At 72.6% G+C, this 113,508-nt stretch carries 104 protein-coding genes and 1 riboswitch (2 of these 105 running past the window's edge); of the genes, 69 read left to right on the top strand and 35 right to left on the bottom strand.

Going from position 1 to position 113,508, the window contains the following annotated elements; all coding sequences use genetic code 11:
• The 3 genes from ACWEQG_RS05190 to ACWEQG_RS05180 all read right to left on the bottom strand — a co-directional run.
• Window positions 1-241, bottom strand: the beginning of a protein-coding gene (locus ACWEQG_RS05190; protein WP_452281898.1) for a cytochrome P450. The gene continues 950 nt to the left of window position 1, outside the view; 241 of the gene's 1,191 nt are visible here — the first part of the coding sequence; it begins with the start codon at window positions 239-241; its stop codon lies beyond the left edge, outside the window.
• Window positions 242-367: 126 nt separating this feature from the next.
• A complete protein-coding gene (locus tag ACWEQG_RS05185; protein WP_452281896.1) occupies window positions 368-1,456 on the bottom strand; it encodes a M20 family metallopeptidase in 1,089 nt (362 codons plus the stop codon).
• A gap of 19 nt (window positions 1,457-1,475) precedes the next feature.
• Window positions 1,476-2,492 carry a LacI family DNA-binding transcriptional regulator gene (locus ACWEQG_RS05180; RefSeq protein ID WP_452281894.1) on the bottom strand — a complete coding sequence of 339 codons (1,017 nt, stop codon included), beginning with the start codon at window positions 2,490-2,492 and terminating at the stop codon, window positions 1,476-1,478.
• Between the two features lie 205 nt (window positions 2,493-2,697).
• Between ACWEQG_RS05180 and ACWEQG_RS05175 the strand changes: the two genes are divergently transcribed.
• The 10 genes from ACWEQG_RS05175 to ACWEQG_RS05130 all read left to right on the top strand — a co-directional run bounded on the left by ACWEQG_RS05175 (window position 2,698) and on the right by ACWEQG_RS05130 (window position 12,118).
• On the top strand, window positions 2,698-3,687 hold the full coding sequence (locus ACWEQG_RS05175; protein WP_452281892.1) for a substrate-binding domain-containing protein: 990 nt from the start codon (window positions 2,698-2,700) through the stop codon (window positions 3,685-3,687).
• 17 nt (window positions 3,688-3,704) lie between these two features.
• Window positions 3,705-4,487: an ATP-binding cassette domain-containing protein gene (locus ACWEQG_RS05170; RefSeq protein ID WP_363466723.1), complete on the top strand. Its 783-nt coding sequence runs from the start codon at window positions 3,705-3,707 to the stop codon at window positions 4,485-4,487.
• Window positions 4,484-5,509, top strand: coding sequence for an ABC transporter permease (locus tag ACWEQG_RS05165; RefSeq protein ID WP_452281890.1), 1,026 nt, complete (start codon window positions 4,484-4,486; stop codon window positions 5,507-5,509). The genes ACWEQG_RS05170 and ACWEQG_RS05165 overlap by 4 nt, the downstream gene beginning before the upstream one ends.
• A gap of 23 nt (window positions 5,510-5,532) precedes the next feature.
• Complete coding sequence (locus tag ACWEQG_RS05160) at window positions 5,533-6,579, top strand: phosphotriesterase family protein (protein WP_452281888.1); 1,047 nt, start codon at window positions 5,533-5,535, stop codon at window positions 6,577-6,579.
• 31 nt (window positions 6,580-6,610) lie between these two features.
• Window positions 6,611-7,360, top strand: coding sequence for a glutamine amidotransferase (locus tag ACWEQG_RS05155; protein WP_452281886.1), 750 nt, complete (start codon window positions 6,611-6,613; stop codon window positions 7,358-7,360).
• Window position 7,361: 1 nt separating this feature from the next.
• Entirely contained in the window at window positions 7,362-8,303 is a 942-nt protein-coding gene (locus ACWEQG_RS05150) for a nucleoside hydrolase (protein WP_363466711.1), read from the top strand.
• Between the two features lie 33 nt (window positions 8,304-8,336).
• Window positions 8,337-9,272: a ribokinase gene (locus tag ACWEQG_RS05145; protein WP_452281884.1), complete on the top strand. Its 936-nt coding sequence runs from the start codon at window positions 8,337-8,339 to the stop codon at window positions 9,270-9,272.
• Window positions 9,273-9,555: 283 nt separating this feature from the next.
• Window positions 9,556-10,728: a YVTN family beta-propeller repeat protein gene (locus tag ACWEQG_RS05140; protein WP_452281882.1), complete on the top strand. Its 1,173-nt coding sequence runs from the start codon at window positions 9,556-9,558 to the stop codon at window positions 10,726-10,728.
• Window positions 10,729-10,861: 133 nt separating this feature from the next.
• Entirely contained in the window at window positions 10,862-11,332 is a 471-nt protein-coding gene (locus ACWEQG_RS05135) for a lamin tail domain-containing protein (RefSeq protein WP_452281880.1), read from the top strand.
• A gap of 303 nt (window positions 11,333-11,635) precedes the next feature.
• Entirely contained in the window at window positions 11,636-12,118 is a 483-nt protein-coding gene (locus ACWEQG_RS05130; RefSeq protein WP_363474164.1) for a hypothetical protein, read from the top strand.
• Window positions 12,119-12,282: 164 nt separating this feature from the next.
• Here the strand turns inward: ACWEQG_RS05130 and ACWEQG_RS05125 are convergent, their stop codons facing one another.
• Entirely contained in the window at window positions 12,283-13,995 is a 1,713-nt protein-coding gene (locus ACWEQG_RS05125; RefSeq protein ID WP_452281878.1) for a carbohydrate binding domain-containing protein, read from the bottom strand.
• Between the two features lie 375 nt (window positions 13,996-14,370).
• Between ACWEQG_RS05125 and ACWEQG_RS05120 the strand changes: the two genes are divergently transcribed.
• The 4 genes from ACWEQG_RS05120 to ACWEQG_RS05105 all read left to right on the top strand — a co-directional run bounded on the left by ACWEQG_RS05120 (window position 14,371) and on the right by ACWEQG_RS05105 (window position 17,420).
• Window positions 14,371-14,778: a YchJ family protein gene (locus ACWEQG_RS05120; protein ID WP_452281876.1), complete on the top strand. Its 408-nt coding sequence runs from the start codon at window positions 14,371-14,373 to the stop codon at window positions 14,776-14,778.
• Between the two features lie 279 nt (window positions 14,779-15,057).
• Window positions 15,058-15,393, top strand: a complete 336-nt coding sequence (locus ACWEQG_RS05115) for a hypothetical protein (RefSeq protein WP_452281874.1) — start codon at window positions 15,058-15,060, stop codon at window positions 15,391-15,393.
• A 164-nt stretch (window positions 15,394-15,557) separates the two neighbouring features.
• Entirely contained in the window at window positions 15,558-16,085 is a 528-nt protein-coding gene (locus ACWEQG_RS05110; RefSeq protein ID WP_452281872.1) for a hypothetical protein, read from the top strand.
• 87 nt (window positions 16,086-16,172) lie between these two features.
• Window positions 16,173-17,420 carry an ROK family transcriptional regulator gene (locus ACWEQG_RS05105; protein WP_363465918.1) on the top strand — a complete coding sequence of 416 codons (1,248 nt, stop codon included), beginning with the start codon at window positions 16,173-16,175 and terminating at the stop codon, window positions 17,418-17,420.
• A gap of 85 nt (window positions 17,421-17,505) precedes the next feature.
• Here the strand turns inward: ACWEQG_RS05105 and ACWEQG_RS05100 are convergent, their stop codons facing one another.
• Window positions 17,506-18,189, bottom strand: coding sequence for an STAS domain-containing protein (locus ACWEQG_RS05100; RefSeq protein ID WP_452281870.1), 684 nt, complete (start codon window positions 18,187-18,189; stop codon window positions 17,506-17,508).
• 103 nt (window positions 18,190-18,292) lie between these two features.
• On the opposite strand from ACWEQG_RS05100, the gene ACWEQG_RS05095 reads away from it, so the two are divergent.
• Complete coding sequence (locus tag ACWEQG_RS05095; RefSeq protein ID WP_452281868.1) at window positions 18,293-19,318, top strand: chemotaxis protein CheB; 1,026 nt, start codon at window positions 18,293-18,295, stop codon at window positions 19,316-19,318.
• Window positions 19,319-19,327: 9 nt separating this feature from the next.
• Window positions 19,328-21,178 carry a CheR family methyltransferase gene (locus ACWEQG_RS05090; protein ID WP_452281866.1) on the top strand — a complete coding sequence of 617 codons (1,851 nt, stop codon included), beginning with the start codon at window positions 19,328-19,330 and terminating at the stop codon, window positions 21,176-21,178.
• A gap of 21 nt (window positions 21,179-21,199) precedes the next feature.
• On the opposite strand, the gene ACWEQG_RS05085 is transcribed toward ACWEQG_RS05090, so the two are convergent.
• Window positions 21,200-22,009, bottom strand: coding sequence for an SAM-dependent methyltransferase (locus tag ACWEQG_RS05085; RefSeq protein WP_452281864.1), 810 nt, complete (start codon window positions 22,007-22,009; stop codon window positions 21,200-21,202).
• Between the two features lie 178 nt (window positions 22,010-22,187).
• Between ACWEQG_RS05085 and ACWEQG_RS05080 the strand changes: the two genes are divergently transcribed.
• Window positions 22,188-23,072 (top strand): TIGR03619 family F420-dependent LLM class oxidoreductase, encoded by an 885-nt coding sequence (locus tag ACWEQG_RS05080; protein ID WP_452281862.1) that lies wholly within the window; start codon window positions 22,188-22,190, stop codon window positions 23,070-23,072.
• Window positions 23,073-23,094: 22 nt separating this feature from the next.
• On the opposite strand, the gene ACWEQG_RS05075 is transcribed toward ACWEQG_RS05080, so the two are convergent.
• Complete coding sequence (locus tag ACWEQG_RS05075) at window positions 23,095-24,738, bottom strand: hypothetical protein (protein ID WP_452281860.1); 1,644 nt, start codon at window positions 24,736-24,738, stop codon at window positions 23,095-23,097.
• 239 nt (window positions 24,739-24,977) lie between these two features.
• Between ACWEQG_RS05075 and ACWEQG_RS05070 the strand changes: the two genes are divergently transcribed.
• From ACWEQG_RS05070 to ACWEQG_RS05055, 4 genes are all read left to right on the top strand, one after another.
• On the top strand, window positions 24,978-25,451 hold the full coding sequence (locus ACWEQG_RS05070; RefSeq protein ID WP_452281858.1) for a nuclear transport factor 2 family protein: 474 nt from the start codon (window positions 24,978-24,980) through the stop codon (window positions 25,449-25,451).
• Window positions 25,452-25,534: 83 nt separating this feature from the next.
• A complete protein-coding gene (locus ACWEQG_RS05065; protein ID WP_452281856.1) occupies window positions 25,535-26,704 on the top strand; it encodes a hypothetical protein in 1,170 nt (389 codons plus the stop codon).
• A complete protein-coding gene (locus ACWEQG_RS05060) occupies window positions 26,704-27,480 on the top strand; it encodes an SDR family oxidoreductase (protein WP_452281854.1) in 777 nt (258 codons plus the stop codon). The genes ACWEQG_RS05065 and ACWEQG_RS05060 overlap by 1 nt, the downstream gene beginning before the upstream one ends.
• Window positions 27,481-27,511: 31 nt before the next feature.
• On the top strand, window positions 27,512-28,666 hold the full coding sequence (locus ACWEQG_RS05055) for a sulfotransferase family protein (protein ID WP_452281852.1): 1,155 nt from the start codon (window positions 27,512-27,514) through the stop codon (window positions 28,664-28,666).
• Between the two features lie 25 nt (window positions 28,667-28,691).
• On the opposite strand, the gene ACWEQG_RS05050 is transcribed toward ACWEQG_RS05055, so the two are convergent.
• From ACWEQG_RS05050 to ACWEQG_RS05040, 3 genes are all read right to left on the bottom strand, one after another.
• Complete coding sequence (locus ACWEQG_RS05050; protein ID WP_452281850.1) at window positions 28,692-29,552, bottom strand: hypothetical protein; 861 nt, start codon at window positions 29,550-29,552, stop codon at window positions 28,692-28,694.
• A gap of 255 nt (window positions 29,553-29,807) precedes the next feature.
• Window positions 29,808-31,304 carry a sugar ABC transporter ATP-binding protein gene (locus tag ACWEQG_RS05045; RefSeq protein WP_452281848.1) on the bottom strand — a complete coding sequence of 499 codons (1,497 nt, stop codon included), beginning with the start codon at window positions 31,302-31,304 and terminating at the stop codon, window positions 29,808-29,810.
• Window positions 31,305-31,370: 66 nt separating this feature from the next.
• Window positions 31,371-32,171: a DeoR/GlpR family DNA-binding transcription regulator gene (locus ACWEQG_RS05040; protein WP_452281847.1), complete on the bottom strand. Its 801-nt coding sequence runs from the start codon at window positions 32,169-32,171 to the stop codon at window positions 31,371-31,373.
• 352 nt (window positions 32,172-32,523) lie between these two features.
• Between ACWEQG_RS05040 and ACWEQG_RS05035 the strand changes: the two genes are divergently transcribed.
• From ACWEQG_RS05035 to ACWEQG_RS05015, 5 genes are all read left to right on the top strand, one after another.
• Window positions 32,524-35,073 (top strand): PA14 domain-containing protein, encoded by a 2,550-nt coding sequence (locus ACWEQG_RS05035; protein WP_452281845.1) that lies wholly within the window; start codon window positions 32,524-32,526, stop codon window positions 35,071-35,073.
• 111 nt (window positions 35,074-35,184) lie between these two features.
• Window positions 35,185-36,255 (top strand): ABC transporter substrate-binding protein, encoded by a 1,071-nt coding sequence (locus ACWEQG_RS05030; RefSeq protein ID WP_452281843.1) that lies wholly within the window; start codon window positions 35,185-35,187, stop codon window positions 36,253-36,255.
• Window positions 36,256-36,349: 94 nt separating this feature from the next.
• A complete protein-coding gene (locus ACWEQG_RS05025) occupies window positions 36,350-37,900 on the top strand; it encodes a sugar ABC transporter ATP-binding protein (RefSeq protein ID WP_452281841.1) in 1,551 nt (516 codons plus the stop codon).
• Complete coding sequence (locus tag ACWEQG_RS05020) at window positions 37,893-38,843, top strand: ABC transporter permease (protein ID WP_452281839.1); 951 nt, start codon at window positions 37,893-37,895, stop codon at window positions 38,841-38,843. The genes ACWEQG_RS05025 and ACWEQG_RS05020 overlap by 8 nt, the downstream gene beginning before the upstream one ends.
• Window positions 38,840-39,805: an ABC transporter permease gene (locus ACWEQG_RS05015; protein WP_452281837.1), complete on the top strand. Its 966-nt coding sequence runs from the start codon at window positions 38,840-38,842 to the stop codon at window positions 39,803-39,805. The genes ACWEQG_RS05020 and ACWEQG_RS05015 overlap by 4 nt, the downstream gene beginning before the upstream one ends.
• 97 nt (window positions 39,806-39,902) lie before the next feature.
• Here the strand turns inward: ACWEQG_RS05015 and ACWEQG_RS05010 are convergent, their stop codons facing one another.
• Window positions 39,903-42,140 (bottom strand): glycoside hydrolase family 3 C-terminal domain-containing protein, encoded by a 2,238-nt coding sequence (locus ACWEQG_RS05010; RefSeq protein ID WP_452281835.1) that lies wholly within the window; start codon window positions 42,138-42,140, stop codon window positions 39,903-39,905.
• A gap of 146 nt (window positions 42,141-42,286) precedes the next feature.
• The gene (locus ACWEQG_RS05005) at window positions 42,287-44,644 is read right to left on the bottom strand and encodes a beta-xylosidase/alpha-l-arabinosidase (RefSeq protein WP_452281833.1); all 2,358 of its coding nucleotides are present in this window, start codon (window positions 44,642-44,644) and stop codon (window positions 42,287-42,289) included.
• A 175-nt stretch (window positions 44,645-44,819) separates the two neighbouring features.
• Between ACWEQG_RS05005 and ACWEQG_RS05000 the strand changes: the two genes are divergently transcribed.
• Window positions 44,820-45,863 (top strand): LacI family DNA-binding transcriptional regulator, encoded by a 1,044-nt coding sequence (locus ACWEQG_RS05000; protein WP_363465884.1) that lies wholly within the window; start codon window positions 44,820-44,822, stop codon window positions 45,861-45,863.
• A 323-nt stretch (window positions 45,864-46,186) separates the two neighbouring features.
• Window positions 46,187-47,446, top strand: coding sequence for an MFS transporter (locus ACWEQG_RS04995; protein WP_452281831.1), 1,260 nt, complete (start codon window positions 46,187-46,189; stop codon window positions 47,444-47,446).
• A gap of 35 nt (window positions 47,447-47,481) precedes the next feature.
• Here the strand turns inward: ACWEQG_RS04995 and ACWEQG_RS04990 are convergent, their stop codons facing one another.
• A complete protein-coding gene (locus tag ACWEQG_RS04990; protein WP_452281829.1) occupies window positions 47,482-48,117 on the bottom strand; it encodes a class I SAM-dependent methyltransferase in 636 nt (211 codons plus the stop codon).
• A gap of 193 nt (window positions 48,118-48,310) precedes the next feature.
• Here ACWEQG_RS04990 and ACWEQG_RS04985 point away from each other — a divergent pair, with 193 nt between their 5' ends.
• From ACWEQG_RS04985 to ACWEQG_RS04960, 6 genes are all read left to right on the top strand, one after another.
• Window positions 48,311-49,021, top strand: coding sequence for a peroxiredoxin (locus ACWEQG_RS04985; RefSeq protein WP_452281827.1), 711 nt, complete (start codon window positions 48,311-48,313; stop codon window positions 49,019-49,021).
• Between the two features lie 73 nt (window positions 49,022-49,094).
• Window positions 49,095-50,459, top strand: coding sequence for a D-arabinono-1,4-lactone oxidase (locus tag ACWEQG_RS04980; RefSeq protein WP_452281825.1), 1,365 nt, complete (start codon window positions 49,095-49,097; stop codon window positions 50,457-50,459).
• Between the two features lie 63 nt (window positions 50,460-50,522).
• On the top strand, window positions 50,523-52,298 hold the full coding sequence (locus tag ACWEQG_RS04975) for a glycoside hydrolase family 15 protein (protein ID WP_452281823.1): 1,776 nt from the start codon (window positions 50,523-50,525) through the stop codon (window positions 52,296-52,298).
• 139 nt (window positions 52,299-52,437) lie between these two features.
• The gene (locus ACWEQG_RS04970) at window positions 52,438-52,908 is read left to right on the top strand and encodes an SPW repeat protein (protein WP_452281821.1); all 471 of its coding nucleotides are present in this window, start codon (window positions 52,438-52,440) and stop codon (window positions 52,906-52,908) included.
• A 389-nt stretch (window positions 52,909-53,297) separates the two neighbouring features.
• Window positions 53,298-54,050: a GNAT family N-acetyltransferase gene (locus tag ACWEQG_RS04965; protein WP_452281819.1), complete on the top strand. Its 753-nt coding sequence runs from the start codon at window positions 53,298-53,300 to the stop codon at window positions 54,048-54,050.
• A 224-nt stretch (window positions 54,051-54,274) separates the two neighbouring features.
• A riboswitch (cyclic di-AMP (ydaO/yuaA leader) is annotated at window positions 54,275-54,417 on the top strand.
• Window positions 54,418-54,766: 349 nt separating this feature from the next.
• The gene (locus ACWEQG_RS04960) at window positions 54,767-55,375 is read left to right on the top strand and encodes a CHAP domain-containing protein (RefSeq protein WP_363465862.1); all 609 of its coding nucleotides are present in this window, start codon (window positions 54,767-54,769) and stop codon (window positions 55,373-55,375) included.
• A gap of 33 nt (window positions 55,376-55,408) precedes the next feature.
• Here the strand turns inward: ACWEQG_RS04960 and ACWEQG_RS04955 are convergent, their stop codons facing one another.
• Both ACWEQG_RS04955 and ACWEQG_RS04950 read right to left on the bottom strand, forming a co-directional pair.
• On the bottom strand, window positions 55,409-56,035 hold the full coding sequence (locus ACWEQG_RS04955) for a DUF305 domain-containing protein (protein WP_452281817.1): 627 nt from the start codon (window positions 56,033-56,035) through the stop codon (window positions 55,409-55,411).
• Window positions 56,036-56,288: 253 nt separating this feature from the next.
• Window positions 56,289-57,524, bottom strand: a complete 1,236-nt coding sequence (locus ACWEQG_RS04950; RefSeq protein WP_452281815.1) for an extracellular catalytic domain type 1 short-chain-length polyhydroxyalkanoate depolymerase — start codon at window positions 57,522-57,524, stop codon at window positions 56,289-56,291.
• Between the two features lie 289 nt (window positions 57,525-57,813).
• Between ACWEQG_RS04950 and ACWEQG_RS04945 the strand changes: the two genes are divergently transcribed.
• Window positions 57,814-58,614, top strand: coding sequence for an IclR family transcriptional regulator domain-containing protein (locus ACWEQG_RS04945; protein ID WP_452281813.1), 801 nt, complete (start codon window positions 57,814-57,816; stop codon window positions 58,612-58,614).
• Between the two features lie 40 nt (window positions 58,615-58,654).
• Here the strand turns inward: ACWEQG_RS04945 and ACWEQG_RS04940 are convergent, their stop codons facing one another.
• The 6 genes from ACWEQG_RS04940 to ACWEQG_RS04915 form a co-directional block, all read right to left on the bottom strand.
• A complete protein-coding gene (locus tag ACWEQG_RS04940) occupies window positions 58,655-59,341 on the bottom strand; it encodes a DNA alkylation repair protein (RefSeq protein WP_452281812.1) in 687 nt (228 codons plus the stop codon).
• Window positions 59,342-59,376: 35 nt separating this feature from the next.
• Window positions 59,377-60,342 (bottom strand): zinc-binding dehydrogenase, encoded by a 966-nt coding sequence (locus ACWEQG_RS04935; protein ID WP_452281810.1) that lies wholly within the window; start codon window positions 60,340-60,342, stop codon window positions 59,377-59,379.
• A gap of 139 nt (window positions 60,343-60,481) precedes the next feature.
• The gene (locus ACWEQG_RS04930) at window positions 60,482-60,841 is read right to left on the bottom strand and encodes a hypothetical protein (RefSeq protein WP_363471453.1); all 360 of its coding nucleotides are present in this window, start codon (window positions 60,839-60,841) and stop codon (window positions 60,482-60,484) included.
• On the bottom strand, window positions 60,838-61,701 hold the full coding sequence (locus tag ACWEQG_RS04925; RefSeq protein ID WP_452281808.1) for a DODA-type extradiol aromatic ring-opening family dioxygenase: 864 nt from the start codon (window positions 61,699-61,701) through the stop codon (window positions 60,838-60,840). Before ACWEQG_RS04925 ends, ACWEQG_RS04930 begins: the two co-directional genes overlap by 4 nt.
• 17 nt (window positions 61,702-61,718) lie before the next feature.
• Window positions 61,719-62,540, bottom strand: coding sequence for a citryl-CoA lyase (locus ACWEQG_RS04920; protein ID WP_452281806.1), 822 nt, complete (start codon window positions 62,538-62,540; stop codon window positions 61,719-61,721).
• Entirely contained in the window at window positions 62,533-63,714 is a 1,182-nt protein-coding gene (locus ACWEQG_RS04915; RefSeq protein ID WP_452281804.1) for a CaiB/BaiF CoA transferase family protein, read from the bottom strand. The genes ACWEQG_RS04920 and ACWEQG_RS04915 overlap by 8 nt, the downstream gene beginning before the upstream one ends.
• 247 nt (window positions 63,715-63,961) lie before the next feature.
• On the opposite strand from ACWEQG_RS04915, the gene ACWEQG_RS04910 reads away from it, so the two are divergent.
• A complete protein-coding gene (locus ACWEQG_RS04910; protein WP_452281802.1) occupies window positions 63,962-65,410 on the top strand; it encodes an amidohydrolase family protein in 1,449 nt (482 codons plus the stop codon).
• 157 nt (window positions 65,411-65,567) lie between these two features.
• Window positions 65,568-66,176: a hypothetical protein gene (locus ACWEQG_RS04905; RefSeq protein WP_452281800.1), complete on the top strand. Its 609-nt coding sequence runs from the start codon at window positions 65,568-65,570 to the stop codon at window positions 66,174-66,176.
• Window positions 66,177-66,254: 78 nt separating this feature from the next.
• On the opposite strand, the gene ACWEQG_RS04900 is transcribed toward ACWEQG_RS04905, so the two are convergent.
• Window positions 66,255-66,755, bottom strand: coding sequence for a MarR family winged helix-turn-helix transcriptional regulator (locus tag ACWEQG_RS04900; RefSeq protein WP_452281798.1), 501 nt, complete (start codon window positions 66,753-66,755; stop codon window positions 66,255-66,257).
• Between the two features lie 168 nt (window positions 66,756-66,923).
• The gene (locus ACWEQG_RS04895) at window positions 66,924-67,331 is read right to left on the bottom strand and encodes a four-helix bundle copper-binding protein (protein ID WP_346227097.1); all 408 of its coding nucleotides are present in this window, start codon (window positions 67,329-67,331) and stop codon (window positions 66,924-66,926) included.
• A gap of 240 nt (window positions 67,332-67,571) precedes the next feature.
• Here ACWEQG_RS04895 and ACWEQG_RS04890 point away from each other — a divergent pair, with 240 nt between their 5' ends.
• The gene (locus ACWEQG_RS04890; RefSeq protein WP_452281796.1) at window positions 67,572-67,751 is read left to right on the top strand and encodes a DUF4236 domain-containing protein; all 180 of its coding nucleotides are present in this window, start codon (window positions 67,572-67,574) and stop codon (window positions 67,749-67,751) included.
• Between the two features lie 174 nt (window positions 67,752-67,925).
• On the opposite strand, the gene ACWEQG_RS04885 is transcribed toward ACWEQG_RS04890, so the two are convergent.
• A complete protein-coding gene (locus ACWEQG_RS04885; protein WP_363471438.1) occupies window positions 67,926-68,153 on the bottom strand; it encodes a hypervirulence associated TUDOR domain-containing protein in 228 nt (75 codons plus the stop codon).
• Window positions 68,154-68,329: 176 nt separating this feature from the next.
• On the opposite strand from ACWEQG_RS04885, the gene ACWEQG_RS04880 reads away from it, so the two are divergent.
• The 4 genes from ACWEQG_RS04880 to ACWEQG_RS04865 all read left to right on the top strand — a co-directional run bounded on the left by ACWEQG_RS04880 (window position 68,330) and on the right by ACWEQG_RS04865 (window position 71,484).
• Window positions 68,330-68,554: a type II toxin-antitoxin system HicB family antitoxin gene (locus ACWEQG_RS04880; protein ID WP_363471436.1), complete on the top strand. Its 225-nt coding sequence runs from the start codon at window positions 68,330-68,332 to the stop codon at window positions 68,552-68,554.
• 331 nt (window positions 68,555-68,885) lie between these two features.
• Complete coding sequence (locus ACWEQG_RS04875) at window positions 68,886-69,494, top strand: hypothetical protein (protein WP_452281794.1); 609 nt, start codon at window positions 68,886-68,888, stop codon at window positions 69,492-69,494.
• 237 nt (window positions 69,495-69,731) lie between these two features.
• Window positions 69,732-70,394: a fasciclin domain-containing protein gene (locus ACWEQG_RS04870; RefSeq protein ID WP_363471432.1), complete on the top strand. Its 663-nt coding sequence runs from the start codon at window positions 69,732-69,734 to the stop codon at window positions 70,392-70,394.
• Window positions 70,395-70,752: 358 nt separating this feature from the next.
• Entirely contained in the window at window positions 70,753-71,484 is a 732-nt protein-coding gene (locus tag ACWEQG_RS04865) for a hypothetical protein (RefSeq protein ID WP_452281793.1), read from the top strand.
• 65 nt (window positions 71,485-71,549) lie between these two features.
• On the opposite strand, the gene ACWEQG_RS04860 is transcribed toward ACWEQG_RS04865, so the two are convergent.
• Complete coding sequence (locus tag ACWEQG_RS04860) at window positions 71,550-71,750, bottom strand: transposase (RefSeq protein WP_363471428.1); 201 nt, start codon at window positions 71,748-71,750, stop codon at window positions 71,550-71,552.
• A 157-nt stretch (window positions 71,751-71,907) separates the two neighbouring features.
• Here ACWEQG_RS04860 and ACWEQG_RS04855 point away from each other — a divergent pair, with 157 nt between their 5' ends.
• The 7 genes from ACWEQG_RS04855 to ACWEQG_RS04825 all read left to right on the top strand — a co-directional run bounded on the left by ACWEQG_RS04855 (window position 71,908) and on the right by ACWEQG_RS04825 (window position 80,373).
• On the top strand, window positions 71,908-74,064 hold the full coding sequence (locus ACWEQG_RS04855) for an amylo-alpha-1,6-glucosidase (protein ID WP_452281791.1): 2,157 nt from the start codon (window positions 71,908-71,910) through the stop codon (window positions 74,062-74,064).
• 58 nt (window positions 74,065-74,122) lie between these two features.
• The gene (locus ACWEQG_RS04850) at window positions 74,123-74,587 is read left to right on the top strand and encodes a DUF6157 family protein (RefSeq protein ID WP_452281789.1); all 465 of its coding nucleotides are present in this window, start codon (window positions 74,123-74,125) and stop codon (window positions 74,585-74,587) included.
• 158 nt (window positions 74,588-74,745) lie between these two features.
• Entirely contained in the window at window positions 74,746-75,414 is a 669-nt protein-coding gene (locus tag ACWEQG_RS04845; RefSeq protein WP_452281787.1) for a dienelactone hydrolase family protein, read from the top strand.
• Window positions 75,415-75,438: 24 nt separating this feature from the next.
• A complete protein-coding gene (locus ACWEQG_RS04840) occupies window positions 75,439-76,416 on the top strand; it encodes an aldo/keto reductase (RefSeq protein ID WP_452281785.1) in 978 nt (325 codons plus the stop codon).
• Between the two features lie 89 nt (window positions 76,417-76,505).
• A complete protein-coding gene (locus tag ACWEQG_RS04835) occupies window positions 76,506-77,483 on the top strand; it encodes a carotenoid biosynthesis protein (RefSeq protein ID WP_452281783.1) in 978 nt (325 codons plus the stop codon).
• Window positions 77,471-79,015 (top strand): phytoene desaturase family protein, encoded by a 1,545-nt coding sequence (locus ACWEQG_RS04830; protein WP_452281781.1) that lies wholly within the window; start codon window positions 77,471-77,473, stop codon window positions 79,013-79,015. The genes ACWEQG_RS04835 and ACWEQG_RS04830 overlap by 13 nt, the downstream gene beginning before the upstream one ends.
• Complete coding sequence (locus tag ACWEQG_RS04825; RefSeq protein WP_452281779.1) at window positions 79,012-80,373, top strand: glycosyltransferase family 2 protein; 1,362 nt, start codon at window positions 79,012-79,014, stop codon at window positions 80,371-80,373. Before ACWEQG_RS04830 ends, ACWEQG_RS04825 begins: the two co-directional genes overlap by 4 nt.
• Here the strand turns inward: ACWEQG_RS04825 and ACWEQG_RS04820 are convergent.
• Window positions 80,324-80,938 carry a glycerol-3-phosphate acyltransferase gene (locus tag ACWEQG_RS04820; protein ID WP_452281777.1) on the bottom strand — a complete coding sequence of 205 codons (615 nt, stop codon included), beginning with the start codon at window positions 80,936-80,938 and terminating at the stop codon, window positions 80,324-80,326. The genes ACWEQG_RS04825 and ACWEQG_RS04820 overlap by 50 nt on opposite strands.
• Before the next feature lie 43 nt (window positions 80,939-80,981).
• Between ACWEQG_RS04820 and ACWEQG_RS04815 the strand changes: the two genes are divergently transcribed.
• Window positions 80,982-81,656 (top strand): spheroidene monooxygenase, encoded by a 675-nt coding sequence (locus ACWEQG_RS04815; RefSeq protein ID WP_452281775.1) that lies wholly within the window; start codon window positions 80,982-80,984, stop codon window positions 81,654-81,656.
• A gap of 32 nt (window positions 81,657-81,688) precedes the next feature.
• Here the strand turns inward: ACWEQG_RS04815 and plsX are convergent, their stop codons facing one another.
• Genes plsX through ACWEQG_RS04795 form a run of 4 tightly spaced genes read right to left on the bottom strand, consistent with a single transcriptional unit; the run spans window position 81,689 to window position 86,665 of the window.
• Window positions 81,689-82,663: a phosphate acyltransferase PlsX gene (gene plsX / locus ACWEQG_RS04810; protein WP_452281773.1), complete on the bottom strand. Its 975-nt coding sequence runs from the start codon at window positions 82,661-82,663 to the stop codon at window positions 81,689-81,691.
• Window positions 82,660-83,580: a phytoene/squalene synthase family protein gene (locus ACWEQG_RS04805; protein ID WP_452281771.1), complete on the bottom strand. Its 921-nt coding sequence runs from the start codon at window positions 83,578-83,580 to the stop codon at window positions 82,660-82,662. Before ACWEQG_RS04805 ends, plsX begins: the two co-directional genes overlap by 4 nt.
• Window positions 83,577-85,073, bottom strand: a complete 1,497-nt coding sequence (locus ACWEQG_RS04800) for a phytoene desaturase family protein (RefSeq protein WP_452281769.1) — start codon at window positions 85,071-85,073, stop codon at window positions 83,577-83,579. Before ACWEQG_RS04800 ends, ACWEQG_RS04805 begins: the two co-directional genes overlap by 4 nt.
• Complete coding sequence (locus ACWEQG_RS04795; RefSeq protein ID WP_452281767.1) at window positions 85,070-86,665, bottom strand: polyprenyl synthetase family protein; 1,596 nt, start codon at window positions 86,663-86,665, stop codon at window positions 85,070-85,072. Before ACWEQG_RS04795 ends, ACWEQG_RS04800 begins: the two co-directional genes overlap by 4 nt.
• Window positions 86,666-86,976: 311 nt before the next feature.
• Between ACWEQG_RS04795 and ACWEQG_RS04790 the strand changes: the two genes are divergently transcribed.
• From ACWEQG_RS04790 to ACWEQG_RS04765, 6 genes are all read left to right on the top strand, one after another.
• Window positions 86,977-88,035, top strand: coding sequence for a MerR family transcriptional regulator (locus ACWEQG_RS04790; RefSeq protein WP_452281766.1), 1,059 nt, complete (start codon window positions 86,977-86,979; stop codon window positions 88,033-88,035).
• Window positions 88,036-88,148: 113 nt separating this feature from the next.
• Window positions 88,149-88,670, top strand: coding sequence for an RNA polymerase sigma factor (locus ACWEQG_RS04785; RefSeq protein WP_452281764.1), 522 nt, complete (start codon window positions 88,149-88,151; stop codon window positions 88,668-88,670).
• Between the two features lie 2 nt (window positions 88,671-88,672).
• The gene (locus ACWEQG_RS04780; RefSeq protein WP_452281762.1) at window positions 88,673-89,653 is read left to right on the top strand and encodes a YbgA family protein; all 981 of its coding nucleotides are present in this window, start codon (window positions 88,673-88,675) and stop codon (window positions 89,651-89,653) included.
• Between the two features lie 28 nt (window positions 89,654-89,681).
• Entirely contained in the window at window positions 89,682-90,161 is a 480-nt protein-coding gene (locus ACWEQG_RS04775; RefSeq protein WP_452281760.1) for a TspO/MBR family protein, read from the top strand.
• Between the two features lie 106 nt (window positions 90,162-90,267).
• Window positions 90,268-91,143: an MEDS domain-containing protein gene (locus ACWEQG_RS04770; RefSeq protein ID WP_452281758.1), complete on the top strand. Its 876-nt coding sequence runs from the start codon at window positions 90,268-90,270 to the stop codon at window positions 91,141-91,143.
• Window positions 91,140-92,087, top strand: a complete 948-nt coding sequence (locus ACWEQG_RS04765; protein WP_452281756.1) for an anti-sigma factor RsbA family regulatory protein — start codon at window positions 91,140-91,142, stop codon at window positions 92,085-92,087. The genes ACWEQG_RS04770 and ACWEQG_RS04765 overlap by 4 nt, the downstream gene beginning before the upstream one ends.
• Before the next feature lie 15 nt (window positions 92,088-92,102).
• On the opposite strand, the gene ACWEQG_RS04760 is transcribed toward ACWEQG_RS04765, so the two are convergent.
• Entirely contained in the window at window positions 92,103-92,606 is a 504-nt protein-coding gene (locus ACWEQG_RS04760) for a MarR family winged helix-turn-helix transcriptional regulator (protein ID WP_452281754.1), read from the bottom strand.
• A gap of 85 nt (window positions 92,607-92,691) precedes the next feature.
• Here ACWEQG_RS04760 and ACWEQG_RS04755 point away from each other — a divergent pair, with 85 nt between their 5' ends.
• A complete protein-coding gene (locus ACWEQG_RS04755) occupies window positions 92,692-94,992 on the top strand; it encodes a phosphoketolase family protein (RefSeq protein ID WP_452281752.1) in 2,301 nt (766 codons plus the stop codon).
• 194 nt (window positions 94,993-95,186) lie between these two features.
• Window positions 95,187-97,163 carry a threonine--tRNA ligase gene (gene thrS / locus ACWEQG_RS04750; RefSeq protein WP_452281750.1) on the top strand — a complete coding sequence of 659 codons (1,977 nt, stop codon included), beginning with the start codon at window positions 95,187-95,189 and terminating at the stop codon, window positions 97,161-97,163.
• A gap of 78 nt (window positions 97,164-97,241) precedes the next feature.
• Here the strand turns inward: thrS and ACWEQG_RS04745 are convergent, their stop codons facing one another.
• Window positions 97,242-97,760, bottom strand: a complete 519-nt coding sequence (locus ACWEQG_RS04745; protein WP_452281748.1) for an Asp23/Gls24 family envelope stress response protein — start codon at window positions 97,758-97,760, stop codon at window positions 97,242-97,244.
• 300 nt (window positions 97,761-98,060) lie between these two features.
• Between ACWEQG_RS04745 and ACWEQG_RS04740 the strand changes: the two genes are divergently transcribed.
• Window positions 98,061-98,612, top strand: coding sequence for an HIT family protein (locus ACWEQG_RS04740; RefSeq protein WP_346227065.1), 552 nt, complete (start codon window positions 98,061-98,063; stop codon window positions 98,610-98,612).
• 66 nt (window positions 98,613-98,678) lie between these two features.
• Here the strand turns inward: ACWEQG_RS04740 and ACWEQG_RS04735 are convergent, their stop codons facing one another.
• Window positions 98,679-100,766 carry a hypothetical protein gene (locus ACWEQG_RS04735; protein ID WP_452281746.1) on the bottom strand — a complete coding sequence of 696 codons (2,088 nt, stop codon included), beginning with the start codon at window positions 100,764-100,766 and terminating at the stop codon, window positions 98,679-98,681.
• 105 nt (window positions 100,767-100,871) lie between these two features.
• On the opposite strand from ACWEQG_RS04735, the gene ACWEQG_RS04730 reads away from it, so the two are divergent.
• A complete protein-coding gene (locus ACWEQG_RS04730) occupies window positions 100,872-101,123 on the top strand; it encodes a TfoX/Sxy family protein (RefSeq protein WP_452281744.1) in 252 nt (83 codons plus the stop codon).
• A gap of 18 nt (window positions 101,124-101,141) precedes the next feature.
• Here the strand turns inward: ACWEQG_RS04730 and ACWEQG_RS04725 are convergent, their stop codons facing one another.
• Together ACWEQG_RS04725 and ACWEQG_RS04720 are read right to left on the bottom strand one after the other, a co-directional pair.
• On the bottom strand, window positions 101,142-102,746 hold the full coding sequence (locus ACWEQG_RS04725; protein ID WP_452281742.1) for a glycoside hydrolase family 10 protein: 1,605 nt from the start codon (window positions 102,744-102,746) through the stop codon (window positions 101,142-101,144).
• 235 nt (window positions 102,747-102,981) lie between these two features.
• The gene (locus ACWEQG_RS04720) at window positions 102,982-105,114 is read right to left on the bottom strand and encodes an elongation factor G-like protein EF-G2 (protein ID WP_452281740.1); all 2,133 of its coding nucleotides are present in this window, start codon (window positions 105,112-105,114) and stop codon (window positions 102,982-102,984) included.
• Between the two features lie 253 nt (window positions 105,115-105,367).
• Between ACWEQG_RS04720 and pgsA the strand changes: the two genes are divergently transcribed.
• From pgsA to pdxT, 9 genes are all read left to right on the top strand, one after another.
• A complete protein-coding gene (gene pgsA / locus ACWEQG_RS04715) occupies window positions 105,368-105,973 on the top strand; it encodes a phosphatidylinositol phosphate synthase (RefSeq protein ID WP_452282856.1) in 606 nt (201 codons plus the stop codon).
• Window positions 105,970-106,980 (top strand): phosphatidylinositol mannoside acyltransferase, encoded by a 1,011-nt coding sequence (locus ACWEQG_RS04710; RefSeq protein WP_452281738.1) that lies wholly within the window; start codon window positions 105,970-105,972, stop codon window positions 106,978-106,980. Before pgsA ends, ACWEQG_RS04710 begins: the two co-directional genes overlap by 4 nt.
• Entirely contained in the window at window positions 106,977-108,110 is a 1,134-nt protein-coding gene (locus ACWEQG_RS04705) for a glycosyltransferase family 4 protein (protein ID WP_452281736.1), read from the top strand. The genes ACWEQG_RS04710 and ACWEQG_RS04705 overlap by 4 nt, the downstream gene beginning before the upstream one ends.
• Entirely contained in the window at window positions 108,107-108,646 is a 540-nt protein-coding gene (locus ACWEQG_RS04700; RefSeq protein ID WP_452281734.1) for a hypothetical protein, read from the top strand. The genes ACWEQG_RS04705 and ACWEQG_RS04700 overlap by 4 nt, the downstream gene beginning before the upstream one ends.
• 133 nt (window positions 108,647-108,779) lie before the next feature.
• Complete coding sequence (locus tag ACWEQG_RS04695; RefSeq protein ID WP_452281732.1) at window positions 108,780-109,781, top strand: DUF3048 domain-containing protein; 1,002 nt, start codon at window positions 108,780-108,782, stop codon at window positions 109,779-109,781.
• A gap of 107 nt (window positions 109,782-109,888) precedes the next feature.
• Window positions 109,889-110,803, top strand: coding sequence for a pyridoxal 5'-phosphate synthase lyase subunit PdxS (pdxS, locus tag ACWEQG_RS04690; RefSeq protein ID WP_452281731.1), 915 nt, complete (start codon window positions 109,889-109,891; stop codon window positions 110,801-110,803).
• A gap of 208 nt (window positions 110,804-111,011) precedes the next feature.
• A complete protein-coding gene (locus tag ACWEQG_RS04685) occupies window positions 111,012-112,703 on the top strand; it encodes an alkaline phosphatase D family protein (RefSeq protein ID WP_452281729.1) in 1,692 nt (563 codons plus the stop codon).
• Window positions 112,704-112,792: 89 nt separating this feature from the next.
• The gene (locus tag ACWEQG_RS04680; protein WP_452281727.1) at window positions 112,793-113,218 is read left to right on the top strand and encodes a MarR family winged helix-turn-helix transcriptional regulator; all 426 of its coding nucleotides are present in this window, start codon (window positions 112,793-112,795) and stop codon (window positions 113,216-113,218) included.
• A gap of 66 nt (window positions 113,219-113,284) precedes the next feature.
• Window positions 113,285-113,508, top strand: partial view of a pyridoxal 5'-phosphate synthase glutaminase subunit PdxT gene (gene pdxT, locus ACWEQG_RS04675; RefSeq protein WP_363467989.1) — the 5' end (the start) only. It continues 367 nt past the right edge of the window; the window shows 224 of its 591 coding nt (coding positions 1-224); it begins with the start codon at window positions 113,285-113,287; its stop codon lies beyond the right edge, outside the window.

Here is a 113,508-nt window from a genome sequence, read left to right as displayed (position 1 = left end):
CCTCCTCCGCGCTGGGCGGCGGCGCGCCGGGCGGCCGGAGCGGAGGCACGAGCGCGTTGCTGTACAGCTCCGGATGGCTCAGCACCGTCCGGACATCCTCGTATCTGGTGACCAGCCAGGCGTCGGTGCCGAACACGGTGCGGATCCGGGCCACCCCCTCGTCGTTGCGCAGTGCGGAGAGCTCCGGGACGGGATGGAATCCGTCCCGTCGCATGTGCAGGGGCGGGGACACGTCGCGCACGCGACCTCCTCGAGTCACCGGCAGTGTGATGATCGCCTTGCCACAATCCGACGATAACCGTCCGGTGTCCGCGGTGGGCGCTCGTGACCCGGCTGCGCGGGCCACGTCGCCGGGCCGGTCACGCGATCAGCCGAACCGCCCGAGGGCGGCGGTGTAGATCTCGACGGCCTCCTCGATCCGGTGGACCAGGCAGTATTCGTCGGTGACGTGCGCCTGCTCGGGCTCGCCGGGGCCGCAGATGACCGTGGGCCCCCCGCCGCAGACGGTAGCGAGGACCGAGGCGTCGGTGAAGTAGCTGGCCGCCGGACGGTCGCCGGGCGCGCCCGCCCCCGCGTCCACCAGGGCACGCACGAAGGGGTCGTCCGGCTCCGTCCAGATCGCGGGCAGGTCCACGAGCACGTCGAGGGTCGCCTCGTCGCCGAGCGCGGCCTGCAACCGCTCGCGGAGCCGCCCGTGGTCCTGGCCGGCGACGGTCCGCAGGTCGATGGTCGCGGCGGCCAGGTCGGGCACGGAGTTCACGTTGATCCCGCCGCGCACCGTCCCCACGTTCACCGTGGACGGGCCGAGCCAGGGGTGTTCGGGCACCCCGGGATCGAACCGCTCGACGGCGCCGATCACGCGGGCGAGCTTGTAGATCGCGTTGTCGCCGAGGTGCGGCATCGAGCCGTGCGCCGTCCTGCCCCGCGTGGTGGCCTCCAGCCAGAGCGCGCCCTTGTGCCCGAGCAGCACCCGGTTGGCGGTCGGCTCGGCCACCAGCAGCGCGCGCGACCTGCTTACCAGGCCCGCGGCCGCCATGCCGGCCGCGCCGTCACAACCGGTCTCCTCGCCTACGGTGAGGACGATCTCCAGCGCGCCCTTCGCCCCGGCGCGGCGCACGTGCCGCTCGGCGGCGACCACCAGCGCGGCCACGCCGGACTTCATGTCGCTCGAACCACGTCCGTACAGCCGGTCGCCGTCGATCTCCGCGCCGTGCGGCGCGTGCCGCCACGTCTGCCCGCCCAGCGGCACCGTGTCGAGATGCCCGGTCAGCGTCACCGGCTCGCCCGACCCCCAGCGGGCGACCAGGCCGGTCCGGCCCGGCGCGTACTCGTGCCGCCGCACCGCGAAACCGGCGTCCGACAGTCGTCTCGCGAGCGGTTCGGCCACCGCGGCCTCGCCCCCGCCCACCGAGTCGATCCTGACCAGCTCGCGTGTCAGCTCGACCGCCTCGTCCACCCGGACTCCTTCCCCTGACTTACTCTGCGACTCCGGCCGCCGACAGCCGGCTGGTCTGCCGTACGACGAGCCTGGGCGTGATCGCGATCCGCTGCGCGGGCCGCGTGTCGGCGGCCTTGACCTGGCCGAGCAGGCGCACCGCCTCCGCCGCCATCTCCTCCACCGGCTGGCGCACCGTGCTGAGCGGCGGGTCGCACATGGTCGCGTGGCCCACGTCGTCGAACCCGACGACCGAGACGTCCTCGGGGACGCGCGCCCCGCCGAACCGCAGCGACCGCACCAGGCCCACGGCGATCTCGTCGTTCCCGCAGACCACCGCGTCCGGCAGCCGGCCGGCGTCGAGCAGCCTGCGCCCGGCCTCGATGCCCCAGTCCAGAGTGAACTCGCCCAGCAGCGGCGGCAGGATCTCCACCCCGGCCCGCGCCGCGGCGCGTTCGAACCCGCTGAGCCGCAGCCGGGCGGAGGAGCTCACCAGCCGGCTGCCCGCGAAGACCACCGAGCGTGCCCCGCCCGCGATCACGTGCTCGACCGCCAGGGTCACCCCCGCCTCGTCGTCCACGCCCACCCAGTCGGCCGTGCCGCCCTCGATGTGGCGGTCGAGCTGCACGAGGGGCACCCGGCGGGCCGCGTCCAGCACGGCCGGGACGCTGGCCTCGATGTCGCACGGACTGATGATCAGCCCGTCGACGCGCCGGGCCAGCAGGGTCTCCAGCCTCCGGGCCTCGATGTGGGGATCGTACCGGGACGAGCACAGCAGCAGGTCGGTGCCGGAGTTCTGCAGCTCGCGCTCCACGGCCTCGACGATCGTGGTGAAGAACGGGTTCCCGATGCCCGGCACGACCATGCCGATGGTGCCGGTGGTCTGGTCGCGCAGCGCCTTGGCGACCGCGTTCGGCTGGTAGCCGAGCTCGGCCGCGGCACGCGCGACCCGCTCGGCGACCTCGGGCGTGACCTTGCGCCGCCCCGAGAGCGCGCGGGAGGCCGAGGCAACGGAGACGCCCGCTGCCCGCGCCACGTCGTGAATCGTCACGCCCATCGTGTAATCGATTTCCCTTGATCTTTGCCAACGATCGACCCTGCGGCCCCTTGTAGTGCCGAGATCACACGGAACGATAGGGGTTCGGTGAGGAAACCGCACCTTGACGGTGCTTTTTCGGTCCCACTAGCATGCCCGAAACTCGGGTAATCGATTACCCATCCGATCCATCCCTACCCCCGCCCCCCCGAAAGGCTCATCTCTCATGGCTCGATCCACGAGATTCATCCGCCTGACCGCGGCGACGACGATCCTGGCCACCGGCCTGCTGGCGGCGGCCTGTGGCAGCTCGGACGACTCCGGCGCCTCCGGCGCTTCCGGGGGCTCCGGCGGAGACCGGCCGAGGGTCGGGCTCGTCCAGATCAACCAGCAGGCGATCTTCTTCAACGAGATGAACGCCGGCGCCCAGCAGGCGGCGAAGGAGGCGAACGTCGATCTCACGATCTTCAACGCCAACGACGACCCGGCCAAGCAGAACGAGGCCATCGACAACTTCGTCCAGCAGCAGTTCGACGCGGTCATCGTGGTCGCCATCGACGTCGAGGGCATCAAGCCCGCGGTGAAGATCGCCAAGGACGCCGGGCTGAAGGTCGTCGCCGTGGACGCGATCGTCGACTCGCCCGCCGTGGACACCCAGGTGGGTGTGGACAACGCCGCGGCGGCCCAGCAGGCGGGCGACTTCGTCAACAAGTGGGCCCAGGCGCAGGGCCTTACCGCGCCGAAGATCGGCGTGGTGGGCGCGCTCAACTCCTTCATCCAGAACATCCGCAAGGACGACTTCAACAAGACGGTCGAGGGCGCCGGCGCCAAGATCGTTCAGACCGTAGACGGGCAGAACAAGCAGGAGGCCGCGATGTCGGCCGCGGAGAACCTGCTCACCTCCCGCTCCGACATGAACATCGTGTACGCCACCGGCGAGCCGGCCCTGCTCGGCACGGTCGCCGCCGTGAAGTCGCAGAACGCGGGCGACCGGGTCAAGGTCTTCGGCTGGGACCTGACCAAGGAGGCCATCAGCGGCATCGACGCCGGGTTCGTCGCCGGGGTGGTCCAGCAGGACCCGAAGACCGAGGGCTACGAGGCCGTCAAGGAGGCCCAGGCCCTGGTCGGCGGCGCCCAGCCGAAGAAGAAAATCGACGTGCCCGTGACGATCGTGACCAAGGACAACGTCGATTCGTACCGCGCCACGTTCAAGTGAGCGGCGAAGGGATTCGCATGACCGACCAGAAGGCGGATCGCGTTGATCGGGTGGTCATGCGCGACATCCGCAAGCGCTACGGAATGGTCGACGCGCTGCGCGGCCCGACGCTGCGCGTCGGCCCGGGAGAGGTGGTCGGGCTCGTCGGCGACAACGCGGCCGGCAAGTCCACCCTCATGAAGGTGCTGGCCGGCGCCGTCGTGCCGGACTCCGGCGAGATCGTCTTCGACGGCCGGCCGGTCTCCTTCGCCACCCCCAAGGACGCCCGCGAGCTGGGCATCGAGATGGTCTACCAGGACCTCGCGCTGTGCGACGACATCGACGTGGCCGGGAACCTGTTCCTCGGCAGGGAGCCGCGCAAGGCCGGCGGCATGATGCTCGACATACGGAAGATGCACGAGGACGCCCGTCGCCACCTGGACGCCCTGAACATCCGGATCCCGCTGACGGACATCCCCGTCGGGGGACTGTCGGGCGGCCAGCGGCAGGCGGTCGCCATCGCCCGGGCCGTGACCTTCGGGCCCAAGCTGCTCATCCTCGACGAGCCGACGGCGGCACTCGCCGTCGCCGAGGTCGAGACCGTCCTCGAACTGATCAAGACAGTCTCGGCCCAGGGCGTGTCGGTGATCCTCATCACCCACCGCCTGCAGGACCTCTTCCGGGTCTGCGACCGGCTGTGCGTTATGTACGAGGGCACGCTCAGGGCCGACCTCGACGCCCGGAACACCAGCCTCGAACGGCTCGTGTCCGAGATCGTCGCCCACGACGAGGGAGAGATGAAGGAGGGGGTGCGACGGTGACCGCCACCAAGACCGGGACCAGCCACGGGACCAGCCAGCGGGTCGTCACCACCAGGTCGGCCCGGGCCAACGCCCACATCGGCCGGCACGCGCAGACGATCGCGATCGCGGTCGTGCTGGTGGTCCTGCTGATCTTCTTCGCGTTCTCCGCCGACCGGTTCGCCACGACGGGCAACCTGCTCAACCTGCTGCGGCAGATCGCCCCCACGCTGGTCGTCGCGACCGCGATGACCTTCGTGATCAGCACGTCCGGCATCGACCTGTCGGTCGGCTCCACGGTCGCACTGTCGGGTTCGCTACTCGCGATCGTGCTGCAGCACGGGTGGAACCCCACCCTCGCCCTGGTCGCGATCCTCGCGCTCGGCGCCCTGATCGGGTTCGTGAACGGGTGGTTCTCCTCCTACCAGAACATCCCGCCGTTCATCGTCACGCTCGCGATGCTGTCGATCATGCGGGGCACGGCGCTGCGCGCCACCGAGGGCTACTCGACCCCCATCGACGGAGACCTCTGGATCGTCCAGATCGGCCAGGGCCGCATCGCCGGGGTGCCCGTCCCGGCCATCATCGCGGTGGTCGTCGCGCTGATCGGCTGGCTCGTCCTCACCCGGACGCCGTTCGGCCGCTACGTCATCGGCCTCGGCTCCAACGGCGAGTCGCTGCGCCGCACCGGCGTGAACACGCGGAAAGTCGGGCTGACCGTCTACGTGCTCGCCGGCCTGGCGGCGGCGGTCGCGGGCGTGCTGATCGCCACCCGTCTCAGCTCCGGCTCGTCCAACGCCGGATCCGGCTTCGAGCTGGAGGTCATCACGGCCGTCGTGCTCGGCGGCACCAGCCTCTTCGGCGGCCGGGCGAGCATGCTCGGCACGATCCTCGGCGCGCTCACGCTCGGCGTGATCGCCAATGGCCTGGTGCTGCTGCACGTCTCGCCGTTCTACGTGCAGATCGTCCAGGGCGGCATCCTGCTGCTGGCCATCTTCGCCAACAGCAAGGTGTGGGCGAAGTTCGGGGCGATCCGGAAATGACCTCCCCGGCCCGGCCTCCGGCCGTGACGACGGCGCTGGTGAACACCGTGCTCGGCCCCGTGTCCCCCCACGACCTCGGGATCACGCTCTGCCACGAGCACCTGCGCAACGACGGCGCCCGCGCCTGGCACCCCGCGCCCGAGGGCGACGCCGAGGGCGAGCTGATCGCCGGGCACCCCGTGCGGATGGAGTTCCTCGGCAGGCTCCGCAACGACCCGTACCTCTCCCGCGACAACGTGTCGCTGGACGACACGGGAACCGCGATCGAGGAGGTGCGCAGGTTCGCCGAGCGCGGCGGGCGCACGCTGCTCGAGGTGACCCCCGAGGGCATCGGGCGGGCGCCCGGCGAGCTGGTCGCGATCGCCCGCGCCACCGGGCTGAACGTCGTCATGGGCTGCGGCTTCTACCTGGAGAAGACCCACCCCGCCCGGGTCCGCTCGATGACGGCGGCGGACGTCGCCGACGAGATCGAGCGCGACCTCACCGAGGGCGTGGACGGCGTCCGGGCCGGCGTGATCGGGGAGATCGGCGTCTCGCCGGACTTCACCCCCGAGGAGGAGAAGGTGCTGCGCGGCGCGGCCCGGGCGCAGGCCCGCACGGGCGTGCCGCTCTCGGTCCACCTCCCCGGCTGGGTGCGGCACGGTCACCGCGTGCTCGACGTCGTCGCGGAGGAGGGCGGCCTGCTCGCCGGCACCGTGCTCTCGCACCTGAACCCCAGCGGGGCGGACCGCGACTACCAGGTGTCCCTCGCCCTGCGCGGCGCCTACCTCGGCTACGACATGTGCGGCATGGACTACCTCTATCCGGGCGAGGGCCAGTCCCCGTGCGACGAGGAGAACGCCGTCGCCGTGGCCTGGCTGGTCCGCGCCGGGCTCGGGCACCGGGTGCTGCTCTCCCAGGACGTGTTCCTGAAGACCATGCTCGTCCGCTACGGCGGCACCGGCTACGCCCACATCCTCACCCACTTCGTCCCGCGCCTGCACCGGCACGGGCTGACCGCCGGCGACACCACCCGGCTGCTCGCGGGCAACCCGCGCGAGCTCTTCCTCGCCGCCGCGCGCGGCCACTGATCACAGACGTAGAAAGAAGGAGACGATTTCCATGACCCGCGTGCTCGTCGCCGGTGAATCGTGGGTGAGCGTGTCGACCCACTACAAGGGCTTCGACGCGTTCACCTCGACCACCTACCACACCGGAATCGAACCCCTGCGGGGCGTCCTGGCCGCCGACGGCATCGAGGTCGACCACCTGCCCGCGCACGACGTGCCCGAGCTGTTCCCCGGCACGCCCGAGGCGCTGGCCGCCTACGACGTGGTCGTGCTCTCCGACATCGGGGCCAACAGCATCCTGCTGCACCCCGCTACCTGGCTGGCCAGCGAGAAGACCGTCAACCGCCTCGACCTGCTGGCCGACTGGGTGGAGCAGGGCGGCGGCCTCGCCATGGCCGGCGGTTACCTGAGCTTCCAGGGCTTCGAGGCCAAGGCCGCGTTCGCCGGCACGGCGGTCGAACGGGTGCTCCCCGCCCGGATCTCCCGCTACGACGACCGCGTCGAGACCCCGCAGGGCGTGCCCGGCCTGCTCGCCGACGACGCGCACCCCATCGTGGCCGGGCTCCCCGCCCAGTGGCCCGACCTGCTCGGTTACAACCGGTTCGCGCTGCCCGAGGACGCGACGCTGCTCGCGACCGTCGGCGGCGACCCCCTGCTCGCCGTACGGCAGGCCGGGGCGGGGCGCACGCTCGCCTGGGCCTCCGACATCGCGCCGCACTGGTGCCCGGACGAGTTCGTCTCCTGGGACGGCTACCGCACCCTGTTCACCCGGGCGGTCCGCTGGCTCGCGAAGGAGCTCTGACATGCCGATCCCGGTGATCCTCGACTGCGACCCCGGGCACGACGACGCCATGGCCATCCTGCTCGCGGTGGCCAGCCCGGCGATCGACCTGCGCGCGGTCACGACCGTCGCGGGGAACCAGACGGTGGAGAAGACCGCGCTCAACGCCCGCCGGATGCTGAGCCTCGCCGGCGTCACCGGCGTGCCGGTCGCCGCGGGCTGCGACCGCCCGCTGACGGCGCCGCTGGAGATCGGCGACTACGTGCACGGGGAGAGCGGCCTGGACGGCCCGGCGTTCGGGGAGCCGAGCGTCCCGCTCGACCCCCGCCACGGCGTGGACCTGATCCACGACACGCTGGCGGCCGCCGCCGAGCCGGTGACCGTGGTGGCCATCGGCCCGCTGACGAACATCGCCACCCTGCTGCGCCGTCATCCCGAGGACCGCGAGCGGATTAGGGAAGTCGTGATCATGGGAGGCTCCACGGATCGCGGCAACCACACGCCGTACGCGGAGTTCAACATCTACGCCGACCCGGAGGCGGCGGCGGAGGTGCTGGACAGCGGCGTGCCGACGACATGGGTGGGGCTCAACGTCAGCCACCAGGCGCTGGTGACCGCCGACGTGCTCGCCAGGATCGAGGCGCTCGGCACTCCGCTCGCCCGGGTCTGCGTGGAACTGCTCACGTTCTTCGGCTCCACCTATCACGAGACCTGGGGGTTCCCCGCTCCGCCGCTGCACGACCCGATCACGGTGGCGTACCTCATCGATCCCGAGGTCATGACGTACGAGCGGGTGGGCCTGCGGATCGAGCTGGACGGCCGGCACACCCGGGGGGCGACCGTGGCCGACCTGCACCGCCGCATGGACTGGGAACCCAACGCGAACGTCGGGATCGTGCTGGACCGGGACCGGTTCTGGGATCTCATGGTCGGCGCGATCGAGACGCTCGGCCGGGTCTCCTGACATCCCTGAAGCAGCTGAAACAGGAGGAATCTGATGGAACCGCAAGGTGTCGTCGTCGTCGGGAGCATCTCCGCGGATGTCACCGCCTTCACCCGCCGCCTCCCGCGCCGGGGAGAGACCGTTCTCGGCGACGACGTCACCTTGGTCCTCGGGGGGAAGGGCGCGAACCAGGCGGTCGCCGCCGCCCGTGCGGGAGCGCCCACCTGGCTGGTCGGCTGTGTCGGCACGGATCCGTTCGGTGAGATCGTCTCATCGGCGCTGCGCTCCCACGGCGTGGCGCTGACGGAGGTCCGCTCCGTGGCCGGCCGCACCGGCGTCGCGCACATCAGGGTGGACGCGTCGGGCGAGAACGACATCGTCATGACTCCACTCGCCAACGCGGACCTCAGCGCCGCGATGGTGGACGAGAGCATCAGGGCCGTGCGCGAGAAGGCGAGCGTGCTTCTCCTCCAGCTGGAGACCCCCGTCGACGTCGCCTGTCACGCGGCCGAGGCGGGCGCGCGGGCCGGCCTGACCGTGGTGCTCGACCCCGCGCCCGCGCAGCCGCTGCCCGACCGGGTCTGGCCGCACGTCGCGGTCGTCACCCCCAACGAGAGCGAGGCGGCCGCGCTGACCGGGGTGCAGGTCGTCGACGTCGCGTCCGCCGAGCGGGCCGCGGCCTGGTTCCTCGACCGCGGCGTGCGCCACGCGATCATCACGCTCGGCGCGGCCGGGGCCCTGTCGGTCACCCCGGAGCGCACCCGGCACTTCCCCGCCTACGCGGTCACCCCGGTGGACACCACCGCCGCGGGCGACGCCTTCACCGGCTTCGTGGGCGCGGCCCTCGCGGCCGGCCTCGACACCGCCACCGCCGTCCGGCGGGGGATGGCCGCCGGAGCCCTCGCGACCACACTGCCCGGCGCCAGCCCCTCGCTGCCCGACCGGAAAGCCGTGGACGAACTGCTCGGCGCCGAGGTGACCGCCCGATGACGCGCGCCGTCACGGGCTGAGCCGTGCGGGCCCGCTGCCGGCGGGCGGCTCCTGCCTGCGGGGGCGGGAGCGGCATCCCGACGCGCCCGGGCGGCGGTGGGGCACGGGGCGTGAAAGAGCGGGCAAAGCGGCCTGCGGGCCGTGGCGGCCGGCGTTAGCGTCGCGCCGACCCGCTGCGTCGTGCCGATCCCGGCGCGGCCGGTCACGACCGTACGGGGGCCGGCCGGGCACAGCCCGCCGCGACGAAGGGGCAGGCGTGGACCGAGCGCGTGGAGCCGCTGCCGTGACCGCGGCGCTGATGATCGTGGCGCTGATGATCGTGGGGGGATGCGCCGTCATCGGACGCACGGCGGAGCCGCCCGTGCCGCGTGCCGCGCCTGCGCGCATCACGGGCGCCCCGCCGGCGTCCGCCCGGCCGTCGCCGGCCGCGGCCGCGTCGATCGAGCCGGAGCACCGGGGGCGGGCCGACGTCTACGCGGCCGACCGGCCGGGGATGCTCAGCCCCGTCGTGAAGGGTTTCCGCTCCCTCGTGTACGTGCCCAACAGCGAGAGCGGCACGGTCGACGTCATCGACCCGGAGACGTACCGGATCGTGCGGCACTTCACGGTCGGGGCGCTGCCCCAGCACGTGGTGCCGTCCTGGGACCTCAAGACGCTGTGGGTGAACAACAACCGGGGCAACTTCCTCACCCCCGTCGACCCCCGCACCGGCAGGCCCGGCCGCCCGGTGCCCGTGGAGGACCCGTACAACCTGTACTTCTCCCCGGACGGCACGTACGCGCTGGTCATGGCGGAGCGGAACAACCAGCTCGACCTGCGCGACCCGCACAGCATGAAACTCCTGCGCTCCCTGCCGCTGCCCTGCCGGGGCGTGAACCACGGCGACTTCACCGTGGACGGCACGGTGTTCCTCGCGAGCTGCGAGTTCAGCGGCGACCTCGTCGTGATCGACTGGCGTACGCCGAGCGTGATCCGCCGCATCCACCTGGGCCACATGAGCATGCCGCAGGACGTGAAGTTGTCGCCCGACGGCACGGTCTTCTACGTCGCGGACATGGAACGGCACGGGGTGTGGCTGGTCGACGCGGCGACGTACGAGGTCAAGCGGTTCCTGCCGACCGGCCGGGGCGCGCACGGCCTCTACGTCAGCCGCGACTCGCGCCGTCTGTACGTGTCGAACCGGGGCGAGGGATCGGTGTCGGTCGTGTCGTTCGCGAAACGGAAGGTGGTGGACGTGTGGCGGATCCCCGGCGGGGGCTCGCCCGACATGGGCGGCGTGTCGGCGGACGGCACGAAGCTGTGGCTCAGCGGTCGCTACCACGGGGTCGTCTACGTCTTCGACACCCGGGACGGCAGAGTCGTCCGCACCATCAGGGTCGGCGCCGGGCCGCACGGGCTGTGCGTGTATCCCCAGCCCGGCCGGTACTCGCTCGGCCACACGGGTGTCTATCGGTGAACTGAGGCCACGGGGGCGGTCTCCGCGGGGGGCGCCCCTCGTATGCCAAACCGATACAGGGATGGTCAATCGGTATCAAAGATCGTCATTATGATCGATTCCGATCGTGTCCCCCCATCCCAGGAGTAACTCCGTGCGTATCCGATCCCTGCTGACGGCCGCGGTCGTGGCCGCCGGCGTGGTGGCCGTCTCCCAGCCCTCCTACGCGGCGGGCCCGGCCGTCCGGATCACCAAGATCTACTACGACTCGCCCGGTTCGCCGGACTTCGGCGCGAACAGCAGCCTGAACGGTGAGTACGTCCAGATCAAGAACTCGACGAGGAAGGCCGTGAGCCTCACGGGCTGGACCGTCCGCGACAGGACGAAGCGGGCGGATCACGTCTACACGTTCGGCAGGTTCACCCTCGGCGCGGGGAAGACGGTCACCCTGCGGACCGGCAAGGGGAAGAACACCGCGACCACCCTCTACTGGGGCAGGAGCGGGGGGACTTTCGCCTACATCTGGAACCAGACCGCGGATGCGGCGTACCTGCGGGACGCCTCCGGCGCGCTGGTCGACTCCTGCGCGTATAACTCGTCGCGGCGCGACTACAAGATCTGCTGACCTCCGGCCGGACCCGCGACCGGCCCCCGGCGGAGCGCCGCCGGGGGCCGTCTTCGTGATCCTCGCGGGAATCCTCCCCGGGCGCCTCACGCGGCATGAAATATTCAGCGGTCCCGCGGGGATTTCGACCCGCTCCGCCGCCGTCTCCGCGCTGGTCGCCGCGGAGCGGCGTCCCCAAGGTCCCCCCGGGCGCCGCGTTAACGCCGGACCGGATCCAGCCCCCCACACCGCCGCGCTGGATCGTTCCGCTTCCGCGGCCATAGCCTCCGGGCACTCGCACTCCTGCAACGGATGAGGTGTGAATTGATCGCACGCTCGAGTGGACGTCGCCTCACGGCGTCGTTCGCCATGGCCATCGGGGCGATGGCCGCCGCGCTCCTGCCGCTCAGCCCCGCGCACGCGGCGTACGGCCCGGACCAGCCGGTCTACCTGCAACTGGTGAGCAACGACGGCAACGCGACACAGCTGGCCCTCCTGGACGGCACGGTGGCGTTCGACGACGGAAACACGAAGTACCGCTACTCGCTGCGCCTGTGCTGGCAGCACGCCTACCCGCAGCCCTACTTCACGATCAACGTCAACGGCACGAGCACGGCCTGGCCGACGCAGACCGGCCCGACGTCGATGCCGGGGTGCCAGCAGGCCTACCTGTACAGCGGCGAGGTGAACTTCGGCGGCACCGTCCGCAACGTCCGCTTCGACGTGACCGGCGGGTGGTTCGGCAGCAACGGCCAGTACCAGATGCGGACCAAGAGCACCGGCACCTACGACAACCCCTACAACTGAGCGCCGGATCGCGTCGGCGACGGCCTGGACCATGACTGAACGGCGAGGTCTCCGGCCGGCGGTCCCATCAGGACCGCCGACGCCGGGGACCTCGCCGCGTCTCCCGCCCGCCCCCGGACGGGAGGCGTCCCGGCCCGGCCTGGGCCGGGACGCGCCGGCGCGATCTAGCAGGGGTCGGCGGCGTTGCCGGTGACCACGCCGTTCTTCACGGTGCTGGTGCCGGTGCCCAGGGTGTAGTCCCTGCCGTTGTTGTTGTCCCAGGAGCCGGAGCCGTTGGTGAAGGTGACCTGGAAGGCGGTGGCCGTGCCGAGGTTCACGGTCTTCTTCCTCCAGCCGGAACAGGCGGCGTCCATGGCCACGCCGGGGACGGTGGTCCAGGTGCCGTTGACGCCATAGTGGATGTAGGCCGGGTTCCAGCCCGTGTAGTAGTAGACGGTGGCGGTGTCGCCGCCGGTCGGCGTCACCGTGGGCGAGGGCTGGGCGCCGACGTGGATGGCGACGGCGCTCCTGCCCGGCACGGTCACCGTCGCCGTCCCCGCGGCGCCCACGGTCACCGAGCCGCCGCCCGCGACGTTCGGATACGTCCCGGCCGGCAGGCCGGTGGTGAAGGTGCGGGTGACGCCGCCGCTCTCGTTGTTGATCGCCACCCAGCCCCTGCTCCCGCGGCTGAAGGCGATCAGGTTGCCTCCGTTGTCGGTCCAGTTCGCGACCGGGGTGCCGGCCACCGTGTTGTGGAAGCCGACCATGCCCGCCATCTCGCGGTCGAAGCAGGTCCACCGGCCGCCGGAGCAGTCGGCGTCGGTGACGAACCCGCCGTTCGCCGACGGCGGGCCGCCCTCGCCGTCGCTCCAGGTGAAGGAGGAATAGACGCTGGGCTTGCCGTACGGCCAGGCCAGCATGAAGACGTTGGCCAGCTTGTAGGCGGCGCCGTGCTTGTAGTTGAGGGTGGAACCGTTGCGCTCGGTGTCGTGGTTGTCGACGAAGACCACCGCCTTGTCGTCGCCCACCGACAGGCCCCAGCTCTGGCCGAAGGTCCGCAGCCACTTGATCTGGCCGGTGAACTGTTCCTTGAGCTTGCGGCCGTAGACGAACTCGTCCACGTCGCCGATGCCGGTGTACTGGCTCGGCTGGACCGCCTCGTTCGCGCCCTGGATGACCTCCTGGTGGATGTACGGCGAGCCCTTGAGGCTGGACCGGATCGCCGCGAGGTCGTCGGGGCTGATGTGCTTGGCGGCGTCGATGCGGAAGCCGTCCACGCCGAGGTCGGTGAGCCTGTTCATGTACGCGGCGATCTGGCCGCGCACGTAGCCGGAGCCGGTGTTGAGGTCGGACAGGCCGACGAGCTCGCAGTTCTGCACCCGCCAGGCGTCGCTGCCGTAATCGGCGTCGTTGATGCCGCAGGTGGGGGAGTGGAAGTCCCAGGAGGAGTACAGGCCGGGATAGTCGTACTTGCCGAAGGAGTAGCCGCCGTAGCTGATGGCGCCCTGCCCGGTCATGTGGTTGATGACGGTGTCCACCTGCACCTTCACGCCCGCGGTGTGGCAGGCGGCGACCATGTTCCTGAACGCGGTCTCGTCGCCGAACTTGCTGGTCAGGACGTAGCGGGCGGGCTGGTAGACGTCCCACCACACCGAGCCGCCCTTGGACATGGAGTCGGCGGGCGGGGACACCTGCACCGAGCCGTACCCGGCCGGGCCCAGGACGTCGGTGCATTCCCTGGCCACCGATCTCCAGTTCCAGTTCCACAGGTTCGCGGTCACGCCGGGGCCGGTCGCGGCGCCGGCGGCGCTCTCGGTGAGCACGGGCAGCGTCACCGCGGTGCCGGCCGCCACGGTCGCGGACAGGGCGCCCGCGACGATTGCTTTGTACAGTCGCATAGAGGGGTCTCCAGGACATCGATTCGGGATCCCTTGAACGCGGGCCGGGTGGAGCCGACACCCGGCCCGCTTCGTGCGCACGCCTGTGAGAGGCGCACGCGGTGCCGCGGACGCGCGGGGCTGTCCGGGGCGGCGCGGACGGTCGACGCCGTGCGGCGGCCGGAACACGGACGGGGCGGGGGCGGCGCCCTCGCGCCGCGGGGAGACTGGCACACCATCGGGGCCTCCGTCGGGTTTCCCAGGTGTTGCCTGGAAGTTACTTAGCGGCCACCTCTTGTGCAAGAGCTTGCAGCAACTTTCAGAATTTTTCCGGTTGGGGCGCTGGGTGGCGATCCGGGGCGCGTGGCCGGTGGCCGGGGGCGATAGCCTCGCGGGGTGAGCCCTGCTTCCCGCCGTGCGCAGCGCGCCGGCGAGCCCTGCCCCTGTGGTCTGCGGGCCGCCTACGGCGAATGCTGCGGCCGGTTCCACGAGGGACGTGCCGTACCGACGGCCGAGGCGCTGATGCGCTCGCGCTTCTGCGCGTTCGCCGTTGAGGACGAGGTGTACCTGCTGCGGACCTGGCATCCCGCCACCCGCCCGGCGCGGGTCGAGTTCGAGCGGGACATGCGCTGGACCGGGCTGGAGATCGAGGCGGTCACCGGCGGGAGCCCGATCCACACGGAGGGCACCGTCACCTTCCGCGCCCACTACGTCTACCGGGGACGGCCCGGCGAGATGCGCGAGCAGAGCCGCTTCGTCCGGCACGAAGGCGCCTGGGTCTATCTCGACGCCGTCGGCGAATGAATCCCGCAAGGCCGGACATTTATCTGCATAGCGGTATAAGCGTCGAATGTCGGGTCTAGAGGCATAGCGACAAAAAATGCGTCATCATCCATGCCGCGCTCGGCATTAGCGAGGTCGAGGCCATCACGCGGGGTATGACGTCGGCGTTGCTCGTTTCCACGAAAGCCCACGCCGGATGGTCTTGGTAGGTAGGTGCGTTCCACGATGTCTCGCCGCTGTACGTTCCGCTCGCGGCCGCTCCGGGCTCTGACGGCCCGCCGACTGACGCTGGCCACTCTCGTGGCGACGATCGCGTGGACCGCCGCGGCACAGGCCGCGAGCGCGGCCACGCACTCCGCGCGTCGTGGTGCGACGCACGTCTTCACCGGTCACGGCGGTGGCGGCGGAGAGCAGGTGGCGTCCGGCGGGTCGGCCAGGGCCCGGCAGGCGAAGTCGGGCAACGGCAGGTTCAACCAGAACCTCAACGGCGTGTTCGCCCCGACCTTCATGATCGGCCAGCAGCAGACCGGCATCACGAACGGCGGACGCATCAGCACTCAGGGCGCCTTCTGCGGCCCGGGCCCGAGGCTCTGCAAGATCTGGCAGAACATGCCCATCACCTCGAACGGCTGGTGATCGGGGATAGGCGGGGCCGGCAATTCCACGAATGGGAGAGCCGTGCTGACTGATATGGCAAGGATGCCGTAAGACATCGCGCGCGCCGGGCGCGGAAAACCGGCGCGTCACTAGCCTGGGGGCGGCCTGGGCGAAAAAGGCCGCCCAAAGCACGGGAGCGCGCGATGAAGTGTCGGTGGTATGTCAGGACGGCTTCGAGGAAGATCGGTCTCGGTCTCCTCGCCTGCGCGTCGGTCGCGGCGGTGCTGGCCGCCGCGGGCCCCGCCGCCGGGGACGCGCGCAGCCACGGGCGGGAGACGCCTCGCCGGCAGGAGTCCGGGTTCCGGACCGCGCCGAGCGAGCGGGCCGCCGCCGGGCCCGGGCTCACCGCCTCGAACACCACGAGCAGCCGCGGCACGCAGCAGGTCTCCATCAACGTCGCGAACGGGGGGACCGGCGTCCAGAACGCGATGTGCAGGGGTAACCGCGGGTGCGACATCGCGCAGGCGCTCGGCGTGCCGTACGCGGGTGGTGCCGCCGGGCGGGCCCCGATCCCGGCTGCGTCGCCCCGGACGGGAGCGGCGGCCCGTCCGGAGGCGAAGGCACGGCACCGGGCGGGCTCTCCCCGCGGATGGGGGGCGGGCCCGCGCACGGCGCGCGGGCGGGTGCCCGTAACGGACGCGGGACTCCGCCGCGGACGCCTCCGTTGGTAACCTCGACGGTGGGAAGGGCGAACGCGTCCCCTCCTCTGTCCACGGCCCGTCAACGAGGATCACCCCGAGTCGTCAGGATTGCGCGCAATGTCGAAAGCCGGTCGGTCCCAAGAGGAGATTCGCCGGCGCAACCTCGGTGATCTGCTGCGGCACGTGCACCTGTCCGGTGCGCTGTCCCGTTCGGAGCTGGCCGACCGGATGGGCCTGAACCGCAGCACCATCATGGCGCTGACCGCCGAGCTGTCCGCGGCGGGCCTGGTCGGCGAGGAGTTGCCGGGGGACACCGGTAGGGCGGGCCGGCCGTCGCTGGTGGTCCGTCCGGAGCGCGACAGGGCGCACGTGCTCGCCTTCGACGTCCGCGTCGACCGCCTGGTCGCCGCCCGGGTGGGACTGGGCGGCGAGATCCTCGACCGCCGGGAGGCGGTCAGACCCCGGGCGGGCGCGGACCTGGAGGACGTCGTCGGCGTGCTCGCGGGATTCGGCCGCGAGCTGCGGCGCGGGGCCCGGCCGGGCTCGGTGTGCGTCGGGGTCGGCGCGGCCTACTGCGGCATGATCCGGCCCGCCGACGGCACCGTACGGTACGGGCCCTACATCGGCTGGGTGGACCAGGCGTTCGGCGTCGAGCTCGGCGCCCGGCTCGGGCTGCCGGTGCTCGTCGGCAACGAGGCCCACCTGGGCGCGCTGGCCGAGCGCGACCGCGGCGTGGGCCGCGGCTACGACAATCTGATCTACCTGCACGGCGACGTCGGCGTGGGCGGCGGGATCATCGTCGGCGGCAAGCTGCTGGACGGCGACGGCGGCTATGGGTGCGAGCTGGGGCACATGATGGTGAACCCGTACAACGGGCGGCCTTGCATGTGCGGCTCGCGCGGGTGCCTCGAGGCCGAGGTCGGCGAGCACGCCCTGATCGACGCCGCGGGCCGTTCCGGCGAGCTGAGCGGGCGCGAGGGCGTACGCGCGGTGGTGGAGGCGGCCGCGGACGGGGACGCGGCGGCGGAGGAGGCGCTGCGCCGGATCGGCGACTGGCTGGGCATCGGCGTGGCGAACCTGATCAACCTCTTCAACCCCGGGATGGTGATCTTCGGGGGGATGCTGCGGGACGTGTACCCGGGTTCGGAGGCGCAGGTCCGCGGCAGGGTGGAGACGAACGCCATGCTGATCTCCCGCGAGCAGGTGCGGCTGAGTGTGTCGGCGCTCGGAGACGACGTCACGCTGGTCGGCGCCGCCGAGCTGGCCTTCTCCCGGCTCCTGGCCGGCCCTCTGGAGGTGCTCGCGGAGATGCGCCGCCGTGCCGCGAGCCAAGCGGCGCTCCGGAGGCGCGCGCTGGCGCTCTGACGGCGCCGCGCCGGTAGAACCCGGCGACACGGCCCGGCGGCAGGGCTCAGTGGCAGGGCTCAGTGGCAGGGTTCGGCGGCAGGGCTCAGTGGCAGGCGAAGATCTCGGCCTGGCGGCGGAAACCGTCCGCCTTCGCCAGGTGGGAGTCCCCGTCGCAGGACAGGCCGGAACACGGCCGCTCCGCGAGCGCGTGGTGCAGGGCCGCGAGACGCTCCTGAGCGTCCGCCAGACCCGCGCAGATCGACTCCGCCCTCTTCCGCATCGTCGCCGTGCGTGTGCGGGCCTGCTCGCGCAGCAGCCGCGAGTGTTCCAGCAGCGCCTCCCGGTCCCGCCCGGACGTGCGGGGCACCGCCGCCACGGGGCGTACGTTCGCCATCCGAGGCCGGCCGAGCCCCTCGCCCCGGCCCGGCAGCAGCACGAGCCGCCGATCCAGAGGCGCCATGGGCGCGGCGCGCACGACGGCGGGGTGGTCCGGCCGTCCCTCCGGCCACAGGAGAGCGAGCAGCCGGCCCAGTGGGCGGCTCGCCCAGACGATGAGGCCCCCGGAGGCCTCGGCCGCGGCAATGTGCACGCGCTCGAGCGCACGCACCCCCGCGAGGTCGCAGAACTTCAGGCGGACCGCGTCGAGCACCAGGTGCACGCAGCCGTCCCCGATCAGCCCGGTGACGATCCCTTCGAGTTTCGGACAGCTGAAGAGGTCCAACTCTCCGTTGACGCTCACCACGGCGGAGTCCGACTCGCGCTGTGTCACCTTCACCCACAGATTCATGGGTGGCCTCCTTACCCCGCCTGCGGCGGGGAGCCGGACACCGGGCGATCGAATTTTCCGAGCGCTCCGCATGACTCCGGCAGTTCCAGGATATGGGGCGAATATGGATGCGCTCGTCCAGCGGGACGTCGTGGTCGTCGCCGCGTCCGCGGGAGGCATCGAGGCCCTGCGGACGCTGCTCGGCAACCTTCCCGCCGGTCTGCCCGCCTCCATCCTGGTCGTCCTCCACATCTCGCCGCGTGCGGGCAGCGCCCTGCCGGGCATCCTCGACCGCGCCGGACCGCTGCAGTCGGCCGCGGCGCAGGACGGCGAGCCGCTGCGGCACGGGCGCGTCTACGTGGCCCCTCCCGACCTTCACCTGCTGGTGGACGACGGTGCCGTCCGGTTGTCGCGGGGGCCCCGGCACAACGGGCACCGCCCGGCCGCCGATCCGCTGTTCCTCAGCGCGGCCGCCTTCGCGGGCCCGCGGGCCCTCGCCGTCATCCTGAGCGGCACCCTCGACGACGGGGCACGGGGATGCGCCGAGGTGGAGCGCCGCGGCGGGCTGGTGGCCGTGCAGGACCCAGAGGAGAGCCCGTTCGACGGCATGCCGCGCGCGGCCATCGCCGCGACGAGGCGGCCGGCGGTGTCCTCCGTACGCGGCATAGCGGAATGGATCGCGCGGGAGTGCGGCGGAACGCGGGCCGCCGGAGAGGTCGCGGTGGACCGGAAGCTCCAGCACGAGCTGGCGGCGTTCTTCTCGGCACGCCCGCCGGACCCGCCCCCTGGGCGGTTGAGCGCCTTCACCTGCCCCGACTGCAACGGGCCGCTCTACGAGGTGGCCGCGCCCCCCAACGGGCACTACCAGTGCATGGTGGGGCACGCCTGGTCGATGGAGAGCATGGTCGACGGGCAGTCGGAGGCCGTCGAGCGGGCCTTCTGGGTGGCGATCCTGCGGATCGAGGAGCGCTTGCGGCTCCTGACGCGGATGCTGGGCCACGCCGAGGAGCGCGGGCAGGTTCTGACGATCCGCCGTCTGCGGCAGCAGACGGCGCGGGATCGGGACGCCCTGGACACCCTGCGCCACCTGCAGAGTCAGATAGGCAGGGAGGCACCCGCCCCGGCCACCCACGGCGACGAGCGGCGATAGCGTGGACCCATGGTCACCAGCGAGGAACGCGAGTTCGACGACCTCCTGCTGATGCTCAAGGAGACCCGTGGGTTCGACTTCACCGGGTACAAGCGCAGCACGCTGCAGCGCAGGATCGCGCGGCGGCTGGAGGCGCTCAGGCTCGAGACGACGGGGGAGTACCGCGACTACCTGGAGCTGGAACCAGGCGAGTTCGCGGTCCTCTTCGACAGCCTGCTCATCAACGTCACCGCGTTCTTCCGCGACCCGCAGGCCTGGCGGGTCCTGCGGCACAGGGCCGTCCGCGCGGTCCTCGCGGCCAAGGGCGGCGGCCGGTCGATCCGGGCCTGGAGCGCGGGCTGCGCCACCGGTGAAGAGGCCTACAGCCTCGCCATCGCCCTGGCGGAGGAGCTGGGGCTGGACGAGTTCCGGGAGCGGGTCAAGATCTACGGCACCGACCTGGACGAGAGGGCCCTGCAGGTGGCCCGTACGGCGGTCTACGACGAGCGCAAGGTCGCCGACATGCCCCCCGAGTTGCGGGACAAGTACTTCGAGCCGGCGGGGGCGGGCTTCGGGTTCCGCCGGGACCTGCGCCGCCAGCTCATCTTCGGCCGCAACGACCTCACCAAGGACGCCCCGATCTCCCGCGTCGACCTGCTGCTCGCCCGCAACACGCTGATGTACTTCAACGCGGAGACCCAGCAGAACATCGTCCGCAAGTTCCACTTCGCCCTCGCCGACCCCGGCTATCTCTTCCTGGGCAAGGCGGAGATGCTGCTCGACCACAGCGACAAGTTCGAGCCGGTGGACCTGCGCATGCGCCTGTTCAGGAAGATCCCCCAGCCTGTGGGCGGGACGCGCATCGGATGGAACTCGCCGGCGATGCGGCCGGAGGAGAACACGCGTCTTCCGCGGCTGCAGGGCGCGGCGCTCGCCTCCGGTCCCGTCGCCCAGATCACGCTCGACGCGGCGGGCAGGCTCGCCCTGCTCAACACCCGCGCCGAGGTCATGTTCGGCCTGCAGGCCCGCGACGTGGGCAGCCCGTTCCAGGATCTCGAGGTGTCCTACCGGCCCGTCGAGCTGCGGTCGCTGGTCGAGCAGGCCGAGCTGGACCTGCGCACGGTCGAGCTGCACGACGTCACCTGGCAGCGCCCCGGCGCGAAGGAGCCGGGCGTCTTCGACGTCGCCGTCGTCCCGTTGCTGGACAGGACCGGTGAACTCGTCGGAGTCACGATCAACTTCCACGACGTCACCCGCTACCGCCGGCTCCGCGACGAACTGGAGCAGGCCAACAAGGAGCTCGAGCACGCGTACGAGGAGCTGCAGTCGCTCAACGAGGAGCTGGAGACCACCAATGAGGAGCTCCAGTCCACCAACGAGGAGCTGGAGACCACCAACGAGGAGCTCCAGTCCACCAACGAGGAACTGGAGACGATGAACGAGGAGCTCCAGTCGAGCAACGACGAGCTCCAGCAGATCAACGAGACGCTCAACGTCCGGACACGGGAGCTCGACCGGGCCAACCAGTTCGTCGCCTCCGTGGTGCGCTCGCTCGGCGACGTGGTCGTCGTCGTCGACCGGGACCTGCGGGTGCTGCTGTGGAGCCCGGGGGCGGAGGAGCTGTGGGGGCTGCGCGCCGACGAGGCCGACGGCCGCGACCTGCCCTCACTCGACATCGGCCTGCCCCTCGACCCGCTGCTGCCCGTGGCGCGGCGCGTTCTGGACGGCGCGCCGGCCGCGGACGGTCAGGGGGACGCGGTGAGCGTCGAGGCCCTCAACCGCAGAGGCCGTCCCGTCCGGCTCGCGGTCACGCTGGCGCCGCTCCACGAGGACGACGCGTCGGTCCAGGGGCTGATCCTGGTCATGAGCAGGGGCGAGTGAGACCTCCGGGCCCGCGCGGCCTCAGGTGACGCGGCCGACCCCGCCGATGATCGCGCCTCCGGGCATGCCGTCCCATCGGCGCTGCGCGGGATCGGGCCGCCACAGGTGCAGCGGCACGACGCCGGGCTCCAGCACGTCGAGGCCGTCGAAGAAGCTCCGGACCCGGGCCGCGGTGCGGGGCACGATGCCGCCCGCGGTGGTCGCGGTGTAGACGTCCCGGCCCCGCCTGACCGCGTCCTCGTCCAGGTCGCCGTGGGTGATGTGGGAGAGCACCAGGTGACTGCCCGGGGCGAGCGGCTCGCGGAACGCGCCGACGACGTCGGCCGCCTCCGCGTCGTCGGTCACGAAGTGGAGGACGGCCAGCATGATCAACGCGATCGGCCGGGTGAGGTCGAGGTGGGCGAGGACCCCAGGGTGGCCGAGGACGGACTCCGGCTTACGCAGGTCCCCCTCGACCACGACGGACCGGGGGTTGTCGGCGAGCAGGGCGCGCGCGTGGGCGAGCACGATCGGGTCGTTGTCGACGTAGACGACCCGCGCCTGCGGCGCCTCGGCCTGCGCGACCTGGTGGACGTTCTCCTGCGTCGGCAGCCCGGTGCCGATGTCGAGGAACTGCCGGACGCCCGAGCGCGCCAGGTGCCGTACGGCCCGCACGAGGAAGGCGCGGTTGGTCCGGGCGACCTCACGGGCGTTGGGCAGGATCGAAATGATCTTCTGCGCCGCCTCGCGGTCGGCCGCGAAGTTGTCCTTGCCGCCCAGGTAGTAGTCGTACATCCGGGCCACGCTCGGCGTGCCGGGGTCCACCACCCACGCGGGAGCCTCCTCGTGCACGCTCTGCCCTCCACTGCTCAGGTCCGGTCCGCGGCACGCGACGACGACCATCCTAAAGACACGTCCGCCGATTTTGACCGCCCGATCCGACAATCGGCAATGTCGGATGTCCTCGTACGCGCCGGCCGCGGTCTTGTCGGGATTCAGAAATAGAACGGGTTCTCGTACGCTCCGGGGTATGCGTTTCACCTATGCCGAGGCCATGACCGACCCGTCGTACTACCTGCCGCTCGCCCGGGCCGCGGAGGCGGCGGGGTACGCGAGCATGACCGTGGCCGACTCCCTGGTCTATCCCCGGGAGTCGGACGCGAGGTACCCGTACACGGCGGACGGGGACCGGGAGTTCCTGGAGGACAAGAGCTTCGTCGAGACGTTCGTCCTGGTCGCCGCGATGGGGGCGGTGACCTCGGCGATCCGGTTCACGCCGTTCGTCCTCAAGCTCACCGTGCGCCCGCCGGTGCTGGTGGCCAAGCAGGCCGCCTCCGCGGCCTGGCTCACCGGCGGCCGCCTCGCCCTCGGCGTCGGGCTCAGCCCGTGGCCGGAGGACTACGCCGTGATGGGCGTGCCGTGGGAGCGGCGGGGCAGACGCATGGACGAGGCCGTCGAGATCGTCCGCGGCCTGACGCGCGGCGGCTACTTCGAGTACCACGGCGAGTTCTACGACCTGCCGGCGGTCAAGATGTCCCCGATCCCGGCCGAGCCGATCCCGATCCTGGTCGGCGGCCACAGCGAGGGGGCGCTGCGCCGCGCGGCCAGGCTCGGGGACGGCTGGATGCACGGCGGGGGCGACCCCGCCGAACTGGACGCGCTGCTCGCCAGGCTCGCCGCGCTGCGTGCCGGGGAGGGCGCCGCCGACCGGCCCTTCGAGATCCACGTGATCTCCCCCGACGCCTACACCGTCGACGGGGTGAAGCGGCTGGCCGACAAGGGCGTCACCGACGTGATCGTCGGCTTCCGCAGGCCGTACGTGAAGGGGCCCGACACCGAGCCGCTGAGCCGGAAGATCGAGCACCTGGAGCGCTTCGCCGAGAAGGTGATCGCCAAGGTCGATCCGCGTTCGTGACCTCCCCGGGAGCGAGGTCCGGTCACCCGGCTGCCGTCACCTTGAGCTGGTGTTTGGCCGCCGCGTAGACAGTCGCCTGGTCCGCCTTCCACTCGGCCCCGTAGGTGTACGTGCCGGCCTCCGCAGGTGTGTCCGTGAAGGTGAACGACCCGTCGGCGCCGGGGGACACCGTGGTGAGCACGATGGTCCTGGCCCTGTTGCCGCTGACGATCCTGCGATGGATCAGGACCACGGCGTCGTCGCCGGCGGGAGCCGGGCCGACGTCCAGCGTGCCGTGCATCTCAAGAGGAACGCCGACGGTTCCGTTCGCCGGTCCGGTCAAGGTGATGGACGTGGGGTACTTGGCCACCGCGACGGTCGCCGAATCCGCGCTCCACCGGGTGTCCTCGGTGCCGTCCCAGAGCACGCGATATGTGAACGTCCCGGCGACCGGCGGGATGTCGGTGAAGGTGAAGGCGCCGTCCTCGGCGGTCGTCACCGCCGGGAGCGTCGCGCTGGTGCCGTCGGGCAGCCGGCGGGTCACGGTGAGCGGCTTGGCGGCCAGGGCCGATCCGTCCGTCAGCGTGAGCCGGCCCGTCACGGTGAGCGGTTCGAGCGCGACCGCGTCGGCCGGGGCCGTCATGGTCAGCGTGGATCCCGGAAGAGTCGCCCGGTCGAGTCGCCACAGTTCGAACCCGCAGGTGTACTGCGGCGCCGGGCAACCGGAACCCACCACGCCGTAGACGGTGTCGCCCAGGAAGGCGAGAGTGCCCGGCATCACGCTTTGCGCCGGGCTTCGGCCGGTGTAGAGCTTCGCCGTCGTCGCGGTGTCGTACAACTTGACCTTCCCGTAGAAGCGGCCGCTGGTGGCGATCTGCGCGCCGTCCGGGCTGATGGCGACGACCGTGGGGCTGTCCCTGTCGCCGCTCGGCTCGTCGGCGCCGTAGCTGCGGACCTTCGTCAGGGTGGTGGTGTCCCAGGCGTCGTACTGGCCCGGGTAGTCGAAGGCCGGGATGACCGTCGAGCCGTCGGGCGTGAGAGCCAGGTCGTAAAGGGCGCCGGTCATGTACGAGGAGAAGCGGCCGGGGATCTCACCGCGCTTGACGACGCCGGCTCCGCTCAGGTCGTAGACCTCGAGGTTGCCTGGTGAGATGCTCGTTTCGCCGACCACCAGCGTGTTCCCGGCGGCGGCGACCAGCGGGGCATGACTCATCGGTGAGACCGGGAACCGGACCGGCTCCGGCGCCGCCGCCGACAGGTCGAGGTAGGCGACGCCGATGTGGTAGGTCGTGTACGCGCAGCCGTAGCCGACCCACAGGCGGTCGCCGGACAGGGACAGGTTCTCCGGGCACCTGTCCTCGGCGAGGTCGAACCGCCGGGTGACGGTGAGGCTGCCGGTGTCGATCTCGGCCACCTCGTTCGACCCGCGCAGTGCCGCGTACAGGCGCGTGCCGTCCGGCGTGATGGCCAGGCCTTCCGCGCCGGACAGGCCGGTGACGGCGCCGATGAGGGTTCCCTCGGGATCGGTGACGGCGATCCGGTCGCCACCCGAGACGAAGATCTTGCCGCCGCCCGCGACCAGGTCGCCTGTCTGCGTGATGCCGATGTCCGTGAGAGAGTCGTCGGCCGATGCCGCAGGTGCGGGAACGACGACGAGGGCGGCGGCGACTGCCGCGGCCCCGCCCAAGGCGAGCACCCGGCGTTTCAGCCGGGTGGTCGACGCCCCTTTCCGATGTGCCTGTGGAACGGCCGCGCGTCGACCGTGTGAATGTTTCCGAATCAGCCCGGTGATCATGACTGAGATGTAGTCATGCCTTTCCAGGGTCAGTCAAGCGAATATGCCCCGAATATTCCGTGAACGGCCATGCGCATTCTGATTAGAACGCGTTCTTGTCAGTGGTCCCGGGTGCGCGCATGCTGGGGCGCATGGATCTGATCGCGCTGGAGGAGATCCGCCGGACCAAGTACCGCTACCTGCGCTGCCTGGACCTCAAACGCTGGGACGACTTCGCCGACACGCTCACCGGCGACGCCGTGGCGGCCTTCGACAATCCGGTCGCCGGCGATCCGCTGCGGTTCGACGGGCGCGCGGCCATCGTCGGCTACATGCGCGCCAGGCTCGGGCCGGGAGTGATCACGACGCACTTCGCCGGTCACCCCGAGATCGAGATCGACGGCGACGACGCGAGCGGCACCTGGTGCCTCGACGACACCGTGCTCATCCCGCGCCACCGCCTGATGATCCGCGGATCCGCCTACTACGAGGACACCTACCGGCGCTGCTCCGACGGGCGCTGGCGGATCAGCGGCACCGGCTACCGCCGGACGTACGAGTACACGGTCTCCCTCGACGACCTGCCCGGCCTGCGGTTCACCGCGAACCGCTGGGCGGCGTCCTGACTCCTTCCGGCCGTGCCGTTGACCGTTTCTGGAACGAGTTCTACTGTCGAGGTTCCGTCAGCGTCGCGTACCCAGGGAGTCCGATGGCCACGGAACCGTTCGCCCTGGCGATCGCCGAGGCCGAGAAGATCATCCGCTCCGCCCGGCACGTACGGACCGAGCAGGACCTGGCCGAGGGCCTGGACTACCTGGCGGGCGGCATCAAGGCGGCGTTGCACATGACGTGGGCCTACGACCGCGACTTCCCCTTCTTCGCCGCCTCCACCGGCCCGTACGCCAAGCTCGGCCTGGACAACCCCGACACGCTCTACTTCCACGCCTACATCCGGGACGACGCCGAATACGTGGTCACGGGCCGCCGGGGGACGACCGCGGACCTGAGCTTCCAGGTGCTCGACGGCGACTACTCGCCCGCGCGGTCGCCCGGCAGCCTCACCGCCTTCGACGACCGCGACATCGAGATCGCCCCGGACGGGTCGTACGAGCTGCGCTTCGGCCCGGCCGGCACGGGGGCGCGCCACGCGCTGGGACCCGGAGCGGCGATGCTGATCGTGCGCGAGGTCTTCTCCGGCTGGGACGCCGAGCGGCCCGGCGAGATCCGCATCCACCGCGCCGACACGCTCGGGTCGGCGCCCCCGCCCCCGGCCGTGGACAGGATCTCCAAGCGCTACGAGGTGGCCGCGAGGATGCTGCTGGGGCGGCTGCGGACGTTCCTCGCGTTCCCCGAACGGCACTACCTCACGCTGCCGGTCAACACGATGACCGAGCCCCGGCCCACCCCGGGCGGCCTCGCGACGCAGTACTCCTCGGTCGGCCACTACGACCTCGACGACGACCAGGTCATGGTCGTGACCGTGCCCGCCGCGGGCCGCGACGTCGCGCCCTACCAGGGGTTCCAGCTCGGCAGCATGTGGTACGTCTCGCTGGACTACATCAACCACCAGACCAGCCTCACCGCCGACCAGGCCCGCCACGACCCCGACGGCAGGATCCGCTACGTGATCGGCGAGCGCGACCCCGGGCTGGCCAACTGGCTCGAACGCACCGGGCACCGCCGCGGTTACCTGCAGATCCGCTGGCAGCGGCTGACCCGCCCGCTCGGGCCCGAGGACGGCCCGGAAGTGGAGGTCATGCGGTTCGAGGATCTGCCGTCCCGGCTGCCCTACCACGACCGGCAGCGGGTGAGCCCGCAGGAGTGGACGGCCCGGATCGCCGCCCGGCAGGCCGCGGTCGCCCGAAGGATGCTCGGCTGATGCCGCTGGAGGGCCGGGTCGTCGTGATCTCGGGGGTCGGGCCCGGGCTGGGGCGCGGCCTGGCGCTGCGGTGCGCGGCGGCCGGGGCCGACGTGGTGCTGGCCGCCCGCGGGGAGGATCGGCTGGCCGCGGTGGCGGTGGAGGTCGCCCGGCTCGGCCGCCGCGCGGTGCCGGTGCCGGCCGACGTCACCGACGAGGCGTCGCGGCGTCGGCTGCTCGCCACGGCGCTGGAGAGCTGCGGCCGGGTCGACGGCCTGGTCAACAACGCCTTCGCGATGCCGCCGATGACCGACCTCGTCGACGTGGATCTCGGCGCGGTGCGCGCCGCCTTCGAGACCAACGTGCTCGCCGCGTTGCGGCTCACCCAGCTCTTCGCGCCGGCGCTCGCCGAACGGGCGGGCTCGGTCGTGATGGTCAACTCGGCGGTGCTGCGGCACTCGCGGCGCACCTTCGGGGTGTACAAGATGGCCAAGGCGAGCCTGCTCGCCCTCGCCCAGACCCTGGCGACCGAGCTCGGGCCGCGCGGGGTGCGGGTCAACAGCGTCGCGCCCGGCTACATCTGGGCGGACAACCTGAAGCGCTACTTCGAGGCCCTGGCCCGGCGGCGCGGCGTCCCCGTGCGGCAGGTGTACGACGAGACCGCGGCCACGCTCGACCTGCGCAGGCTGCCCGAGCCCGACGAGATCGCCGACGCCGCGGTGTTCCTGCTGTCCCCGCTGGCGCGGGCGGTCACCGGCCAGTGCCTCGACGTCAACTGCGGCGAATGGCACCACTGAACAGTTCCCAGCAGCCCGCGGAGGCGACCGGATGAGCACGGGACGCGACGACATCGGCACGATCGAGGACCTGCACGCCTGGGCGAGCGGCGCCACCGGCCTGACCGATTTCGGGGACGATCCCTACCTCGACGGCCTCGGGGTGCTGCTCGAGTCGTACGCCGGGGACGCGGCGCTCACTTCGCCCGGCGCCCGGGCGGCCCGCGCGATGCTGCGCGGCGCGCTGACCGCCCGGCTGCGGTGCGAGGAGGCGTGGCGGCGGCACCCGGAGCACGCGGACGTGCCGGTCGAGCGGCCGATCTTCGTCACCGGGCTGCCGCGCACCGGCACCACCGCACTGCACCGGCTGCTGACCGCCGACCCCGCCAACCAGGGGCTGGAGCTGTGGCTGACCGGCGCGCCCCGGCCGAGGCCGCCGCGCGAGGCGTGGGCGGGCGACCCGGAGTATCGGGCCGCCCAGGCCGCGTACGAGCGGCACCACGTGCGCCATCCGGAGTTCATGGGCGTGCACTACATGTCGGCGGACATGGTCGAGGAATGCTGGCGGCTGCTCCAGCAGTCGATGCGGTCGGTCTCCTTCGAGTGCCTGGCCCATCTTCCGACGTACTCGGCCTGGCTGGCAGCGCAGGACTGGACGCCCGCCTACGAGCGGCACCGCCGGATCCTCCAGCTCATCGGGCTGGGCGGCCCCGGCCGGCGGTGGGTGCTGAAGAACCCCAGCCACCTGTTCGCCCTGGACGCGATCATGGACGTCCACCCCGGCGCGCTGGTCGTCCAGACCCACCGCGACCCGGTCACCGCCTTCGCGTCGATGTGCAGCCTCGCCGCGCGGGCGACCTCCGGGTGGTCGGAGGCCTTCACCGGCGCGGTGATCGGGCGGGACCAGCTCGGCCTGTGGAGCCGGGGCCTCGACCGCTTCCGCGCCGCCCGCGCCCGGCACGATCCGGAACGGTTCTTCGACGTGCACTACGAGGAGTTCGTCCGTGACCCGCTCGGCACGGCCGAGGCGGTCTACGCCCGTTTCGGGCTGCCGCTCGGCGACGCCGCCCGCGCGGCCATGGCCCGCCTGCATGAGGAGAGCCGCTCGGGGGAGGCCCGGCCGTCCCACCGGTATGAGTTGTCCGGCTTCGGGCTGACCCCCGAGGAGGTCGAGGCGCGCCTCGCCGGCGTCAGGTCGCCCAGGTGACCTCGCCGGCGAGCGCGCCCTCGCGTCAGGAGTTGAAGAGGCCCTCGCGGTGGTATTTGCACGTACCGCCGCCGCAGTTGGGGTCCGAATTCCACCCGTCGCTGTAGGCGGCCATCCGATAACGCATCACGGATCCCTTGGTCTTCGCCTCCCAGTCGTCCGGCGGCACCTGGCTGTCGAACTGCTTGACGTAGTTGCCGAGGGCGTTCCGGTAATAAATCCGGTGTCGTGCGTACAGGTAGCTCGGCGACCCCGCGGGGGTGCAGTTGTAGACGAAGCTGTTTGTATATCGGAATTTTCCGCCGAAGTCCGCCGAATAGTACGCTTTGGGCGCCCTCCCGGGTATGGCGGAATCGCTCCAGTCCGGATGCCAGTAGTACCCCGAATAGCATGTGGGCGCCTGCGAGGCCGTGGCGGCCCGGGAGGCGGACGCGGGAACCGCGAGTTCGCGGGCGACGACGGGAGAGGCGGTGATCGTCCGGCCTCGGAGGTCCGGCGGCGGAGCCGAGTCGTCTCGGGGCTCGTCCAGCAGCAACCGGGGAACCGGCAGGCTCCGCGGAGTCGCGGCGAGGTAGGCGTCGAGCATGCTGTCCAGCGGAAGCGGCACGACCGGCGCGTTCCGCTCTCCGTGTCCTTTCTGGAGGAGCCCGTAATCCTGGGAGGACGGGCTGTGGGAGAACACGACCCGCACGCCGTTCACGAACGTGAGATCGGCGAGCGTGTCCTCCGGATCTTCCACCGCCGTTCCGTCGTCGGGCGGCGGGTCGCCGGCGGTGGCCGTGGTCCGTGCGACCGCCTGCGCGAAGCCCGGGGATGCGGGTGCCGCCAGCGCCGCGAGCGCCAATACGGATATGGACAGGATTACGGTCGGCTTCCTGGCCGTCATCGTGACACTCCTTTTATTTCCCCGAGGGATCAGCCCTGGGCGGAGTATGAGCCGCGCGTTCGGCAATGGTCAAGTAACGGAATCGGCCCCGAACCCGCTGTACCCCTGATGTTTCGAATTGCGACGTTCGCAGGTATCGCAGCCGGATCGGAAATGATGCTGTCGCCGAATTCCCCGCGGGCGGCCGGAGCGAGTCCGAGGCGGGCGCGGTGGCCGACGCGGGGACATCGCGGGAGAACCCACGCGGAAGCGGGGTCAGCCCGCGGCGAGGGCACCCATGATGCGGTCCTCGCTGACCTCGGGGCCGGCGAGTTCGCCGACCACCGCGCCGTCACGCAGGACCACCACGCTGTCGCAGTTGTCCACCAGCTCCGACACGTCGGAGGAGATCAGCAGGATCGCCAGCCCGTCCACCGCCAGGTCGTCGAGCAGCGCCCGCATGGCCAGTTTGGTCGCGATGTCGACGCCGCGGCTGGGCTCGTCGAGCAGCAGCACCTTCGGGTGCATCGCCAGCCAGCGGGCCAGCAGCACCTTCTGCTGGTTGCCGCCGGACAGCTCCCCGGCGGCCTGACGGGGCGAGACGGCCCGGATGTCCAGCCGCCGCATGAACGTGGCGACGATCCGGTCCAGGTGCGCGTCGGAGACGATCCCCGCGCGGGACAGCCGGGGGAGCGCGGCCAGCGCGATGTTGTCGCGGACCGACAGCGTGGGCACGATCCCCTCCACGCGGCGGTTCTCCGGCACCAGCCCGACTCCGGCGCGGATCGCGTTCCTGATCGACCACTTGCCCGTGGGCGCGCCCGCGATCGTCACCTGACCGGCGTCCACCCGCAGCGCGCCCGCGATCGCCTTCGCGGTCTCGCTGCGCCCCGCGCCCCGCAGCCCGCCGAGGCCCACCACCTCTCCCGTACGGAGGGCGAGGGAGACGTCACGGAGGACGTGGCGGCGGGTCAGCCCTCGGGCTTCGAGCAGGGGCTCGTCGGCGGGCGGGCCGGCGGGTTCGCCGGTGACGGCGGCGTCCGCCCCGTCGGCGTGGAAGGGCCGGCCGAGCAGGAGCGAGACCAGCCTGCGGCGGTCGAGGCCGGCGAGCGGCCCGGTGTGCACCACCCGGCCCTCACGCAGCACGGTCACGCGGTCGCAGATCTCGTAGAGCTCGTCGAGCCGATGGGTGACGTACAGCACCGCCCGGCCCTCGTCGCGCAGCCGGGAGATCGCGCCGAACAGCACGTCCAGCTCGTCGCGCTCCAGCGCGGAGGCGGGCTCGTCCAGGACGACCAGCCGCGCGTCCGCGGACGCGGCCCGGGCCAGGGCGACGAGCTGACGCCCGCCGTCGCCGAGCGAGCCGAGCGGGCGGCGCGGGTCGGCGCGCAGCCCGTAGGCGGCCAGCAGCTCGGCGGCCCGCGCGTGCATGGCCGCGAAATCGATCAGCCCGAAGCGGCCGCGCGGCTCCCGCCCGAGGAACAGGTTGGCGGCGATGCTCATCGTGGGGACGAGACCGGCGTCCTGGTGAATGGTGGCGATTCCGAGCCGGGCCGCCTCGGCGGGGGATGAGGGCGCGACCTCCTCCCCGAGGAGGCGCAACCGGCCGGCGTCCGGCCTGCACACTCCCGAGAGCACCTTGACCAGGGTCGACTTGCCCGCGCCGTTGCCGCCGACGAGCGCGTGGACCTCCCCGGCCCGCAGGGCCAGGGTGACGTGGTCGAGCGCGGGTGCGCCCTGAAAGCTCTTGCAAATACCTGCGGCCTGCAGCACGGTTGCCTCCGCCTCGAATGGTGAGCCCGGCAGGAAACAATCTCGTAACGAGGCTGTCACATTCGATCAAATCTGAGCAACGTGCAGGCGCACGCCCTTGCCGCCCAGTTCGTCGAGCACGTCGCGCGGGGCGGCGTCGTCGGTGACCAGGTGATCGATCTGCTCGGCGGACACGGTCTGCACCATGGCGTCGATGCCGATCTTGGTGTGGTCGGCCAGCACGACGACCTCCTCCGCCGCGGCGGCCAGGGCCTGGTCGACGCAGGCGACCTGCATGTTGGGGGTCGACAGGCCGCGGTCGGCGGTGAGGCCGTTGCCGGAGATGAAGGCCCGGCGCACGCGCAGCCCCGCGAGGGACCGCTCGGCCGCGCTTCCGACGAGGGCGAGGATCGGACCGCGCAGCGTGCCGCCCGTGAGCATCACCTCGATGCGCGGGGAGCCGGCGAGGGCCTGGGCGACGAGCAGGGAGTTGGTGACCACGGCGAGCTCGGTGTGCCTGCTCAGCCTGCGGGCGAACTCCTGGGTGGTGGTCCCCGGGCCGACGACGATCGCGTCCCCGTCCTCGACCAGCGACGCGGCCAGATCGGCGATGGCGGACTTCTCCGCCGAGGAGAGCGCCGCCTTCTGGACGTAGCTGGCCTCCCTGTTCAGGTCGCCGGGGAGGGTGGCGCCGCCGTGGTGCCGGTTGAGCAGGCCTTCCGACTCCAGCGCGCGCAGGTCGCGGCGGACGGTGACCTCCGACGACTGGACCGCCTGCGCGAGCTCGCGCAACGAGACGGCGCCGTTGGCCCGCACCAACTCCAGGATGCGCTGGCGGCGCTCGGCCGCGAACACGGGCCGGCGCCCGTCGCTGTCCGTGTCGACCACGCCCTCACCCTCCGCTGTGACCGGTTCCGATCATAGTCGACCGGCGAAACCCGCGCACTGCTGACCGGAAATGAACGAATCTGATCCAATCTCTTGACCGGGCGCCTGCCTCGATGCTTATTTGAGGGCGATAACCGACTCGATCCTGTCCGAATCTGATCGGTCCCGTTCGGAAGGCGCGGTCCCCGCGTGCCCGGTCCGCGGCGCCGATCTCGACCAACCCCCCACGTCACGGCAGGAGGCCGCCGGCGCGCGGCGCCGCCTCGGAGCGCCGCCGCCGCGCCGGCCGGACGCGGCCACGCCCGTACGGCGCGTCCGCCCGGCCCGGCCCTGCCCGCAGGAAAGGATCCCTGTGAGAAAGCCCATCCTCTTACTCCTGGCCGTCGTTCTCGGCGCGGTCTGGCAGGTCGCGGGGCAGGGTCCCGCGACCGCCGCCGGCGCCGAGCGGCACGGCCTGCGCGGCGACTACTACCTGTCCTCGGGAGCAGGGAAGTTCGACTTCGCCCAGCTCAAGGCCACCGTGATCGACCCGGATCTCGAGCTGCCCGACCTCAACCCGGTCTTCACCTCGCTGACCGGGCGGGAGGACGACGTCACCGTGCGGTGGACGGGCCGCATCCAGCCCGCCTACTCCGAGCCGTACACCTTCTCGATCATCGGCGACAACGGCTTCCGGCTTTGGGTGAACGACACGCTCGTCATCGACCACTGGGTGGACGACTGGGACAAGGAGCAGACCGGCACCCCGATCACCCTGCAGGCCGGCCAGAAGTACGACATCAAGGTCGAGTACTTCGAGCACTTCGGCGGCGCCAACCTCCACCTGCGCTGGCAGAGCGCCAGCCAGCCCAAGCAGGCCGTGCCGGCGGAGGCGTTCTACCTGCCCGAGGGCTTCGACCCGTCGGGGCCGGACAGCGCCGCCGTCGACGCGGCGGGCGACACCGCCACCCTCGACTTCGGCGACACCGCGCTCGCGCCGCTGCCCGCAGGCGCCGCCGAGCACTTCGGCCTGACGGTGGCCGGCACGAAGTGGCAGGTCGCGTCGGCCGCCCTCGACGGGACCACGAAGGTCACGCTGAAGCTCGGCTTCCCCATTCCCCGTCTCGCCGCCGACATCCGGGCCTCCTACGACGGCAAGGGCGGCCTCGCCAAGGCGGACGGCACCGCGATCGAGGCGTTCACCTGGGTGCCGGTGACCAACGCCTCCACGTACGTGCTGAAGACCCGCTGGTCCGACAAGGTGGACGCGAACAACCCGCTGCCCGAGTACCCCCGCCCGCAGCTCGTCCGCGACCGCTGGCAGAACCTCAACGGCACCTGGCAGTTCGCCGCAGCCAAGGACGGCGAGGCGCCGCCCTTCGGCCGCGACCTCGGCGAGCGGATCATCGTGCCCTACCCCGTGGAGTCGAGCCTGTCCGGCATCGGCCGTCACGAGGACCGCATGTGGTATCGCCGCACCTTCGAGGTGCCCGCCTCCTGGAAGAAGGACCGCGTCCTGCTCCACCTCGACGCCGTGGACTACGAGTCGGTCGTCTACGTCAACGGCAAGCAGGTCGGCGCCCACAAGGGCGGCTACGACAGGATCACCGTGGACGTGACCGACGCTCTCACTCGCAAGGGCCCGCAGGAGCTGGTCGTCGGCGTGACCGACCCGACCGACAACGGCCGTCAGCCCATCGGCAAGCAGCGGCTCAACCCGGGCAGCATCTGGTACACCCCCGCCTCCGGCATCTGGCAGACCGTCTGGATGGAGCCCGTCGACAAGACCCACATCGAGGCCGTGGACACGATCCCCGAGGTGCTCGGGCAGTCCTTGCGGGTGAAGGTCAGGGCGAACGGCGACGCCACCGCCGTCGTCACCGCCCGTGCCGGCAAGCGCGTCATCGGCAAGGTCTCCGGCCCGGCCGGCAAGGAACTGGCCGTGCCCATCCCGGACCCCCACCTCTGGACGCCCGACGACCCGTACCTGTACGACCTCACGGTCGAGCTCAAGGGCGGCGACAAGGTGGAGAGCTACTTCGGCATGCGCTCCATCTCGGTCGGCCGGGTGAACGGCACGACCCGGGTCCTGCTCAACGGCAAGCCGGTGTTCCAGTTCGGCCCGCTCGACCAGGGCTACTGGCCGGACGGCATCTACACCGCGCCGACCGACGAGGCGCTGCGGTACGACCTGGAGCAGACCAAGGCGCTCGGCTTCAACATGGTGCGCAAGCACATGAAGGTGGAGCCGGACCGCTGGTACGCCTACGCCGACAAGCTCGGCCTGCTCGTCTGGCAGGACATGCCGTCGATGTTCGGCGCGGCGAGCGCGGCCGACAAGACGCAGTTCGAGAGCGAGCTGAAGGAGATCGTCGACGAGCACCGCAGCAGCCCGTCGATCGTCATGTGGGTGCCGTTCAACGAGAGCTGGGGCCAGTACGACATCTCCAGGATCGCCGACTACGTGAAGAGCCTGGACCCCTCCCGGCTCGTGGACAACATGAGCGGCATCAACTGCTGCGGCGCCCAGGACGGCGGCAACGGCGACGTGATGGACTACCACATCTACCCCGGACCCGGCAGCCCCGGTAAGCCCGGCTTCTTCCGGGCGTCGGTGCTCGGCGAGTACGGCGGGCTCGCCCTGCCGGTGATCGGGCGCACCTGGACCGGCGGCGGCTGGGGCTACGCGGTCGAGTCCGACTCCGAGTCGCTGACCAAGCGCTTCCTGGAGATGGACGACGCCCTGCGCAAGCTGCACGCCTGCAACGGCCTGAGCGCGGCCGTCTACACCCAGACGACCGACGTGGAGACCGAGATCAACGGCCTGATGACCTACGACAGGGCCGTGACCAAGCCCGACGTCAAGCGCGTCCACGACGCCAATAAGGCGCTCACCGCCGAGATCCTCCCGGCCTGCGCCTGATCGATCGGCACCGTGGCGGCCCGGACGGCGTCCGGGCCGCCACGCCCCCCGAGAACCGCGCACGGCGTGTCCTCCCGGCCCGCCGTGTCACCCCCCACCGGAAGGATCACCATGAAGCCATATCCCCGCACGGCCGTGCTCACCCTCGCCGTGCTGCTCGGCGCGGCCGGCTGCGCCAAGGCGGAGACCCAGGCCACGTCGGGGGCCGGCGCCGCGGCGACCGCGCAGCAGCAGGTGGTGCAGACCCCGGCGGGCTCGGCCGGCCCGACCTGCACGCTGGAGCGGTTCGGCGGCACGAAGTTCGACCTGAAGACCGCCACGGTCGGCTTCTCCCAGTCGGAGAAGGAGGCCAACCCCTTCCGCATCGCGGAGACCAAGTCCATCAAGGACGAGGCGGCGAAGCTCGGCATCGCCGACCTCAAGGTGACCAACGCGCAGTCGCAGTTCTCCAAGCAGATCACCGACGTGCAGCAGCTCATCGCGCAGGGGGTGAAGCTGCTCGTCATCGCGCCGCTGAACTCCGACGGCTGGGAGCCGGTGCTCCAGCAGGCCGCCGCGAAGAAGATCCCCATCATCACGGTCGACCGCAAGATCAACGCCAAGCCGTGCAGCGACTACCTGACGTTCATCGGCTCGGACTTCTACGAGCAGGGCAAGCGTGCCGCGGACCAGATGATCACCGCCCTCGGCGGCACGGGCACGGTGGCGATCCTGCTCGGCGCGCCGGGCAACAACGTCACCACCGAGCGCACCAACGGCTTCAAGGACCGGATCAAGGAGAAGGCGCCCGGCATCCAGATCTCCTTCGAGCAGACCGGCGAGTTCGCCAGGGAGAAGGGCCAGCAGGTCACCGAGCAGCTGATCCAGTCCAATCCCGACATCAACGGCATCTACGCCGAGAACGACGAGATGGCGCTGGGCGCGGTGACCGCGCTGAAGGGCGCGGGCAAGGATCCGGGCGCCATAAAGATCGTCTCGGTCGACGGCACCCGCAGCGCCGTCCAGGCCATCGCCGACGGCTGGCTGCACGCGGTCGTCGAGTCGAACCCCAGGTTCGGGCCGCTCGCCTTCGAGACCGCGCAGAAGTTCCTGGACGGGCAGCCGATCCCGGACAAGGTCATCATCTCCGACCGCGAGTACGACGGCTCCAACGCCGAGGCGTCCCTCGGCGAGGCCTACTGACCCGCGAAGGCCCGCGCGGGCGCCCGGTCCCGTACGCGGACACCGGGAGCCCGCGCGCACGCCGCGCGGAGATCCGCGCGAGGAAGGGAAGTCATTGAGCCAGTCGGTTGCACCGGTGCTCGAGGCCAGGCAGATCAGCAAGCGCTTTCCCGGCGTGAGGGCCCTCGACGGCGTGTCCCTCGCCCTTCACCCCGGCGAGGTGCACGCCCTCGTGGGCGAGAACGGCGCCGGCAAGTCCACGCTGATCAAGGTCTTCACCGGCGTCCACCGCCCGGACGCCGGTGAGCTGATCTACGACGGGTCGCCCGTAGCCTTCGGGACGCCGCTCGACGCGCAGCGTGCCGGGATCTCGACGATCTACCAGGAGGTCAACCTCGTCCCCATGATGAGCGTGGCCCGCAACCTGATGCTCGGGCGCGAGCCACGCGGCCGCCTGGGCGTCATCGACACCGCGGGAATGTACGGCGAGGCCGAGCGGATCCTCGCGGGCTACGGCGTCGTCACCGACGTGCGCCGCCCGCTGCGCACGCTCGGGATGGGCGCCCAGCAGATGGTCGCCCTGGCCAGGGCCGTGGCCGTCGACGCCCGCGTGGTCATCATGGACGAGCCCACCTCGTCGCTGGAGCCGCGCGAGGTCGAGACGCTGTTCTCGGTGATCAGGAAGCTCAGGGACGACGGCATCGCGGTCGTCTACGTCAGCCACCGCCTGGACGAGCTGTACGAGGTGTGCGACCGGGTCACCGTGCTGCGCGACGGGCGGGTCGCGCACACCGGCCCACTGGCCGGGCTCGAACGGCTGAAGCTCATCGCCCTCATGCTGGGCCGCGACCTCGACGAGGTCAGGACCGGCGGCCTGACCGGGTTCTCGCGGGACCGCCACCGGGCCGGGGACCGGGACGGCGCCCCGCCCGCCGTACAGGCCGTGGGCCTGACCCGGCGGCAGGCGCTGCGCGGCGTGGACGTCTCGGTGTGGCCCGGCGAGGTCGTCGGCCTGGGCGGGCTGCTGGGAGCGGGGCGCAGCGAGACCGCCAAGGGCATCGTGGGCGCGCTTCCGCTGGACGCGGGCCGGGTGCTCGTCGCCGGCCTGCCTCTGCGCACGGGCTCGACCACGGCGGCGATCAGGGCCGGAGTCAGCCTGCTGCCCGAGGACCGCAAAGCCGAGGGCATCATCCCGGCGCTGTCGGTCCGGGAGAACATCGCGCTCGCCTCCCTGCCGTCGCTGTCGCGGGCCGGGGTCGTCTCCGACGCGAAGATCGACAAGGTCGTCGACGTCTTCATGCGCCGGCTCAGGATCAAGGCGGCCTCGCCCCACCAGCCGGTGCAGGAGTTGTCCGGGGGCAACCAGCAGAAGGTGCTGCTCGCCCGGTGGCTCGCCATCCGGCCGAAGGTCCTGCTGCTGGACGAGCCCACCCGCGGCATCGACGTGGGCGCCAAGGCCGAGGTGCAGGCCCTCGTGGACGAGCTGGCCGAGGAGGGGCTCGGCGTGTTACTGATCTCGTCGGATCTGGAGGAGCTGGTGGAGGGCGCCGACCGGATCCTGGTGCTGCGCGAGGGCGCCGTCGTCGGCGAGCTGTCCGGCGACGACGTCACGGAGGACAAGATCATGGCGTCCATCGCCGAGCGAGGAGCGGAGTCCGATGGCTGAAGCGGTCGCACCGCCCGGGCGGCGGGTGCTCGCCTGGGCCCAGGAGTACGGCGTCTACGCCGCGGTCGGCGTCCTGCTGCTGTTCAACGTGCTGTTCACCCCCCACTTCCTCGACGTGGCGAACTTCCGCACCCAGCTCGTGCAGGTCGCCCCGATCGTGATCGTGTCGCTCGGAATGGCGCTGGTCATCGGCACGCAGGGCATCGACCTGTCGGTCGGCTCGGTCATGGCGCTGGCCGCCGCGCTCGTCGCGCTCTACCTCGGGTACGGCGCCTGGCCCGCGCTGCTGGTCGCCCTCGTCGGCGGGGCGGTGGCCGGGACGGCGGGCGGCGCGCTGGTCGCCTACGTGGGCGTGCAGCCGATCGTGGCCACGCTCGCGCTGCTGGTCGGCGTCCGGGGCCTGGCCAACGTGCTCGTCCCGCAGCTCGTCGAGTTCCGCAACCCCGACCTGATCGCGCTCGGCGGCAGCTCGCTGTCCGGCGTTCCGGTGATCGTGGTCATCGCGGCCGTGCTGACGCTGCTGATGGCGTTCCTGGTCCGCAGGACGACGTTCGGCAGGCAGGTGGTCGCGATCGGCGGCAACCGCGCGGCCAGCGAGCTGTCCGGGCTGCCCGTCCGCCGGGTGCTGCTGCTGGTCTACGTGATCTCCGGGGTGCTGGCCGCACTCGCCGGGGTGCTCGCGACCGCGCGGCTGCAGGCGAGCGATCCGACCTCGCTCGGCCTGTTCATCGAGCTGTCGGCCATCACGGCGGTCGTGGTGGGCGGCACGCCGCTGAGCGGCGGGCGGATCCGGGTGCTCAGCACGGTCATGGGCGCGCTGCTCATGCAGTTGCTGTCGGCCACCCTCATCAAGCACAACCTGCCGCAGTCGTGGACGCAGATCATGCAGGCGGTCATCATCCTGGCCGCCGTTTACGCCACCAGGGAGCGAGGAACCCGATGACCGGATCGCCCGGACGCGAGCAGGTGAGCCGCGTCCTCCAGCAGCACGGCGCGCTGATGGTGCTGGCGGCGCTGGTGATCGGCGGCAGCCTCGCCTTCGACTCCTTCGCCACCGCGGGCAACGCCGCCAGCGTCCTCGTCTCCTCGTCGTTCACCGCGATCATCGCCGTCGGCATGACGTTCGTGATCATCAGCGGCGGCATCGACCTGTCGGTGGGGTCGCTGTTCGTGTTCGGCGGGGTCCTCGCGGCGTACGGCTCCCAGTACGGGCTGTTCGTCGCGCTGGCGCTGCCGCTCGCCGCGTGCGGGCTGGTCGGGCTGCTCCAGGGGCTGCTCATCGCCAGGACCGGGATGGCGCCGTTCATCGTCACGCTGGCCGGGCTGCTGGGCGTGCGCGGGCTGATGCTGGCGATCTCCGACGAGGGCGCCACCACCTACCTCGTGGAGGACTCCGCGTTCGCCCGGCTCGGCCAGGGCGGCGTGCTCGGCCTGACCTGGCCGGTCTACATCACCGCGCTCCTCGCGGTGGCCGCCATGGTCCTGCTCCAGCGGACGGCGTTCGGCCAGAACGTCTACGCGGTCGGGGGCAACGAGCAGGGGGCCGCGCTGATGGGCGTGCCGGTGGCTCGCACGAAGGTCTGCGTCTACCTGATGTCGGGCCTGCTCGCGGGCCTCGCCGGAGTGCTGAACGCGGCCCGGCTCTCCTCCGGCGTCACGATCCTCGGCATCGGCCTGGAACTCGACGTGATCGCCGCGGTGGTGATCGGCGGCACGCTGCTGACCGGGGGAGCGGGCGGCATCACCGGCACCATCGCCGGCGTGCTGCTGCTCGGCGTGATCCAGAGCCTGATCAACCAGGTGGGCAACCTGACGTCGGCCTTCCAGCAGGTGGTCAGCGGCCTGTTCCTCGCCCTGGTCGTGGTCGCCCAGCGGCTGCTCGGCCGGGCCCAGCGCCTCGGCTGACCGCCTGCCGGTCGTACGGCCGGACGCCGACGGCAAGATCGGCGTCCGGCCGCGGCGCGGGGACGCGCGGGACCGGGCTGCCGGGGACGCTCGTGGGTCAGGCCGCGGGCCCGCCCAGGCGCACCAGCTCCCGCAGGGTCTCGCGGGGCAGGTCGATGCCGGCGAAGGTCAGGAACCGTCCCATCGGCATCGACGAGGCCATCCGCAGCCCGTCGGCGTCGTGCTCCGCGGGCCGCTCGCTCCTCCCGGTGGTGAGGACCTTGAGGAGAGCCGGCCCGGCGTGCGGATGGGAGAGCCACTCGCCGAGCGTCGAGTCGAGCGACACCACGGGGACGGCGGGGTCGCCGTCGAGGCCGATCGTCGTCTCGGCCACGACGGACGAGGCGTTCTCGCCGATCTGGATCGTGTAGTCGCCCGGCGCCACCACCCACCGGCCGAGCGGGACGTCGTAGTAGGCGAACGCCCGTCGGCCGAGGGGGAGGGTGACCGTGCGCGACTCGCCGGGGGCGAGCGCGACCTTGGCGAAGGCCCGCAGCTCCCGTGCGGGCCGCCGTACGGGACCCGCGGTGGTGGCGACGTAGACCTGCACGACGTGCTTGCCCGCCCGCTTGCCGGTGTTGGTCACCGTCACGGTGACGGTCGCCGTGTAGTCGCCCGTACGGACGACCGTGAGGCCGCTGGTCGTGAACGTCGTGTAGCTCAGCCCGTGGCCGAACGGGTAGCGCACGGGCCGCTCGGCCGTCTCGTGGTAGCGGTAGCCCACCATGACGCCCTCGCCGTAGCGCACGTGCCCGGCCTCGCCGGGGAAGTTGAGGTAGCTCGGCGTGTCCTGCAGCCGGAACGGGATGCTCTCGGCGAGGCGCCCGGAGGGGTTCACGACACCGAAGAGGAGGTCGGCGACGGCGGAGCCGCCGGCCTGGCCGAGCAGCCAGCCTTCGAGGACGGCGTCCACGTCGTCGTGCCAGCCCTCCAGCGAGACGACGCCGCCGTTGGACAGGACGACGACCGTACGGCGGGCCGCGGCGGCGACGGCGCGGATCAGCTCGACCTGGACGGCGGGCAGGTCGATGGTCTCCCGGTCGAACCCCTCGGACTCCTCCCGCTCGCTCAGACCGGCGAAGACGACGGCGACGTCGGCGGCCGCCGCGGTCTCGGCCGCCGCCTCGCGCAGCTCCCGGTCGTCGCCCGTCCCGTCCAGCGAGAACCCCTGGGCGTAGGCGGCGTCCGGGGCATGGACGCGGATCGCGTCGAGCGCGGCGTCGACCCGGGTGGCGTTGATGTGGGAGCTGCCGCCGCCCTGGAACCGGGGCCTGACCGCGAACTCGCCGATCACGGCGATGTGGGCGCCCGCCGTGAGGGGGAGCGCGCCGCCCTCGTTCTTGAGCAGCACGGCGCACTCGGCGGCGAGCTCACGCGCGAGCGCGTGGTGGGCGTCGGCGTCGAACGCGCCGGACACGCCGCTGTGGCGTGCGGTGAGGGCGGCGACGCGGCGCACGCTCGCGTCCACCACGGCCTCGTCGAGCTCGCCCGCGCGAACTGCCTCCACGACGCGCCGGTCGCCCGCGCCGCCGGTGCCCGGCATCTCCAGGTCGAGACCGGCGGCCAGCGCCGCGACCCGGTCCTGGACGGCGCCCCAGTCGGAGACGACGACGCCGGTGAAGCCCCACTCGCGGCGCAGGACGTCGGTGAGCAGCCACCGGTTCTGAGAGGCGTAGACCCCGTTGACGCGGTTGTAGGAGCACATGACGGTGGCGGGCCTGGCCTCGGTGACCACCCGCTCGAACGCGGGGAAGTAGATCTCACGCAGGGTGCGCTCGTCCACGTCGGCGCTGACCCGCATGCGCTCGGTCTCCTGGTTGTTGGCGGCGAAGTGCTTGACCGACGCGCCCGGCCCCTCGGCCTGCAGCGCGGCGACGTGCGCCGCCCCGAGGACGCCCGACAGCAGGGGGTCCTCGGAGTAGTACTCGAAGTTGCGCCCGCACAGCGGCGAGCGCTTGATGTTCACACCGGGGCCCAGCACGACCGCCACGCCGAGGGCCCGGCCCTCCCGGCCGACCGCCGCGCCGATGCGGGCCGCCACCTCGGGGTCCCAGCTCGACCCGACCGCCACGGCGGGCGGGAAGCAGGTGGCGGGCATGCTGTCGTTGATGCCGAGATGGTCGGAGCCGCCGGCCTCCCGGCGGACGCCGTGCGGCCCGTCGCACAGGGCGATGGAGGGGATCCCCGCCTGCTCCAGCGGCTTGGTCGTCCAGAAGTCCCGGCCCGACAGCAGCGCGGCCTTCTGCTCAAGCGTGAGCGCGTCCAGTGCGAGCGCGTCGAGGTCGGTCCGGGCCAACGGGGAGGCTCCTTCCACGGGGGTGATGCATATCGTCTAACACAGAAAGGAGCAGCGGCGCGCGCTCCGGGCAGGGGAGACCGGCAGGCGGACGACAGGCGGACGACGTTGCCGCCCGTCTGCCGCCCGCCTGCCGCCCGTCACGGTCAGGAGGCCGGCTCGGGCATCCGCGCGTGCGTGGTGAGCCGCCGGGCCCGGCCGAGCACGACGGTGTCCCCGGTCAGCCGGATCTCGGCGCGCAGCGGGCGGTCGTCGGCGGACGGGCCGGCGGTGAGCGCGATCACGCCGGGTTCGACGATCCGGCGCAGGTCGGGGCCGGTGTAGGAGAAGGCGTCGGCCGGCACGTCGAAGACCACCTCGCGGGTCTCGCCGGGCGCGAGCGGCACCCGGGCGAAGCCCACGAGCTGCGCGACGGGACGGGCCACCAGCGCCACCGGATCGGTGGCGTACAGCTGCACGACCTCCTCCGTCACCCTGGAACCGGTGTTGGTGACGGTCACCCGCGCCTCGACCGTGCCGTCCGTGGGGCACCGCTCCACGGAGGTCGTCAGCGCGTCGTACCGGACCGTCGTGTACGACAGGCCGTGGCCGAAGGGGAACGCCGGGGTCGGGTCGGACACGGAGATGCCGTCCGTCCGCAGGCCCAGAGGCGGCTGGAGATACGTGGAGGGGTTGACGAACGGGGAGCCGGGGATCTGGACGGGCAGGCGGCCCGAGGGCTCGACCCGGCCGCTGAGCACCCCCGCGATCGCCGCGCTTCCCTCCACGCCCGGCAGGAACGCCTGGAGCGCGGCGGCGGCCCGGCCGGCGTAGGGGCCCACCGCGTACGGCCGGCCGGACACGACGACCAGCACGACCGGCGTGCCGGTGGCCAGGACCGCCTCGGCCAGCTCGCCCTGGACGCCGGGGAGGCCGAGGTGGGCGGCGTCGCAGCCCTCGCCGGAGGTGCCGTTGCCGAACAGACCGGCCCGGTCGCCGACGAACAGCAGCACGAGGTCGGACTCCGCGGCCAGCGCGGCGGCCTCGGCGATGCCCGAGGTGTCGTCGCCCGACACGTCCGCGCCCCGCGCGAACCGCAGGTCGGCGGTGGGGAACTCGGCCCGCAGGCCGTCGAGGACGGGGGCGATGGGCAGGCCCATGCCGTGGTCGGGGAAGCGGTCGAGCACGTGGTTCGGGAAGGCGTAGCAGCCGAGCAGGGTCTGCGGGTCGTCGGCGCACGGGCCGACGACGGCGATCCGGGCGGACGTGCCGGCGGCCAGCGGCAGCACGCCGGCGGGGTTGCTCAGCAGCACGACGGACCGCTCGGCGACGGTGCGGGCCAGGTCGCGGTTGCGGGGGCCGTCCAGGTCGACGTCTCCGGCGCCCTCGGGCACGAGCGGCCCGCCGTCCAGCAGGCCCAGCTCGATCTTCTGCACCAGCACCCGGCGGACCGCCTCGTCGACCAGCGACTCCGGCACCTGGCCCGCCCGCACCCGCTCGACCAGGCGCTCGCCGTAGCCGACCGTCTCCGGCAGCTCGACGTCGATGCCCGCGCGCAGCGCGATGACGCCGGCGTGCGCCTCGTCCTCGGCGACGTGGTGGTTCATCGCGAGGAACGGCACCGCCCAGTAGTCGGCCACGACCGTGCCGTCGAAGCCCCACTCGTCACGCAGCACGCGCCGCAGCAGGTCGGCGTTGGCGGCGACGGGGACGCCGTCGACGTCGGTGTAGGAGTTCATGACCGACCGGGCGCCGCCCTCGCGGATCGCCGTCTCGAACGGCGGGAGGATGACGTCGGCCATCTCCCGGGGGCCGATGCTGACCGGCGCGTGGTTGCGGCCCGCCCGTGAGGCGGCGTAGCCGGCGAAGTGCTTGAGCGTCGCGATGATTCCGGCCTTCTCGAGGCCGCGCACGTACGCCGCGCCGATCTGGCCGACGAGGTAGGGGTCCTCGCCGAGCGTCTCCTCGACCCGGCCCCACCGGTAGTCGCGCACCACGTCGAGGACGGGGGACAGGCCCTGGTGGACGCCGACGGCCCGCAGGTCGTCCCCGATCGCCCGGGCCATCCGCTCCACGAGCGCGGGGTCGAAGGTCGCGGCCCAGGCCAGCGGCGTGGGATAGGCGGTCGCGCCGTACGTGGCGAACCCGGTCAGGCACTCCTCGTGCGCGATGGCGGGAATGCCGAGCCGGTTGGCCGCCACCACCTGCTCCTGCAGCGAGCGCAGCCCGGCCGCGCCCTCGGCCGGGCTCACGGGCGCCGTGCCGTACACGCGGGTCAGGTGACCGACTCCGCCGCGGATTCGGTCGTCGAGGTTCGCGCCGTCCTTCATGAACAGGTCCTGCAACGGAGCGACGTTGCCCGACGCCGCCTGGGATCCGGCGGTCGAGATGTCGACCCAGACCGAACCGAGCTGGGCGACCTTCTCCTCCAGCGTCATCTCGGCCAGCAGCGCCTCCACGCGCTCGTCGAGAGGCCGCTCGGCGTCCCGCCAGGGCGCGATGCCCGGCGCGTCTACGAATGTCATGACATCCCTTGCTTGTCGGTCCACCGCGTGGGGCCGGAAGACCGAAAGTTTCCAGATTAGGACCGATAGTTTATGTGGACTCTAGGTCGATGCGCTGGAACACGTCAAGGAATCGGACGTGAGATATCCGAAACATTCGGATGAGTGACCGAAAATTGGGCGCTAAACTGCGGCCATGACGACGACCAGGGAGCCGACACCTCCGGAACGCACGCCCTCCCGGCCGCTGACCATCGCCCAGATCGCCGAGTTGGCGGGGGTGTCCCCCGCGACCGTCTCCAAGGTCGTCAACGGCAGGTCCGAGGTCGCCCCCGAGACCCGCGCCCTGGTCGAGGACCTGATCCGCGAGCACGGTTACCGTCGTCAGAAGAAGCGCCCCACGGCGGCCCCTCTCGTCGAACTCGTCTTCCACGAGCTGGAGGGCGCGTACGCGATGGAGGTCATCAAGGGGGTCGAGCAGGTCGCGCGCGAGCACGACCTGGCGGTGGTGGTCTCCGAGCTGCAGGACCAGCGGCCTCCCGCCAGGGGCTGGATCGAGGGTGTCATCGGCCGCCGCCCCTGCGGCGTGATCGTGGTCTTCTCCGGCCTCACCGGGGCCCAGCGCGAGCAGCTCAGGACGCGGGACATCCCCCTGGTGCTGGTCGATCCCACCGGCGACCCCGGGCACGAGCTGCCCTCGGTCGGGGCGGGCAACTGGAGCGGCGGGCTGTCGGCCGCGCGGCACCTGCTGGAGCTGGGGCACCGGCGCATCGCCCTCATCACCGGCCCCGCCCACGCCCTGTCCAGCCGCGCGCGGCTGGACGGGTTCCGCGCGGCGATGGACGCCGCGGGCGTGCCGACGGACCCGGCGCTCGTCCGGCAGGGCGACTTCAGCGTGGAGGACGGCCTGGCGCACGCCCGTTCCCTACTAGCCATGCCCCGGCCCCCGACCGCCGTGTTCGCCTTCAACGACGCCCAGGCCATGGGCGTGTACCAGGCGGCCCACGAGATGGGGATACGCATCCCGGACGACCTGAGCGTGGTCGGCTTCGACGACGTGCCGATGGCGCAGTGGCTCATCCCCGCGCTGACCACGGTGCGTCAGCCGCTGACCGAGATGGCCGCCGCCGCGACGACCATGGTGGTCGCACTCGCCCGCGGGGAGACCCCGCCGCAGAACCGCCTGGAACTCACCACCAGCCTCGTCGTCCGGGGCAGCACCGCGCCGCTCGCCGCCTGAAGTTTCGGATGGCGCATGGAAATTTCGGCCATGGCCGGGGACCGTGCGGGCGCGCACGGGCGCGGACGGGTTGGCGCGGAACGTTCGGGACTCCGTGCCCACGACGCTCCGCTCGCCGGGCGCTCCGCAGCGCGATATCGGCGTTTTTTCCGAAACTTTCAGACTCGCGTTCTCGGCCGCCCGCGCCGGCCCGGCTCGCGGTCCGCCGCCCCGGGAGGCGCGCCGCTCCGGGCGAGGAGCGGCACCGGCCTCCCGCGGGTCGCGTTGCGGGCCGGAGTAAAGTACGCGAAATGTTCGATATGCCCAGATCGGTGAGGTAGCGGGTGGCGGGGGTACAGGCAGTTCTGAGGCGTGTCGCCCTCGACACCCGGCCCCTGAGCATTCCCGCGTACCGGCGGCTGCTGGTGGGACAGGGCGTCTCGTTCATCGGTTTCCAGCTCACCTCGGTGGCCGTGAGCGGACAGGTGTACAGCCTCACGGGGTCGTCCCTGTGGGTGGGCCTGCTCGGGCCGGTGAGCCTCGTCCCGCTGGTCGTCTTCGGCCTGTGGGGCGGCGCGGTCGCCGACGCGGTGGACCGCCGCCGGCTCCTGCTGGCCGGCTCGGTGGTGGCCTGGTTGTCCACCGCCGCCCTGCTGGTGCACGCCTGGTCGGGGATCGGCAGCGTCCATCTCATCCTCGCCGTCATCGCCCTGCAGTCGATCGGCTTCGCCGTGACCTCGGCGACGCGCGGGGCGATCATTCCCCGCATCGTGCCCACCGAGCGCGTCCCCGCGGCCAACACGCTCAACTTCCTCGTCAGCAGCATCGGCACGGTGGTCGGGCCGCTGCTGGCCGGCGTGGTGCTCGCCAAGGGCGGCTACGCCACCGCGTACTTCATCGACGCCGTCCTGTTCGGCGCCGGCTTCTACGCGGCCGTACGGCTGCCGGCGCTGGCGCCCGTCGGCGAGATCTCCCGGCCGGGCCTGAGGTCGGTCGTCGACGGGCTCGCGTACGTGGTGAGCAGGCCCGTCGTGCTCATGTCGTTCGTGGTGGACATCATCGCCATGGCGTTCGCGATGCCGAGGGCGTTGTTCCCCGAGTTGACGGCGGAGCGCTTCGGCGGGTCGGCGGTGGCGTTCGGCTGGCTGTCGGCGAGCATCGCGATCGGCGCGGTCGTCGCCGGGGTGTTCTCCGGCTGGGTCGGCCGGGTGCGCCGGCAGGGGGTGGCGCTCACGCTCGTGATCGCCCTGTGGGGTGTCACGGTGGCCGCGGCGGCGCTGGCGCAGCCGCTGTGGCTGGTCGTGGCGCTGCTGGCGATAGGCGGCGCGACCGACCTCGCCTCCGCCGTGTGGCGGCAGACGATCCTGCAGACCTACGCGCCCGACGAGATGCGCGGACGCCTGCAGGGGGTGTTCATGGTCGTCGTCGCGGGCGGCCCCCGCCTGGGCGACCTGCGGGCGGGCGCCACCGCGGACGCCTTCGGGCTCGTGCCCTCCTGGGCGGGCGGCGGCCTGGTGTGCGCCGTGCTCGTCCTGCTGGCCGGTTTCGTCGTGCCCGCGTTCCGCCGGTACGACGCCCTCGGGAGCCGCCCGGACTCCCGCTGAGCCGTTCGGCCCGGCCGAGTCCTCAGATCCAGGTCTCAGGGCCGGGCCTCGCCGCGTACGCAGAAGGAGATGGGGCTGCGTACGCCCCCGGGGAAGACGAAGCGCTCCAGCGGCCCGACGGTGAAGCCGGCCGCCTCGACGGCCGCCACGCTGTCGCGGCCCGTGTGGCAGCCGCCGGTCAGGCACGGCCACACGGTCGCGTCCAGCAGGTCCTGCGCCCTGGCCCAGCCGCCGGGGCCGGCGCGGACGTGTTCGAGGAAGCGAAGCCGCCCTTCCGGGGCCAGCACGCGGCGGATCTCCCGCAGCCCGGCCACCGGATCGGGCAGCGAGCACAGCACGAACGACACCACCGCCGCGTCGAACTCGCCGCTCGCGGCGGGCAGCCGGTCGGCCAGGCCGCCGACGACCTCGACCCGCACCGGCGACCGGCGGGCGGCGTCGAGCGCGGCCGCGCGCAGCCGCGGTTCGGGCTCGACGGCCAGCACACCCGCGACGGACGGCGGATAGCAGGAGAAGTTGAGCCCGTTGCCCGCGCCGACCTCGATCACCCGGCCCGACAGCCCGGCCACCAGCGCCTCGCGCTGTGCGGCCATGCCGTGCCGGTCGAGCACCCCGCTGAACCAGGTGTAGAAGCGGGCGAACAGCGGATGGCTGACCTCGGTCACCGGCATGACGTCTCCCTTCCCATCCTCCTTCATTCCCCGCCGCACGGCGGAGCGGCATTACCGAATCGGGGCGATCCGGGCCGTGGTCGTCACCGGTCCTCGCGGGTACGGGCCCCCATGGACGACGCGGTGGACGACGCGGTGGACGATGCGGTGGACGCCGTGGTGGGACGCCGCGGCGTGCGGAAAGGAAACGACCATGACCTCTGCCGTCACTCCAGCCGCGACCCCTTCCGCGACCCCTTCCGCGACCCCCGGGGCGGAGACCGCCACCCGGCTGCCGCTCATCGGCGACAGGGCGCCGGACTTCGAGGCCGAGAGCACGCACGGGCCGGTCCGGCTCGCCGACTACGCCGGGCGGTGGCTCGTGTTGTTCAGCCACCCGGCCGACTTCACCCCGGTGTGCACCACCGAGTTCGTCGCGTTCGCCGAGCTCGCGCAGGAGTTCGCCGCCCGCGACGTCGCCCTGCTCGGCAACTCGGTCGACTCCGTGCACAGCCATCTGGCCTGGATCCGGGCGATCGAGGACAAGCTCGGCGTGAAGATCCCATTCCCGATCATCGCCGACCTCGACACGCGGGTGTCCCGCGCGTACGGCATGCTCCACCCGAACGCGTCGGCGACGGCGGCGGTCCGCGCGGTGTTCGTGATCGACCCGGAATCGGTGGTCCGCGCGATCCTCTACTACCCGATGAACGCGGGGCGGATGGTCCCCGAGATCCTCAGGCTCGTGGACGCGCTGCGGACGTCCGACCGCGACGGCGTCTCCTGCCCGGCGAACTGGCGGCCGGGCGACGACGTGCTGCTGGGCGCGCCGAAGACCCAGGCCGAGGTGGAGGCCAGGATGGCCGACGAGAGGCTCAAGCTCGTCGACTGGTACCTCGCCGCCCTGCCCGGCCAGGGCGCCTGACCCGTACGCCCCCGTCTCGTGACGTCGTGGGGAGGAGGCGACCACGCGGCCCATGGTCCGGTAGAACTCTTTTGTGACTCATACAGTGACAAACTGGGCGGGCAACATCACCTTCGGGGCCGAGGCGGTCGAACGGCCCTCCTCCGTCGAGGAGGTGCGCGGCCTGGTGGCGCGCGGCGAGAAGATCCGCGTGCTGGGCAGCGGCCACTCCTTCAACCGCATCGCCGACTCCCCGGGCCTGCTGGTCTCGCTGGACGCGCTGCCCCCGGAGATCGAGATCGACAGCGCGGCCTCGACGGTCCGGGTCGCCGCGAGCGTCCGGTACGGCGAGCTGGGCCGCCGCCTGCACGACAAGGGCTACGCCCTGCCCAACCTCGCGTCCCTGCCGCACATCTCGGTCGCGGGCTCCTGCGCGACCGGCACCCACGGCTCGGGCGACGCCAACGGCGGTCTCGCCACGTCCGTACGCGCGATCGAGATGGTGACCGCGGACGGCGGCCTCGTCACGCTGGACCGCGACATGGACGGCGACCGCTTCCCCGGGGCCGTCGTCGCACTGGGCGCCCTCGGCGCCGTCGTCGCCATGACACTGGACGTCGTGCCGTCGTTCGACGTCCGCCAGCGCGTGTACGAGGGCCTGCCGGCCGAGGTGCTGGACGAGCAGTTCGACGCCGTCATGTCCGCCGCGTACAGCGTCAGCCTGTTCACCGACTGGCGTACCTCCCGGATCAACCAGGTCTGGGTGAAGGAGCGGGCCGGCGCGGCCGACGCGGATCTCGCCGAGGCGGCGGCGGTGAGCGGGCTCGCGGGGGACGCGGCCGCGGGCGGCCTGGAGGGGGCCACGGCCGCCGGCGGCCTCCACGGCGCCGAGCCGGGCGGCGGCTTCTTCGGGGCGACGCCGGCCGACGGCCCGAGGCACCCCGTGCCGGGCATGTCCGCGGTGCACTGCACGGCCCAGATGGGCGTCCCCGGCCCCTGGTTCGAGCGGCTGCCGCACTTCCGGCCGGACTTCACCCCCAGCAGCGGGGAGGAGCTCCAGGCGGAGTACATGGTGCCCCGGCGGCACGCGGCCGAGGCGTTCCGCGCCCTCGCCGAGATCCGCGACCGCATCGCCCCGGTGCTGCAGATCTGCGAGATCCGCACGATCGCCGCGGACGACCTGTGGCTGAGCCCGAGCCAGGGCCGCGACACGGTGGCCTTCCACTTCACCTGGATCAAGGACCCCGGTGCCGTGACGCCCGTGCTCACCGCGATCGAGGAGCGTCTCGCGCCGTTCGGCGCGCGGCCCCACTGGGGCAAGCTCTTCACCCTTCCGCCCGGCGTCGTGAGGTCCCGCTACGAGCGCCTGGACGACTTCGCCGCGCTGGCGCGGCACTTCGATCCCCGGGGCGTGTTCGCCAACGAGTTCGTCGAGCGGTACGTCCTCGGCCGCGGCTGACGCCCCTGCCGGATTCGGCCCATCAGGGCCGGGTACGTCGTCACGGGATCACGAGGCAGGACGATGCGCATCGAGGACTACGCGCTCATCGGCGACATGCACACGGCCGCCCTGGTCGGACGCGACGGCTCGGTCGACTGGCTGTGCCTGCCGCGCTTCGACTCGGGATCCTGCTTCGCGGCGCTCCTGGGCGGCCGCCCGGCGGGACGCTGGCTGCTGGCCCCCGCCGGGGGCGGGACGTGCACCGGGCGCCGCTACCGCGACGGCGCGCTGGTGCTGGAGACGACCTGGGACACGCCCGGCGGCTGCGTCCGGGTCGTCGACTTCATGCCGCCGCGCGGCGAGGCGCCCGACCTCGTGCGGGTGGTGGAGGGTGTGCGGGGCCGGGTGGAGATGCGCACGGAACTGCTGCTGCGCTTCGAATACGGTGCCGTGATCCCCTGGGTGCGGCACCGTGGGGGAGAGGTGGCGGTGATCGCCGGTCCCAACGCCGCCTGGCTCCAGTCGCCCGTAGAGCTCGCCCAGGACTCCCGCCTCCGCGGGACGACCGGATCCTTCTCCGTCACGGAGGGAGACCGGGTGCCGTTCGTGCTCACCTGGCAGCAGTCGTGGCGGGACCGGCCGCGGCGGCTGGAGGCGGCCGGGGAACTGGCCGCCACCGACCGGCTCTGGCGGCAGTGGCTCGGCGGCTGCCGCTATCAGGGGGAGTACGGCGAGGCCGTGGGCAGCAGCCTCCTCGCGCTCAAGGCCCTCACGTACGCCCCCACCGGCGGGGTCGTCGCGGCGCCGACGACGTCGCTGCCGGAGCGGATCGGGGGCTCGCGCAACTGGGACTACCGCTACAGCTGGCTGCGCGACGCGTCGTTCACTCTGCGGGCGCTGATGGACGCGGGGTACGCCGAAGAGGCGACGGCCTGGCGTGACTGGCTGCTGCGGGCGGTCGCGGGGGACCCCGCCGACCTGCAGATCATGTACACGGTCGACGGCAGCAGGCACATGCCCGAGTGGACCCTCGACTGGCTGCCGGGATACGAGGGGTCGCGGCCGGTGCGGATCGGCAACGGCGCCTCCGGCCAGTTCCAGCTCGACGTGTACGGCGAGGTGATCGACTGCCTCTACCAGGCCAGGGAGGCGGGCCTGCGGCCGGACGAGGAGGCCTGGGAGCTGCAGTGCGCGCTCATGGACTATCTGGAGGGTGCGTGGCGTGAGCCCGACAACGGGCTCTGGGAGGTGCGCGGCCCGCGCCGCGACTTCGTCCACTCCAAGGTCTTCGCCTGGGTGGCGGCGGACCGGATGGTCCGCTCCGTCGAGAAGCAGGGCCTCGACGGCCCGGCCGGCCGCTGGCGCGCCCTGCGCGAGGAGATCCACCGGGACGTGTGCGCGCACGGCTACGACGCCGACCGGAACACCTTCACCCAGTTCTACGGGTCGAAGGGCCTCGACGCGGCCCTGCTGCTCATCCCCCGGCTCGGCTTCCTGCCGGTGGACGATCCCCGCGTCGCGGGCACGGTCGACGCCGTGTGCCGGGAGCTGACGGAGGACGGCCTCGTCCTGCGTTACCGGCCCGAGGCCGACCACGTGGACGGACTGCCGGGCGGCGAAGGCGTCTTCGTCGCCTGCTCCTTCTGGCTCGCCCACGCGCTCGCCCTGCTCGGCCGCCGCGAACGGGCGCGGCGCCTGTTCGAGCGCCTGCTGTCGCTGCGCAACGACGTCGGCCTGCTGTCGGAGGAGTACGACGCCGGCCGCGGGCGACAGGTCGGCAACTTCCCCCAGGCCTACAGCCACGTCTCCGTCGTCAACGCGGCCCAGGCTCTGGCGGCGCCGGGTCCATCTGCCTGAGAGATGTCGTCCATCTGTTTCCCGCGCGTCTCGCGACCTACCCCGCGCCACCTGCCGCGTTGCATGATGCAAGTGAGGGCCGGGCGGGTCCGGGGAAACCCGCGGCCGCGGCCCTGCCGGGGGAAAGAGGTGACGCATCATGGTGCAACCAGGTCTGGCACGACGCCCGGACGCGACGGAACTGCGCCAGACGTACGATCGCGCGGGCTCGACCGTTCCCGCGCAAATCATGGACGGAGTGACGCTCCTCGCCGGGCTCTACCTCGCCATCTCGCCGTGGGTCGTGGGCTTCGCCGGATTCGGCGGCCTGGCGATCAACAACCTGATCATCGGGCTGACGGTCGCGGCGCTCGCGCTGAGCTGCGCGTCGGCGTTCGGCCGCACGTACGGCGTGAGCTGGGTGCTGCCGGTGCTGGGCGCCTGGACGATCATCGCGCCGTGGGTGATCCGCGGACAGCCGGCCACCACCGCGACCATCTGGGACAACGTGGTCACCGGGGCGATCATCTTCCTGTTCGGCCTCGGCGCGCTGGCGTTCGCGGCCAACTACCGGCAGCACGAGCGCGGCGGCCGGCGACGGGGAGTCGGCGCACCGGGCGGCCAGTGGTAGCCGCGAACGAGGCCAGGCCGCGTACCCGTCCCTGACGTCGTCGGGCCCGCGTACGCGTCCTGGCCGGCCGCGCGAAAGGGGCGGGGGATAAGCGGTTGCGGCCGTGCGCGGACGCGTGGGAGAGTGCGACCGCTTCACAGCACGCGTACAGACGAAGGACTGAGGCCATGGCTTCGGCGACCCGCAGCGGCCGCCGTCGGCACTGAGCGGTCCGCCACCCGGCGGCACCGGCGCGGGCAGTGCCGTCACCGTTTCACGGCGGCCCGACGCCGCGGTGCTCCGCGCACCGTCCGCGTCCCCCGATGGGGACGGCCCCCCGCGCGGCTCATCGCCCGCTCGACGTGGCGGGAGCGCGCTCCACTTCGTCATCGACGTGAGGTTCAATCACCGTGGACATCGATGTCCAGAGCTTTGCCGTGGCCAACCTTCGCCGCCGCCCCGAGGTCGTCGAGACCGGCGGCTTCGTCGTCGGGATCGATCCCGACACCCGCAGCCCGCACGTCAACTACGCAACCCCCCTGCCCGGAGCCCGGCCGTCCGCGCGGGACGTCGCGGCGCTGGTCGGGGCGTTCCGCGATCGCGGGCTCAAGCCCCGGCTCGAGTTCGCGCCGGACGCCGCGCCCGGCGTGGAGCCGGCGCTCGCCCGGGCGGGCTTCGGCGTGGAGGCGGTGCACGACTACCTCGTCTGCACCCCGGACACGCTGACGCCGCGAAGGGACGGCGGTCCCCTGGTGGAGACGCCGGTCGCGGACCAGGACTACCTGTCGATCGACGCCGCTCTGTCCGAGGCGTTCGGCGCCGAGTTCGCCGCCTCACCGGAGGGCGCGGCCCGGCTGCGCCGCCTGCAGGAGAGCGGCGGGGCGGTGCGGTTCGTCCGGGCGCGGGACGGCGGGTGCGCCGGCGCGGCCACCTGCTCCGCCCCCGCCGTCGGCACGTCGGAACTCGCCGGTGTCGGCACGCGCCCGGCCTTCCGCGGCCGGGGCGTCGCCGCCGCGGTCACCGCCGCGCTGACCGCCGAGATGTTCACCCGTGGCGCGCGGTCGGTGTGGCTCGAGTACGGCGGCGAGGGGTCGCGGCGCGTCTACGAACGCGTCGGCTACCGGCCGTCGGGCACCCGCCTGTACATGTCGCTCGCGGAGTGACCCGTCCGGGACCGGTCGCCGGCCAGGGATCGTCCGGCCGGCGGCGGGTGCCGTACGGCTGTGTGGCGTATCTCACCGAGGACGGGCCGCGACCGCGAGGACCAGCGGAAGTGTCGCGCGGCGGCGGCCCGAATCGGGTCATTTGCCGGTTTTTGGACCGTGTCTTACTTGTTATCTACTATGCTTCCCGTGTCGCGCCGGTGTGCGGTCCTCAACCCGAGGACGACCGGCGACCGCCGAATCCCGGACGTCATCCATCCCGGGAACCGGGGACCCATGTCTCTCGGGGTGAATCCGGACCATCCGGTAGGGCTACTCCTGGCCCGAACCCGTCAGCTAACCCGGTAGGCGGCCAAGGAGAGGAGAGCGCGTGGAGTGTCGGCTCCACCTGCCGATCCGGTCCGCGTCGCATCGACGGACCGCTTGCCCGCCCTGGAACGTCTCCAGGCTTCCGGGGTGATGGCGCGCCCGTGACGGGCTGCCACATCTCCCGTTTCTGATTCCGCCCCGCCGGAGGGCCGTGCCCTCGTACGGCCATGCCGTCGTGCCGTCACGCCCGGTGGGCCGGTTCGTCATGTCTTAAAGCGCGCCATGAGGAGCCTCCGATTTCCAGCGATCCCATAGCTCGGCAACTGCTCGACGCCGTCCGCCCGGAACTGGGCTACCGCGAACGAGCGGGAAAACATACGAAGTTCGGCGAGTGGTACGCCGACAACGTGGCCAAGGACCCCGACTTCAAGACCGCCCCCTGGTGCGACATGTTCGTCTCCTGGGCGGCGAACCGGGCCGGGGTGCAGGACCACGTCGGCGAGTTCGCGCTGACCACGCGGCATGCCAAGTGGTTCAAGAAGCAGCACGCCTGGAGCGACAAGCCCGAGCCGGGCGCGGTGGTCTTCTTCGACTGGTCGGGAACCAAGAACGTCCGCGACATCGACCACGTCGGCGTGGTCGAGAAGGTCGTGGGCGGGAAGGTCCACACGATCGAGGGCAACGTCGACGGCGTCTGGCTGAAGCGCAAGGTGCGCGACAAGAACAAGATCGTCGGGTACGGCCTGCCGCGCAAGGTCAAGCCGACGCCGAAGGCGACGGTGACGGTCCAGCCCGTGGCCGCGGTGAACGCGAGCGTCCAGGGTCCGGCCGGGCCCACCACCAGGAACATGGCGGCGCAACAGGGGCAGTCTCCCGACGTCGTGTGGTCGCCGGGCGACGCCGTCCTGCCGGCCGGTCTGCTCTTCGCGGTGGTCTCCACCGCCGTGACCGGGCTCCGGTTCAGGGCCGCGGCGGCGCCCTCCGTCGGACGGCACCGCAGGCGCCGCACCCGCTGACCTCCGCCGGCCGCGTCCCGGACGAGCGGGCCGTCACTGCTGGAGGAGGCGCTTCATCTCCGTGATCTCGGCCGACTGGCCGGAGACGACGGACGCCGCCATCCGCCGGGCCGGCTCGTACGCTCCGCCGCGCAGTTCGTCCCTGGCCATGCTGACGGCGCCCTCGTGGTGCCGGATCATCATGGTGAGGAAGGCCCGGTCGAAGGCCCGCCCGGACAGTCCCTCGAGGCGCCGCATGTCCTCGGGGGACATCATGCCGGGCATGGCGTGGTGGGCCGGCGCGGCGCTCTCGTCGGGCGCCCGCTCGCCCCAGGCGGTGAGCCAGCCGCTCATCGTGCGGATCTCGGCAGCCTGGGCGGCCTCGATCCGCTCGGCGAGCCGCCTGACCCGGGCGTCGGCCGCCCGGCTGCCGGCCAGCTTCGACATCTCCACCGCCTGACGATGGTGCGGGATCATCATCCGGGCGAACATGACGTCCTGCTCGTTGTGGCCGGCCGCCGGCGTCGTGGCGGCCGGGGCGGCGGCCAGTGTGGCGGCCGGGGCGGCGGCCAGTGCGGCGGGCGGGGCCGGCGTGCCGGCGAAGGCCGCGGTGCCGTACCCGCCCGTGCCGCTCAGCAGAGCGGCCGCCAGCAGGGCCGAGGGCAGTACGCGTCCGCTCATCGCAACCACCTCCGTATTCGTCCGGACACGGCGACCGGGCCGGAACGGGGCGACGGCCCGGCCCGCGGTGGCGGCCCGACCCGCCGTGGCACGCCGGAAGCCGCGGGGCCTGCCGCCCGCGAAACCTCCGCCGTGCCCGGACGCGACGCCCCCGCCGTCCGCCCCGGGAGACGTGCCCGGCCGGATGCCGATCATGCCTCCCGGGCCTCCTGGCGGTCGCGGGGGCCACGCGGTCCCCTCGGAAGGCGGCGGGTCAGCACTGGCCGTCGGCGAGCACCCAGTGATCCGGGCCGGTCTGCCGGAGCGCGTGGACGGTGAACGTGTTCCACAGGCCCATCGCGTCGTTCGACCCCTTGGCGTAGGTGTGGCCGCCGGACTGGTAGGCCCGTCCCGCCGTGGTGTGGGCGTAGTTGCTCGCCCGTACGCACGTCCCGGCCGGCGTGCCGCCGGGCGAGGGGCTGGGGCTGGCACTGGGACTGGGACTGGGACTGGGGCTGGGCTGGGCGCCGCCGTCCAGGCCGAAGAACCGGGCGTCGTGGTAGGCCGAGCAGATCGTGTCGAGGAAGTACGCCGCGGTGGCGCCGCACTGGTCGGGGGCGCCGCCGGGATCGACGGGGAGGCCGTGACCCATGCCGCCGATCTCGTAGAGGCGGACGTCGTCGTCGCCGTACACGGTGAGCGTGGCGCCGCCGGTGAGCGACCGTGTGGCGGTGGGGGCGGGGGAGACGCCCCGCACGTTCGCCCACTGGTCGCGCAGCTGCCTCCCGTTGGCGGGGACGACCGTGTAGTCCGCCTGGCCCTGCCAGACGGCCACCCGGGGATACGGCCCCGCGTAGCCGGGATAGGCGTTCCGGACCAGGTCACCCCACTGCTGCGGGGTCCTGCTCGCCGGGCCGTACTGGCAGCCGGACGCCTCGGTCAGGTTGCTCGCGCAGCGGTACGCGAGACCGGCCGCGATCGACCCGGCGGCGAAGACGTCCGGGTAGGTCGCCAGCATGACGGCGGACATCGCCCCGCCCGCCGACAGCCCGGACACGTAGACCCGCGCGGGGTCGGTCCCGTAGGCGGCGACCGCGTACGCCACCATGGCCCGGATGGACGCGGCCTCGCCCTGCCCCCTGGTGGTGTCGCCGGTCTGGAACCAGTTGAAGCAGCTGGACGCGTTGTTGGCGCTGCTCGTCTGCGGCAGCACGAGGGCGAAGCCCCACCGGTCGGCGTACTCGCGCCAGCCCGAGTCGGCGAAGTAGCCGCTCGCGTTCTGCGTGCAGCCGTGCAGGAGCACCACGAGCGGCCGGCCGCCGGGCAGGCCGTCGGGACGGTAGGCGTACATCGCGAGGTTGCCGGGATTGGAGCCGAACGACGCGACCTGGGCCAGTGACGCGGCGCGCGCGGGTGGGGCGCCCGCGCCGAGCAGGCCGGCCAGGACGAGAAGGAGGACGGCGACGGCGGCGACCGCTCGCGGCGGCCGGGTGGGGAGGGGGGTGACCATGGCGACTCCTCGGAAGACCGGGCTCACCGAGCCTTTCCGGGCACGGTAGAACGCCGGTGAGCGCCCGGACATGTTCGCCGGGCACACTTTTCGCCACGCTGTCATGGCGTCCGCCATCGGAGCGGACATAGGTCCGCTCAGCGGTCATGTCAGAGGCCTCCACTGCCCGCCGTCACGTCACAGCGGGTGAGCCTGGGCATCCCGGACTGTTCCTCGCGCCGTCAGGCGGACGGAGACGAGTGGACAGGGTCTAGAGTTGACTCGGCGAGTTCGGGCGGAAGAGGCGTTCATGGCACGAGGCGACACCGGACCTGACTTCATCGAGGCGCTGGCGCGCGGCCTCGATGTCATCAGGGCGTTCCAGCCGGGCCGCCCGGTCATGTCCCTGACCGAGGTGGCGGCCGCGACCGGCCTGGCCCGGCCGACCGCGCGGCGCATCCTGCTCACGCTGCAGGAGCTGGGGTACGCCCGGCCGGAGCAGGGCGGCTTCGCCCTCACCCCGCGGGTGCTCGAGCTCGGCGTCTCCTACGTCCGCTCGACCGGGCTGTGGGAGGTCGCCCGGCCGCATCTGGAACGGCTGGTCGCCCAGACGCGCGAGTCGTCGTCGATCGCCCAGCTCGACGGGTCCGACATCGTGTACGTCGCCCGGGTGGCCGTACCGAAGATCGTCGCCCTCTCGGTGCAGATCGGGACGCGGTTCCCGGCGCTGCAGACGTCCCTGGGCAAGGTGCTGCTCGCCGCGCTGCCGCCGGACGAGCTGGAGCGGGTGCTGGCCGAGCCGAGCCGGTCGGGCATCGAGCCGCGGTGGCGGCCCGGCCGGCAGGAGCGCGACGCGATGCTGCGCGAGGTGCGGGCGAAGGGCTGGGCGCTGACCGACGAGCAGCTCGCCCTCGGGATCCGGTCGGTGGCCGCGCCGCTGCGCGACGGCTCGGGCAAGGTCATCGCGGCGGTCAACGTGAACAGCCACGCCGCCGAGACCTCGCTGGACAGGCTCACCGGGGAGCACCTGCCCCTGCTGCTCACGACGGCCGGGGCGATCAGCGCCGACTGGGCGCTCTACGAGTCGGTCCCGCAGGTCACGGCCTCCTAGCCGAGGGAGTCGCGGCAGGGGCCTGCGCGGGAGACCTTCCTTACTCGCCGTGCTGCCGGCGCACCATCTCGGTGATCCAGACCGGCGCGAACGGAGACGTGCAGCCCGGGGATGTCGGGTAGTCCTTGAGCACCTCCAGGCGCTCACCGATGTCGATCGCACGGGCGCGGTGCTCGGGGTGCTCGATCCCGATCTGGGCCAGGCAGTGGTTCATCGCCCATTGCAGGCGATCCGGCGCGTTCTTCATCTCCGCCTCGACGACGTCGAGCAGCCCTGCGAGGTCGAGGCCCTCGGGCTTCTTCGCCACGCGTTCGGTGGTAAGTGCCCAGCCCGCGCTCGCGACCACCGGATCCGGGTCGGCGGACCAGGCCAGGCGCAGCTCTTCGGCGTGCGGGTTCTTCTTCACCACGTAGTTCACGAGCCAGTCGTGCACCTTGGGCGAGCGCGCCCCGCGCAGCATGGCGTCCAACTCGTCACGCTCGAACGCCTTCGGACGGCAGATCAGGAGCGCCAGCAGCCGCGCCGCCGTGTCGTCGGTCTCCCAGAGCGCGCGGGCGAGTTCGTGCTGCGTCTTCAGCCGCTTCGCGAGCGCGCGCAGCTTGCCGAGGTTGACACCGTGATCGTCGCCGTGTCTCTCGTTGACCTCGCGGGCCTTGGGGTCCTCGAGTCCGGCGAGCTCGGTCATCACCTCGGCCACGGTCGTCTCGGTCACCGTCGTCCCGGCCATCTCGGCCTCCCGTCCGTCACGTACGCGATCAGTCCTCAGCGAGCCCCGCCGGGGATGAGGACTATCCTGCCCGAGGCGGTGCCGGCGGTCTGGCGCTCCCAGGCGGCCGCGGCGTCCTCCAGCGGCACGCGCTCGTGGGCGACGGACAGCCGCCCGGCCACGGACTGCTCGGCCACGAACACGATCGAGGCGGCCCGCTGCTCCGGGGTCAGCTCGTTGTTGGTGTATCCCAGCAGCCGCAGCGACCTGCCGCGCAGCGTGGAGGAGTCGATCGGGCAGGTCTCGTCCGCCGAGGAGCCGAGGTTGACCCATCGGCCCCCGGGCCGCAGGGCGCGCGCCGCGGCGGCCGCGGGCGCGCCGAAGAGCGGGTCGAGCACGAGGTCGGCGGGCCCGTCGCACGCCTCGGCGAAGCGGGCCGCCAGCGTGGCGACGTCACCGGTGTCGAGCGCCACCACGGCGTCCGCGCCCGCCTGCCGGGCGCGTGCCGCGGCGGCGGGGGAGCGGGCGCCCGCCACGACCCTGCGGGCGCCGGCGATCCGCGCGATCCGTACGGCGGCCTGCCCGACCACGCCGCCCGCGCCGAGCACCACCACCTGTTCGCCGGGGGCGAGCTCGCCGCGCCAGGTCAGCGCCATGTGCGCGGCGACGGCCGAGAGCCCGAGCGCGGCGACCGCGACCGGATCGGCCCCGGCGGGCAGCTCGACGAGGTCGCGGGCGGGCACGGCCGCCACCTGCGCCATGCTGCCGTCGCCCGGCGCCATCCCGGCCGAGGTCGCGAACCACACGGGCCGCCCGTCCGCGGTTCCGGCGCCCTGCACCCCCGGCACGTACGGCGTGCGCGGCCGGCCGAAGTAGGACGTGCCGCTCGCGCAGAGCAGGTCGAGCGGCGTGACGGGCGCCGCGCCGACCTCGACCAGCGTCTCGCCGGGCCCGGCGGCGGGCACGGGCAGGTCGGCCACCAGCGGCGGCCTGCCGGGTTCCACGATCTGTGCCGCTCGCATGGTCCACCTTTCGCCGAAGCACGTCTGGTTGTGGCAGTCCGGTTGAAGCACGTCGTCGGCGAGAGCCGCCGGGCACGCCCCGCACGGCGTGCCCGGCGCCTCGCCGCCCCGGCCCGCTCACGACGGCGGGCAGGTCCGATCAGGTCGCGATGTCGGGGTACGGCAGGGTCATGTGGGCCAGCCGCCGGGCGTACTCGGTCTGGAAGCCCATCGGCTCGTGGTCGCGCTCGAACATCGCGATGAACAGCGTGAGCGTGAGGAACGGGTGCGCGCCCAGCTCGAACAGCTTCGGGTAGTCGTGCCCGGTCAGGGCCTCGCGCTCGGCGTCCTCGAAGCGCAGCCAGGTGGACGCCTCCCCGCCGTGGCAGCTCAGCAGCCGGTTGGCGTGCTCGGCCTCCCACCACTCGACCGTGCCCCGGGGGTCCTCACGGTAGCGCTCGACCAGGTCGGGATCGCGGTCCACGGTGAACAGGAACTTGTTCAGCAGATACTTGCTCACGCCACGCCTCCGTTGGGGTACCAGGTGAAGTAGGCCTCCATGGTGTGGAACAGGTCGTAGGTGTCGACGTAGTCGGCCTTGGCGCCCTCGCCGGCCACGCCCATCATCAGCATGAAGTCCATGAAGCCGTGCGTGGCGTTGCCGGGCAGGTGGAGGCTGTCGAGGGTGACCTCCGACAGGCACCCCTCGATGTCGCCCGAGGAGATCCACTCGACCGCCCTGCGGTCGAACTCGGGGTCGGGCCCGTGCGGGCCGAACTGGCGCGGCCCGCCGAGCTCCAGCGACAGGTGCCCGGTGCCGATCACCGCCACCCGCTTGCCGGCCGGCCACGACTCCACCAGCTCCCGGATCGTACGGCCGAGCTGCACGAACCGCTTCGGCCGCGGCAGCGGCGGGGCGAAGATGTTGGTGTAGATCGGCACGATCGGCAGGTCGTTCTGCGGCCGTAACGTGATGATCGGGCAGGTGATCGAGTGGTCGATCCGCAGCTCGTTGGAGAAGGCCAGGTCGAAACCCGCGTCCAGGCCCTCCCGCAGGATGTACGCCGACAGGTCCTCCTGGCCCGTGAAGAACATCCGGGGCAGGCCGAACTCGCGTTCCTCGTTGTACCAGTTCGCGTCGTAGAACGGCGCCTTGCCGACGAGGAACTGCGGCATGTTGTCGAGCCAGAGCTGATGGAAGTGGTCGGAGCCGACCATGACCAGCACGTCGGGCCGCGCCCTCGTCAGCGTCTCCCGGAACGCCTCGACCTTGCGCACCCACTCGTCGGCGAAGGGCGGGCGGTCCTCGCCGGTGGCCGTGCTGGCGCGGTAGTAGAACGGGTGATGGGTGGACGCGATCACCGCGACCAGTTCAGCCATGCGAACCTCCAGTGGCGTCAGGGGGTGTAGGGCTGGGGGCCGACGGACCGGTTGTTGAGGTCCACCGACAGGAAGATCTCGTTCGCCACCGGGCGGCGCAGCTCCTCGGCGAGCTGCCCGATCAGGCCGGCCGTACGGGCGAGCAGGGCGAAGCCGCGCAGCAGTTCGAGCGGCAGGCCGAGGTCGGCCAGCGCCGCGCCGCAGACGCCCGCGCCGTTGAGCGGGAGCGTCTTGCCCAGCACCTGCGGATGCACGCGGCCGATCGCGGCGAACAGCGACAGGTGCGGCCCGAACAGGTTCTCCTCGGCGGCGATCTCCATCAGCCGGGGCGTGCGCGGGTCGCCCTCCTTGTGCACGTGGTGGCCGAGGCCGGGGATGAACCGTTTCGCCTGCCGCCGGGCCCGTACGGTCTCCAGGGCGAGGGCGTCCCAGCCGTCGTCGCCGGTGGGCGGCGGGCCGTCGTGCGCCGCCAGCACCTCGTGCAGGAACCGGCCGCAGTCCTCGGTGACGCCGAGGAAGCGCGACCCGCCGCCGAGCAGCCCGGCCGCGAGCGCGCCCTGGATCGAGTCGGGCGCGGACAGGTACGTCAGCCGGGTGACGATCGCGGTCGGGGTGAACCCGTGGTCGGCCAGCGCGGCGAGCACGGCCTCGAACACGCGGGTCTCGCCCGGGGTCGGCCTGCGCTGGGCGGCGAGCCAGAACGCGAGCTCGCCGAACCCGACCTTGCCCATCACGTCCTCGGCCAGGTCGCAGCCGAGGAGCGTGATCGACTTCAGCGAGGACGCCCCCAACGCGGTCGGGTACGACGGCCGCTCGGTCGTCTCGGGCCGGTCAGACATCGCGGTCCTCCTCCTGCGTCAGCCACTCGCGCAGCTCGTCTCCGTGCTCGTTTAGCTCCGGCGGCGGCAGCCGGTAGGCGGCGGGGGTCGCGGAGAACCGGATCGGGTGGCGGGTGGTCGGGACCGCCCGGTCGCCCTCGCCCACCTCCACGACCGGGTCGAGCCCGAAGCGCTCTGCCATGGCGAACCCGCCGTCGACGGTGTTGATCGGCCCGCACGGCACCCCGGCGGCGACCAGCGACTCGAACCACTCCAGCGCGCCGCGCGTGGCGAGCCTCTCGACCAGGATGGGCCGCAGCTCCTCGCGGCGCGAGGTCCGGTCGGCGTTGCGCGCGAAGCGCGGGTCGTCGGCGATCTCCGGGATGCCGAGCACCTCGCACAGCTTGCGGAACTGGCCGTCGTTGCCGGCCGCGACGATGAGGTCGTTGTCGGCGGTGGGCAGTGGTTCGTAGGGGAACACGCTCGGGTGGGCGTTGCCCATGCGGTAGGGGACGACGCCGCCGGCGACGTACGCGGAGCTGTGGTTGACCAGGCCGGTCAGCGCCGAGGACAGCAGGTTGACCTCGACGTGCTGGCCCTGCCCGGTGGCGTCGCGGTGGCGCAGGGCGGCGAGGACGCCGATGGCGGCGTGGTTGCCCGCCATCACGTCGAAGACCGAGATCCCCGCGCGGTACGCCGGCCCGTCCGGGTCGCCGGTGAGGCTCATCAGGCCGGACATGGCCTGCACCATGAGGTCGTAGCCGGGCACGTCGCGGCCCGCGCCGGAGCCGAACCCGCTGATCGAGGCGTACACCACGCCGGGGTTGGCCGTGCTCACCGAGGCGTAGTCGAGGCCGTATTTGGCGAGCCCGCCCGGCTTGAAGTTCTCCACCAGCACGTCGGCACGCCGGGCCAGCTCCCGGGCCACCCGGGCGTCGTCGGAGTCCCGCAGGTCGAGCGCGATCGAGCGCTTGCCCCGGTTGACCCCCAGGTAGTACGTCGACACGTCGCCGCGTACGGGCGGCATCCAGGTGCGGGTGTCGTCTCCCTTGGGCCCTTCGACCTTGACGACCTCGGCGCCCAGGTCGGCCAGCAGCATCGTGGCGTACGGCCCGGCCAGGACCCGGGAGAAGTCGGCCACCAGCACGCCGGACAGCGGCCCGCCTCCCCGCTCGGGCGCGGTGTCGTCTGTCATCCGGCTCCCCTCCTTGCTGTGACTGCTGTGTCCGCTGAACGGACATCGGTCCGTGAGGCCGATTCTGGCACAGCCGTCTCTCTGGTCAAACGGGGTGACCGCTACTTCGTCGCAGGATGCGGCCGAAAACGCATGGTTGACAGCGGGGACGGCGCTCGGGAAAGTAACAGCGGATGCAGCACTGACCGTATGGCGGACAACTGTTCGGCAGATGCGGCCGTGCTCGGCACAGGTGAGGAGTTCGACGATGAACGAGCCGACCGATTTCGGGCCGGACCGGCCCGTGCTGCTGCGCGGCGGGACGGTGCTGCCGATGGACGACGGGCACAGTGTGCTGCCGAGCACGGACGTCCTCGTGGTCGGGGACCGGATCGCGGAGGTGGGGCCGGACCTGCCCGTGCCGGACGGCGCCGTGGTCGTCGACGCCACCGGGGGCATCGTCATGCCCGGCATGATCGACACTCACCGGCACATGTGGCAGACGGCGATGCGCGGCTACGGCGCCGACTGGACGCTGACGCAGTACTTCGTCTGGTACTACCTGGAGTACGGCAAGCTGTGGCGGCCGGAGGACGTGCACGCCGGCAACCTGCTGGCCGCGATCGAGGCGATCGACGCCGGTGTCACCACGGTCGTGGACTGGTCGCACGGGCTGCGGACCGTCGACCACGCCGACGCGGCCGTCGACGCCCTGCGGGCGGTGCCAGGCCGGTTCGTGCTGGCCTACGGCAACATCCAGGCGCCGCCGGCCGAGTGGACCGGCGCGCCGGAGTTCCGCGACTTCGTCGACCGCCGCATCACGGGCGACGACCTGCTGGGCTTCCAGATCGCCTTCGACGTCACCGGCGACCCGGCCTTCCCCGAGAAGCCGGCCTTCGAGGTGGCCCGCGACCTCGGCGTCCCCGTCACGACCCACGCGGGCGTGTGGGGCGCGACCAGCGACGACGGCATCCGGCTCATGTACGAGCACGGCTTCATGACGCCCGAGACGGTTTACGTCCACGCCGCCTCGCTGTCGGCGGACTCCTACCACCGCATCGCCGCCACCGGCGGTTCGATCTCGGTCTCCACCGAGAGCGAGCAGAGCGCGGGCCAGGGCTACCCGCCCACCTGGGCCATCCGCGCGCACGACATCCCGGTCTCGCTGTCGATGGACACCAGCGTCTGGTGGAGCGGCGACCTGTTCTCCGCGATGCGCACGACGCTCGGGGCCGACCGCTCCCGGGAGCACATGGAGGCGCACGCCAACGGGGAGACGGTCACCCACTGCAGCCTGCGCGCCGACCAGGTGGTGGACTGGGCGACGCGTGGCGGGGCCCGCGCGATCGGCCGCGCCGACGACCTCGGCCGCGTCGAGGCGGGCCGGAAGGCCGACATCGTGCTCATCAAGAACGACGCGTCGCCGGTGTCGTTCCCGCTGCTCAACCCGTACGGGCACGTCGCGTTCCAGGCGCAGCGCGGCGACGTGCACACGGTCCTCGTGAACGGCCGGGTGGTCAAGTACGAGCACCGGCTGGTCGGCGTGGACCTCGCCGCGGCCCGCCGCGACGTGGAGCGAACCGTCGAGTACCTGCGCTCGACCCTGGGCGAGGAGGCATGGCAGAAGGGGATGAACCCGGACATCCCCGAGACGAAGATCCTCGACAATCCCTACACGTACACCGACTACCACAGTGCGGCGACGCACAGCCGCTGACCTGGTACGCAGCGCGATCGGGCCGGGGGAAACCCTGGGAGATTCATGATTGTTTGCGGTTATTTGTGAGATTAGCTCACTGGTGGGGTTAGTGTGGGCAGCCACCCGCGGAAGCCGTGGAGCTTTCCCCCGTAACGACCGCTGGGAGTTGTCTCACATGCAAGGGCGCGTCCCGTCGCAGACGAGCCAGGACGATCATTTCCGGCAGGAGATCCTCTCCAGCCGGGATGAGCCGCCGGCCACGACCAAGAACAGGAAGCCTCTCGTCATCGCCGCCGCGGCGCTGGTCGCCGTACTGGCCGCCGGGGGAGCGGGCTACGCGCTGCGCGACGGCGCAGGCCCGGCGGACCCGCCCGCCGCGGGCGGCGTGCAACAGTCGGCGGACCCCGCCCAGGACGGCGGCTCCGCCGGTGACGGCACCGGCGACCAGACCGGGGCGGAGGGCGGACAGGACTCGCAGGGCTCGGCGGATCAGGGCTCAGGGGACCAGAATCCGGGCGACCAGGGCGCGACCGGGTCCGGCGGAGACGGCTCCGGTGGCGGCCAGGCGCCCGCCGGAGGCGGCGCGGACACCGCGGCCGGGTCCTCGGGCGGCGGCTCCTCCTCCGGAGGGCAGGGCTCCGGCACGGACCGGGCCGGGACCGGCACGTCCAAGACGGGCGGCGCCTCGAAGGGCGGTTCGAGCCAGGACCAGGGTGAGGTCCCGGCGGGCGCCGACGGGGCCCCCGGGCTCATCCCCGGCGTCTGCGCCGCCTCCGGCTGCTGACCCCCTGCCGGCCGGCCTCCTGACGGGCTCGCCCTCGGAAGCGGCAACGAGCGTGACGGGGGCCGGGCGGCTGCGACGTCAGGACGGGCCGGGCCAGCCCAGCGGGAAGGCGATGCGGGCCGGCGGTTCGCCCGCCGCCTCGTTGAACTCCCGCATGGCGACGATGAGGGCCTGCCGCCGGGACGCCGGCAGCCGCGTGAGGATCGCGGCGATCTCCTCCTTGCGCCGGGCGGTTACCTCGTCCACGATGCGCCGTCCGTTGTCGGTCAGCCGCAGCAGGGTCTCCCGCCGGTTGAGCGGGTTGACCTCACGCTCAAGCAGGCCGGCGACGGCGAGGCGATCGGCCATCCGCATTGCGGTCGACGGGTTCACGCCGAGCTTCTCGGCCAGCGTCACCAGCTTGGTCTCCCCCTGCCCGACCACCAGCAACATACGGAACTGCGGCAGGGTGACGCGGTCCTCCGCGGCGGCGAGGGACCGCGCGGAGACCGCGACGAGCACGCGCGAGGCGGTGAGCACGGCGACGGTGACGGCCTCCAGGTCGTCGCCGGTGGGCTCCTCGTCCGCTTCCTTTGCCATAGGCACCGTTTTTACACGCTCGCTCGCGCCGCCATGTCATTGCACCCTGCAACTAAGCGGCCTGCCGGCCGCGGTGCAACTAAGCGGCCTGCCAGCCGCGGTGCGATCCGAGCGGCCTGCCGGTGGCGGTGCGGTCCGAGCGGCCTGCCGGTGGCGGTGCGACGCGTGTCAGCCGAGCGAGGCCAGCAGCTCGTTGCAGGCCTGGGCGCAGCGGCGGCACGCCTCGGCGCACACCCGGCAGTGCTCGTGCACGTGGGCGTGCTGACCACACTCGTCACCGCAACTGCGGCACGCCTGCGCGCACGCCTCCAGCTGCGCGCGGGTCAGGTTCGCGTCGTACCCGGTGTGCCGCGACAGCACCCGGCCCGTCGTCGCGCAGATGTCGGCGCAGTCGAGGTTGGTGCGGATGCAACGGACCAGTTCCGCCACCGCGTGCTCGCTCAGACAGGCGTCCGCGCAGGCCGTACAGGTCTGCGCGCAGTCGAAGCACGCCTCGATGCACTTCGCCAGCACCTGCCTGTCCACGCCGCCGAGGTCGGCGGGGTAGGTCTCCAGCATCACTCCGGCGTGTCCCATGGCATCGCTCCTTCCGGTCTCGAACGGGCGGCTTCGTGCGGCGGCGAGAACCCCGGTCGGTACGGCCGGGCCCGTCCAGCCGCGGCGCCCGGCCGGCTGTCCGATCGGGGGTCGTGACGGCCGAAAAGCTCGTCCAGCTCTTGGCCATACCCGTCCGCAGAGACGTAAACGGAGAAGATCCCGTGTGCTGATCGACTTGCGGGGTAGTCGTGGGGGCACCGGAAATCGTGGAGGGACACCATGGGCTGGAGCTATCGAAAATCGCTCAAGATGGGACCGTTCAGGCTTAACCTCTCACGCGGCGGCGTCGGGCACAGCTTCGGCGGACGCGCCTTCCGCGTCACGAAGACGGCGGACGGGCGCCGTACTCTCACCGTGAACCTGCCCGGCGGCTTCCACTGGAGGAAGACGCTCAACTAGCTCGCGGGGGCGGCCGGCGCCTCGGGCGCGCCCCCGGCGCGCCCGTGGGCCCGTGCTCCTCTCATGCCTTTTCGGTCGCGGCTCCGGATGCCCGGTGAACGGCGTCGACGACCGCCTGAGTCGACGTCCGCCTGACCGGGCGGGGCCGCCAGCCGGCGCTCGGCGGACGGCACATCACTCCTCGGGGTGCAGGGCCGACGGCTTGTGCACCGCGGTCCCGCCGCTCTTCTCGCTGCGTACGAGGAACTGCGGGTCCTCGGGCGAGGCGGCCACCGTGCGGCCCGCCTCCTCCGTGCGCTCGGTGATCTTCTTCTCGACCTTGCCGGTCGCGGTGCCGCCGTGGCTCTTCCAGGTGACCTCGTCGCCCACGGACGGCTCTTCCTTCTTGCCTTTTTTACTCATACGCCCGGCCCTACCCGGGGAACCGCGCCGTCCTCCCGGCGTCGCGCCCGAACGGCTCTTATTTCGGCAAAGCCCTCCGTACGAACCGCACGTGCGCGGGAGCCGGTGCGAGAGATCTCCGATTCGTTGCCCTCCTGCCGGGATTGCCACGGCGCGCTCCCGCGCACGGTGGGAGCATGGGACGGACCGTGCGGCTGACCGCGACCGTCACTCCCGGGGACGGTGGCCTGTACTGCGCGCGGTGCGTCCAGGTCGAGATGGCCTGCGAAGGGCACACGGTCGACGAGGCGCTGGATCGGCTCCGCCGCGCCCTTGAGCAGCACTTCGAGCAGCGGCCGGTGCCGCACCCGCCCCCGCACCCGCCGATCGTGGTGCCGATCGATGTCAGCCTGCCGGACTGAGCTCGCCGAGCCGAGCTTGCCGGGCTGAGCCTGCCGGGCCGAGCTTGCCGGGCTGAGCCTGCCGGGCCGAGGTTGCCGGGCCGAGGTTGCCGACCTGGGCTCGCCGACCGATGCTCTCGTGATCGCGCCTGCCCGGCTGAGCCTGCCGCGCTCCTCAGCAGGCGCCGCACCCCAGGCCGGCACGGCGTGCGCTTGCGGGTGCGATGGGATCTTTGCGGGTGAAGCGCCCGATCATCATGCTTGACCGGACATTGGTCGTCGGATGCGTGATCACTCCCCGGTGCGGCGCTTACCGTCGTGCTCGTACCATCCATGACCTCGGGGGAGTCTCATGCCTCTCTGCACAGCCGCTGTGCTGGCCGCCGCCCTGCTGTCGGGGCCGGCCGCCGTGCCGCCGGACCCGGCCCCGCCCGGAACGAGGGCCACCACGGACAAGAACAACGCCGCGACGCCGTCCACGGGCCGGCCGCAACCCGCGTCGCTGCCCGGCATGGCGCCCCAGGCCGGGGACTTTCCGTTCCCCATTCCCCAGGCGCCGCCATGGATGACTCCCAGTGGGACGGACGGCAGGCGGAACGACACGGGCACCGCTCCCGAATCGCCGTCCGCTCCGAGCGCGGCCGGAGCCTCCGGTACGGGCGCCGGAAATCCCGCCCAGACGTCGGACACCCGGGCGGCCGGGGGGGAGAACGAGACCAAGTTCGTCCCGGTGATCGATCCGAAGACGCGCGACGTCTTCATCCAGCCCGTCCTCGCTTCCGGCGAGGCGCCGAAGCCGTTCACCTTCCGCCCCGTGCAGGGGGTCCAGACGACCAAGTCCTACCCGCAGCCCAGGGGACAGCAGAAGACGGCGCAGCAGAAGGCGCCGCGCCAGAAGACGGTCACCCGCCCCGGCCGGCACCATTCGCCGCGGCTGGTGAGCCCGCCCCGGACGGCCTGACGGACAGGCCCGTGTGAGCGGCCCGTCTGATCGGCCCGCCACACCGGTGCTGAGCCGGTGTGGCGGGCTCTTCCGGTGTCGCCGTCCGCAGGGGTCGGTAGGCGCGGGCGGTCGTGCGGGTGGCACGCCGCGCACCGCGTCCGGTACCGGGACCGATCGGTGCGTTCGCTCTGTGTCTCGTCACGCACCCGACCCGCCACCCAGCAACGACCTTTCCACGACTAAGGAAGCACGATCATGAATACCCGTCTGCTCGCCCTTGCCGCCCTGACCGCGGCGCTCTCGATGTCCGCGGCCTGCGGCAGTCAGGGCGACAACACCGCGGCTCCGGTCGCGGCCAACGAGACCGCCACGGACATGACCACCGAGACGCCCAGCCCGGAGGCGAGTGAGACCGTCTCCCCGAGCCCGTCGGCGTCGCCGGCGGTCTCCGGGACGCCCGTCGGCGCGGGCTGCTCCGCGCTGCCGGCCTCGGGCAAGGGCAGTCCCGCCGAGCTGGCCAAGGTGCCGGTCGGCACCGCGCTCTCCGACATCCCGTCGTTGTCCACGCTGGCGCGTGTGGTGAAGAAGGCCGGACTGGCCGAGACGCTCAACTCCGCCCAGGACATCACGGTGTTCGCGCCCACGAACGAAGCGTTCAACAAGATCCCCAAGAGCCAGCTCGACCAGATGATGTCGAACCGCAAGTCGCTCCGGGGACTGCTGGCCTACCACGTGGTGAAGGGACGCAAGGCGCCGGCGGACATGCACGGCCAGCTGACCTCTCTCGAGGGCCGCAAGCTCACGGTCTCCGGGTCCGACTCCAGCCTCAAGGTCAACGACGCGGCGGTGACCTGCGGGAACATCGCGACGAGCAACGCCACCGTCTACACGGTCGACAAGGTTCTCATGCCGAGGTGACCGTACGTCGCTCCGCGACCGTCTTGTGGGGGTGAGCCGCGCCGCGGCTCACCCCCGTTCGGTTTTGCGGAGCCGTTCTGTGGCGTCGCCGGCGGAGGTGGTTCCTCCGCGGATTCCGAAAATCTGCGGACAGCGGGACGGACATACAGCCTTATTTCGCGTTTTTATTGTTGATTGTCGCCGCGATTCGGGTCAGCACGTCTCCGGGGCCGGCGGGCGGTGTGTGACCTGCGGCCTATGTCCTGAAGCGGCTGATCCTCTTATTTGACCGGACACTGAGCGTCGGGTCCGTGATCGCCCGGCATCGTGCGCTTACCTTCGTTCTTGTACCGTCCACCAGATTTCGGGGGAAATTCTCATGCCTCTATGTACTGCCGTACTCGCCGCCGCTCTTCTTTCGGGTCCCGCGGGTGCGCCCGGCGACCAGGCTCCGCTGTCCGCCAGGGAGCCGATGTCGCCCGGCAAGCAGATCGCCGCACTGGCGATGAACCACCCGGAGGAGCCCGACTTCGTCGCCGCGAAGACGCTGGACATCCTGGACAAGGGCGCGAAGGTCGGCCCGTTCATGTCGGCCGACGACCAGGCCGAGAACCGGGCGAACGGTCCGGCGGCGAACGGCCGTCCCGCCAACCGGCCCGCGACCGGTACGCAGGCGAACGGCGGCGCGGGTGCCGCCGCCCCGCGCGGCGACGGCCCGACCGGGGCCGGCCCGAACGTTCCGCTGATCAGCCGCCCTGGCGACCAGGCGAACGGCTCGCAGCCGGCCAACGGCTCCATGTTCACGATGCCCGCCACCGGCAAGAACACCGCCAACGGCGGCGGCGCGCCTCAGGACGTCTTCCTTCACCCCACGTCCAATCAGCCGACGTACACGAAGCTGTCCGGCAACGACTTCACCCGTAAGCCGACGACCCGGCAGACCGACGACGAGGACGCCGGCGCCTGGGTGCGGGAGATGCAGGGCTGGGGCATGCAGAAGCCGGGTAAGGCGAAGGCCGCCAAGCCCCAGGCCAAGCCCCAGGCCAAGCCCAAGGCCCAGTCCAAGGCGCCCATCTCCGACGACTTCTGGAACATGCCGGGCTGGGACTGAGCGCCCGCGCCGTCGTGAGGCGGGGCGGTGACACGAGGGAGGGGTGAGCCGGACCGGCTCGCCCCTCACCCGTGTCCGCGGGCCCTGGCGGCGCGGCGCAGGTCGACGACCTCCACCAGATCGGCGAGATCGAGATGGGCCGCGACCTCCTCGACGGAGGCGCAGTAGCCCACGTGGTAGCCCAGGTGGCGGACGCGCAGCAGCCCGCGGCCCTCGATGACCACCAGGTCCACCTCGTGCCCTTCCGGGCTCACCCACCTGCGCACGGGGGGAAGAGTAGGCAACGCCGGGTCATGGGCCGGTAAAGCGGCCCTGGTCGAGCCGTCATGCGGCCAACACGGACATGAGACTGCAAGTGCGGGCGGCGGTCTCCGGGTATGAGGGCAACCGTCGGGATCGGGAGACCGGGCCGGGGTGATCGGCATGACGAGCGGGTGGACGTTCGAGGGACAGCCCAGCGCCATCGGCGGGGGCGCCATGACGCTCGTGGCCGGGGGATCGTTCTGCGTGTCGGCCCGCAACGGCGACATCCTGCCCGGGTCGGCGCAGGGGATCTACTACGCCGACACCCGGCTGCTGTCCCACTGGGAGCTGCGGGTCGACGACAGCCCGATCGAGGAGCTCCAGGTCCTCGCCGGCGAGCCGTACCACGCGACCTTCGTCGGGCGGACGGCGCCGCGGCCGGGACAGGCGGAGAGCACGCTGCTGATCGTGCGCGACAGGTACGTGGGCGGTGGGCTGTCGGAGGACGTCACCATCCGCAACATGTCCCACGAGCCGGCCGGCTGCATGGTGACCCTGCACATCGGCTCCGACGTGTGCGACCTGTTCGAGGTGAAGACCCACCGGGTGCACTGGGTGGCCGACGTGACGACCGCGGCGGAGGAACGGTCGCTGCGCATGTTCTCGGTCAGCAAGGCCAGGGGGGTGCGGGTGGCGGCCAAGGCCGACGGCACCCCGGTGATGCCGGTGGTCAACCCGCGCCTGCTCGTCTTCCGCGTGGTGGTGCCGCCGCGCGGCGAATGGACGACCTGCGTCCAGGCCAACCCGATCATCGACGGGGTCGAGACCGAGCCGTGGTACTCAGAGAAGCGGCTGTCGCCCGCGCTGGCCCGGCGGGCCGGACAGCTGTTCGAGTGGGACAAGCGCCTGCCCAAGGTGACGGCGACCAACACCGCTCTGGCGGGAATCCTGCGCCAGTCGCACGACGACCTCGGCGCGCTGCGGCTCTTCGATCCCGAGCATCCCGAGCTGCCGCCCACCGTCGCGGCGGGGGCGCCCTGGTTCATGACGCTGTTCGGCCGCGACTCGCTGCTCACCGCGTGGATGGCGCTGCCGCTCGACCCCGAACTGGCGCACGGCACGCTGGGCCGGCTGGCCGCCCTGCAGGGCACCGAGGTCGACCCGCTGACCGAGGAGGAGCCCGGCAAGATCATGCACGAGCTGCGCTACGGCGCCCGGCAGGACGACACGTCGGCCGGCGGGCACGCCTACTACGGCTCGGTGGACGCCAGCCCGCTGTTCGTCATCCTCCTCGGCGAGCTGCGCCGCTGGGGCCTGCACCGGGCGGCGGTGGAGCGGCTGCTCCCGCACGCCGACGCCGCGCTGGAGTGGATCGAGCGGTACGGCATGCGCGACGGGTTCCTGTGGTACCAGCGCAAGACCGACCAGGGCCTGCTCAACCAGGGCTGGAAGGACTCCTTCGACGGCGTCAACTTCGCCGACGGCACGATCGCCCGGCCGCCCATCGCCCTGGCCGAGGTGCAGGGATACGTCTACGCCGCCTACATCGCCCGCCACTACTTCGCCCAGGAGGCGGGCGACACCGAGACCGAGCGGCGCTACCGGGAGCGGGCAGCCGCGCTGCGCGCCCGGTTCAACGAACGGTTCTGGCTGCCCCACCGCGGCTACTTCGCCGTCGGGCTCGACCACGAGGGCCGCCCGATCGACGCCCTCGCCTCCAACATGGGCCACTGTCTGTGGTCGGGGATCGTCGACCGCGACAAGGCCGCGGCCGTGGCCGAGCATCTGCTGTCACCCCGGATGTTCACCGGCTTCGGCGTCCGCACCCTCGCCTCCGACATGGGCGCCTACAACCCGATGAGCTACCACAACGGTTCCGTCTGGCCGCACGACAGCGCGCTCACCGCGGCCGGGCTCATGCGCTACGGCTTCGTGGAGGAGGCCCAGCGCATCGCCATGGGGCTGCTCGACACCGCCCGCGCCTTCGGCGACCGGCTGCCGGAGCTGTTCTGCGGGTTCGACCGGGGGGAGTTCGGCGTGCCGGTGCCGTACCCGACCTCGTGCTCGCCGCAGGCCTGGGCCTCGGCCACCCCGATCCAGCTCGTACGGCTCCTGCTGCGCATCGACCCGTGGGTGCCGTACGGCAAGGTGTGGATCGCGCCGGCGCTGCCGGAGGGGTTCGGGGACCTGCGCGTCTCCGGAATGCCGCTGGCGGGTACGCGGGTCGACCTGGAGGCCAGGGAGGGCAGCGGCGCGGTGCACCTGTGTGGTCTGCCCGAGGGGGTGCGCCTCATCCCGGAGCCGCGCCCGGCGGGGACGTCCGGCGTCCGCTCCTGACCCCAGGCCGCCCCGGCCGCCCGGGCCGGCCGCCGATCGGCCGGGGCATAGTGGAGCCATGGCCGAGGATCTCAACTATTACTCGACGCTCATCGCGGTCGCCGACGACTGCCCGGTGGACGCCGCGGAGGTGCCCAAGCCCAGGGGCGGCCGGCCCACCGTCGCCGTCCTGCAGTACGAACTGATCTCCGGCGCGCCGTACGGCCTGACGCAGGAGGACGTGCTGTTCGAGACCTGGTTGCGCCGGCAGGACCCGCCGCCGCGGGACCTTTCGGAACAGCGGCGCGCGGAGCTCAGGAAGGAGTTCTTCTCCCGTTCCCAGGCCTGCCTGCGGGCCTCGCCCCTGCCCAAGAAGCACGGCTGGGGGCTGCTGTTCGACCGGGACGGCCGGATCGCGCTGTGCCCGATGGAGTCGGAGGAGTACCGGCGCCTGGTGGAGGGTCAAGCCGGCGGCCCGGGAGGGAGCGGCCCGGGCGACGACGGCGTGCGCGTGCTCAAGGCGATGCGTTCGCGCCGCTCCTGACGCCGCCCGCTCCCACGGGCGGACCGCGCGAGTTTGCCGGGAGCGGCCAGGGGTACGCCCGGTTGTTCCGCGGAGGTCGGCAGAAGTCGGCAGAGGCCGGCAGAGGCCGGCGGATCTCAGCGGAGTCCAGCTGGGCGCGGCCGGGGAGGGCGGGCGTCATGAGCGGAGTCGAACTCAGCGTGCGGATCCCCGTCGGCGGGGTCGTGCTCGACGCGGACGTCGTGGTCCCCGGGGAGGCCAGGGGGGCGGTGCTGTTCGCCCACGGCAGCGGCAGCGGGCGGCACAGCCCGCGCAACCGGTACGTCGCGGGGGAGCTGCAGCGGGCCGGGCTGGCCACCGTCCTGGCCGATCTGCTCACGGTGGAGGAGGAGCGCGCCGACGCCGTCACCGGCCATCTGCGCTTCGACATCGGCCTGCTGGCGGAACGGGTGGCCGGGCTGGCCGACCGGCTGCCCGGGGACGAGGCCGTCGGCGGCCTGCCCGTCGGGCTGTTCGGCGCGAGCACGGGCGCCGCCGCCGCGCTCGTCGCCGCGGCGGCGCGGCCCGCCGGCGTCGGGGCGGTGGTGTCCAGGGGCGGCAGGCCCGACCTCGCCGGGGACGCGCTTCACTCGGTGCGCCAGCCGACGCTGCTGATCGTGGGGGAGCGGGACTCCGTCGTCCTCGATCTCAACAGAACGGCGATGCGGGCGATCACCGCGCCGGTGGAGCTGGAGATCGTGCCCCGGGCCACGCATCTGTTCGAGGAGCCGGGCGCCCTGGAGACGGTCGCGCGGCTCGCCCGCGACTGGTTCCTGCGCCACCTGGCGGGTGGAGCGCCCCCCGCCTGAGCTGCCCCGCTACGATCTGACCTCATGGAACAGCGCGTGTTGGGCAGGACGGGCAGGCAGGTTGGCGTCGTCGGGCTGGGAGCCTGGCAGCTCGGGGCCGACTGGGGCGAGGTGAGCGAGGCGGACGCCCTGGCCACGCTCAACGCCGCGGTCGACGCCGGGACCACCTTCATCGACACGGCCGACGTGTACGGCGACGGCCGCAGCGAGAAGATCATCGGGAAGCTGCTGAAGGAACGGTCCGGCCTGACCGTGGCCACGAAGATGGGCCGCAGGGTGCAGCAGACGCCCGACGTCTACACCCTCGACAACTTCCGCGCCTGGACCGACCGATCCCGCGCCAACCTGGGCGTCGACACGCTCGACCTGGTGCAGCTCCACTGCCCGCCGAGCGCCGTCTTCGACACCGACGAGGTCTTCGACGCGCTCGACACGCTGGTCGCCGAGGGCCGCGTCGCCGCGTACGGCGTGAGCGTGGAGACGGTGTCCGAGGCCCTGACCGCGATCGCGCGGCCCGGCGTGGCCACCGTGCAGATCATCCTCAACGCCTTCCGGCTGAAGCCGCTGGACGAGGTCCTGCCCGCCGCGGAGAAGGCCGGTGTGGGCATCATCGCCCGGGTTCCGCTCGCCAGCGGCCTGCTGTCGGGCAAGTACGGCCCGCAGACGGTCTTCGCCGAGGACGACCACCGCAACTTCAACCGTCAGGGCGAGGCGTTCGACGTCGGCGAGACCTTCTCCGGCGTCGAGTACGGCGTCGGCCTCCAGGCGGTCGACCGGCTGCGCGACCTCGTGCCCGAGGGCATGACGATGGCGCAGTTCGCGCTGCGCTGGATCATCGACCAGCCCGGGGTCAGCGTCGTGATCCCCGGCGCCCGCAACCCGAACCAGGCCGAGGCCAACGCGGCGGCGGCGCGGTTTTCCGCTCTGCCGGCCGAGACGCACGACGCGGTCCGCGGGATCTACGACGATTTGATCCGTCCGCAGGTGCACCACCGCTGGTGACCCCGGCGTCGTGGCGTGCCCGCGGCCGATGAGCCGCCCCGCATGGGCCGGGGGCATCCGATCAGGGGGATCGGCTCGAATCACCCTGTGTGGAGACGTGGGATGCCACAGAGAAGAGGGCGGCCGAGGCTGACGGCACGCCCTCCGAGCGGCGCGGATCACGCCGGCCGCGCCTGACGGGGCCGTGGCCGGCCCGGCCGCCCGGCGGGCCGCGGCCGGACAGCGCCGGCAAGGACGGCAAGGACGGCGTGGCCCGCATGGTCGCTGTGGCCCGCATGGCCCGCACGGCCGGCCTCGTCCGCATCCTCCGCACGGCCCGCACGGCCGGTGTGATCCGGATGGCCGGTGTGGCCGCGCTGGCCGCGATGGTGGCCGCCCAGATCGCGACGGGGCTGCGGCCCCACGACCTGCGCCTCACCACCGTGGTCGTGGTCCTGCTCGCGGTGAGCGCGCTCGCCTTCGCGGCGGCGGCGTACGGCCCGGGCAGGGCGGCGGGCGCGTTCGCGGCGGCGGTGGCGGCGGGTTTCGCCGCCGAATGGGCCGGCATCAGGACGGGCCTGCCCTTCGGCGACTACCGCTACACCGACGCCCTGTGGCCGCGGCCCGGCGGCGTCCCGCTGGTCGTCGCCCTCGCGTGGGGCGGCATGGGCCTGGCCGCCCACGCCGTCGCCCGCCGCGTGGCGCCGCGCGGCCGGGTGATCGCGATCCTCGTGGGCGCCCTGGCGCTCACCGCCTGGGACCTGTTCCTCGACCCGCAGATGCTCCGGCTCGGGCTGTGGGTCTGGGCGGAGCCCGGGCCGTACCGCGGTGTGCCGCTCGGCAACTTCGCCGGGTGGCTGCTGGTCTCCCTCCTGGTCATGACGCTCGTCGACCGTCTCACGGGACGTACGGACGGCGGCCGGGCGGAGGCCACCGGGCTGGTCGCCCTCTACACGGTGATGGCGGCGATGGAGACCGTCGGCTTCGCCGTGGTCTTCCGGCCGCCCGATCCATGCGTGGCCGCCGCCGGAGGGCTCGCGATGGGCACGTTCGCCCTGCTCGCCTGGGGGCGCGCATGGCGGAGGTGATCGTGGTCGGGGGCGGCGTCGGCGGCATGGTGGCCGCCCTGCTGCTCGCGCGGGACGGGCACGAGGTGCGCGTCTACGAGCGGCTGCCCCGCCTGGGCGGCAAGCTGGCGGAACACAGGCGGGACGGCTTCACGTTCTCGATCGGTCCCTCGCTGCTCACGCTGCCGGGCATCTTCCTGGACCTCGGCGTCCCGCTCGACCTGCTCGAACTCGACGAGCTGTGCCGCTATCACTGGCCGGACGGCTCGACGCTGTCCACCTACCGCGACCCGGAGCGTACGGCGGAGGCGGTCGACCGGTTCGCGCCCGGCGAGGGCCGCCGCTGGCGGGCCTACCACCGCTGGGCCGGGCGATGCCTGGACGCCTCGATGCGCACCTTCTTCGCCGGACCGCTGTCCGGGCCCGTCGTCGAGCCGCCGATCCCGTGGTCCGGAGGGCGGGCCGCCGAGATCACGGACGGACGGCCGGACGCCGGGCGGCGCGGCGCCGTCCCGCGGCCCCGGCCGGGCGACCTGCTCGCGGTCGCGCCCGGCCGCACCCTGGACGCGCTGGCCGGCCGGTTCTTCCGGGACGCCCGCCTGCGTCAGTACGTCGGCCGCTACGCCACCTACGCCGGGTCGAACCCCTACCGCGCGCCCGCCGCCCTGGGCTGCGTCCCCGCCATCGAGCACGGAGACGGCGGGTGGTACGTGCGGGGCGGGCTGCCCCGCCTCGCCGACGCGCTGGCCGGGGCGCTCGAGAAGGCGGGCGTCGAGGTCCACCTGGAGACCGAGATCACCGAACTGATCGCGGGCCCGGGGCGGGTCGGCGGCGTCCGCACGGCCCGGGGCGAGGCGGTCCGGGCCGACATCGTGATCGTCAACGCCGACGCGGCGGCCCTGTACGGGCGGCTCCTGCCCGACCGTGCCCGGCTTCGCCGGATCGCCGGGCTGGGCCTGTCGTCGTCCGCCTTCCTGCTGCTCGCCGCCGTGGAGGGGCGGACCGAGGGCATGCCGCACCACTCGGTCGTGTTCTCCGCCGACTACCGGCGCGAGTTCGGCGACATCTTCGACCGGCGGCGGCCGCCGGAGGACCCCACGGTGTACATCGCCTGCCCCGCGGTGGACGACCCCACCCAGGCTCCCGCGGGCGCCGAGAGCTGGAGCATGCTGGTGAACGTTCCCGCCGGCGACCCCGCGCGCTGGCCGATGCCGCCCGAGGCGTACGCGGAGCTCGTCCTCGGTTGTCTGGCGAGCAGGGGTCACGACCTGTCCGGACGGCTGCGCTTCCTCGACCTGCTGACCCCGGCCGACCTGCGCGACCGGTACGGCGCGTGGGGCGGGGCGATCTACGGCGGCGCCTACGGCGGCCCGCTGGCCCCCTTCCGCCGTCCCGGCAACCGGGGGCCGCTGCGCGGCCTGTACCTCGTCGGCGGGTCCGTGCATCCGGGAGGCGGGCTGCCGCTGGTGGCGATGGGCGGCCGGATCGTGGCCGCGCTGGTGCGCCGCGACTTCCCCCGTGCCGGGCGGCGGCCCGAGGCGGTCGGACGATGAGGCCCAAGACGTCCAGGACAGCCGGGACAGCCGGGACAGCCGAGGCCGCCGGGCTGGCCGGAGTGGTCGGGATGGCGGGGATGGGCAGGGGCCCGCGGGCCGGGGCCGCCGGACGGCTGCTCGCCGCCGCCCAGGCCGTCGCCGCCGTCGTCGTGCTGGTGCGCCTCGCCCGCGGCCGGCGGCGCCTCCCGCCGCTCACCGCGTCCCCGTCCGTCACACCTTCCGGCGGCCGGACGACCGGGCCGGGCGGCGGTGCGGCCGGAGGCGACTCCTCAGCGGCATGCGCCGGCCGGGGGGAGACCTCCGACGGCGGACATCCGGGCATCTCGGTGGTCATCCCGGCCAGGGACGAGGAGCGGAGGCTCGGGCCCTGCCTGCGAGCGGTGCTGGCCGACCCCGCCGTCACCGAGGTCATCGTGGTGGACGACGAGTCCTCGGACGGCACCGCGCGGCTCGCCGCCGCGTACGGCGCGACGGTGGTGCGCGGACGCCCCTTGCCGCACGGCTGGGTGGGCAAGCAGTGGGCGCTGCACCAGGGGCTGTCGCGGGCGCGCGGCGAGATCGTGGTCACGCTGGACGCGGACACGCGGCCACGGCCGGGCCTGTTCGGCGCGCTCGCCGCCGCCCTCCGGGACCACGATCTGGTCAGCGCGGGCCCCCGTTTCGTCTGCGAGGGACTCGCCGAGCAGGCGCTGCACGCGTCGTTCCTCGCCACGCTGGTCTACCGGTTCGGCCCCATCGGCCCCCCGGCCCCGCCGCCGCCCCATCGCGTGGTGGCCAACGGCCAGTGCCTGGCCTTCCGCCGGGAGGCGATGCGGCGGGCCGACGGCTTCACCCGGGTGCGCGGGCACATGACCGACGACGTCGCCCTCGCCAGAGCCCTCGCCGCCGGCGGCTGGAGGGTCGGCTTCCTCGACGCGGGGGAACTGCTGGAGGTCGACATGCACGAGTCGGCGGCCGAGGTGTGGCGGGAGTGGGGGCGTTCGCTGCCGCTGCGCGACGTCACCCGCCCCGCCTGGCAGGCGGCCGACCTCGCCGTCGTCTGGCTCGCCGCCGCGTTGCCGGCGCTCCGCCTGGCCGCCGGGCGGCCGACCCGGCTCGACCTGGCGCTGCTCGCCGTACGGGTGCTGCTGACCACCGCGCTGCGGCGCAGCTACGCCCGGCCGGGCGCGGGCGTGGCGCTGTCGTTCCTGCTCGACCCGGCCACGGCCGTACGGCTGACGCAGGCGACGCTGCGGCCCGTCAGGACCTGGCGGAGCCGCGCCTACCCCGTCTTCCCCGCGGGCCGCGCGGCGGAGGCCGGCGCCGTCAGGCGCGGCGCGCGGCCAGCGCCGCCTGCCCGAAGCGCAGCCCGATGAGGCACATGAGCGCGCCGGTCGCGGCGACGTGGCCGATCGGCGCGAACGGCAGTTGCAGCAGCGGGATCGCGAACACCCCGGCCCGCGCCCCGGCCGCGAACGACCGCGTGAGCAGGAAGACCAGTCCGAGAACGGCGAGCGCGAGCCCGAAGGCGGGCGGGCAGATCACCGCGATGCCGCCGGCGAAGGTCAGCACCGACCGCCCGCCGCGGAACCCGGCGAAGACCGGCCAGGCGTGCCCGATCATCGCGGCCCCCACCGCCAGGTACGCCGCGGGGACGCTCGGGCCCGCGACCACCCCCGGCCCGGTGGTGTGGGCGCCGCCGGCCAGCAGGCCGAGCAGCCCGGCGAGCACGCCCTTGGCCGTGTCCCCGGCGAAGACCGGCGCGGCCGTCCGGCCGCCGAGCCGTTCGCGCACGTTCCAGAAGCCGGGGTTGCGGTCGCCGATCTCCCGGGGATCGACCCCCCGCCGCCCCGCGACCAGCACCGCGACCGGAACCGAGCCGAGAAGGTAGCCGCCGATGAGCGCCACGAGCAGGGGGACGAGCGGCGGGAGCGTCGTCACGTTCCACCTCCAGCGATACGCGGACCGGGGGGCGATGCGTCACATGGCCTTCGACCGACCGGTGCTGCGCCGCACCGGAGGGCTGCTGTTCTGGCGGCTGCTCGGCTCGGGCCGGGGAACGTCGATGACCCTCGGCGCCGACCTGCGCCGCTGGGCGCTGCTCGCCGTCTGGCGGGACGAGCGGGCGCTCGAGGAGTTCCTGGCACGCTCGCCTATCCCCGCCAGGTGGCGGCGCGAGGCCGTCGAATCCTGGCACGTACGGCTCGCGCCGATCGCCTCGCGCGGACGCTGGAACGGGATCGAGCCGTTCACACCCGTGCCCGGGCCGCCCCCGCGGGCGACGTCGCACGCCACGGCGGGGCCGCAGGACGGGCCCGTGGCGGTGCTGACCCGGGCGTCGATCCGGCCGTCGCGTCTGGTCGCGTTCTACCGGTCCGTGCCCGCCGTCGAGGGGTGGCTGCGAGCCCAGGAGGGCTGCCTGGCCTCCGTCGGGCTGGGGGAGTGGCCGCTGGCCCGGCAGGCCACCTTCTCCCTGTGGCGTGACGCCGCCGCCGTCCGCGCGTTCGCCTACGCCGGGCGGGCGCACCGTGAGGTCGTCGAACGGGTCCGCGCCCATGACTGGTACTCCGAGGAGCTGTTCGCCCGGTTCGTTCCCTGTGCGAGCGTGGGCACCTGGGACGGCGCCGACCCCCTCGCCGGTCTCCGGGCCGATCCCTGAACCGCCGGGGCGGCGCCCGGACGCGCGGGAGGTCACGGCGCCGGTTGCACGGCGAGACGGTCGCCGAGCCGGGCGACGACCTCGCCCTCGGCGAGGTCGCGTGCGACCACGCAGGCCCGGGCGACGGTCCCGGCCCGGGAGGAGCCGTGCGCCACGACGACGGTGCGGGTGAGCCCGAGGAGGGCCGCGCCGCCGTGCGTCTCGGGGTCGTAGCGGGCCGCCACCCGGCGGAGGCCGGCCGGGCCGGCCACGCCCTCCGCCGCCGCGAGGGCGAGCATGGCGCGCACGGTCCCCTCCACGTTCTTCAGCACGACGTTGCCGGTGAACCCGTCGGTGACGATCACGTCGACGACCCCGGTGAGCACGTCGCCGCCCTCCACGTTGCCGTGGAAACGCAGCGGCAGGCCGCGCAGCAGGGTCTCGGCCCGGCGGGTCAGCCGGTTCCCCTTGCCGGGCTCCGCGCCGATCGACAGCAGCCCGACGCGAGGGTCGGCCACGCCCAGCACGAGCTGCGCGTACGACGCCCCGAGCAGCGCGAACTGGGCGATCATCTCGGGCATGGGGTCCACGGTCGCGCCGGCGTCGACCAGCACGGTGACCCCGCCCGCCGTGGTCGGCAGCGCCACGGCCAGCGCGGGGCGCAGCACGGCGGGCGCGGTGCCGAGCCGGTCGGCCGCGCAGGCGACCACGGCCCCGGTGGACCCCGCCGACACGAACGCGGCGCCGGCTCCCTCCCGCAGCAGGTCGAAGCCGACGGACAGGCTGGAGCGGGGCATGCGGACCGCACCCGCGCCCCGCTCGGTCATCGGCACGACGTCGGCGGCGTGCGCGACGTCGATCTCGCCCGCCGCCCCGAGCCGGGCCAGTTCGCCGCGTACGACCCCGGCCCGGCCGACGAGGACGACGGGCACGCCGTGCTCCCGCCACGCCTCGACCGCTCCCCGGACGATCTCCGCGGGCCCGTGGTCCCCGCCCATGGCGTCGACCACGACCGGGCGGGACGTCACGCGACCTCCACCCGGCGTTCGGCTCGGGCGGCGGCCCGTGCGGCGAACAGGTGCCGGGCGAAGATCGCGAGCCTGCGCCGCCGGGAGACCCTGGCCCGCCTCGCCAGCACGTCGTGCCCGGCCGCTCCGATCTCGTCCAGGATGCCGCCGTACAGCTCGTACGCCGCCCTGATGCAGGGGCGGGACGAGGGCGCGAGCAGCGCGATCCCGTCACGGGCCCGCCGGTAGTGGTCGCGGGCGCGGTCGCACTCGTAGGCCACCAGCTCCCGCACGGCCGGCGTGGCGTACGGCGCGGCCAGGTCGGCCTCCGTCACGCCGAACTTGTCGAGGTCGGCGAGCGGCAGGTAGACGCGGCCCCGTGTCAGGTCCTCGCGCACGTCGCGGATGAAGTTGGTGAGCTGGAAGGCCAGCCCGAGCTGGCGGGCAGGCTCGCGGGCCCGCCTCTCCTCGCCCGGCAGGGCCTCCAGCACCGGCAGCATCATCGTCCCGATGACCGCCGCCGACCCTTCCATGTATCCCAGCAGGTCGTCGTAGGTCGCGTACCGGTCCACGGTGAGGTCGGCGCGCATGGACGCGAGGAACGCCCGCACGTCGGCGTGGTCGATCCCGAACGCCCGCACCGTGTGCGTGAAGGCGGGGAGCACCGGGTCGCGGACGTGCTCGCCGTCCAGCGCGGCGGCGAGCCGGGAGGACAGGCGCTCCAGCGCCGCGGACCGGTCGCCGGTCACCGCGAACGAGTCGACGATCTCGTCGGCGTAGCGGGCGAAGCCGTACAACGCGTGGACGTGCGGCCGTTTCCAGGCGGGCAGCAGGCGGGTGGCCAGGTAGTACGAGCGGCCGTAGCTCGCGTGCAGCCTGCGGCACCGCTCGTAGCCGGCCGTCAGCGTCGCGGCCGGCGCCTGTGGTGGCGCGCTCATGGGGTGCTCTCCAGGATGCGTTCGGCGGCCAGGCGGCCGGAGATCAGCACGGGCGGCACCCCGACGCCGGGCGCCGTGTACATGCCCGCGAAGTGGAGGCCGGGGACCCGCCGGGCCATGCCGGACGGGCGGAACCACGCGGTCTGGGTGAAACGGGCGTCGAGCGCGAAGGGCGTGCCGCCCGAGTGGCCGCGCCGCCGCCAGGCGGGAGGATCGAACACCAGCCGGGGCGTGCCGGACAGGTCGCCGTACCCGAGGCCGGCGAGCCGGTCCAGCATGCGGTCCACGAGGCGGGGGGTGAGCGCGGTCCAGTCGGCTTCGCCCCGCGTGTTGGGGGCCGGCTCCAGCACGCTGAGCACGGCGGGCCCGTGGTTGTCAGGCCCGTGGTTGTCAGGCCCGTGGTTGTCAACGCAGGTCACCAGCAGGCTCGGGTCCGGCTGCGGCCTGCCCGCCTCCAGCTCCGCGAACGTCGTCTCCCACTCGCGCCCGAAGTGCAGGGTGTGGTGGGCCTGGCCGTCCGGGCGCCGGTCCAGCGCGAAGTGCGCCACCAGGCACGAGGGGGACAGCCGTGGCCGGCGCAGCCGCCAGTCGGCCGCCTCCTCGGGCAGCAGGCCGTCGCCGTCCCGCCGCCCGTGGGCCCGGAGCAGGTCGCAGGCCACCACGGCGTGCCGGGCCGCCAGCCGCTCCCCGGTGTCGAGGCGGACGGCGACGACCCCCGCCCCGTCGGTCTCGATCCGCGTGGCCCGCACGCCGTAGCGGAAGACGGCCCCGGCCTTCTCGGCGGCGGCGGCCATGGCCCGCGGGACGGCGTGCATGCCGCCCTCGCGGGGGAAGTAGACCCCGCCGACCGTGTCCATGTGGGCGATCACGGCGTACACGCCGAGGGCGCGGCGCGGTGACAGGCCGACGTACAGCGCCTGGAACGTGTGCGCCCTGATCAGCCGCTCGTCGGTGAGGTGGCGCCGCACGAGCCCGTCCAGCCGGCGGAAGCCGCCGAGCGCGGCCAGCCGCACCAGCGCGTACGGCCGGGCCAGCGCGCCCAGCCGGGTCATGTCGCGGTCGATGAACGTGCTCCACTCGGCCTCGAACATCTCGCCCAGCAACTGCCGGAACCGCCGGTAACGCACGGCCTCGGCGGGCCCGCACAGCGTCCGCACGCGCTCGGCCATCGCGTCGGCCCCCGCCACCACGTCCAGCCGCGATCCGTCGTGGAAGGTCAGCCGGTAGTACGGATCGAGCCGGCGCAGCGGCAGCCAGCGCTCCAGGTCCTGCCCGGCGGCGGCGAAGGTGTCGGCCAGCACCCCCGGCATGGTCAGCACCGAGGGCCCGGTGTCGACGCGGTGGGAGCCCAGGGCGGCCGTGCCGCAGCAGCCGCCCGGCACGTCGGCGGCTTCCACGACCGTCACCTCGCGGCCCGCCCCGGCCAGGCGCATCGCGGCGGCCAGGCCGCCCAGCCCGGCGCCGACGACCACGATCGGCCCGCCCGCGGTCATCGGCGGGCTCCGCCGGTCGAGGGCTCCGCGGAGCCGGCCACGGGAGCGGGGCCGAGCCGGGTGGCGCCGCCGGCGGGATCGGGCCGGCCAGGGCGAGTGCCAGTGGGATCGGGTTGGGAGTGGCGACTGTCCGGGCCGGGCTGGGCGCGGGCGGCGGGGTCGGGTCGAGCGGGGTCGGGTCGAGCGGGGCCGGATTGAGCGGGGCCGGTGTGGGTGAGGGGGCCCGTGGGATCACGGTGGAGAGGGTCCGTGGGATCGGGTTGGGAGTGGCGACTGTCCGGGCCGGGCTGGGCGCGGGCGGCGGGGTCGGGTCGAGCGGGGCCGGATTGAGCGGGGCCGGTGTGGGTGAGGGGGCCCGTGGGATCACGGTGGAGAGGGTCCGTGGGATCGGGATGGGTGAGGCGGCGGGCGAGGTCGAGCAGGGCCGACCGGGCGTCCGGGGGCATGTCCGCCCCGGACAGCGCCGCGGCCGCGGCCTCGGTCAGGTCGCCGATGCGCCGCTCGACCGTCTCCAGCGCGCCGGTAGCGACGATCATCTCCCGGGCCGCCGCCACGAGGTCCGGCCGTGCCTCGCCCGGCCCCGGCAGCGCGTCGAGCAGCGCCGCGCCCGGGCCGTCCGCCCGTTCGCGTGCCAGCGTCAGCAGGTAGGTCCGCTTGCCCTGCAGCAGGTCGGCCCCGGCGGGCTTGCCGGTCCGCGCCGGGTCGCCGAAGACGCCGAGGACGTCGTCGCGGAGCTGGAAGGCCTCGCCCAGCGGCAGCGCGTACGCGCTGAGGACCCGGCGCAACCCGGGCTCGCCCCCGGCGATGGCGTGGCCGAGGTGCAGCGGCCGCTCAACCGTGTATTTGCCCGACTTGTACGTCGAGATCAGCAGGGCCTCCCGGCGGCCGCCCCCGCCCCGGGCGGCGCAGGTCAGGTCGAGGTACTGCCCGGCGGCCAGTTCCACGCGCAACTGGGTGAGGACCTCCAGGGCGTCGGCCAGCCTGCGGCGGTCGGTCAGCAGCGCGGAGTCGGCCCAGGTGAAGGCCAGCATGCCGAGCAGGACGGCGGCCGACTCCCCGAACCGCCGCGACGATCCGGCCCAGCCGCCCTCCCGATGCCGCTCGGCGAGCGCCACGTGGGCGGTGACGCGGCCGCGCCGCAGCGGCGACTCGTCCATGACGTCGTCGAGGATCAGCGCGCACGCGTGGAGGAGCTCGATCGAGCAGCCCGCCGCCAGCACGGCGTCGAGGTCGTCGGGGGAGCCGCCGGAGGCCCGGTGGCCCCAGTACACGAAAGCCGGTCGCAGCCGCCTGCCGCCGCGCGCGACGAAGCCGGCGAGGTGGCTCCGCAACGTCTCCCGGTCCTCGGTCCCGAGGAAGGACAGCCGGTCCATCTCACGCCGGAGCAGCTCGTCCAGGGCCCGGTCGAACAGGGCACGGTCGAACAGGTCCCGGTCGAACAGGTCCCGGTCGAACAGGTCCCGGTCGAAAGGGGGACTGTCGATCAGGCCGGCGTCGGACAGGGCGCCGTCGGGCGGGCCGGGCAGGTGGCGATCGGACGGCTCCCGCGTCTCCTCCCCGACGCCGCCGGTCTCGCGGGTCAACGTCACCATGCGCACTGCTCCTTCGATCGTTACGGTGATCGGCGGCGCCGTCAGTAGAGTTTTCGCGCCCGCCCGCACCGGCGGTTGCATCCGTGCCGGGCTCCCCCGCCGAAACAAGGCCAGGGGGGTGGCCGGCAGGGGCGGCGGCGGCCACGAGGACCGTGCGCGTGCGGCCCCCGGTGCGCCGTGCCCGGCCCTGGGCCCGGTGCTCGCTAGGCGCGCGACCGCGGGCCGGAGGCCGGCCGGCGGGCACGCGGACGGGCGGCCGGAGCACGGCGAGCGGCCGGGACGACCGGCCGGACGGACAACGGGGTGAGCGGGTGGCAGACGAGGACGCACCGGGCGCCGGCGAGAACGCGGCCGCCGAGGAGGAGCCGGGCTACGGCATCGGGGCCGTCTCCCGGAGGCTCGGCGTGCCCGCGTCCACGCTGCGCACGTGGAACCTCAGGTACGGCATCGGCCCGAGCAGGCGCAGTCCCGGCGGGCACCGCCGTTACGACGACGCGGACCTGCGCCGGCTGGAGGAGATGAACCGGCTGATCCGGGCCGGGATGCCGCCGGCCGACGCCGCCAGGCAGGCGCTGCGGCCGAGGTCCGCATCGGGAGAGCGGGCGGCGCCCACGGCGTGGCCGGGCGCCGCCGCGCCGCCGGAGTCCGCTGCGCCCGCCAAACCGCCGCTGGTGCCGTCCGAGCCGCACGAGTCCCCCGGGCCGTCCGAGCCGCGCGTGCCGCCCGCGCCGTCCGCGCCCGCCGTACGGCAGGCCGCGGAACCCGGGTTGCTGTCGGCGGTGATGCTGGCCCGCGCGGTGACGGCGCTGGACGCCCCGACCATGAGCGCGGGACTGGACGCGGCGCTGACCACGCACGGCGTGGTGTGGACGTGGGAGCGGCTGGTGCTGCCGGTGTTCGCGGCCGTCAGCCGCAGGCAGCGGGACACGTGCGCCGGGATCGACGTCGAGCACCTGTTCTGCGAGCGGCTCCAGGCCGCGCTCGCGCGGTTCGCCGCCCGTGCGCCCTCGCCCGTGCATCCCCGTCCGGTCCTGCTGGCCGCCGCCGAGGAGGAGCAGCACGCGCTGCCGGTCCACGCCCTGGCCGCGGCGCTCGGCACGCTCGGGGTGGAGACTCGTGTGCTCGGGGCGCGCACGCCGTACCGGGCGCTGGCGGACGCGATGCGCCGCCTCGGCCCCGCGGCGGTGTTCGTGTGGTCGCAGATGCGGGAGACCGGCGATCCGGCGCCGCTGGCCGGTCTGCCGCGGCTGCGCCCCGCCTGCCGCGTCGTGGCAGGCGGCCCCGGGTGGGGGGACGACCTGCCCGCGGAGGTCGTCCGGGTGGCGACGTTTCGCGACGCCATCTCGGCGGTAATGACCACTCTGCGGTGAATTCGCGCCCTTTGGCGCTTTTTGAATCCAGCGTTCGGCCCCCATGGTTGCCCTCTCCAAGCGCGGGCAGTTATGAATAGATTTTGAATAAGTTTTCGCGTCAAGGGGGGCCGATGGAGGAGACGCTGGAGTTCCGCCTCGCCGCGGGAGACGTGGGCGCCCTGGGGGAGTGCTACCGCTCCCACTCGCCGGCCGTGCGCTCCTACCTGCGCAGACTCGTGCCGCCGCAGGACGTCGAGGACGTCCTCCAGGTCGTCTTCACCGAGGTGTGGCGCTTCCGGCACCGCTTCGACCCGGGCCGCAGCCTGTCGGCCTGGCTGTTCGGCATCGCCCGCAACCGCGCGGTGGACCACCTGCGGGCGCGCACGCCCGCGACGGTGCCGCTCGATGCGGTGCCCGACCCGGCGGGGCACGACGGCCGGCTGGACGGCGACGAGTTCGCCGACCGCGACCGCGTCCGGCGCGCGCTCGCCGCCCTGCCCCAGGTGCAGCGCCAGGCGATCGAGCTGGCGTACTACGGGGACCTGACCCAGCGGGAGATCGCCGAGCACCTGCGCGTCCCGCTCGGCACGGTCAAGGCGCGTACGGCGCGCGGTCTGCACCGCCTGTCCACGCTGCTGCGGACGGCGGCCTGACCATGGAACCGGCGGAGGGGATCAGGCCCAGGGTGGCCGTGTCGAGCTGCCTGCTCGGCGCTCCCGTGCGGTTCGACGGCGGCCACAGCCGTGACCGGTTCCTCACCGGCGAACTGTCGGAGCACGTGGACTGGGTGCCGGTGTGCCCCGAGATCGAGATCGGTCTCGGCGCTCCGCGCGAGACGCTCCGCCTGGAGCGCTCCGCCGACGGGCCCCGGCTGATGACCCGCCGGACGCGCGCGGACCTGACCGCGCCGATGACCGCCCTCGCCGCCGGGCGCGCGGCCGGTCTGGCGGACGTCGACGGGTACGTGTTCAAGTCGAGGAGCCCGAGTTGCGGACTCCACGGGATCCCCGTGTACGGGGGAGAGCGCGGGCCGGCCGACCGGCGCGGCAGGGGCGTCTTCGCCGCCGCGATCGCCGCCGCCCGGCCGGAGCTGGCGATCGAGGACGAGGGCCGGCTGCACGACGCCGTGCTGCGCGAGGAGTTCGTCGAGCGGATCTTCGCCTCGGCCCGCCTGCGGGCCCTGCTGGCAGGCGACTGGCGCCCCCGCGACCTGGTCGCCTTCCACACCCGGCACAAGATGCAGATCCTCGCGCACGCGCCCGCGGCGTACCGGGAGATCGGGCGGCTCGTGGCGGCGGCGGGCGAGCGGCCCAGGGACGCGCCGGCCAGGGACGCGCTGGCCAGGGACTACGACCGGGCGTTCCGGACGGCCCTCGCCACCAGGGCCACGGTCGGGCGCCACGTCAACGTCCTGCACCACTGCCTCGGCATGATCGGCCGGGAACTCGACCCGGTCCGCCGGGCCGACGTGGCCGAGGTGATCGCGTCGTACGGGGCCCGCAGGGTCGCCCTGACGGTGCCGATCGCCCTGCTCCGGCACCACGCGAGGGGCGCGGGGGTCGGCTACGTCCGCGACCAGACCTACCTGTCCCCGTATCCCGACGCGCTGCGCCTGCGCAACCACATTCCCGCATGAAGGCGCCGCACGGGGCAGAGGAAGATCCATGAGATCCACATCGACGAAGACGCTGCTGCGCACGGCCCTCGCCGTGACCGCCGCCGCCGCGGTCGGCGGCCTGTCCACCGACGCGCGCTCCGGCTGGTACCGCCGGCTGCGCAAGCCCTCCTGGCAGCCGCCGCCGCAGACGTTCGGCCTGGTCTGGACGCCGTTGTACGCGACGATCGCCTACGCCTCCGCCCGCGCGCTGTCGCGGGCCGGCGACGGCTCACGGCCGGCCCTGCGGCGGGCGCTCGCGGTGAACCTGGTGCTCAACACGGCCTGGCCGCCGCTGTTCTTCAAGGCGCGCAACCCCCGCCTCGCGCTCGCGGAGATCCTCGCCCTCGACGTGTCGAACGCGCTGCTGACCCGCCGCCTCCTGCGCGAGGACCGCACGGCCGGTCTCCTGCTGCTGCCGTACGCCGGGTGGACGCTCTTCGCCACCGCGCTCAACGCCGCCATCGCGCGTCGCAATCCGGACGCCTGAGCCCGCCGGCCCGCCACAGGGGGATCGGCGGCGACGGTCCGGCGCGCACGAACGCCTATAGCCTGGGGGTGCCCGCATTCCCCAGGCGGAGCGTTATGAGGTGGCCATGGTCCCGTCCCTGTTCGACCGGCTGGTCGCCGGCGATCACGTGTGCGACGTCTACGACGACGAGGAGCAACGCCTTACCGCAGTTGCCCGTTTCGTCCGCGCCGGCGTCGGCGGCGGTAACAGGGTCGTCCACTTCTCCGCGGGCTCCCCGCAGAAAGCCGTGGACGAGCTCGTGACCCAGGGCGTGGACGCCCGGGCGCTGTGCGAAACCGGCGCACTGCAGGTGTACGCCGCCGGGGACACCTACCTGGCGTCGGGCTCCTTCGACCCGGAGGCGGCGATCGACGGCTGGCGGCGGATGCTCGCGGACGCCCTGGAAGCGGGCTACACCGGCCTGTGGGCGCTGGGCGACATGTCCTGGGCGGCCTCGCGGATCCCCGGCGTCGAGCGCCTCCACTGGTATGAGGCCGAGGTCAACCGGGTCTTCTCCGGTGGCCAGGCCCTCGCCATGTGCCTGTACGACCGGCGGACGATGCCGCCGGAGGCGCTCGACCGGATCTCCGCCGCCCACCCCTCCCGGCTCGGCCCCGGGCCGGACGAGAACTGGGTCCCGCTGTTGCGCATGCGGCGGACGGCCGCTCCACCCGGCCTCGCCCTCACCGGTGAGGCCGACGCGTCCAACAGGGAGGCGCTCGCCGCCACGCTCGCCGGACTGCGGGAGGACCTGCCGGACGCGCGCGGACCGCTGACCGTCGATCTGTCGGAGCTGCGCTTCGCCGACGCGGCGGTCGCACGGCTGCTGATCGAGAGCCACCGTGCCCTTCGCGGAGGGATCAGGGTGGTCGGGTGCCCGCCTCAGGTCGCCCGGCTGTTACAGGTGCTGGGCGGCGAGGAGACTCTCGGCGTGGTCGACCGCGCGGAGGTGACGGCATGACCGGGTTCGACCACATTGGGCTGCTGTACCGGGACGAGGACGAGTACGCCGCGGAATGCGCCGCCTTCCTCCGGCACGCTCTGGCCGCCGAGGAACCCGCGATGGTAGCCGTGCCGGGCGGCAACGGCGAGCTGATCCGGGCCCGCCTCGGAAGCGACGCCCATCGTGTCGTCTTCCGGGACATGAGCGTCGCGGGCCGCAACCCGGGGCGGATCATCCCGTCGGTCCTGCTCGCTTTCCTCCGCGAGCACGCGGGCCGGCGCGTCTGGATCATCGGCGAGCCCATCTGGGACGGGCGCAGCGAGATCGAGTATCCCGCCTGCGCCCAGCACGAGGCCCTCATCAACGCGGTCTTCGCCGCCGAGGAGGCCGCGATCCTGTGCCCGTACGACGTGGCGCGGCTGAACCCGGAGGCGGTCGCCGACGCGCACCGGACCCATCCCGTCATGCAGGACGCGACCGGCGTCTGGGACAGCCCGGTCTACACCGATCCGATCGAGACCGCCGCCGCGTTCGACGTCTCGCTGCCCGCACCTCCGCCGACCGCGGCGGCCTACCGCTTCGAAGGCCTGCGCGCTCTGCCGGCGCTGCGCGCGTTCCTGTCCCGCGAGGCCCTGGCGGCCGGGCTCGGGGCGCGGCGCCTGACCGAGATGCTCATCGCCGTGAACGAGCTGGCCACCAACACCGGGGAGTACACCGACGGGGCCGGCACGCTGACGGTCTGGACCGAGGCAGGGACGCTGGTGTGCCAGATCGACGACGGCGGCCGGATCGCCGACCCGCTCGCGGGGCGGGTGCCACCCCCTGACCACGCCACCCACGGACGCGGCCTGCTCGTCGCCCACGAGTTCGCGGACCTGGTACGCGTCCACCGGCACCCGCGGGGGACGAGCATCCGCGTCCACTTCGCCCTGTCACCCGAGCAGGTGCCGGCCGTCGGGTGACGGGACCGGCGCCGTTCACTGGGCGGCGGCGTCGAGTTCGCGGGGACCCTCGACCTCGTCGGCCCGGTGTTCGAAGGCCGCGAGGATCGTGGCGAGGATCTCGCGGAACTGCCGCACCTGACCGGGGGTGAGGGGGTCGAACAGCACCCGCCGGACCTCCTCCACGTGGCCGGGCGCCGCCTTCACGATCGCGGCGAAGCCCTCGTCGGTGAGCTCGGCGACGGTCGTGCGCCGGTCCTCCGGCCGCTTGAGCCGCCGCACCCAGCCCTTCTCCTCCAGCCGGGAGACGGCGTGGGACAGGCGGCTGACCGAATACTGGAGCATGGCGGACAGCTCCGTCATCGTCATGGTCCGCCCGGGCGACTCGGAGAGGACCACCAGGATCATGTAGTAGGCGTGCGGCATGCTCGAGTCGCGCTGCAACTGCCGTTCGAGAGCCTCCTGGAGAAGCTGACTCGTCCGCAGGTAGGCGCGCCAGGTGCGCTGCTCCTCCTCGTCGAGCCATCGGGTGCCGGGCATGGCGCCAAGACTACCGCCGTGAGCAGCTTGATCTTGGGGCGAAAGACCCTGGTTCGGCCGCCGCCCTTGGGAAAGTGTCATGGGCATGAGCGCATACGGGAACATCGACGCCTACTGGCGGGCCGCGAACTATCTGTCCGTCGGCCAGATCTATCTGATGGACAACCCGCTGCTGACCGAGCCACTCAAGCCCGAGCACGTCAAGCCGCGACTGCTCGGCCACTGGGGGACGACCCCCGGGCTCAACTTCTGCTTCGCCCACTTGAACCGGATCATCCGGGAGCGGGACCAGGACATGATCTACATCGCCGGCCCCGGCCACGGCGGCCCGGCGGCGGTCGCCCACGCGTGGCTCGAAGGCACCTACACCGAGCGCTACCCCCACATCACGCGGGACGCCGAGGGCATGCGCCGGCTCTTCCGGCAGTTCTCCTTCCCCGGCGGCATCCCCAGCCACGTCGCCCCCGAGACTCCGGGCTCCATCCACGAGGGCGGCGAGCTCGGCTACGCCCTCTCCCACGCGTACGGCGCGGCCTTCGACAACCCCGGCCTTGTCGTGGCCTGCGTGGTCGGAGACGGCGAGGCCGAGACCGGCCCGCTCGCCACCGCGTGGCACTCCAACAAGTTCCTCAACCGGGACACCGACGGGGTGGTCCTGCCGATCCTGCACCTGAACGGGTACAAGATCGCCAACCCGACCGTGCTGGCCAGGATCCCCGAGGAGGAGCTGATCAAGCTCATCGAGGGGTACGGCTACCGCCCGCACATCGTCTCCGGCCACGAACCGGCCGAGATGCACGAGCTGATGGCCGGCACCCTCGACACGGTCTTCGACCAGATGGCCGACGGCGGCCCGCTGCCGATGATCATCCTGCGTACGCCGAAGGGCTGGACCGGGCCGCGCGAGGTCGACGGGCTGCCTGTCGAAGGCACCTGGCGCGCCCACCAGGTGCCGCTGACCGACGTACGGGACCGGTCGGACCGGCTGGCGGCCCTGGAGGAGTGGATGCGCTCCTACCGGCCGGAGGAGCTGTTCGACGTCGACGGACGGCCCATCGCGACGATCACGGAGACCGTCCCGGACGGGCCGCTGCGGATGAGCGCCAGCCCGCACGCCAACGGCGGCGAACTGCTGCGCCCGCTGGTGCTCCCCGACTTCCGGGAATACGCGGTCGAGGTCAAGGCTCCGGCGTCGGCCTCCAGCGAGCCGACCCGCGTCCTCGGGACGTTCCTGCGCGACGTCATCGCCGCCAACCCTGCGAACTTCCGGCTGCTCGGCCCGGACGAGACCGCCTCCAACCGCCTGTCGGCCGTCTTCGAGGCGACCGGCAAGGAGTGGGAGGCCGCCCTGCTGCCGACCGACGAGAACCTCGGCCCCCGGGGCAGGGTCATGGAGGTGCTCAGCGAGCACCAGTGCCAGGGCTGGCTGGAGGGCTACCTGCTGACCGGCCGCCACGGGCTGTTCAACTGCTACGAGGCCTTCATCCACATCGTCGACGCGATGTTCAACCAGCACGCCAAATGGCTGGAGTCCTCTCGCAAGATCCCCTGGCGGCGGCCGGTCGCCTCGCTGAACTACCTGTTGTCGTCCCACGTGTGGCGCCAGGACCACAACGGCTTCAGCCACCAGGACCCCGGCTTCCTCGACGTCGTCGCGAACAAGAAGGCCGAGGTCGTGCGCGTCTACCTGCCACCGGACGCCAACACCCTGCTGTCGGTCGCCGACCACTGCCTGCGCTCGCGCGACTACGTCAACGTCGTCGTGGCCGGCAAGCAGCCCGTGCTCGACCTGATGAGCATGGACCAGGCGGTCGTCCACTGCAGCCGCGGGCTGGGCATCCTCGACTGGGCCTCCACCGACGAGGGCGCCGACCCCGACGTCGTGCTCGCCTGCGCCGGAGACGTGCCCACGCTGGAGACCCTGGCCGCCGCCGCGCTGCTCCGCGAGCACCTGCCCGAGCTGCGGATCCGGGTGATCAACGTGGTCGACCTCATGCGGCTGCAGCCGGCCTCCGAGCACCCGCACGGCCTGCCCGACGCCGAGTTCGACGCGCTGTTCACCACGGGCCGGCCGATCATCTTCAACTTCCACGGCTACCCGTGGCTGATCCACCGCCTGACCTACCGGCGCAACGGGCACGACAACCTGCACGTGCGCGGCTACAAGGAGGAGGGCACCACGACCACGCCGTTCGACATGGCGATGCTCAACGACATCGACCGCTTCCACCTGGTGATGGACGTGATCGACCGGGTGCCCGGCCTGGGCAGCCGCGCGGCCCACCTGCGCCAGCGCATGGCCGACGCCCGGCTGCGGGCCCGCGCGCACACCCGCGAGTACGGCGAGGACCCCGCCGAGATCCGCGACTGGACGTGGCCGTACTGACTCCGCGGGCCCGGTGGATCCCGGCCCCCTCTCGCGCCGTGACCGGGACGCGGGCGCGGCGGCGCGGGCGGGCGCGGCGCATCCCCGCCATTAGGGGGCGGCGGCACCGGTAGCATCGGAGGCGACCGGTGCCGCCGCCCCGCGTGCGCGCGGCCACCGAGATCCACGCATCGAACCTGTCCTAAGGAGCCACCGTGTCCGCCGCCCTTGAGATACGCATCACCCTCGCCGGAGCCGAGCGCGTGGTGGCGGCGGGTACGACGGCCGGGGAGGCGCTCGGCGCCGACGGCAGGTCGGTGATCGCCGCCCGGATCAACGGCGAGCTGCGCGACCTGGCCGCCGAGGTCGCCGAGGGCGACGTGGTCGAGCCGGTCGCGATCGACAGCTCCGACGGCCGGGCCATCCTGCGCCACTCCACCGCGCACGTCATGGCCCAGGCCGTCCAGGAGATCTTCCCCGAGGCCAGGCTCGGCATCGGCCCGCCGGTCGAGAACGGCTTCTACTACGACTTCGACGTGCGCGAGCCCTTCACCCCCGACGACCTCAAGCGCATCGAGAAGCGCATGCGCGAGATCGTCAAGCAGGGGCAGACGTTCCGGCGCCGCCCGGTCGGCGACGACGAGGCCCGCGAGGAGCTCGCCGCCGAGCCGTACAAGCTGGAGCTCATCGGGCTCAAGGGCGGCGCGGCCGAGGCGGCCGACGGCGCGAACGTCGAGGTCGGCGGCGGCCAGCTCACCATCTACGACAACCTCGACCCCAAGTCGGGCGAGCTGTGCTGGAAGGACCTGTGCCGGGGGCCGCACCTGCCGACCACCCGCGTCATCCCGGCCTTCAAGCTGATGCGGTCCGGCGGCGCGTACTGGCGGGGCAGCGAGAAGAACCCGCAGCTCCAGCGCATCTACGGCACCGCCTGGGAGTCCCGCGAGAAGCAGGACGAGTACCTCAAGTTCCTGGAGGAGGCCGAGAAGCGCGACCACCGCAAGCTCGGCGCCGAGCTCGACCTGTTCTCCTTCCCGGACGAGCTGGGCTCCGGCCTGCCGGTCTTCCACCCCAAGGGCGGCATCATCCGCCGGGTGATGGAGGACTACTCGCGCCGCAGGCACGAGGAGGCGGGCTACTCCTTCGTCAACACCCCGCACATCACCAAGGAGAATCTGTACAAGATCTCCGGCCACCTCGACTGGTACGCCGACGGCATGTTCCCTCCGATGGAGCTGGAGGGCGCGCGCTACTACCTCAAGCCGATGAACTGCCCGATGCACAACCTGATCTTCAGGTCGCGCGGGCGGTCCTACCGCGAGCTGCCGCTGCGGCTGTTCGAGTTCGGCACCGTGTACCGGTATGAGAAGTCGGGCGTGGTGCACGGCCTGACCCGCGTACGCGGGCTGACCCAGGACGACGCGCACATCTACTGCACCCAGGAGCAGATGCGCGACGAGCTCAAGTCACTGCTGCGGTTCGTGCTCGACCTGCTGCGCGACTACGGCCTCGACGACTTCTACCTGGAGCTTTCCACCAAGGACCCGGAGAAGTACGTCGGCTCCGACGAGGTGTGGGAGCAGGCCACCGAGACCCTGCGCGAGGTCGCCGAGTCCGAGAACCTGAAGCTGGTTCTCGACCCGGGCGGCGCGGCCTTCTACGGCCCGAAGATCTCGGTGCAGGCGCGGGACGCCATCGGCCGCACCTGGCAGATGTCCACCATCCAGCTCGACTTCAACCTGCCCGAGCTGTTCGAGCTGGAATACCAGGCTGCGGACGGCACCAGGAAGCGGCCCGTCAAGATCCACCGGGCGCTGTTCGGGTCGATCGAGCGGTTCTTCGGCGTGCTGGTCGAGCACTACGCGGGCGCCTTCCCTCCGTGGCTGGCCCCTGTGCAGGTGGTCGGCATCCCGATCGCCGACGCCCACGCGCCCTACCTGCAGGACGTCGCCAAGCGGCTGCGTGAGCAGGGCATCAGGGTCGAGGTCGACGAGAGCGACGACCGCATGCAGAAGAAGATCCGCAACGCGCAGAAGGCCAAGGTGCCGTACATGCTGCTGGCGGGCGACGACGACATCGCCGCCGGCGCGGTGTCCTTCCGCTACCGCAACGGCGAGCAGAAGAACGGCGTGCCGATCGACGAGGCGATCAACGAGATCGTCGACGCCGTCCGCCGCCGCATCCAGGTCTGACGGAAGACAGTGGATCGGGCGTCCCCTCCGGGGCGCCCGATCGCGCACGTTCAGCCCGCGACCGGCCCGAGCGCCGGCTCAGGAGGCCGGCGCCGCCTCGGCGGAGGAGCCCTGGCCGGGAAGGCGGACGTCGTCGACGGTCACGTTGACCTCGACCACGCGCATGCCGAGCATGCGGCCCACCGACCGGGCGACGTTGACCTTGACCTCGGTGGCGACGTCCATGACCACATGGCCGTATACGATGACGATGGTCACGTCGACGGAGACCTGCTGATCCCGGATCTCCGCCCGCACCCCCTGCGTCGCCCGCTTGGTCCCCACGCCGATGCGGTCGCGTACGGATTCAAAGGCGCGCTCGAGGTCGCCGCCCAGGTCGGCGACACCGGGGATCTCCAGGGCGGCCAGCGCGGCGACCTTCTCCACGACCTCGTCGGCGACCTTGATGCGGCCCTTGAGGTCGTCCGCGGTCGGAACGTCGGGCCGGGGTGTCGCCGCGAGCGGTTCCGGCTCCGCCGCCGGGTCGCCGAGGCCCGCCTCGGTGTACGCGTCGACCTGCTCTTCCATCCGCTCCTCGACGGCGGCGGCCTCGCTCATGTGACGGCTCCATAAGGGTGGGGGGCGTCCGGCAGGTGCATTCTGCCCGACGACCAGGCGGGCCGTCCGGCGTCCGCGCATATCGGCGCACCGCGAATGCCGGCACACAGGCCGGACGGGCGGCCCGGGCTCCCCGCCGGGGGAGCGTGTCTCCGCCGCTCCCGGTCAACCCGGCGGGTGGGGAGAGATCCCCGGGGTCATATGCTGCTGCCGTGCCGTCGCTGTGCCGCCGCTGAGCCGTCGTGCGGGCGGAGGCGGCGGCGACCTGGCACAGGGGACGGACCGGAGGGAAGCACGACCGTGGATTCAGAGCCGATCGAGCAGGCCGGCGCCGGGGTTCCCGACAGCTTCCAGCGCCTGTGGACCCCGCACCGGATGGCCTACATCAAAGGCGAGAACAAGCCCAGCGGGTCCGGGGTGGACGACGGCTGCCCGTTCTGCGAGATCCCGAAGCTGTCCGACGAGGACGGGCTGATCGTGGCGCGGGGATCGGCCGTGTTCGCCGTGCTCAACCTCTACCCGTACAACTCCGGGCACCTGATGGTCTGCCCCTACCGCCACGTGTCGGACTACGCCGACCTCGACGGACCGGAGACGGCCGAGCTGGCCGAGTTCACCAAGCGCGCGACGCAGGCGCTGCGCAAGGCGAGCGGAGCGCAGGGCTTCAACGTCGGCATGAACCTCGGCGGCGTGGCGGGCGCGGGCATCGCCGCCCACCTCCACCAGCACGTCGTGCCCCGGTGGGGCGGCGACACCAACTTCATGCCGGTGGTCGGGCGCACCAAGGTGCTGCCGCAGCTGCTGCGCGACACCCGCGACCTGCTCGCCGACGCGTGGCCCGCCTCCTCCTGAGCGCCTCCTCCTGAGCGCCTGCTCCTGACCGGGCCGTACGCCGCGCGACGACCGGCCCGCGGGCGATCAGGCCGCCGGGGCCGGCTCGCCGTGCTGCAGAGCGCGGATGCCCGCGCTGAGGACGAGCGGCACGGCCAGGGCGAGGGCCATGGACAGCACCGCGGCTCCCGAGTCGTTGACGAGCATGCCGACCAGCCCGCTGACGAGCGCGCCGAGCAGGCCCGCCCTGAGCATGGGCGCCCGTTCGAACGCGATCGGCAGGACCCCGGCGCTCGCCGCCCCCGGCCGCAGCAGCGCGAAGACGAGGAACGCGAACGCGGCGATCACCACGGGCATCAGGTTGGGGCTGAGCAGCGTGGCCAGCATCGCCCCGAGCTTGCGGGAGATCACCGGCAGGAACGTGCCGTCGGCCACCTGCCCCACGAAGCGGCCGAGGTGGGTCTGGCTGGCCGGGGGACGCAGGTAATCGAGGTAGGCGATGGCCATCACCAGCACGCCGCCCGCGGCGCAGAAGGCGCCCAGCTTCACGATCGACACCCGCCTGCCCGCCACGATCAGCGCGGTGACCGCGATGCCCGGCACGAAGGCGATGACGCCGCCGAAGTCGCTGCCCACGCCCGGCCAGCCGTCGAGCAGCATCGCGAAGGCCCCGAGCGTGGCGACCAGGGCCACCGCGACGCCCTTGCGGCCCGCCCTGACCAGCCGGTCGGCGGCGGCGGTGGTGACGAGCAGCACGGCCGTGGCGAGCAACGCGAAGGGGATGTTCCCCAGGCCGTAGTAGCGGGCGCCGACCACGCCCGTGTAGCCCATCAGGCTGTTGAGCTGCAGGGGGGTGCCGGTCAGCAGGTCGCCGAGCAGCACCGCCGAGGTCACCGCGGCGATCACGGTCAGCGGCCCGAGCACGGCGCGCCGCCACGGCCCCGCGAGGGCCGCCACGGTGAGCGCCGCCGCGATCACCGCGATCGAGGCGAAGAGCGTCAGCGCGGGCTGTGCCGTACGGGCCCACGGGGTGAGGTTGACGAGGTAGGTCGAGACGGGGATCGCGGCGAGCGCCACGGCGGCGGCCCGTACGGCGGGCAGCCCGTCGCGGCGGCGCAGCAGCACGAACGCGACGACGTAGAAGAGCACCTGGAGCACGGCGAGGGTGGTGAAGAAGACGCCGGTCATGTCGCGGATCGTCTGCCCGGCCACGTCGGCGGTGCGCAGGGCCGCGACGCGCTCGTCCGGGGTCGCGGCGGCCGCGTGGGTCTCGACCGGCACGCCCACGACGTTCGCGGGAGCGGCCACCCCGGCCCGCGCCAGGATCGTGGCGGTGAGGTCAGGGACAATGATCATGTCGTCCCGGTGCGTGGAGCGGGCGCCGAGCGTGCCCGCCATCCCGCCGCCGTGGAGCATCGCGGCCCTGAGGTGGGGGACCGAGCCGTGGTCGGAGAGCCCGGCGACCAGCACCGTCGCCGATCCGAGCCGCGGCAGGAACGACCCGAGCTTCGCGTCGGCCGCCCGCGCCGCGGCCCGCCGCGCGGCGGCGGGCAGGAGTTCGGGCACGTCGGTCAGCCGGTCGCCGGAGATGTAGGGCGCGATGAGGTCGGGGATCTCCACGGCGACCACGTCGCCGCCCGACCACTGCGTGACCTCCGCCGGTGAGGGGGCGTAGACGTCGACCCGGCCCTCGCGGTCGGCCAGCGCGAGCGCGGCTCCCGGGCCGACGGCCATCGTCGTCCGCCCGGCCGCGTGCAGGGCCTGCCCGAGCGTGCCCGCGTCGCGCTGCCCCCGGGCCTCCCACAGCCAGGAGAACTCGGGGATCGCCGCCCCCGCGCCGTCCGCCTCGGGAGTGGGCGCCATGCCGCACCCGCCGCCCACCGCCGACCGCACCCCGGCCGAGACCGTGAGCCAGGCGTCGTACGGGCAGGTGTCCTTGCGCACGGCCCGCACCGACAGCGAGCCGAGGGCCGAGTCGCCGGCGAGCCGCCAGAGGGTCGGCGTGTCCTCCGGGGTGACGTCGCTCCACATCAGCCCGGGAATCCCGACGAGCACCACCCGCTCCCCGGCCGCCGTCCCGCTCTCACCCGGCCCGGCCGTGACCGCCGCGGACGCCGCCGGGGCGAGGGCCGCGACCGACACGCCGAACACGACGGCGACGAGCGCGCGCTTCACCCACGTGCCTCTCACCCGTGACCCCCAGACCCGCACATGATCTTGGAAAAACCCGCGACCACGCTACCGGACCCGTCGGCGCCCGCGCAGCCACACAATGAACGGATGAAGCTGGAGGACATGCGCAATCTGGGACCGAAGAGCGGGGAGTGGCTCGGGCGGGTGGGCATCGACAACCCGGAGCGGCTCGCCGAGCTCGGGGCGGTGGAGGCCTACCGGCGCCTCCGGGACGCCGGCACGCCCGGACTGTCGCTGAACGCGCTGTGGGCCATGGACGGCGCGCTCGAGGACGTCGATTGGCGGCTCATCCCCGCCGAGCGCAAGCGGGAGCTCCTGGCCGAGCTCGACGAGGGATGAACGCCATCGGGCCCCGCGTCAGCCCGCCCGGGTCGCCGGGCTCTCGTTGCCGAGACGGTCGACGGTGGTGACGTAGTAGGTGCCGGAGCCGCCGGCGGCGTACGACGGGGCGCCGGAGGCCGGCACGACCGCCACCAGGTTGCGCGCGTCCGCCGTCGCGCAGGAGGCGTCCTTGTCCGCCACCCGGTAGACGGCGTACGCCTGCGCGCCCGGCTGGGCCTGCCAGGTCAGCGTCCCGCCGGAGGCCTTCACCGCGCGCGGGGCGACGGGCGGCGTGGCGCTCGCCCTGAGCACCGGCGGCAGCGCCGGGCGGGCGTAGTGGCTCTTCGCGATCCGGTCGAGCACGCCCAACGGGTTCTTCACCAGCTGCGCCGCGCTGAAGTAGACGTCGCCCGAGATCTCCGGATACTTGCGGTTCAGGGTGAGGTGGGCGGGCAGCTCGCCAGCCTTGGTCCAGGCGGGGGTGTCGGCGGCCCCGACCCGGTAGAGGGCCTGCCCGATGTAGAGGTCGACGGCGGTGCCCTTCACCGCGTCGGCCCACCACTTGGCGAGCACGGAGTAGTCGGCCGCGGCGAACCCGCGGGGCCAGTAGAGCTGGGGCATCACGTAGTCGACCGAGCCCGCCTTGATCCACGCCTTGGCGTCCGCGTAGATCGAGTCGTAGGCCGACATGCCCTTGGTGGCCGAACCCGCCGGGTCCTCGGCCTTGTTGCGCCAGATGCCGAACGGGCTGATCCCGAAGACGGTGTGCGGCTTGGCCGAGTGGACCGCCTGCGAGACCTCGGCGACCAGCTGGTTCACGTTGCGCCGCCGCCAGTCGGCCAGCGGCACGCCCTTGCCGTACTTCTTGTACGCGGCCTGGTCGGCGAACCGCGTGCCCTGCCCGGGGTAGGGGTAGAAGTAGTCGTCGAAGTGGACGCCGTCGACGTCGTAGCGCTTGACGACGTCGGTCACGACCTTGGTCACCCAGCCGCGCACCTGCGGCAGGCCGGGGTTGTAGTACAGCTTGCCCTCGTGCTTGACGGTCCAGTCGGGGTGGAGCCGCGCCGGGTGCCCGGCGGGCAGCTTCGAGGAGGCGGAGTCGGCCGCCCGGTAGGGGTTGAACCACGCGTGGAACTGCAGGCCGCGCTTGTGGGCCTCGTCGACCAGGAACGGCAGCGGGTCCCAGCCCGGGTCCTGGCCCGCCGTGCCGGTGAGCCACTGGGACCACGGCTCCAGCGACGAGCGGTAGATCGCGTCCGAGGCGGGCCGGACCTGGAAGAACACCGAGTTCAGGCGCCGTTTCACGGCGTTGTCGAGGATTTTCACGTATTCGGCCTTCTGCCGGTCGGGCGGCAGTCCCGGCTTCGACGGCCAGTCGAGATTGTGCACGGTGGCGATCCAGACGCCGCGTAGCTGGCGCTTGGGATATTTCACGTTGACGGCGCAGGTGTCGGCCGCCGTGAGCGTCTCCGCCCTGACCTGCTGCCGCTGCGCCTTCGGAGCCACCGTACGGCCGGCCTTCTCGGCGCCGACCTTCTCGGCCTGGGCGCCGGGGCCGAACGTGTAGGCGGCTCCGACCGCGACCGCGGCGATGACGGTGGTCGCGATCAACGGACGGATGACCTGTCCCCGATCGGTCACGTGGCTACCCCTCCGATTTGCCAGTAAGTCCGGCCATAAGTCTTACACCGGCAAAAGAATGGTTTAGCCAGAAAAACGAAATGAACTTGTGATACGCATGTGACGCCGGGCACCTATCGGGGCTCCCCGTACGGCGCGAAAACGAAACCCGGCCCCTGGAAAAGGACCGGGTGAGCTGCGCGGACGCGACGGGACCCCGGCGGCGGGGAGGCGGGCCGCCGGGGTCCCGGCCGGGCTACTGCTCGCCCGCCGCGGCCACCTTGCCGGCCAGATGCGCGGGCAGGGGCTCGTACCGCAGGAAGGAACGGGTGAACGTGCCCGCCCCGTGGGACAGCGAGCGCAGGTCGATCGCGTACCGCGTGATCTCCAGTTGCGGCACCTCGGCGCGCACCAGCGTGCGGCCGGTGCCGACCGGTTCGGTGCCGAGCACCCTGCCCCGGCGGGAGGACAGGTCGGACATCACGGCTCCGACGTAGTCGTCGGCGACGAGGACCGCCACCTCGTCCACCGGTTCGAGCAGGTGCGTCGCCACCTTGGACGCGGCGTCCTTGAGCGCGAGCTGACCGGCGATCTGGAAGGCCATGTCGGACGAGTCGACCGAGTGGGCCTTGCCGTCGTAGAGCGTGACGCGGACGTCGACCATCGGATAGCCGGCGACCACCCCGCGTTCCATCTGCGCCCGCACGCCCTTCTCCACGGACGGGATGAACTGCCTCGGGACCACCCCGCCCACGATCTTGTCGACGAACTCGAACCCGCCGCCCGACGGCAGCGGCTCGACCTCGATGTGGCAGATCGCGTACTGCCCGTGGCCGCCGGTCTGCTTGACGTTGCGCCCCATGCCCTGCGCCTTGCCGGCGAAGGTCTCCCGCAGCGGCACCCGCAGGTCGATCTTCTCGACCTCGACCCCGTGCCGCTTGGCCAGCCGGTCGAGCAGGACGTCGGCGTGCGCCTCGCCCATGCACCACAGCACGAGCTGGCGGGTCTCGGCGTTGTTCTCCAGCCGCAGGGTCGGGTCCTCCGCGACCAGGCGGCTCAGGGCCTGGCTGAGCTTGTCCTCGTCGGCTTTCGACCTGGCACTGATCGCCACCGGCAGCAGCGGTTCGGGCATGGTCCACGCCTCGACCAGCAGCGGGTCGTCCTTGTCGGAGATCGTGTCGCCCGTCTCGGTCCGCGACAGCTTGGCCACCGCGCAGATGTCCCCGGCGACGCACTTGCCCATGGTCCGCTGGATCTTGCCCAGCGGCGACGACAGCGTGCCCACCCGCTCGTCGACGTCGTGGTCCTCGTGCCCCCGTTCCGCCAGACCGTGGCCGGAGACGTGCACGGTCATGTCCGGCCGCAGGGTGCCGGAGAAGACCCGGACCAGGCTGATCCGCCCGACGTACGGGTCACTCGTGGTCTTCACGACCTCGGCCACGAGCGGGCCGTCCGGGTCGGCGGTGATCTCCCTGCACGGCTTGCCGTCGATGGCGGTGATCTTCGGTAGCGGGTGTTCCAGGGGCGACGGGAAGCCCTGCGTGACGATTTCCAGGAGCTCCAGCAAGCCGACGCCGGGAGCCGTGGCGAGGACCGGGTAGAAGCCGGCCCGCGCGACCGCCTTCTCCAGGTCGTCGATCAGCACCTTGGTGTCGATCGTCTCGCCGGAGAGGTAGCGGTCCATGAGGGTCTCGTCCTCGCTCTCCTGGATGATCCCCTCGATGAGGTCGCCGCGGTACTGCTCGATGAGCGTGAGCTGGTCGGCGTCCGGCTCCCGCTCGGTCCGGCGGCCGCCGCCGTAGTCGAACAGCCGCTGCGAGAGCAGCCCGAGCAGCCCGGTGCCGTCCACCGGCAGATAGAGCGGCGCGACGCCGTCGCCGAACGCGTCCTGGCAGGTGGCGAGGACCTCGTCGAAGTTGGCGCGCTGATGGTCGATCTTGGTGATGACCACGGCGCGGGGCATCCCGACGAGCGCGCACTCCTCCCAGAGCATGCGGGTCAGCCCGTCCACGCCGTCGGCGGCCGAGACGACGAACAGCGCCGCGTCGGCCGCGCGCAGCCCGGCCCGCAGGTCGCCGACGAAGTCGGCGTACCCGGGGGTGTCCAAGAAGTTGATTTTGATGCCGTTGTAGACGACGGGGGCGACCGACAGGTTCACCGAGCGCTGCTGGCGCACCTCCACCTCGTCGAAGTCGCTGACCGTGGTGCCGTCCTCCACCCGGCCGGAACGCTGGATGGTGCCCGTCTCCGCGAGCAGCGCCTCGACCAGCGTGGTCTTCCCGGCCCCGGAATGGCCGACCAGCACGACATTGCGCACCATGTCCGGCCGATCGGCCGCGGGTGCCCTGCCCGCGGCCCCTGTTGTCGCGCCGGTTGATCTTTCGGCCACATCGCCTCCCGAATCTCGGAGCGGTCGGGATGGGCGCGTGGCACGCACCCCGCGCCGGCCGCTCGTGCCGTCGCTTCCCGCGCCCGGGGGCCCGCCCTTTCTCCGAAACCGCACGAAGATCTCCGTGACACCTCCGCGCGGCCCTGCGGGCGCGTGCTCTTCACCCTTTACCCATGTGGCGCATATCACAAGACTTTTCGGCCAATGTGCTTGCGAGGTGCGACAGCCCTGGATGGCCTACGATCGGACGGCGATGTTGAACATCCTGCGCCCCGCCGTCACCCGAGTCATGACCCCCCTGGGGCGAGCCCTCGCCCGATGGGGGATCTCGCCCGATGTGATCACGACGATCGGCACGCTCGGAGTGGTGGCCTCGGCCCTCGTCTTCTACCCCCGCGGGCATCTGTTCGCGGGAACGCTCGTCATCACGTTCTTCGTGCTCGCCGACCTCCTGGACGGCGTGCTGGCCCGCATGACGGGCAAGGGGAGCACGTGGGGCGCCTTCCTCGACTCCACGCTCGACCGCCTGGGCGACGCCTCGATCTTCTCGGGGCTGATCCTCTACTTCGTCCTCAAGGACGAGCCCGAGATCGTCCTCGCGGCAGTCGCGCTCTTCTGTCTTGTCGCGGGAGCATTGGTCTCCTACGCCAAGGCCAGGGCCGAGGGGCTCGGCATGACCGCGAACGTCGGCATCGCCGAGCGGGGGGAGCGTCTCGTGGTCGTGCTCGTCGCGGCCGGGCTGTCCGGCCTCGGCGTGCCGTACGTCCTGGCGGCGGGGCTCTGGCTGCTCGCCGCCGCCAGCGCCGTCACGGTGGTCCAGCGGATGGTGCACGTCTACAGACAGGCGGTGGTCGAATGAAGGGCACGGCCGGCCCACCCCAGGGGCGGTCCGGGCGACCTGGTGCGGCGCCGGGCGACCCGTCCCCCGCGCGCCCCGGCGCGGCGCCGCTCGCCGACCGGCTGGTCGCGGCCGCGTACACCGTCGGCTGGGCGGTGGTCCGCTACGTGCCGGGGCGGCTGGCCGCCTGGTTCTTCCAGGTCCTCGCCGACTGGCTGTGGCGCAGGCGGGGTAAGTCCGTGCGACGCCTGGAGGCCAACCTGGCCCGCGTCGTCGGCGGCGACCCCGGCGATCCGGCCGTGCGCGACCTGAGCCGGGCCGGCATGCGCTCCTACTTCCGGTACTGGATGGAGTCGTTCCGCTTCGCCGCCTACACCCGCGAGCGCATCCTCGACGACACCCGGGCGACCGGCGGCGAGCACATCTTCGACAACCTCGCCAGGGGCAGGGGAGTGGTGATCGCGCTGCCCCACATGGGCAACTACGACCTCGCCGGGGCCTGGCTGGTGCACAAGGGCCACCGCTTCACCACCGTCGCCGAGCGGCTGAAGCCGGAGTCGCTGTTCGAGCGCTTCGTCGCCTACCGCGAGCGGCTCGGCATGGAGGTGCTGCCGCTGACGGCCAAGGGCGGCGGCAGCGCGATGGCGTTCGGCACGCTCGCCAAGCGGCTGCGCGAGGGCCGGCCGGTGTGCCTGCCCGCCGAGCGCGACCTGACCGCCTCCGGCGTCGAGGTCGAGTTCTTCGGCGCCAGGACGCGCATGGTCGCCGGGCCCGCGCTGCTGGCGGTCCAGACGGGCGCCGCGCTGCTGCCCGCCGTGCTGTGGTTCGAGGACGACGGCTGGGGCATCCGGATCCACGAGGAGATCCCCGTGCCGTCGGAGGGGACGCGGCAGGAGAAGGTCGGGGTGATGACCCAGGCCATGGCGGCGGTGTTCGAGAAGGGCATCGCCGAGCACCCGGAGGACTGGCACATGCTCCAGCGCCTGTGGCTCGACGACCTGGAGCCGCACGCCGGAGCCGGGTCGTGAACATCGGCATCGTCTGCCCGTACACCTGGGAGGTTCCCGGGGGCGTGCAGGCGCACATCAGGGACCTGGCCGAGGCGCTCATCGACGACGGGCACAAGGTGTCGGTCATCGCCCCCGCCGCCGACGACGCCGAGCTGCCGCCGTACGTGACCCCGGCCGGCCGTGCGGTGCCCGTGCCGTACAACGGGTCGGTCGCCCGTCTGGCGTTCGGCTTCCTGTCGGCGAACCGGGTGCGCAAGTGGATCAGGGAGGGCGGGTTCGACGTGCTGCACGTGCACGAGCCCGCCGTGCCGTCCCTCGGCGTGCTGGCCTGCTGGGTGGCACGCGGGCCGATCGTGGCGACGTTCCACGCCTCCTACGAGAGGTCCCGGGCGATGTCCGTGGCGGCGCCGATGCTGCAGAGCGCGCTGGAGAAGATCACGGGCAGGATCGCGGTCTCCGACGCCGCCCGCAAGACGCTGGTGGAGCACCTGGGCGGCGACGCGGTGCTGATCCCGAACGGCGTCACGGTGCGCAGGTACGCCGAGGGCGAGCCGCTGCCGGGCTGGGGCCCGGACGGCGGCGTGATCGGCTTCCTCGGGCGGATGGACGAGCCGCGCAAGGGCCTGGCCGTGCTGCTGGAGGCGTTCGCGCTGCTCGCGCCCGAACGGCCGAAGCTGCGGCTGCTGATCGCCGGTCCCGGCGACCCCGACGACGTGCTCGGCCGGGTGCCCAAGCCGTACCGGGACAGGGTCGGGCTGCTCGGCATGGTCAGCGAGGCCGACAAGGTGCGCGCCTACCACTCCGTGGACGTCTTCTGCGCGCCCAACCTCGGCGGCGAGAGCTTCGGCATCGTGCTCACCGAGGCCATGTCGGCGGGGGCGCCGATCCTCGCCAGCGACATCCCCGCCTTCCGGCGCGTGCTGGGCGACGGCCAGGCCGGGGCGTTGTTCACGACCGGGGACCCCGCCGCTCTGGCGCTGGAGGCCGCGCGGCTGCTCGACGACCCCGGGCGCCGCGCCAAGCTCTCCGACGAGGCCCGTCAGGCCGTGTGGAAGTACGACTGGTCGACGGTGGCGCGGGAGGTCGTGCGCGTCTACGAGACCGTCACCCACGCCAGCGCGGGAGTCGTGGAGGACGCGCTGCCGTGACCACCACTGTCATCCTCGTGGCGGCCGTCGTCGTCGTGCTGTTCGCCGTCTACGTCTCCTGGCGGGCCGGGCGGCTCGACCGCCTCCACATCCGCCTGGAGACCGCGCAGGCCGCGCTCGACGCCGCGCTGCTGCGCCGCGCCGCGGTCTGCCTGGAGCTCGCCGGCTCGCGCATCCTCGACCCCGCCACCTCGCTGGTGCTCGCCGCGGCCGCCCACGAGGCCCGTACGGCGGGGCCGGACGAGCGCGAGCACGCCGAGAGCGACCTGTCGAGGACGCTGCGTGCGGTGGTCGAGCAGGAGCGGTTCAGGGAGAAGCTGGCCGAGCATCCCGCGGGGACGGCGCTGCTGGAGGAGCTGGACACGGCGGTCGCCAAGGTCGTCTACTCGCGCCGCTTCTACAACAACGCGGCCGCCGTCACCCGTACGGCGCAGGAGCGCTGGCTGGCCCGCACGCTGCGCCTGGCCGGGCACACCGATCCGCCCCGGTTCTTCGACATCGACGACGAACCGCCCGAGGCCCTCGCTACTGCATAGTCACTTTTTGTCGGGTATTTCGGGCTGATCCCGGTAAGCTCATGCCGTTTCATTGCCATGCTGGTCAACGGGTCCGCGTGGGCCAGGCCCGTCGTGCCTGGTGGCGGGGGCTTCCACCGGGAGGAGCGGTACGGTGCGGGCAGGGATCGGCTTCACGCTGGCCATGGCGGTCATCCTGACCGGAACCGCGTGTTCCGGCGACGACAGGCCGGCCGCGCAGTCCCAGGGGGCGAGCCCGCTGGAGTCCCCGTCGCCGACGCCGCCTCCCGAGCACCCGTTCACCGGCCGCCCGGTCGCCTCCCGCAGGCCCGTCCTCGCCGTGAAGATCGAGAACACCCACGCGGGCAAGCCGCAGATGGGTGTGCGCAGCGCCGACATCGTCTACGTCGAGCAGGTCGAGGGCGGGCTCACCCGGCTCATGGCGATCTTCTCCTCGAAGCTGCCCGCGCAGGTGGGGCCGGTCCGCAGCGCGCGCATCTCCGACCTGCACATCCTCCCGATGTTCGGCAAGCCCGCCCTGGCCTACTCCGGGGTGCAGACCAAGATGATCCCCTTCGTCCAGAAGGCCTCGCTGTTCGACGTGTCCGACAGCCGCGTCCCCGGTGCCTACACCCGCGCCCCGGGCCGCGTCGCGCCGTACAACCTGGTCGGCAGCCCCAGGCAGCTGCTCGCCAAGGCGCCGCAGGCGAGCAGGGCGAAGGACATCGGATTCGTCTTCTCCGACGAGCCGCCCGCCGGGGGCACGCCGCAGAAGAGCGTCAGCGTGCGCTATCCGGCGGCGCGCTTCACGTTCACCTGGTCGGCGGCGCACAAGCGCTGGCTGGTCACCCAGGACGGCGAGAAGGACATGGCCGCCGAGGGCGGCCAGCAGGGCGCCCCCACGATCGTCATCCAGTGGGTGAAGACCGACCGCTCGGAGTTCCACGACTTCACCGGCAGCTACACCCCGCTCGTGCACACGGTGGGCAAGGGCACCGGCGTCGTGCTCAGGGACGGCCAGGCCTACCGGGTGAAGTGGTCGCGCCCCTCGGAGAAGGAGGGCACCACCTACACCACGGCCGACGGCACGCCCATGCCGTTCGCCCGCGGCCAGGTCTGGGTCGTGCTCGCCTCGCGCAAGCCCGTCGCGCCGTGATGGACAAAAAACTTGATCGACTCCGCCATGTGGGCGCGTCGGGTGCGGCGGCGGCCAGCGCCTACCATGGAGAGGAATCCGTAGGCCCGCCGTCGTGAGGTAGCACCGTGTCCAGCAGCACCCCCGAAGTCAACGAGACCACCGCCGTCGGCACCGCCCGCGTGAAGCGCGGCATGGCCGAGATGCTCAAGGGCGGTGTCATCATGGACGTCGTCACCCCGGAGCAGGCCAAGATCGCCGAGGACGCCGGAGCCGTCGCCGTCATGGCGCTCGAGCGCGTTCCCGCCGACATCCGCGCCCAGGGCGGCGTGTCCCGGATGAGCGACCCCGACATGATCGAGGGCATCATCGGCGCCGTGTCCATCCCTGTGATGGCCAAGGCCAGGATCGGCCACTTCGTCGAGGCCCAGGTGCTCCAGGCGCTCGGCGTCGACTACATCGACGAGTCCGAGGTCCTGACCCCGGCCGACTACGCCAACCACATCGACAAGTGGCAGTTCACCGTCCCCTTCGTGTGCGGGGCCACCAACCTCGGCGAGGCGCTGCGCCGCATCACCGAGGGCGCCGCGATGATCCGCTCGAAGGGCGAGGCCGGCACCGGCGACGTCTCCAACGCCACCACCCACATGCGCAAGATCCGGGGCGAGCTCAAGCGCCTCACCTCGCTGCCCGAGGACGAGCTGTACGTCGCGGCCAAGGAACTGCAGGCGCCGTACGAGCTGGTGGCCGAGGTCGCCAAGTCCGGCAAGCTGCCGGTGGTGCTGTTCACCGCGGGCGGCATCGCCACTCCCGCCGACGCCGCGATGATGATGCAGCTCGGCGCCGAGGGCGTGTTCGTCGGCTCGGGCATCTTCAAGTCCGGCGACCCGGCCAAGCGCGCCGCCGCCATCGTCAAGGCCACCACGTTCTACGACGACCCCGACGTGATCGCCAAGGTCTCGCGCGGCCTGGGCGAGCCCATGGTCGGCATCAACGTCGACGACATCCCCGTGCCGCACCGCCTCGCCGAGCGCGGCTGGTAGACAGCCCCGCGTGCTCGGCACGCGGGGAGACACGCCCGGCTGGGAGATCCCGGCCGGGCGTTCTCGTCGTCTGGGCGGCAGAGGCCGGGATGACCGTGCGGTGATGTCGCCTTTCGGGTGACCGATATCGTTCCGCCGCTCTTTACTCTCCAGTCACGATCGATCGTCAGGCTGCGGGCGTCCCCACTGATCGTCCCAGGGAGCCCAGTTGCCCGGCCTCGATCGTCGTTCCTTCCTCGTCACCGGACTCGCCGCCGCCGGCGCCGTCGCCGCGGCACCCGCGACCGCCTCGGCGGCCCCCACGCCATCGCCTGAGACCGCGGGCGAACTCGCCTCCCGCGGCCTGCGCGCCGATCCGTTCACGCTCGGGGTGGCCTCGGGCGACCCCGACCACACCGGCTTCGTGATCTGGACCCGCCTCGCCCCGCAGCCGCTCGCCGAGGACGGGCTCGGCGGCATGCCGAAGCGCGCGTTCACGGTGCAGTGGCAGGTCTACGCCGACGAGAGCTGCCGCCGCGTGGTGCGGGCGGGCGTGGCCGAGGCGAGCCCGGAATGGGGGCACAGCGTCCACGTCGAGGTGGACCACCTGCGGCCCGGCAGCGAGTACTGGTACCGCTTCCGCGTAGGGCCGTACGTCTCACCGGCCGGCAGGGCCCTGACCGCGCCGGACCCGCTGTCGTTCGGCGGTCCGCTGACGATGGCCTTCGTGTCCTGCGCGCAGTACGAGCACGGCTACTTCACCTCCTACCGCCGCCTCGCCGAGGACCACCCGGACCTGGTCCTCCACCTGGGCGACTACCAGTACGAGTACACCAGGAACACCTACGTCGCCCCCGGCGGCAACGTGCGCGATCACGAAGGGCCGGAGACGATGACGCTGGCGAACTACCGCCAGCGGCACGCGCAGTACAAGACCGACCCCGACCTGCAGGCCGCGCACGCCGGCGCGCCGTGGCTGGTCGTCTTCGACGACCACGAGGTGGACAACAACTGGGCCGACGAGATGCCGGAGCGCCCGGAGGAGCAGCCCACCTTTCTCGAGCGCAGGGCCGCCGCCTTCCGCGCCTACTACGAGAACATGCCGCTGCGCCGCACCTCCGTGCCGCGTGGCATCGACATGCAGCTCTACCGGCGCGTCCGGTGGGGGGCGATGGCGAACTTCCACATGCTCGACACGCGGCAGTTCCGCGACGACCAGGGCTGCGGCGACGGCTACAAGGACTGCCCGGAGGCGGTCGACCCGGCCCGCTCGATCATGGGCTTCGAACAGGAGGCGTGGCTGCTCGACGGCTTCCGGCGATCGCGGGCGCGCTGGGACGTCATCGGCCAGCAGGTCTTCTTCGCCCAGCGCGACAACAACGCCGGGCCGGTGAAGATCACCAGCCAGGACGCCTGGGACGGTTACGTCGCCTCGCGGCAGCGTGTCACCCAGGGCTGGATCGACGCCGGCGTCCGCAACCCCGTCGTGCTCACGGGAGACGTGCACGCGCACTGGGCCAGTGACCTGAAGCTGGACTACGACGACCCGACCGGCCCCACGGTCGGGTCCGAGCTGGTGACGACGTCCATCAGCACCACCGGCGACGGAGCCGACTCCGACCCGGCGGCGCACCCGTTCCTGAAGATCAACCCCCACCTGAAGTTCTACAACAACCAGCGCGGCTACGTCCTCACGAAGATCGACAAGGACGCGATGACCGCCGACTTCAGGGTGGTGCCCGTCGTCTCCGCCCCCGGCTCCGAGGCGCACACGAGGGCGACGTTCGTGATCGAGGACAGGGTGCCCGGCGTGCGGCAGACCTACCTGCGCCCGCTCGACCCCTCGATCGCGGCGCGGCGGGAGATGACGGCCGAGGACATGGTGGAGGCGACCGTGCGGCAGGAGACCGAGCGCCCCTGAACGACGCGCCCCCGGCGGGCGGCGCCCCCTTCTCCGGGGCGCCGCCCGCTTCGTCCGTTCCGGCCCGGCCCCCGTTATCGTGACCTGCTATGACGACCGACGACACCGGGCGGCTCGCCGAGGCCCTGTCACGCGAGCTGCGCCACATCGTGATGCTGCTGCGCCGTACGACGGCGGGGCAGCCGGTCACCAGCCAGCAGTACTCCGTGCTCGGCTCCCTGGAGACCGGCGCGCGCCGGATGACCGAGCTGGCCGAGGAGCACGGTGTGCAGCTCCCCACGATGACCGTGCAGGTCAACCGCCTTGAGGAGGCCGGCCTGGTCGCGCGGGGCACCGACGCCTCCGACGCGCGGGTGCGCACCGTCGAGCTGACCGGGGAGGGCCGCGACCGCCTCCGGGCCGTACGGCGGGCGCGGGTCGCCTACCTGTCCGGGCGGCTGGACACGCTGACACCTGAGGAACGCTCGGCCATCGCCCGCGCCCTTCCCGCCCTCGCCAAGCTGGGTCGCGCCTGATTTATCGTTTTGGGCGCGCAAGACCGTGGCCATACCCTGAACAGGGTCACCACAGGAAGGGAAACCGTGAGGTCCGCACCCAAGATCGGCGTGCTCGCCCTGCAGGGCGACGTGCGCGAGCACATCCGCGCTCTGGAGGAGTCGGGCGCGACCGCCGTGCCGGTGCGCAGGCAGGAGGAGCTCGCCGCGGTGGACGCGCTGGTCGTCCCGGGCGGGGAGTCGACCACGATCTGGAAGCTCGCCACCGCCTTCGAGCTGCTCGAACCGCTGCGGTCGCGGATCAAGGAGGG

This window comes from Microbispora sp. NPDC004025, assembly GCF_053604425.1.
Note: the sequence above shows the minus strand (reverse complement) of the source record. Positions and strands in the feature narration are given on the sequence as shown.

What these genes read in the sequence shown, in the direction of transcription:
- ACWEQG_RS04785 (WP_452281764.1), top strand. Translation starts at nt 88,149, where the DNA reads ATGGAGGAGACGCTGGAGTTCCGCCTCGCCGCGGGAGACGTGGGCGCC.
- ACWEQG_RS04900 (WP_452281798.1), bottom strand. Translation starts at nt 66,755, where the DNA reads ATGGCAAAGGAAGCGGACGAGGAGCCCACCGGCGACGACCTGGAGGCC.
- ACWEQG_RS05060 (WP_452281854.1), top strand. Translation starts at nt 26,704, where the DNA reads ATGCCGCTGGAGGGCCGGGTCGTCGTGATCTCGGGGGTCGGGCCCGGG.
- ACWEQG_RS05155 (WP_452281886.1), top strand. Translation starts at nt 6,611, where the DNA reads ATGACCCGCGTGCTCGTCGCCGGTGAATCGTGGGTGAGCGTGTCGACC.
- ACWEQG_RS04795 (WP_452281767.1), bottom strand. Translation starts at nt 86,665, where the DNA reads ATGGTGACGTTGACCCGCGAGACCGGCGGCGTCGGGGAGGAGACGCGG.
- ACWEQG_RS04915 (WP_452281804.1), bottom strand. Translation starts at nt 63,714, where the DNA reads ATGACAGACGACACCGCGCCCGAGCGGGGAGGCGGGCCGCTGTCCGGC.
- ACWEQG_RS04925 (WP_452281808.1), bottom strand. Translation starts at nt 61,701, where the DNA reads ATGGCTGAACTGGTCGCGGTGATCGCGTCCACCCATCACCCGTTCTAC.
- ACWEQG_RS04945 (WP_452281813.1), top strand. Translation starts at nt 57,814, where the DNA reads ATGGCACGAGGCGACACCGGACCTGACTTCATCGAGGCGCTGGCGCGC.
- ACWEQG_RS05015 (WP_452281837.1), top strand. Translation starts at nt 38,840, where the DNA reads ATGACCGGATCGCCCGGACGCGAGCAGGTGAGCCGCGTCCTCCAGCAG.
- ACWEQG_RS04815 (WP_452281775.1), top strand. Translation starts at nt 80,982, where the DNA reads ATGGCCTTCGACCGACCGGTGCTGCGCCGCACCGGAGGGCTGCTGTTC.
- ACWEQG_RS05095 (WP_452281868.1), top strand. Translation starts at nt 18,293, where the DNA reads ATGGATGCGCTCGTCCAGCGGGACGTCGTGGTCGTCGCCGCGTCCGCG.
- ACWEQG_RS04905 (WP_452281800.1), top strand. Translation starts at nt 65,568, where the DNA reads ATGCAAGGGCGCGTCCCGTCGCAGACGAGCCAGGACGATCATTTCCGG.
- ACWEQG_RS05105 (WP_363465918.1), top strand. Translation starts at nt 16,173, where the DNA reads ATGTCGAAAGCCGGTCGGTCCCAAGAGGAGATTCGCCGGCGCAACCTC.
- ACWEQG_RS04990 (WP_452281829.1), bottom strand. Translation starts at nt 48,117, where the DNA reads ATGCCGGTGACCGAGGTCAGCCATCCGCTGTTCGCCCGCTTCTACACC.
- ACWEQG_RS04875 (WP_452281794.1), top strand. Translation starts at nt 68,886, where the DNA reads ATGCCTCTCTGCACAGCCGCTGTGCTGGCCGCCGCCCTGCTGTCGGGG.
- ACWEQG_RS05145 (WP_452281884.1), top strand. Translation starts at nt 8,337, where the DNA reads ATGGAACCGCAAGGTGTCGTCGTCGTCGGGAGCATCTCCGCGGATGTC.
- ACWEQG_RS05055 (WP_452281852.1), top strand. Translation starts at nt 27,512, where the DNA reads ATGAGCACGGGACGCGACGACATCGGCACGATCGAGGACCTGCACGCC.
- ACWEQG_RS04865 (WP_452281793.1), top strand. Translation starts at nt 70,753, where the DNA reads ATGCCTCTATGTACTGCCGTACTCGCCGCCGCTCTTCTTTCGGGTCCC.
- ACWEQG_RS04765 (WP_452281756.1), top strand. Translation starts at nt 91,140, where the DNA reads ATGACCGGGTTCGACCACATTGGGCTGCTGTACCGGGACGAGGACGAG.
- ACWEQG_RS04850 (WP_452281789.1), top strand. Translation starts at nt 74,123, where the DNA reads ATGGCCGAGGATCTCAACTATTACTCGACGCTCATCGCGGTCGCCGAC.
- ACWEQG_RS05005 (WP_452281833.1), bottom strand. Translation starts at nt 44,644, where the DNA reads ATGACATTCGTAGACGCGCCGGGCATCGCGCCCTGGCGGGACGCCGAG.
- ACWEQG_RS04830 (WP_452281781.1), top strand. Translation starts at nt 77,471, where the DNA reads ATGGCGGAGGTGATCGTGGTCGGGGGCGGCGTCGGCGGCATGGTGGCC.
- ACWEQG_RS04885 (WP_363471438.1), bottom strand. Translation starts at nt 68,153, where the DNA reads ATGAGTAAAAAAGGCAAGAAGGAAGAGCCGTCCGTGGGCGACGAGGTC.
- ACWEQG_RS05070 (WP_452281858.1), top strand. Translation starts at nt 24,978, where the DNA reads ATGGATCTGATCGCGCTGGAGGAGATCCGCCGGACCAAGTACCGCTAC.
- ACWEQG_RS04920 (WP_452281806.1), bottom strand. Translation starts at nt 62,540, where the DNA reads ATGTCTGACCGGCCCGAGACGACCGAGCGGCCGTCGTACCCGACCGCG.
- ACWEQG_RS05000 (WP_363465884.1), top strand. Translation starts at nt 44,820, where the DNA reads ATGACGACGACCAGGGAGCCGACACCTCCGGAACGCACGCCCTCCCGG.
- ACWEQG_RS04805 (WP_452281771.1), bottom strand. Translation starts at nt 83,580, where the DNA reads ATGAGCGCGCCACCACAGGCGCCGGCCGCGACGCTGACGGCCGGCTAC.
- ACWEQG_RS04775 (WP_452281760.1), top strand. Translation starts at nt 89,682, where the DNA reads ATGAGATCCACATCGACGAAGACGCTGCTGCGCACGGCCCTCGCCGTG.
- ACWEQG_RS04745 (WP_452281748.1), bottom strand. Translation starts at nt 97,760, where the DNA reads ATGAGCGAGGCCGCCGCCGTCGAGGAGCGGATGGAAGAGCAGGTCGAC.
- ACWEQG_RS04955 (WP_452281817.1), bottom strand. Translation starts at nt 56,035, where the DNA reads ATGAGCGGACGCGTACTGCCCTCGGCCCTGCTGGCGGCCGCTCTGCTG.
- ACWEQG_RS04950 (WP_452281815.1), bottom strand. Translation starts at nt 57,524, where the DNA reads ATGGTCACCCCCCTCCCCACCCGGCCGCCGCGAGCGGTCGCCGCCGTC.
- ACWEQG_RS04730 (WP_452281744.1), top strand. Translation starts at nt 100,872, where the DNA reads ATGAAGCTGGAGGACATGCGCAATCTGGGACCGAAGAGCGGGGAGTGG.
- ACWEQG_RS05100 (WP_452281870.1), bottom strand. Translation starts at nt 18,189, where the DNA reads ATGAATCTGTGGGTGAAGGTGACACAGCGCGAGTCGGACTCCGCCGTG.
- ACWEQG_RS04770 (WP_452281758.1), top strand. Translation starts at nt 90,268, where the DNA reads ATGGTCCCGTCCCTGTTCGACCGGCTGGTCGCCGGCGATCACGTGTGC.
- pgsA (WP_452282856.1), top strand. Translation starts at nt 105,368, where the DNA reads ATGTTGAACATCCTGCGCCCCGCCGTCACCCGAGTCATGACCCCCCTG.
- ACWEQG_RS04985 (WP_452281827.1), top strand. Translation starts at nt 48,311, where the DNA reads ATGACCTCTGCCGTCACTCCAGCCGCGACCCCTTCCGCGACCCCTTCC.
- ACWEQG_RS04975 (WP_452281823.1), top strand. Translation starts at nt 50,523, where the DNA reads ATGCGCATCGAGGACTACGCGCTCATCGGCGACATGCACACGGCCGCC.
- ACWEQG_RS04940 (WP_452281812.1), bottom strand. Translation starts at nt 59,341, where the DNA reads ATGGCCGGGACGACGGTGACCGAGACGACCGTGGCCGAGGTGATGACC.
- ACWEQG_RS05175 (WP_452281892.1), top strand. Translation starts at nt 2,698, where the DNA reads ATGGCTCGATCCACGAGATTCATCCGCCTGACCGCGGCGACGACGATC.
- ACWEQG_RS04845 (WP_452281787.1), top strand. Translation starts at nt 74,746, where the DNA reads ATGAGCGGAGTCGAACTCAGCGTGCGGATCCCCGTCGGCGGGGTCGTG.
- ACWEQG_RS04825 (WP_452281779.1), top strand. Translation starts at nt 79,012, where the DNA reads ATGAGGCCCAAGACGTCCAGGACAGCCGGGACAGCCGGGACAGCCGAG.
- ACWEQG_RS04970 (WP_452281821.1), top strand. Translation starts at nt 52,438, where the DNA reads ATGGTGCAACCAGGTCTGGCACGACGCCCGGACGCGACGGAACTGCGC.
- ACWEQG_RS04895 (WP_346227097.1), bottom strand. Translation starts at nt 67,331, where the DNA reads ATGGGACACGCCGGAGTGATGCTGGAGACCTACCCCGCCGACCTCGGC.
- ACWEQG_RS05180 (WP_452281894.1), bottom strand. Translation starts at nt 2,492, where the DNA reads ATGGGCGTGACGATTCACGACGTGGCGCGGGCAGCGGGCGTCTCCGTT.
- ACWEQG_RS04780 (WP_452281762.1), top strand. Translation starts at nt 88,673, where the DNA reads ATGGAACCGGCGGAGGGGATCAGGCCCAGGGTGGCCGTGTCGAGCTGC.
- ACWEQG_RS05170 (WP_363466723.1), top strand. Translation starts at nt 3,705, where the DNA reads ATGACCGACCAGAAGGCGGATCGCGTTGATCGGGTGGTCATGCGCGAC.
- ACWEQG_RS04680 (WP_452281727.1), top strand. Translation starts at nt 112,793, where the DNA reads ATGACGACCGACGACACCGGGCGGCTCGCCGAGGCCCTGTCACGCGAG.
- ACWEQG_RS05020 (WP_452281839.1), top strand. Translation starts at nt 37,893, where the DNA reads ATGGCTGAAGCGGTCGCACCGCCCGGGCGGCGGGTGCTCGCCTGGGCC.
- ACWEQG_RS04710 (WP_452281738.1), top strand. Translation starts at nt 105,970, where the DNA reads ATGAAGGGCACGGCCGGCCCACCCCAGGGGCGGTCCGGGCGACCTGGT.
- ACWEQG_RS05050 (WP_452281850.1), bottom strand. Translation starts at nt 29,552, where the DNA reads ATGACGGCCAGGAAGCCGACCGTAATCCTGTCCATATCCGTATTGGCG.
- ACWEQG_RS05080 (WP_452281862.1), top strand. Translation starts at nt 22,188, where the DNA reads ATGCGTTTCACCTATGCCGAGGCCATGACCGACCCGTCGTACTACCTG.
- ACWEQG_RS04760 (WP_452281754.1), bottom strand. Translation starts at nt 92,606, where the DNA reads ATGCCCGGCACCCGATGGCTCGACGAGGAGGAGCAGCGCACCTGGCGC.
- ACWEQG_RS05030 (WP_452281843.1), top strand. Translation starts at nt 35,185, where the DNA reads ATGAAGCCATATCCCCGCACGGCCGTGCTCACCCTCGCCGTGCTGCTC.
- ACWEQG_RS04890 (WP_452281796.1), top strand. Translation starts at nt 67,572, where the DNA reads ATGGGCTGGAGCTATCGAAAATCGCTCAAGATGGGACCGTTCAGGCTT.
- ACWEQG_RS04755 (WP_452281752.1), top strand. Translation starts at nt 92,692, where the DNA reads ATGAGCGCATACGGGAACATCGACGCCTACTGGCGGGCCGCGAACTAT.
- ACWEQG_RS05090 (WP_452281866.1), top strand. Translation starts at nt 19,328, where the DNA reads ATGGTCACCAGCGAGGAACGCGAGTTCGACGACCTCCTGCTGATGCTC.
- ACWEQG_RS04800 (WP_452281769.1), bottom strand. Translation starts at nt 85,073, where the DNA reads ATGACCGCGGGCGGGCCGATCGTGGTCGTCGGCGCCGGGCTGGGCGGC.
- ACWEQG_RS04840 (WP_452281785.1), top strand. Translation starts at nt 75,439, where the DNA reads ATGGAACAGCGCGTGTTGGGCAGGACGGGCAGGCAGGTTGGCGTCGTC.
- ACWEQG_RS05110 (WP_452281872.1), top strand. Translation starts at nt 15,558, where the DNA reads ATGAAGTGTCGGTGGTATGTCAGGACGGCTTCGAGGAAGATCGGTCTC.
- ACWEQG_RS04870 (WP_363471432.1), top strand. Translation starts at nt 69,732, where the DNA reads ATGAATACCCGTCTGCTCGCCCTTGCCGCCCTGACCGCGGCGCTCTCG.
- ACWEQG_RS05065 (WP_452281856.1), top strand. Translation starts at nt 25,535, where the DNA reads ATGGCCACGGAACCGTTCGCCCTGGCGATCGCCGAGGCCGAGAAGATC.
- ACWEQG_RS05125 (WP_452281878.1), bottom strand. Translation starts at nt 13,995, where the DNA reads ATGCGACTGTACAAAGCAATCGTCGCGGGCGCCCTGTCCGCGACCGTG.
- ACWEQG_RS04935 (WP_452281810.1), bottom strand. Translation starts at nt 60,342, where the DNA reads ATGCGAGCGGCACAGATCGTGGAACCCGGCAGGCCGCCGCTGGTGGCC.
- ACWEQG_RS04880 (WP_363471436.1), top strand. Translation starts at nt 68,330, where the DNA reads ATGGGACGGACCGTGCGGCTGACCGCGACCGTCACTCCCGGGGACGGT.
- ACWEQG_RS04910 (WP_452281802.1), top strand. Translation starts at nt 63,962, where the DNA reads ATGAACGAGCCGACCGATTTCGGGCCGGACCGGCCCGTGCTGCTGCGC.
- ACWEQG_RS05150 (WP_363466711.1), top strand. Translation starts at nt 7,362, where the DNA reads ATGCCGATCCCGGTGATCCTCGACTGCGACCCCGGGCACGACGACGCC.
- ACWEQG_RS04855 (WP_452281791.1), top strand. Translation starts at nt 71,908, where the DNA reads ATGACGAGCGGGTGGACGTTCGAGGGACAGCCCAGCGCCATCGGCGGG.